The 113,331-nt window shown below is 60.6% G+C and carries 110 protein-coding genes, 2 tRNA genes and 1 pseudogene (1 of these 113 only partly in view); 46 read left to right on the forward strand and 67 right to left on the reverse strand.

From position 1 onward, the window contains the following. Positions 1-190: 190 nt before the first annotated feature. From IB248_RS09700 to IB248_RS09720, 5 genes are all read right to left on the reverse strand, one after another. On the reverse strand, positions 191-2,089 hold the full coding sequence (locus IB248_RS09700) for a potassium transporter Kup (RefSeq protein ID WP_025659423.1): 1,899 nt from the start codon (positions 2,087-2,089) through the stop codon (positions 191-193). An 18-nt stretch (positions 2,090-2,107) separates the two neighbouring features. Further along, entirely contained in the window at positions 2,108-3,082 is a 975-nt protein-coding gene (locus tag IB248_RS09705; RefSeq protein WP_192240747.1) for a magnesium transporter CorA family protein, read from the reverse strand. A gap of 401 nt (positions 3,083-3,483) precedes the next feature. Further along, positions 3,484-4,638 (reverse strand): iron-sulfur cluster carrier protein ApbC, encoded by a 1,155-nt coding sequence (apbC, locus tag IB248_RS09710; RefSeq protein ID WP_018856945.1) that lies wholly within the window; start codon positions 4,636-4,638, stop codon positions 3,484-3,486. A 517-nt stretch (positions 4,639-5,155) separates the two neighbouring features. Next, positions 5,156-5,887 carry a LuxR family transcriptional regulator gene (locus IB248_RS09715; protein ID WP_018856944.1) on the reverse strand — a complete coding sequence of 244 codons (732 nt, stop codon included), beginning with the start codon at positions 5,885-5,887 and terminating at the stop codon, positions 5,156-5,158. A 190-nt stretch (positions 5,888-6,077) separates the two neighbouring features. Continuing rightward, entirely contained in the window at positions 6,078-6,872 is a 795-nt protein-coding gene (locus IB248_RS09720; protein WP_018856943.1) for an IclR family transcriptional regulator, read from the reverse strand. Positions 6,873-6,975: 103 nt separating this feature from the next. On the opposite strand from IB248_RS09720, the gene IB248_RS09725 reads away from it, so the two are divergent. From IB248_RS09725 to IB248_RS09745, 5 genes are all read left to right on the forward strand, one after another. Continuing rightward, positions 6,976-7,746, forward strand: a complete 771-nt coding sequence (locus tag IB248_RS09725) for an SDR family oxidoreductase (protein WP_018856942.1) — start codon at positions 6,976-6,978, stop codon at positions 7,744-7,746. After that, positions 7,746-8,663 (forward strand): 2-dehydro-3-deoxygalactonokinase, encoded by a 918-nt coding sequence (locus tag IB248_RS09730; protein ID WP_018856941.1) that lies wholly within the window; start codon positions 7,746-7,748, stop codon positions 8,661-8,663. The genes IB248_RS09725 and IB248_RS09730 overlap by 1 nt, the downstream gene beginning before the upstream one ends. Positions 8,664-8,678: 15 nt before the next feature. Then, the gene (locus IB248_RS09735) at positions 8,679-9,311 is read left to right on the forward strand and encodes a 2-dehydro-3-deoxy-6-phosphogalactonate aldolase (protein ID WP_018856940.1); all 633 of its coding nucleotides are present in this window, start codon (positions 8,679-8,681) and stop codon (positions 9,309-9,311) included. Between the two features lie 5 nt (positions 9,312-9,316). After that, a complete protein-coding gene (locus tag IB248_RS09740; protein WP_018856939.1) occupies positions 9,317-10,204 on the forward strand; it encodes an SMP-30/gluconolactonase/LRE family protein in 888 nt (295 codons plus the stop codon). A gap of 231 nt (positions 10,205-10,435) precedes the next feature. Then, positions 10,436-11,044, forward strand: coding sequence for a PRC-barrel domain-containing protein (locus tag IB248_RS09745; protein ID WP_192240748.1), 609 nt, complete (start codon positions 10,436-10,438; stop codon positions 11,042-11,044). Between the two features lie 58 nt (positions 11,045-11,102). On the opposite strand, the gene IB248_RS09750 is transcribed toward IB248_RS09745, so the two are convergent. Both IB248_RS09750 and IB248_RS09755 read right to left on the reverse strand, forming a co-directional pair. After that, positions 11,103-12,461 carry an EAL domain-containing protein gene (locus IB248_RS09750; RefSeq protein ID WP_025659431.1) on the reverse strand — a complete coding sequence of 453 codons (1,359 nt, stop codon included), beginning with the start codon at positions 12,459-12,461 and terminating at the stop codon, positions 11,103-11,105. 123 nt (positions 12,462-12,584) lie between these two features. Next, a complete protein-coding gene (locus IB248_RS09755) occupies positions 12,585-14,306 on the reverse strand; it encodes a response regulator (protein ID WP_018856936.1) in 1,722 nt (573 codons plus the stop codon). A gap of 175 nt (positions 14,307-14,481) precedes the next feature. On the opposite strand from IB248_RS09755, the gene mutL reads away from it, so the two are divergent. After that, positions 14,482-16,296: a DNA mismatch repair endonuclease MutL gene (gene mutL, locus IB248_RS09760; protein ID WP_018856935.1), complete on the forward strand. Its 1,815-nt coding sequence runs from the start codon at positions 14,482-14,484 to the stop codon at positions 16,294-16,296. Between the two features lie 67 nt (positions 16,297-16,363). After that, positions 16,364-16,594: a DUF2093 domain-containing protein gene (locus tag IB248_RS09765; RefSeq protein WP_007530431.1), complete on the forward strand. Its 231-nt coding sequence runs from the start codon at positions 16,364-16,366 to the stop codon at positions 16,592-16,594. A gap of 31 nt (positions 16,595-16,625) precedes the next feature. Here IB248_RS09765 and lpxK read toward each other — a convergent pair whose 3' ends face one another. The 6 genes from lpxK to IB248_RS09795 all read right to left on the reverse strand — a co-directional run bounded on the left by lpxK (position 16,626) and on the right by IB248_RS09795 (position 22,441). Next, positions 16,626-17,666 (reverse strand): tetraacyldisaccharide 4'-kinase, encoded by a 1,041-nt coding sequence (gene lpxK / locus IB248_RS09770; RefSeq protein ID WP_018856934.1) that lies wholly within the window; start codon positions 17,664-17,666, stop codon positions 16,626-16,628. A 106-nt stretch (positions 17,667-17,772) separates the two neighbouring features. Further along, the gene (locus IB248_RS09775) at positions 17,773-18,486 is read right to left on the reverse strand and encodes an HAD family hydrolase (protein ID WP_018856933.1); all 714 of its coding nucleotides are present in this window, start codon (positions 18,484-18,486) and stop codon (positions 17,773-17,775) included. Positions 18,487-18,499: 13 nt separating this feature from the next. Next, positions 18,500-19,819, reverse strand: coding sequence for a lipid IV(A) 3-deoxy-D-manno-octulosonic acid transferase (gene waaA, locus IB248_RS09780; protein ID WP_018856932.1), 1,320 nt, complete (start codon positions 19,817-19,819; stop codon positions 18,500-18,502). Positions 19,820-19,960: 141 nt separating this feature from the next. After that, positions 19,961-20,206, reverse strand: coding sequence for a DUF4170 domain-containing protein (locus IB248_RS09785; RefSeq protein WP_018856931.1), 246 nt, complete (start codon positions 20,204-20,206; stop codon positions 19,961-19,963). A gap of 61 nt (positions 20,207-20,267) precedes the next feature. Next, positions 20,268-21,077, reverse strand: a complete 810-nt coding sequence (locus tag IB248_RS09790) for a 3'(2'),5'-bisphosphate nucleotidase CysQ (protein ID WP_113470063.1) — start codon at positions 21,075-21,077, stop codon at positions 20,268-20,270. 17 nt (positions 21,078-21,094) lie between these two features. After that, positions 21,095-22,441, reverse strand: a complete 1,347-nt coding sequence (locus IB248_RS09795) for a TldD/PmbA family protein (protein WP_018856929.1) — start codon at positions 22,439-22,441, stop codon at positions 21,095-21,097. Positions 22,442-22,558: 117 nt separating this feature from the next. Here IB248_RS09795 and IB248_RS09800 point away from each other — a divergent pair, with 117 nt between their 5' ends. Next, positions 22,559-24,367, forward strand: coding sequence for a monovalent cation:proton antiporter-2 (CPA2) family protein (locus tag IB248_RS09800; protein ID WP_026371755.1), 1,809 nt, complete (start codon positions 22,559-22,561; stop codon positions 24,365-24,367). Positions 24,368-25,987: 1,620 nt separating this feature from the next. Continuing rightward, positions 25,988-26,137, forward strand: a complete 150-nt coding sequence (locus tag IB248_RS09805; RefSeq protein WP_167354932.1) for a hypothetical protein — start codon at positions 25,988-25,990, stop codon at positions 26,135-26,137. Positions 26,138-26,152: 15 nt separating this feature from the next. Here IB248_RS09805 and IB248_RS09810 read toward each other — a convergent pair whose 3' ends face one another. The 3 genes from IB248_RS09810 to IB248_RS09820 are packed head-to-tail and all read right to left on the reverse strand — an operon-like array spanning position 26,153 to position 29,465. Then, the gene (locus IB248_RS09810) at positions 26,153-27,028 is read right to left on the reverse strand and encodes a patatin-like phospholipase family protein (RefSeq protein ID WP_112644297.1); all 876 of its coding nucleotides are present in this window, start codon (positions 27,026-27,028) and stop codon (positions 26,153-26,155) included. Between the two features lie 42 nt (positions 27,029-27,070). Then, positions 27,071-27,631, reverse strand: coding sequence for a 16S rRNA (guanine(966)-N(2))-methyltransferase RsmD (rsmD, locus tag IB248_RS09815; protein WP_018116136.1), 561 nt, complete (start codon positions 27,629-27,631; stop codon positions 27,071-27,073). Next, entirely contained in the window at positions 27,612-29,465 is a 1,854-nt protein-coding gene (locus IB248_RS09820) for a pseudouridine synthase (RefSeq protein ID WP_018856924.1), read from the reverse strand. The genes rsmD and IB248_RS09820 overlap by 20 nt, the downstream gene beginning before the upstream one ends. Before the next feature lie 90 nt (positions 29,466-29,555). On the opposite strand from IB248_RS09820, the gene IB248_RS09825 reads away from it, so the two are divergent. Beyond that, complete coding sequence (locus IB248_RS09825; RefSeq protein ID WP_018856923.1) at positions 29,556-29,993, forward strand: nucleoside deaminase; 438 nt, start codon at positions 29,556-29,558, stop codon at positions 29,991-29,993. A 116-nt stretch (positions 29,994-30,109) separates the two neighbouring features. Here IB248_RS09825 and IB248_RS09830 read toward each other — a convergent pair whose 3' ends face one another. The 7 genes from IB248_RS09830 to chrA form a co-directional block, all read right to left on the reverse strand. Then, complete coding sequence (locus IB248_RS09830; RefSeq protein ID WP_018856922.1) at positions 30,110-30,736, reverse strand: hypothetical protein; 627 nt, start codon at positions 30,734-30,736, stop codon at positions 30,110-30,112. A 133-nt stretch (positions 30,737-30,869) separates the two neighbouring features. Next, a complete protein-coding gene (gene ileS, locus IB248_RS09835; RefSeq protein ID WP_192240749.1) occupies positions 30,870-33,776 on the reverse strand; it encodes an isoleucine--tRNA ligase in 2,907 nt (968 codons plus the stop codon). Between the two features lie 281 nt (positions 33,777-34,057). Continuing rightward, entirely contained in the window at positions 34,058-35,533 is a 1,476-nt protein-coding gene (locus IB248_RS09840) for a sodium:solute symporter family protein (RefSeq protein ID WP_112644305.1), read from the reverse strand. Continuing rightward, positions 35,523-35,720, reverse strand: coding sequence for a DUF3311 domain-containing protein (locus IB248_RS09845; RefSeq protein ID WP_018856919.1), 198 nt, complete (start codon positions 35,718-35,720; stop codon positions 35,523-35,525). Before IB248_RS09845 ends, IB248_RS09840 begins: the two co-directional genes overlap by 11 nt. 133 nt (positions 35,721-35,853) lie before the next feature. Beyond that, positions 35,854-36,837 carry a bifunctional riboflavin kinase/FAD synthetase gene (locus tag IB248_RS09850; RefSeq protein ID WP_192240750.1) on the reverse strand — a complete coding sequence of 328 codons (984 nt, stop codon included), beginning with the start codon at positions 36,835-36,837 and terminating at the stop codon, positions 35,854-35,856. Positions 36,838-36,864: 27 nt separating this feature from the next. After that, positions 36,865-37,713, reverse strand: coding sequence for a TIGR01459 family HAD-type hydrolase (locus IB248_RS09855; protein ID WP_018116665.1), 849 nt, complete (start codon positions 37,711-37,713; stop codon positions 36,865-36,867). Positions 37,714-37,814: 101 nt separating this feature from the next. Then, positions 37,815-39,263 (reverse strand): chromate efflux transporter, encoded by a 1,449-nt coding sequence (chrA, locus tag IB248_RS09860; protein ID WP_192240751.1) that lies wholly within the window; start codon positions 39,261-39,263, stop codon positions 37,815-37,817. Between the two features lie 310 nt (positions 39,264-39,573). Here chrA and groES point away from each other — a divergent pair, with 310 nt between their 5' ends. From groES to IB248_RS09875, 3 genes are all read left to right on the forward strand, one after another. Continuing rightward, on the forward strand, positions 39,574-39,870 hold the full coding sequence (gene groES / locus IB248_RS09865; protein WP_004675403.1) for a co-chaperone GroES: 297 nt from the start codon (positions 39,574-39,576) through the stop codon (positions 39,868-39,870). Between the two features lie 74 nt (positions 39,871-39,944). Then, a complete protein-coding gene (gene groL / locus IB248_RS09870) occupies positions 39,945-41,585 on the forward strand; it encodes a chaperonin GroEL (protein WP_018116667.1) in 1,641 nt (546 codons plus the stop codon). A 701-nt stretch (positions 41,586-42,286) separates the two neighbouring features. Next, positions 42,287-42,733, forward strand: coding sequence for a hypothetical protein (locus IB248_RS09875; RefSeq protein WP_037089657.1), 447 nt, complete (start codon positions 42,287-42,289; stop codon positions 42,731-42,733). A 62-nt stretch (positions 42,734-42,795) separates the two neighbouring features. Here IB248_RS09875 and IB248_RS09880 read toward each other — a convergent pair whose 3' ends face one another. Beyond that, on the reverse strand, positions 42,796-43,506 hold the full coding sequence (locus IB248_RS09880; protein ID WP_018856915.1) for a glutathione binding-like protein: 711 nt from the start codon (positions 43,504-43,506) through the stop codon (positions 42,796-42,798). Between the two features lie 213 nt (positions 43,507-43,719). Here IB248_RS09880 and IB248_RS09885 point away from each other — a divergent pair, with 213 nt between their 5' ends. Beyond that, complete coding sequence (locus IB248_RS09885; RefSeq protein WP_025659452.1) at positions 43,720-44,163, forward strand: DoxX family protein; 444 nt, start codon at positions 43,720-43,722, stop codon at positions 44,161-44,163. Positions 44,164-44,242: 79 nt separating this feature from the next. On the opposite strand, the gene hisG is transcribed toward IB248_RS09885, so the two are convergent. The 3 genes from hisG to hisS are packed head-to-tail and all read right to left on the reverse strand — an operon-like array spanning position 44,243 to position 47,572. Continuing rightward, positions 44,243-44,938, reverse strand: a complete 696-nt coding sequence (hisG, locus tag IB248_RS09890; RefSeq protein WP_025659453.1) for an ATP phosphoribosyltransferase — start codon at positions 44,936-44,938, stop codon at positions 44,243-44,245. Continuing rightward, entirely contained in the window at positions 44,938-46,056 is a 1,119-nt protein-coding gene (locus IB248_RS09895; RefSeq protein ID WP_192240752.1) for an ATP phosphoribosyltransferase regulatory subunit, read from the reverse strand. Before IB248_RS09895 ends, hisG begins: the two co-directional genes overlap by 1 nt. Before the next feature lies 1 nt (position 46,057). Next, positions 46,058-47,572: a histidine--tRNA ligase gene (hisS, locus tag IB248_RS09900; protein WP_018856911.1), complete on the reverse strand. Its 1,515-nt coding sequence runs from the start codon at positions 47,570-47,572 to the stop codon at positions 46,058-46,060. Positions 47,573-47,710: 138 nt separating this feature from the next. Between hisS and IB248_RS09905 the strand changes: the two genes are divergently transcribed. From IB248_RS09905 to IB248_RS09915, 3 genes are all read left to right on the forward strand, one after another. Next, the gene (locus tag IB248_RS09905; protein ID WP_192240753.1) at positions 47,711-48,469 is read left to right on the forward strand and encodes a hypothetical protein; all 759 of its coding nucleotides are present in this window, start codon (positions 47,711-47,713) and stop codon (positions 48,467-48,469) included. 90 nt (positions 48,470-48,559) lie between these two features. Next, positions 48,560-48,925, forward strand: a complete 366-nt coding sequence (locus tag IB248_RS09910; protein ID WP_246779225.1) for a hypothetical protein — start codon at positions 48,560-48,562, stop codon at positions 48,923-48,925. 69 nt (positions 48,926-48,994) lie between these two features. Beyond that, positions 48,995-49,354, forward strand: coding sequence for a DUF305 domain-containing protein (locus IB248_RS09915; RefSeq protein ID WP_025659458.1), 360 nt, complete (start codon positions 48,995-48,997; stop codon positions 49,352-49,354). A gap of 54 nt (positions 49,355-49,408) precedes the next feature. Here the strand turns inward: IB248_RS09915 and IB248_RS09920 are convergent, their stop codons facing one another. Continuing rightward, a complete protein-coding gene (locus tag IB248_RS09920) occupies positions 49,409-50,458 on the reverse strand; it encodes an aldo/keto reductase (RefSeq protein WP_112656848.1) in 1,050 nt (349 codons plus the stop codon). A gap of 237 nt (positions 50,459-50,695) precedes the next feature. On the opposite strand from IB248_RS09920, the gene IB248_RS09925 reads away from it, so the two are divergent. Then, entirely contained in the window at positions 50,696-51,400 is a 705-nt protein-coding gene (locus IB248_RS09925; RefSeq protein WP_018116678.1) for an HAD family hydrolase, read from the forward strand. Between the two features lie 7 nt (positions 51,401-51,407). On the opposite strand, the gene IB248_RS09930 is transcribed toward IB248_RS09925, so the two are convergent. Both IB248_RS09930 and IB248_RS09935 read right to left on the reverse strand, forming a co-directional pair. Further along, complete coding sequence (locus IB248_RS09930) at positions 51,408-51,887, reverse strand: hypothetical protein (protein WP_018856906.1); 480 nt, start codon at positions 51,885-51,887, stop codon at positions 51,408-51,410. Beyond that, positions 51,884-52,513, reverse strand: coding sequence for a DNA-3-methyladenine glycosylase I (locus IB248_RS09935; protein WP_192240754.1), 630 nt, complete (start codon positions 52,511-52,513; stop codon positions 51,884-51,886). Before IB248_RS09935 ends, IB248_RS09930 begins: the two co-directional genes overlap by 4 nt. A 210-nt stretch (positions 52,514-52,723) precedes the next feature. Here IB248_RS09935 and IB248_RS09940 point away from each other — a divergent pair, with 210 nt between their 5' ends. Further along, positions 52,724-53,464, forward strand: coding sequence for a L,D-transpeptidase (locus tag IB248_RS09940; protein ID WP_112644321.1), 741 nt, complete (start codon positions 52,724-52,726; stop codon positions 53,462-53,464). Positions 53,465-53,599: 135 nt separating this feature from the next. After that, positions 53,600-54,280, forward strand: a complete 681-nt coding sequence (locus IB248_RS09945) for a L,D-transpeptidase (protein WP_192240755.1) — start codon at positions 53,600-53,602, stop codon at positions 54,278-54,280. A 112-nt stretch (positions 54,281-54,392) separates the two neighbouring features. Here the strand turns inward: IB248_RS09945 and glcF are convergent, their stop codons facing one another. The 3 genes from glcF to IB248_RS09960 are packed head-to-tail and all read right to left on the reverse strand — an operon-like array spanning position 54,393 to position 58,351. Continuing rightward, positions 54,393-55,706, reverse strand: coding sequence for a glycolate oxidase subunit GlcF (glcF, locus tag IB248_RS09950; RefSeq protein WP_192240756.1), 1,314 nt, complete (start codon positions 55,704-55,706; stop codon positions 54,393-54,395). A gap of 3 nt (positions 55,707-55,709) precedes the next feature. Then, positions 55,710-56,915 carry a glycolate oxidase subunit GlcE gene (gene glcE / locus IB248_RS09955; protein WP_192240757.1) on the reverse strand — a complete coding sequence of 402 codons (1,206 nt, stop codon included), beginning with the start codon at positions 56,913-56,915 and terminating at the stop codon, positions 55,710-55,712. After that, positions 56,912-58,351 carry an FAD-linked oxidase C-terminal domain-containing protein gene (locus tag IB248_RS09960; RefSeq protein WP_018856901.1) on the reverse strand — a complete coding sequence of 480 codons (1,440 nt, stop codon included), beginning with the start codon at positions 58,349-58,351 and terminating at the stop codon, positions 56,912-56,914. The genes glcE and IB248_RS09960 overlap by 4 nt, the downstream gene beginning before the upstream one ends. Before the next feature lie 132 nt (positions 58,352-58,483). Between IB248_RS09960 and IB248_RS09965 the strand changes: the two genes are divergently transcribed. Beyond that, entirely contained in the window at positions 58,484-59,380 is an 897-nt protein-coding gene (locus IB248_RS09965) for a LysR family transcriptional regulator (protein ID WP_018856900.1), read from the forward strand. A gap of 206 nt (positions 59,381-59,586) precedes the next feature. On the opposite strand, the gene IB248_RS09970 is transcribed toward IB248_RS09965, so the two are convergent. After that, positions 59,587-60,723: a site-2 protease family protein gene (locus IB248_RS09970; protein ID WP_192240758.1), complete on the reverse strand. Its 1,137-nt coding sequence runs from the start codon at positions 60,721-60,723 to the stop codon at positions 59,587-59,589. 282 nt (positions 60,724-61,005) lie between these two features. Here IB248_RS09970 and IB248_RS09975 point away from each other — a divergent pair. Further along, a pseudogene (locus IB248_RS09975) lies at positions 61,006-61,110 on the forward strand (LysR family transcriptional regulator); the annotation flags it as partial. Positions 61,111-61,123: 13 nt separating this feature from the next. Here IB248_RS09975 and IB248_RS09980 read toward each other — a convergent pair. Next, on the reverse strand, positions 61,124-61,975 hold the full coding sequence (locus tag IB248_RS09980; protein WP_018116688.1) for a LysR family transcriptional regulator: 852 nt from the start codon (positions 61,973-61,975) through the stop codon (positions 61,124-61,126). A 106-nt stretch (positions 61,976-62,081) separates the two neighbouring features. On the opposite strand from IB248_RS09980, the gene IB248_RS09985 reads away from it, so the two are divergent. Next, a complete protein-coding gene (locus IB248_RS09985; RefSeq protein ID WP_018856897.1) occupies positions 62,082-63,080 on the forward strand; it encodes a zinc-dependent alcohol dehydrogenase family protein in 999 nt (332 codons plus the stop codon). A 40-nt stretch (positions 63,081-63,120) separates the two neighbouring features. Here the strand turns inward: IB248_RS09985 and IB248_RS09990 are convergent, their stop codons facing one another. Together IB248_RS09990 and IB248_RS09995 are read right to left on the reverse strand one after the other, a co-directional pair. Beyond that, positions 63,121-64,278: an adenosylhomocysteinase gene (locus tag IB248_RS09990; RefSeq protein WP_192240759.1), complete on the reverse strand. Its 1,158-nt coding sequence runs from the start codon at positions 64,276-64,278 to the stop codon at positions 63,121-63,123. Positions 64,279-64,370: 92 nt separating this feature from the next. Further along, entirely contained in the window at positions 64,371-65,261 is an 891-nt protein-coding gene (locus tag IB248_RS09995) for a LysR substrate-binding domain-containing protein (protein ID WP_018856895.1), read from the reverse strand. Between the two features lie 255 nt (positions 65,262-65,516). Here IB248_RS09995 and IB248_RS10000 point away from each other — a divergent pair, with 255 nt between their 5' ends. The 5 genes from IB248_RS10000 (at position 65,517) to IB248_RS10020 (ending at position 70,824) form a co-directional block, all read left to right on the forward strand. Continuing rightward, positions 65,517-66,029: an NUDIX hydrolase gene (locus IB248_RS10000; protein ID WP_026371750.1), complete on the forward strand. Its 513-nt coding sequence runs from the start codon at positions 65,517-65,519 to the stop codon at positions 66,027-66,029. Positions 66,030-66,091: 62 nt separating this feature from the next. Next, complete coding sequence (locus IB248_RS10005) at positions 66,092-67,591, forward strand: inorganic phosphate transporter (protein ID WP_018856893.1); 1,500 nt, start codon at positions 66,092-66,094, stop codon at positions 67,589-67,591. Positions 67,592-67,604: 13 nt separating this feature from the next. Continuing rightward, positions 67,605-68,342, forward strand: coding sequence for a 16S rRNA (uracil(1498)-N(3))-methyltransferase (locus IB248_RS10010; protein ID WP_018856892.1), 738 nt, complete (start codon positions 67,605-67,607; stop codon positions 68,340-68,342). Positions 68,343-68,491: 149 nt separating this feature from the next. Then, a complete protein-coding gene (locus IB248_RS10015) occupies positions 68,492-69,865 on the forward strand; it encodes a glutamate--cysteine ligase (RefSeq protein ID WP_018856891.1) in 1,374 nt (457 codons plus the stop codon). 98 nt (positions 69,866-69,963) lie between these two features. Continuing rightward, the gene (locus IB248_RS10020) at positions 69,964-70,824 is read left to right on the forward strand and encodes a DUF937 domain-containing protein (RefSeq protein WP_192240760.1); all 861 of its coding nucleotides are present in this window, start codon (positions 69,964-69,966) and stop codon (positions 70,822-70,824) included. An 87-nt stretch (positions 70,825-70,911) separates the two neighbouring features. On the opposite strand, the gene IB248_RS10025 is transcribed toward IB248_RS10020, so the two are convergent. After that, a complete protein-coding gene (locus IB248_RS10025) occupies positions 70,912-71,211 on the reverse strand; it encodes a DUF1127 domain-containing protein (RefSeq protein WP_018856889.1) in 300 nt (99 codons plus the stop codon). Positions 71,212-71,413: 202 nt separating this feature from the next. On the opposite strand from IB248_RS10025, the gene IB248_RS10030 reads away from it, so the two are divergent. Continuing rightward, on the forward strand, positions 71,414-72,370 hold the full coding sequence (locus IB248_RS10030; RefSeq protein WP_018856888.1) for a LysR substrate-binding domain-containing protein: 957 nt from the start codon (positions 71,414-71,416) through the stop codon (positions 72,368-72,370). A gap of 2 nt (positions 72,371-72,372) precedes the next feature. Here IB248_RS10030 and IB248_RS10035 read toward each other — a convergent pair whose 3' ends face one another. Continuing rightward, a complete protein-coding gene (locus IB248_RS10035; RefSeq protein WP_018856887.1) occupies positions 72,373-73,005 on the reverse strand; it encodes a TetR family transcriptional regulator in 633 nt (210 codons plus the stop codon). A 389-nt stretch (positions 73,006-73,394) separates the two neighbouring features. Here IB248_RS10035 and IB248_RS10040 point away from each other — a divergent pair, with 389 nt between their 5' ends. Next, positions 73,395-74,300: a hydrogen peroxide-inducible genes activator gene (locus IB248_RS10040; protein WP_025659470.1), complete on the forward strand. Its 906-nt coding sequence runs from the start codon at positions 73,395-73,397 to the stop codon at positions 74,298-74,300. Here the strand turns inward: IB248_RS10040 and IB248_RS10045 are convergent, their stop codons facing one another. The 3 genes from IB248_RS10045 to IB248_RS10055 form a co-directional block, all read right to left on the reverse strand. After that, entirely contained in the window at positions 74,301-75,176 is an 876-nt protein-coding gene (locus IB248_RS10045) for a dienelactone hydrolase family protein (RefSeq protein ID WP_112667585.1), read from the reverse strand. Positions 75,177-75,274: 98 nt separating this feature from the next. Beyond that, positions 75,275-75,697, reverse strand: coding sequence for an MAPEG family protein (locus tag IB248_RS10050; RefSeq protein WP_018116127.1), 423 nt, complete (start codon positions 75,695-75,697; stop codon positions 75,275-75,277). 105 nt (positions 75,698-75,802) lie between these two features. Continuing rightward, the gene (locus IB248_RS10055; RefSeq protein ID WP_062376003.1) at positions 75,803-76,558 is read right to left on the reverse strand and encodes an SDR family oxidoreductase; all 756 of its coding nucleotides are present in this window, start codon (positions 76,556-76,558) and stop codon (positions 75,803-75,805) included. A gap of 95 nt (positions 76,559-76,653) precedes the next feature. Here IB248_RS10055 and IB248_RS10060 point away from each other — a divergent pair, with 95 nt between their 5' ends. Continuing rightward, positions 76,654-77,571, forward strand: coding sequence for a LysR family transcriptional regulator (locus IB248_RS10060; protein ID WP_018856883.1), 918 nt, complete (start codon positions 76,654-76,656; stop codon positions 77,569-77,571). A 1-nt stretch (position 77,572) separates the two neighbouring features. Here IB248_RS10060 and IB248_RS10065 read toward each other — a convergent pair whose 3' ends face one another. From IB248_RS10065 to IB248_RS10075, 3 genes are all read right to left on the reverse strand, one after another. Beyond that, entirely contained in the window at positions 77,573-78,133 is a 561-nt protein-coding gene (locus IB248_RS10065) for a hypothetical protein (protein WP_192240761.1), read from the reverse strand. Between the two features lie 2 nt (positions 78,134-78,135). Next, positions 78,136-79,620, reverse strand: coding sequence for an IMP dehydrogenase (guaB, locus tag IB248_RS10070; protein WP_192240762.1), 1,485 nt, complete (start codon positions 79,618-79,620; stop codon positions 78,136-78,138). Positions 79,621-79,798: 178 nt separating this feature from the next. Further along, on the reverse strand, positions 79,799-80,788 hold the full coding sequence (locus tag IB248_RS10075; RefSeq protein WP_192240763.1) for an MBL fold metallo-hydrolase: 990 nt from the start codon (positions 80,786-80,788) through the stop codon (positions 79,799-79,801). A 251-nt stretch (positions 80,789-81,039) separates the two neighbouring features. Between IB248_RS10075 and IB248_RS10080 the strand changes: the two genes are divergently transcribed. Then, positions 81,040-82,464: a DHA2 family efflux MFS transporter permease subunit gene (locus IB248_RS10080; RefSeq protein ID WP_113470019.1), complete on the forward strand. Its 1,425-nt coding sequence runs from the start codon at positions 81,040-81,042 to the stop codon at positions 82,462-82,464. A 3-nt stretch (positions 82,465-82,467) separates the two neighbouring features. On the opposite strand, the gene IB248_RS10085 is transcribed toward IB248_RS10080, so the two are convergent. The 3 genes from IB248_RS10085 to IB248_RS10095 are packed head-to-tail and all read right to left on the reverse strand — an operon-like array spanning position 82,468 to position 85,175. After that, positions 82,468-82,851 (reverse strand): VOC family protein, encoded by a 384-nt coding sequence (locus tag IB248_RS10085; RefSeq protein ID WP_192240764.1) that lies wholly within the window; start codon positions 82,849-82,851, stop codon positions 82,468-82,470. Positions 82,852-82,910: 59 nt separating this feature from the next. Continuing rightward, a complete protein-coding gene (locus IB248_RS10090) occupies positions 82,911-83,630 on the reverse strand; it encodes an RlmE family RNA methyltransferase (RefSeq protein ID WP_018856877.1) in 720 nt (239 codons plus the stop codon). A 9-nt stretch (positions 83,631-83,639) separates the two neighbouring features. Continuing rightward, a complete protein-coding gene (locus tag IB248_RS10095; protein WP_192240765.1) occupies positions 83,640-85,175 on the reverse strand; it encodes a Ppx/GppA phosphatase family protein in 1,536 nt (511 codons plus the stop codon). A 256-nt stretch (positions 85,176-85,431) separates the two neighbouring features. Here IB248_RS10095 and IB248_RS10100 point away from each other — a divergent pair. From IB248_RS10100 to IB248_RS10115, 5 genes are all read left to right on the forward strand, one after another. Then, positions 85,432-85,505 (forward strand) — tRNA-Gln (locus tag IB248_RS10100). A gap of 329 nt (positions 85,506-85,834) precedes the next feature. Next, positions 85,835-86,011 carry a hypothetical protein gene (locus IB248_RS31660; protein ID WP_245271653.1) on the forward strand — a complete coding sequence of 59 codons (177 nt, stop codon included), beginning with the start codon at positions 85,835-85,837 and terminating at the stop codon, positions 86,009-86,011. Next, positions 86,004-86,369: a hypothetical protein gene (locus IB248_RS31665; protein WP_246779227.1), complete on the forward strand. Its 366-nt coding sequence runs from the start codon at positions 86,004-86,006 to the stop codon at positions 86,367-86,369. Before IB248_RS31660 ends, IB248_RS31665 begins: the two co-directional genes overlap by 8 nt. 948 nt (positions 86,370-87,317) lie before the next feature. Further along, entirely contained in the window at positions 87,318-87,482 is a 165-nt protein-coding gene (locus IB248_RS10110; protein ID WP_246779228.1) for a hypothetical protein, read from the forward strand. 473 nt (positions 87,483-87,955) lie between these two features. Beyond that, positions 87,956-88,174, forward strand: a complete 219-nt coding sequence (locus tag IB248_RS10115) for a DUF982 domain-containing protein (RefSeq protein WP_025659479.1) — start codon at positions 87,956-87,958, stop codon at positions 88,172-88,174. A 142-nt stretch (positions 88,175-88,316) separates the two neighbouring features. Here IB248_RS10115 and IB248_RS10120 read toward each other — a convergent pair whose 3' ends face one another. From IB248_RS10120 to IB248_RS10140, 5 genes are all read right to left on the reverse strand, one after another. After that, on the reverse strand, positions 88,317-88,949 hold the full coding sequence (locus IB248_RS10120) for a hypothetical protein (protein WP_025659480.1): 633 nt from the start codon (positions 88,947-88,949) through the stop codon (positions 88,317-88,319). Between the two features lie 29 nt (positions 88,950-88,978). Further along, the gene (locus tag IB248_RS10125) at positions 88,979-90,373 is read right to left on the reverse strand and encodes a selenium-binding family protein (RefSeq protein ID WP_169681240.1); all 1,395 of its coding nucleotides are present in this window, start codon (positions 90,371-90,373) and stop codon (positions 88,979-88,981) included. 233 nt (positions 90,374-90,606) lie between these two features. Continuing rightward, a complete protein-coding gene (locus tag IB248_RS10130) occupies positions 90,607-91,392 on the reverse strand; it encodes an anti-sigma factor (protein ID WP_192240766.1) in 786 nt (261 codons plus the stop codon). Then, positions 91,389-91,994, reverse strand: coding sequence for an RNA polymerase sigma factor (locus tag IB248_RS10135; protein ID WP_025659483.1), 606 nt, complete (start codon positions 91,992-91,994; stop codon positions 91,389-91,391). Before IB248_RS10135 ends, IB248_RS10130 begins: the two co-directional genes overlap by 4 nt. A 51-nt stretch (positions 91,995-92,045) precedes the next feature. Further along, positions 92,046-92,636, reverse strand: a complete 591-nt coding sequence (locus IB248_RS10140) for a tetratricopeptide repeat protein (protein WP_018856866.1) — start codon at positions 92,634-92,636, stop codon at positions 92,046-92,048. 164 nt (positions 92,637-92,800) lie between these two features. Between IB248_RS10140 and IB248_RS10145 the strand changes: the two genes are divergently transcribed. The 4 genes from IB248_RS10145 to IB248_RS10160 all read left to right on the forward strand — a co-directional run bounded on the left by IB248_RS10145 (position 92,801) and on the right by IB248_RS10160 (position 97,027). Next, positions 92,801-93,853 (forward strand): type III polyketide synthase, encoded by a 1,053-nt coding sequence (locus tag IB248_RS10145; protein WP_018856865.1) that lies wholly within the window; start codon positions 92,801-92,803, stop codon positions 93,851-93,853. Beyond that, the gene (locus IB248_RS10150) at positions 93,850-94,353 is read left to right on the forward strand and encodes an isoprenylcysteine carboxylmethyltransferase family protein (RefSeq protein ID WP_112667597.1); all 504 of its coding nucleotides are present in this window, start codon (positions 93,850-93,852) and stop codon (positions 94,351-94,353) included. Before IB248_RS10145 ends, IB248_RS10150 begins: the two co-directional genes overlap by 4 nt. A gap of 74 nt (positions 94,354-94,427) precedes the next feature. Next, positions 94,428-95,675, forward strand: coding sequence for an FAD-binding oxidoreductase (locus tag IB248_RS10155; RefSeq protein WP_192240767.1), 1,248 nt, complete (start codon positions 94,428-94,430; stop codon positions 95,673-95,675). 131 nt (positions 95,676-95,806) lie between these two features. Then, on the forward strand, positions 95,807-97,027 hold the full coding sequence (locus tag IB248_RS10160; protein WP_192240768.1) for a YeeE/YedE family protein: 1,221 nt from the start codon (positions 95,807-95,809) through the stop codon (positions 97,025-97,027). Here the strand turns inward: IB248_RS10160 and IB248_RS10165 are convergent. The 8 genes from IB248_RS10165 to IB248_RS10200 form a co-directional block, all read right to left on the reverse strand. Next, the gene (locus IB248_RS10165) at positions 97,024-97,557 is read right to left on the reverse strand and encodes a gluconokinase (protein ID WP_192240769.1); all 534 of its coding nucleotides are present in this window, start codon (positions 97,555-97,557) and stop codon (positions 97,024-97,026) included. The genes IB248_RS10160 and IB248_RS10165 overlap by 4 nt on opposite strands. Positions 97,558-97,609: 52 nt before the next feature. After that, on the reverse strand, positions 97,610-98,449 hold the full coding sequence (locus IB248_RS10170) for a dipeptide ABC transporter ATP-binding protein (RefSeq protein WP_062375973.1): 840 nt from the start codon (positions 98,447-98,449) through the stop codon (positions 97,610-97,612). Continuing rightward, positions 98,446-99,282, reverse strand: a complete 837-nt coding sequence (locus tag IB248_RS10175) for an ABC transporter ATP-binding protein (protein ID WP_018856859.1) — start codon at positions 99,280-99,282, stop codon at positions 98,446-98,448. Before IB248_RS10175 ends, IB248_RS10170 begins: the two co-directional genes overlap by 4 nt. A 1-nt stretch (position 99,283) precedes the next feature. Beyond that, positions 99,284-100,174 carry an ABC transporter permease subunit gene (locus tag IB248_RS10180; RefSeq protein WP_018856858.1) on the reverse strand — a complete coding sequence of 297 codons (891 nt, stop codon included), beginning with the start codon at positions 100,172-100,174 and terminating at the stop codon, positions 99,284-99,286. 9 nt (positions 100,175-100,183) lie between these two features. After that, entirely contained in the window at positions 100,184-101,188 is a 1,005-nt protein-coding gene (locus IB248_RS10185; protein ID WP_016552833.1) for an ABC transporter permease subunit, read from the reverse strand. 90 nt (positions 101,189-101,278) lie between these two features. Further along, positions 101,279-102,874, reverse strand: coding sequence for an ABC transporter substrate-binding protein (locus tag IB248_RS10190; protein WP_192240770.1), 1,596 nt, complete (start codon positions 102,872-102,874; stop codon positions 101,279-101,281). Positions 102,875-103,206: 332 nt separating this feature from the next. After that, the gene (gene rirA, locus IB248_RS10195) at positions 103,207-103,689 is read right to left on the reverse strand and encodes an iron-responsive transcriptional regulator RirA (RefSeq protein ID WP_018856856.1); all 483 of its coding nucleotides are present in this window, start codon (positions 103,687-103,689) and stop codon (positions 103,207-103,209) included. Between the two features lie 229 nt (positions 103,690-103,918). Further along, positions 103,919-105,415, reverse strand: coding sequence for a CoA-acylating methylmalonate-semialdehyde dehydrogenase (locus IB248_RS10200; protein ID WP_018856855.1), 1,497 nt, complete (start codon positions 105,413-105,415; stop codon positions 103,919-103,921). A 192-nt stretch (positions 105,416-105,607) separates the two neighbouring features. Between IB248_RS10200 and IB248_RS10205 the strand changes: the two genes are divergently transcribed. Both IB248_RS10205 and IB248_RS10210 read left to right on the forward strand, forming a co-directional pair. After that, positions 105,608-105,922, forward strand: coding sequence for a putative quinol monooxygenase (locus IB248_RS10205; RefSeq protein ID WP_169681228.1), 315 nt, complete (start codon positions 105,608-105,610; stop codon positions 105,920-105,922). Further along, a complete protein-coding gene (locus IB248_RS10210; protein ID WP_025659491.1) occupies positions 105,919-106,800 on the forward strand; it encodes a LysR family transcriptional regulator in 882 nt (293 codons plus the stop codon). Before IB248_RS10205 ends, IB248_RS10210 begins: the two co-directional genes overlap by 4 nt. A 21-nt stretch (positions 106,801-106,821) precedes the next feature. Here IB248_RS10210 and IB248_RS10215 read toward each other — a convergent pair whose 3' ends face one another. From IB248_RS10215 to IB248_RS10225, 3 genes are all read right to left on the reverse strand, one after another. Then, positions 106,822-107,289, reverse strand: coding sequence for a DUF4174 domain-containing protein (locus IB248_RS10215; protein ID WP_018856852.1), 468 nt, complete (start codon positions 107,287-107,289; stop codon positions 106,822-106,824). A 64-nt stretch (positions 107,290-107,353) separates the two neighbouring features. Continuing rightward, complete coding sequence (locus IB248_RS10220; protein WP_169681225.1) at positions 107,354-107,818, reverse strand: hypothetical protein; 465 nt, start codon at positions 107,816-107,818, stop codon at positions 107,354-107,356. Positions 107,819-108,061: 243 nt separating this feature from the next. Further along, entirely contained in the window at positions 108,062-108,307 is a 246-nt protein-coding gene (locus IB248_RS10225) for a helix-turn-helix transcriptional regulator (RefSeq protein ID WP_018856850.1), read from the reverse strand. 582 nt (positions 108,308-108,889) lie between these two features. On the opposite strand from IB248_RS10225, the gene ppk2 reads away from it, so the two are divergent. Beyond that, positions 108,890-109,807 (forward strand): polyphosphate kinase 2, encoded by a 918-nt coding sequence (gene ppk2, locus IB248_RS10230; protein WP_018856849.1) that lies wholly within the window; start codon positions 108,890-108,892, stop codon positions 109,805-109,807. Between the two features lie 156 nt (positions 109,808-109,963). Here the strand turns inward: ppk2 and IB248_RS10235 are convergent, their stop codons facing one another. Continuing rightward, complete coding sequence (locus IB248_RS10235) at positions 109,964-110,698, reverse strand: polysaccharide pyruvyl transferase family protein (protein WP_160330135.1); 735 nt, start codon at positions 110,696-110,698, stop codon at positions 109,964-109,966. A 351-nt stretch (positions 110,699-111,049) separates the two neighbouring features. On the opposite strand from IB248_RS10235, the gene IB248_RS10240 reads away from it, so the two are divergent. After that, positions 111,050-111,793: a hypothetical protein gene (locus IB248_RS10240; RefSeq protein WP_192240771.1), complete on the forward strand. Its 744-nt coding sequence runs from the start codon at positions 111,050-111,052 to the stop codon at positions 111,791-111,793. A 152-nt stretch (positions 111,794-111,945) separates the two neighbouring features. On the opposite strand, the gene IB248_RS10245 is transcribed toward IB248_RS10240, so the two are convergent. Both IB248_RS10245 and IB248_RS10250 read right to left on the reverse strand, forming a co-directional pair. After that, positions 111,946-112,022, reverse strand: a tRNA-His gene (locus IB248_RS10245). Positions 112,023-112,149: 127 nt separating this feature from the next. Then, positions 112,150-112,599: a phasin gene (locus IB248_RS10250; protein ID WP_018856846.1), complete on the reverse strand. Its 450-nt coding sequence runs from the start codon at positions 112,597-112,599 to the stop codon at positions 112,150-112,152. A 215-nt stretch (positions 112,600-112,814) separates the two neighbouring features. On the opposite strand from IB248_RS10250, the gene IB248_RS10255 reads away from it, so the two are divergent. After that, on the forward strand, positions 112,815-113,331 hold the 5' end (the start) of the coding sequence (locus IB248_RS10255) for a PAS domain S-box protein (protein WP_192240772.1). The gene runs 3,158 nt beyond the window's last position; the window shows 517 of its 3,675 coding nt (coding positions 1-517); it begins with the start codon at positions 112,815-112,817; its stop codon lies beyond the right edge, outside the window.

Below are 113,331 nucleotides of genomic sequence, written 5' to 3' on the forward strand. Positions count from 1 at the left end.
CGCCATGGCGCTCACCAAGCCACCCAGACCAGCCATCGCATGAGGGCCAGAGGCCGCCAACTTCGCCCCGCCTCAGAACCCAACTAAAACAACCAACGTCCAAAAAACAAACCCGCCGAAAATATCGACGGGCTTGTCAGCAGTCTGAGCCCGGCGGATCGCCGGGCTTTTTAGAAGCGCATTTGCTCTTCTAGATAATGACGTGCGAGCCGAGTTCCACCACGCGGTTTGCCGGCAGGCGGAAATAGTCCGACGGATTGGCCGCGGCATTGGCAAGCGCGATGTAAAGACGGTCCTGCCAATAAGGCATGCCGGACTTAGCATCGGGAACGAGCTTGCGGCGGCCGAGGTAGAATGAGGTCGACATGATGTCGAACTTCAGGCCGGTCTTGCGCAACGTCGCCAAGGCCTGCGAGACGTTCTGCGACTCCATGAAGCCGAACATGAGCTCGACGCGCGAAAACCGCTCCGAGATCTGCTCGACCTTGTAGCGATCGGCGCTCGCAACGCGCGGCTTGTTGATGGTGCGGATCGTGAGGATCACGTTCTTGTCGTGCAGAACGTGATTGTGCTTCAGATTGTGCAGCAAGGCCGCGGGCGCCGATTCCGGATCGCTCGTCAGGAAGATCGCGGTACCGGGTACCTGGGCGGGCGAATGATCGCTCTTGCGCTCGATCGAGCTGACAAAAGAGGCGAGCGGGATATCGGTGTGGCGCGTCTTCTCCATCAGGAGGGCCGTGCCGCGACGCCAGGTCCACATGAGGATCGTAAAGGCGGTCGCCATCAGGATCGGAATGTAACCGCCGTCGTGGATCTTCAGCAGGTTTGCACCCAAGAAGATCATTTCCAGGCAGAGCAGCGGGGCAAGCGCCAACGTGGCGACCGGAATCGACCAGTTCCATCGCGCGCGCACGAACTCGAAGGCCATGATCGAAGTGACGACCATCGCGCCCGTAACCGAGATGCCGTAGGCAATGGCCAGCGCGTCCGACGTCTTGAAGCTGATGACGAGGAAGATGACGCCGACGAACAGCAACGCATTAACGGAGGGCAAGAAGATCTGCCCGGTATTCGTCTCCGAGGTGAAGAGGATTTCCATGCGTGGCAGGAAGCCGAGGTTGATGCCCTGGCGGACGAGCGAGAAGGCACCGGTGATGACCGCCTGGCTGGCAATGATGGTGGCCGCGGTCGCGAGAATGACGGCCGGCAGCAGCGCCCATTGCGGAAAGGCCAGGAAGAACGGATCGGACACGGCCGCGGGATTGCCGAGCACCAGAGCGCCCTGCCCCAGATAGTTCAGTGTCAATGCCGGGAAAACCAGCACAAACCACGCCCACTGGATCGGCCGGCGACCAAAGTGCCCGAGATCGGCATAAAGCGCTTCGGCACCGGTCACGCTTAGGAAGACCGCGCCAAGCACGACCACGCCGTAGAACCCCTCATGCAGCAGGAAGCTAACGGCATAGTAAGGGTTGAAAGCGGCAAGGATGCCAAAGTCATCCGAGATGTGAGAAATGCCGGCGGCCGCCATCACGATGAACCAGAGCGCCATGATCGGCCCGAAAAAGCGGGCGACGGCCCCGGTCCCTCGAGACTGGACGACAAATAGCAGAGCCAGGATGAAGACCGAGATCGGTACGATGTAGCTCGTCAGAGTTGGAGCCACGAGCTTCAGACCTTCGACAGCCGATAGCACTGAGAGAGCCGGCGTGATCATCGCGTCGCCGAGGAACAGCGCCGCGCCGACCAGGCCAAGCAACATCAGTAGCGCGGTATGTCCATTTGCCGTCTTCATCAGCAACGCCAGCAGGGAAAGCGTGCCGCCTTCGCCTTCGTTGTCCGCGCGCAGCAGGAAGAGCACGTACTTGATGGTGACGATAATGGTCAGGGTCCAGATCATCAGCGAGATGAGGCTGATCACCTCGAAGCGGGTGAGGCCGTCGACCATGACGGGCTTCAGGGCTTCGCGGAACGCGTACAGCGGGCTGGTACCGATATCGCCGTAGACGACGCCGATGGAGCCGAGCGCAAGGTAGGCCAGCTTGCGCGGCTTCATGTGTCGTTCGTGTGTATGGCTACCTTCGTGCATGAAATGAAAACAGGCTCTTCAGAGCCAGCCTTTCCATCGGAAAAAGAAGAAGGGAATGACGCCGGACAGCACCATTAGCCCAATCGAAAACGGATATCCGTGGGCATAGTGCAGTTCCGGCATAAACTCGAAATTCATACCGTAGATGGAGGCGACCAGCGTCGGCGGCAAGAACACCACGGACGCGATCGAAAATATCTTGATGATCGAGTTCTGCTCGATGTTGATCAGGCCGAGCGAGGCGTCGAGCAGGAACGTGATGTTGCCGGCGATGAAGGAGGCATGCTCGTTGAGCGACTGGATGTCGCGCGAGACCGTTTTGCACAATTCCTTGGTGTCGCGATCCTGCTGAACGGCCGGGATGGTGAAGAAAAAAGTCATGAGGCGGGACAACGAGGCGAGGCTGTCCCTGACCTTGCTCACAATGCGATGATGGCCCGCAATGTCCCGGAGCTTCTCTTCCAGATAGTTCGACGGCTTGCGCACCTTCCTGGCGCGATCGCCGAAGACATGCGTCGACAGGATGTCGATGCGGGCAACGGACTGCTCCAGTATCTCGGCAGTGCGATCGATGATCGTTTCGAAAAGCTTTGCCAGCAATGCGGCACCGCTGCGCCATTGCTGCGGCACGCGGTGGAGCGCGGCAATGAAGAGCGCAAAGGATTTGGGCTGCGCGTAGCGGATCGTGACCAACCGCTTGCCGGCGAGGATGAATGCCACGTCGGTCAGCGTCGGTGCATCTGTCTCGGCTTTCCAGACGAGGGAAGCGGTCATGAAGACGGCATCGTTTTCGACGTAGAGACGGGCTGACGGCTCGATGTCCTTGAGATCGTCTCGCGTCGGAACCTCGATGCCGAGAGCTTTCTCAACGAAAAGCTCCTCTTCGCGCGAAGGCTCGATCAGGTCGATCCACATCACATCGTCGCGTAACGTACCCCGCGACAGGTCGCCAACGTCAACCGACTTGCAATTGGAACAGTAGGCCGTGATCACCGGTTGGGCCTCCGGCAATCCGGGCTTGTTGCGCGCATCGCTGTTTTCATCGAAAGCCCTTCCGCGGCGCGCCGCCTGCGAGAGCGCGCGGGGTGCAAGTTCCCGATCTTAATGAAAGCGATTGAAGAAAGTTCATACGACTCCTGGCACATCCGGCAACCGCCAGGATATGCAACGTGCTCAACCGCATCGCAGTCACCAATCCTTCGACCAAGATAACTCCGACCATGCAGCTGACCGCCCCGGCGGGGTGGCCATCATCGAGCATTCGCAAAAAACCGCCTCATGGCGACGGCGCGCCATATGACGGAAAGCTGCGAAAGAATCAAGACATCTTACGCTTACTGCGCCGTTTCACCACATTTCCTCCGCAATTGGGAGTCTAGCGGCAGCGAAGCACTTCACTCGAAAACAATCTCCGGTGCGGCCCGCTGCGGCTGCCCGCCGAGCTGCTGCCAGACCTTGGTCGCGATGTCGCGATAGATGCCGGCAACAATGCCGTTCGGCTCCGTCGCGACAAGCGGCGTGCCGGCGTCGGACGTCTCACGAATGTTCATCGTCAGCGGTACTTCACCGAGGAAAGGAACGCCGATGCGCTCGGCTTCCTTGCGAGCCCCGCCATGACCAAAGATATCGTAGCGGGTACCGGTATCGGGCGCGATGAAATAGCTCATGTTCTCGACGATGCCGAGCACGGGGACCTCGACCTTCTTGAACATGTTCAAGCCCTTGCGGGCATCGACGAGGGCGAGATCCTGCGGCGTCGAAACGATGACGGCGCCCGCCAGCGGCACCTGCTGCGCCATCGTCAACTGCGCATCGCCGGTGCCGGGCGGCATATCAACGACAAGCACGTCCAGTTCGCCCCAGGCCACCTCACGCAGCATTTGCATCAATGCCGATTGCACCATGGGGCCACGCCAGATCATGGCGGTCTCCTCATCGACGAGGAAGCCCATCGACATGACCTTGAGCCCGTAATTCTCCATCGGGTTGATGATGCGCCCATCGATTTGGGTGGGGCGGCCGGAAATCTTCAGCAGCCGCGGCATCGAGGGGCCGTAGATATCGGCGTCGAGAATGCCGACACGCAAGCCATTTGCCTGGAGGCCGAGCGCAAGATTGACGGCCGTCGTGGACTTTCCAACGCCCCCCTTGCCGGAGGCGACGGCGATGATCGCGCCGATACCGGGAACGCCGAGCTTGCCGGCGCGCGGCTGCTGTTGCGGGGCGTGCGCAGGGCCATGATGGTCATGCCCGGCCTGCGGCTGCGGGCGCGAGACCGGCGCCGAGCCGGAACCGGCCTTCTTGTCTGCCGTCAGCGCAACCAGCGCTCCCTTGACGCCCGGCATTTCCTTGATGACCCGTTCGGCAGCCAGACGAAGCGGCTCGAGCTCCTTAGCCTGATCGGCCGGAACGGTGATGGAAAAATAGACTTTGCCGTCGGAAATGAAGACATCAGACACCATACCGAGCTCGACGATATCATGCTCGAGATCGGGGCCGCGTACGGTCTTCAGCGTTTCGAGAACCTGTTCCTTGGTGACGCCCGTCATTCCATCCTCACTGCCTGTGTTTGGCATTCTAGATAGAGGAGCGCCGCCTCTTCGCCAAACAAAATCGGCGATCGGGACCGCATTTGAGGAGGCGAGGCTCACCGGAAGGCCACTATGTCCACCAAGTCCGCCGGGCTTTCGCCCTGATGGTCACAACAGCCTTCCAGGATAGCGAGCTAAGCCTTGCGAACTAGAGCAAGCGTCATAAAAGGCCAGCGCAAAATGCCCATGGGAAGAGCAAGCGTGAGGGATGCCGTCGGCGGCGTGTTCAAAAGGCAACAACCGCCGCCGACGCCCTACGCCCGAGGTCGGGCCTGTGGCATCGGCTGGCGGTATGCAGGCCGCGCCGTTGATCCGGCGTCGTGCCAGGTCCCCTCTGGACCGCTGAATGTAAGCAAGCAGAAAACATGCCAATTGGCAAACCGCCAGCAATGCCGGCGCGGCATGGCGCCGGGGTCGTCGGAATTGGCGAGAAATTGGGCGCGAATGATTGGCAAGCCCACAATTTGCGCAACGCTTACTTTATGAGACCGATCCGCAGCGCCTTGGCGACTGCCTGCGTCCGGTTTGCCGTATCCAGCTTTTTTGTCGCGCGGTTCAGGTAGTGGTTCACCGTATGCTCGGACAGGGTGAGGATTTCGGCAATCTCCACACTGGTCTTGCCAGCCGCGGTCCAGTTCAGACAATCGATCTCCCGATCGGTCAAGGTATCGGTGACGCAGTTGTCGTGGTTGCGGATCTCCGCCAACCGGTCGAAGACGTGGATGGAGATATAGTGGAGTTCGCGCATTTCTTCTGCGGTGAATGCCTCGCGATCGCCTGAGAATGAAATGGCGCCACGACCGCCTGAGGGCTCGTGGGTTGGAAAATAGGCGCAACGCATCATGCGAAAGCGTTCGAAAAGTGCCTTGACGATGCCCGCCTTCCCGTCGGGGCGATCCAGTTTCGCTTGCGACACGTCATTGAAGAAGGGCGTTGTCGAAGTCCGAAGCCTCTTCATGACCGGGCTATTGGCCACAAGCCCCTCGTGGTCGTAGGCAGCCAGAAGTTCCACCGGCCAGCTCGAGATGACCGTGCTGCTCTGCAGGTCCCGTGCTGTCACGGAAGGAAGATTGAAAACCATAAAGGCCCGCGCCCGATAGGCTTCCGTTACCTTCTTCATGAAGCGGAAAATATCGAACTGCGTTTTCAGTCCGGCGATCTCGCTAACGTGTACGTCCACGGAAGATCCTGGCTGCGATGAAGTCATTTACTTGTTCAACTCAAAAAAAGATGGAAGCCTGATGGGCGGCGACGCCTCCGCGCCGTCCCTAGTTTGTATCGCCGGTGACGATCTACCAGCACATACACCCCAAGACGGGGGATTGACGAGCATCAATTGTGACGATTCGTCAGAAAATCTCAATATTGTGCTTTAGGCCAAGCCGGCCGTCAGCAGTTCAGCGACGCGGACCAAGCCCGATGCGCATCGCCTCCATGATCCGTTCAGCCGACTGCTGGATCGGAGCCGCCCATTCCGAAAGCCTTTCCATAGTGAGCCTGTAAGCCGGACCAGTCACGGAAACGCCGCCAACAAGCGACTGAGTTTCTGACCAGATCGGCGCAGCAATACAGCGAATCCCGACCTCGTGCTCCTCACGGTCGAAGGCATGGCCCTGCTCCCGTATCTGCTCGATCTCAGCAAGAAGCGACTCGGCCGTATGGGTGTTTGCCGTGAACCGATGGAAGGAGAGGTCCGCCACCAAGGCCCTGACCCGCTCTCTGGGCAGGATGGAAAGGGCCGCCTTGCCGACGCCGGTGCAATAGACCGGTGAGGCGTTACCAATCTGCGAATACATTCTGACGGGCTGCTGCCCTTCGAACTTGTCGAGGTAGATGATCGAGGTGCCGCGCAGCACGCCGAGATGGACCGTTTCACCAGTCAAATTCTGGAGAGCCTTAAGATGTGGCTCCGCAACCAGACGAAACTCGTTGCGCGCCCAACTGCGAGACGCGAAGTCCAAAAGCCGTAAGCCCGGCGAGTATCTGCCCTCCGCATCGATCTCGAGCAGGCCCTCCTCCACGAGATGGCTGAGTTGGCGGTGGACCGTACCACGCGGCTGATCGGCAACTGCCAGTATATCCGTGAAGCGCATGGGACCGTCGGCGTGGGTCACCAGGTCGAGAAGGACCATCAGCTTGCCGAGGGTGCCCGTGTCGCGCCTCTCGGGCGCACTCCCTTTTGCCGCACTCATTGTTGCCCCAAACGCCTTGACAGAAATGCCAGGGTAGTCGGATAATTCCACATAGTCAAATTAAGTTCCAAATAATAGAACAACCGAAAGCCGGGAGGAAATAGTGACGGGTATTGTTGCGCAGTTTCCGGAATTCAGGGACCGCACGGTCCTGATCACGGGAGGCGGATCAGGCATCGGGGCAGCGATTGTCGAAGGCTTCGCCCGACAAGGCGCCAAGGTTTCCTTCATCGACATCGCGGAAACGGAAAGCCATGACCTCGTCGCGAGGCTGTCGCGCGACACCTTGCATCCCGTTCGCTTTCATAAGGCCGACCTTCGCGATGTCGCCGCCATCCGCAGAACAGTCGACGAGGTTGTCGCTCACTCCGGTCCGATCAGCGTGCTCGTCAACAATGCCGCCCGCGACGACCGGCACGATTTCGAAACGGTGACCGAGGAATATTGGGACAACAACCAGGCGACCAACCTGCGGCACGTCTTCTTCACCACGCAAGCCGTCGCGCCCTCGATGCGTGCAGCTGGCGGCGGCGCGGTGATCAACATGTCGTCGATCGCCTTTCTCCTCAACATGCCCGAATTCCCGGCCTACACGACCGCGAAGGCCGGCGTGATCGGGCTGACGAAAAGCCTGGCCGGCAAGCTCGGACCGGATAACATCCGCGTCAATTGCATTCTGCCCGGCATGATCGTCACGGATCGCCAGATGAAGCTTTGGCTGACCGAGGACGGCATTGCGCAAACGGTGCAGCGCCAATGCATCAAGAAGGTTCTGCACGCCGATGCGATCGTCGGTCCGTGCCTGTTTCTGGCGTCTAGCTGCGCGGCAGCGATGAGCGCACAATCTCTTATTGTCGATGGAGGCATTTTCTGATGGCGGATCCCGCTTATGTCGCGGTGGATTGGGGAACGAGCAGTTTTCGGCTCTGGCTGATCGGCAAGGATGACAGCGTCCTGGCCGAAAGCCGTGGCAATGAAGGTATGACGACGGCAGCGAAGACCGGATTTGCCGAGGTTCTCGCCTCGCACTTGGGCAAGGTAAATGCGCCGGAAAATCTTCCGGTCATCATCTGCGGCATGGCAGGTGCGAAACAGGGATGGGTCGAAGCGGGCTATGTCGATGTCCCGGCATCGCTATCCTCGATCCTGACCGGCGCCGTATCCGTCCCCGACCAGAGCCGGGACGTCCGCATCCTGCCCGGACTTGCACAGAGGGATCCGGCGCGGCCAGATGTCATGCGCGGCGAGGAAACACAGCTCCTCGGTGCGCTTGGCCCGCAAAGCACTGGGTCGCAGGCGGTCTGCATGCCCGGAACGCATTCGAAATGGGTGCATGTCAAGAATGGTCGTGTCACCGGTTTCTCCAGCTTCATGACCGGCGAACTTTTCGACGCGATCTCCAAGCACACGATCCTGTCGCATGCAATCGCCGGTGCCGATCAGAGCCCGGCGGACGAGGCAGCCTTCGAGAGCGCCGTAAAAACGGCCTATGACCGACCCGCGATGGCGACCAACCTCTTCTTTACCGCGCGCTCGGGCCAGTTGCTGCATGGTCTGACCGCTGCGGCCGCGCAGGCGAAGATATCCGGGACCCTGATCGGCCTGGAAATCGCGGGCGCGATGTCAGATGCGGGGACGGGCGTCGACGTCACTCTCGTCGCCGCCGGCCGGCTGCAGGGCCTTTATGAAGCGGCCTTCAAGGCATTATCTTTATCCTACAACACCATTGATGCTGACACGGCCGTCCGTGGCGGCCTTGCTGCCGCCGCCAAAACTATTTGGCCGAACTGAGAAAGTACCAAAGCGATGAACCGCATCCCCTTTCCTACGATGAAGCGTCCACTGATTGCCATTCTACGTGGCATCAAGCCTGAGGAAACCGAAGGCGTGGTCGGCGCACTGATCGAAAACGGTCTGACCGCCATCGAAATCCCGCTGAACTCGCCCGAGCCGTTCAAGTCGATCGAGATTGCCGCAAAGATGGCGCCGGCCGATTGCCTCATCGGGGCCGGGACCGTGCTGACGACCGAGGCCGTCGACAGCCTCCATTCGGCAGGCGGCAAACTGCTGGTCACGCCGAACGTCGAGCCCGAGGTCATTATTCTCGCCCGCAACTACGGTATGGTGACGATGCCGGGCGTCTTCACGCCGACGGAGGCATTGGCGGCTGCCCGCGCCGGCGCAACGGGGTTGAAGTTTTTCCCCGCCAGCGTTCTCGGACCGTCGGGCATCACCGCTATCCGCGCAATTCTGCCGCCGGAGCTCGTGATTGCGGCCGTTGGTGGTGTTTCGGACAAGAATTTCTCCGATTACACCAAGGCTGGCATAAATGCCTTCGGCCTCGGCACCAGCCTCTACAAGCCGGGAATGACCGCCGCAGAGGTTGCCGAGCGTGCCAAGGCGACCATTTACGCCTATGACGCAGCCGTAGGAGCTTAAGGCATATGACGGAAATTCATGAGTTCGCGGGCAGGACACTCTGCAGCACCAACTCTTTGCTTGGTGAGGGGCCGACCTACGATCCGGACACCAACACGGTCTGGTGGTTCAATATTCTCGGCAAGGAGTTGCACGAGCTGAACCTTTCGACGGAAGAGAAGAAGGTGCATGCGCTGCCGATGATGGCGAGCGTGCTCGCCCGGGTCGATCCTGAGCGGCAGCTGCTTGCGACCGAACGAGGCCTTTTCATTCGCGATATCAAGAGCGGCAATCTGACCTTCTATGCAGCTCTTGAAAGCGACAAACCGGAAAACCGCTCGAACGACGGCCGCACCCACCCCTCCGGCTCGCTCTGGATCGGCACGATGAGCAAGCGGGCGGAAAGCCGCGCAGGCGCCATCTACCACGTCGCCGGCGGTCGCGTAACCAAGATATTCGATGGCATCAGCATCCCGAATTCGATCTGCTTCTCGCCGGATGGAACGATGGGCTACTTCACCGATACACGCATCAGCCGGCTGATGCGTGTGATGGTCGATCCGCAGACCGGTCTCCCGACAGGCGAGCCGATCGTGCTTGTGGACACGATGGATGAGCCGGGTGGCATCGACGGCTCGGTGGTGGATGCCGACGGATACATCTGGAATGCCCGTTGGGGTGCCGGTACCGTCGATCGCTACAGCCCTGATGGACTGCGCATTGCACGCTACAAGGTGCCGGCGGCACAGCCGTCATGCCCTGCCTTCATCGGGACAAACGGTGACCGCCTTGCCGTCACCACGGCGTGGGAGGGGCTCGATGAGCATGCCCGCTCGATGCAACCGCAGGCGGGTTCCCTGCTCGAACTGGATGTTACGGTGAAGGGCGTTTTCGACCCGGTTTACGTGATGTGAAGAACCATAATCAGGCTTCACGGGGCGCCATTTGGCGCCCTTTTTTGTCGACCGAACCCCGCGTGGCCATACATCGTATGAGCTAAAAGTTCCGTGGAATTAGCAATTTTTGCGCGATTTTTTTCGGGAACCAATTGAAATCCCGTTCATTTCAATAGGGAACCGGCCGCAAACGCCGAGCATGGCGGGAGCGGGCTAAAGATCCCTCAGGAACGCAAAGGTAGGTTCAAAATGACAAGCAAACTCCTGAAGACCGTTGCCGCTAGCGCGCTGTTTGCCACGGCTTTTGCACCGGCGGCATTCTCACAGACTCAGCCGGCAACACCAGGCGCTCCGGCAACACAGGCCGCACCGGCCGACCCGGCAGCTCCGCCGAAGGTCCCGGACGCCACAGCACCGATGGACAACGCCGCTCAGGCTCCGGCGCCGGCCGCAACGGCTGACACCGCGCAGGCGAGTGGTGGATATCTAACGGAGCAGGCCGCCGATCAGATCAGTGCCAACACCTATATTGGCCAGTCGGTCTACACCGGCCAGAACGAGAGCATCGGTGAGGTCAACGACCTGATCATGAAGGAGGACGGCGGCCTGGTCGCAGCGATCATCGGCGTCGGCGGCTTCCTTGGAATCGGCGAAAAGGATGTTGCCGTTCCGATGGATAAGATCACCGTCGCTCAGAACACGCAGGACGGCACAGTGAAGCTGACCACGTCCGAGACCGCAGAAACGCTGAAGGCGGCTCCGCAGTTCAAGACGCTTCAGATGATTGCAGCCGAGAAGGCCCCTGCGCCTGGCGGTACAACGGATACCACGGCCACGGGTTCAACGACGAACAAGTAAGATGCTGCGCAGTGAGTACCGCGTAACCGGTGGCGTCCGAAAGGGCGCCATCGGAGTTTCAGGCGCTGACGCGATCAGACGTGTCGTAGTAGTTCTCGTGCAAGAACCGGAGCGTGGCAATGCTGTCAGCGGGCTTGCCGAAATGGTAGCCCTGCCCCATACCGCAGCCGAGCGAACGCAGCTTGACGGCTTCCAGATAGTCCTCGATCCCTTCGGCGACCACTTCCAGGTCGAGCCCCTCGCACATGGTTAGGATCGCCTTGATGATGTGCTCCGAGGCGCGATCGGAATTGATGCGCGACACGAAGGCGCGATCGATCTTGATCTTGTCGAACATAAAGTCGCGGAGGCGGCCGAGGCTCGATTGACCCGTCCCGAAGTCATCCAGCGAAATGCGCACGCCGGCCTGACGGAGATCCGCAATGATCCGGTTTGCCGTGTCGGCCGAGCCCATCACCGCAGTCTCGGTGATTTCGAGTTCGAGCCGGTGCGGATCGAAGCCGACACGACCGAGGATCGACAGGATGCTGCTGCTCGTCCCCGGATCCATCAACTGCGCCGAGGAGAGATTGAAGGAGAGGAAAAGTTCGCGCGGCCAGGAAAGGGCAGCCTCGGCCGCCTTGCGCAGGAGCGCCTCGGACAGCGCATCAATGAAGCCGCGCTCCTCCGCCAGCGGGACGAAAACGCCCGGTGACACAAAGCCAAGATCAGGATCGTTCCATCGCGCCAGAGCTTCAAAGCCCACGACCTGGTTATTGGAAAGTGCGACGATCGGCTGGAAATGCACGTCGATCACATCGGAGATGATGGCATTGCGCAGCGCCTGTTCCAATTGCGTCGCGCGCTTCATTTCCTGGGCGATCTCGCGGGAATAGACGGTGATCTGGCCACGGCCGCGGCGTTTTGAACGGTAGAGCGCGGTTTCGGCGCTTTTCAGCAGTTCGTCGAATTCCTCGCCCGCGAAGGGATAGATCGAAAAGCCGAAGGATGCCGACAGCCGCACATTGCGGTCGCCGAGATCGTACGGCGCCGACAGGACTTCGCGTATCATCTGGCCGAACTTCTCGGCGCTGGCCCGCTCGAACACCAGCGGCAGGACAAAGGCAAATTCATCGCCGTCATGACGCGTCACGAGGGCACCGTCGGGAATGCAGGCCTTCAATCGATGGGCGACCTGGCAGAGAATTTCGTCTCCCGCCGATGAGCCGAAAAGATCGTTGATCGGCTTGAAGGAATCGAGATTGGCGATGCCGATCGTAAATGGTGCTGGATCGCTCGCGCGTTCGGCTGAGATCTGGGCAATCCGGTCGCGCATGCGGTAGCGGTTGCCGAGCCCGGTCAGTGGGTCGGTATAGGCCATTGTCTGAAGTTCATTCTGACTTACGGGCACCAGAGGCATTTCAGCCGACATCATCATTCAGACCCAGACTGCACCAACGGCAGGAAGGATGGCGGGCAAGTCTTAAGAATTCGATAGTGGATCGGTCACGTTGGAACCGTGTTTTGTCCCAAGATTTAGGGAGTTGACGAGCTTTGTTCGTCACATGCTGGCCTGTCTGATGTCCTGGGCAAGGTACTGTTGAAAGATCCCTTGAAGAATATCTGGGCTTACCGGCTTCATAATTACGTCGTCCATTCCAGCCTTTGCGCACTCAGCTCGATCGCGCTCGAAGGCTTGCGTCAGAACACCGATGATCGGCGTTCTTGCACTGCCGCCTTCCTCTGTCTGGCGAATCAGCCGCGCCGCTTCGAAACCGTTGAAGCCCGGCAGAGAGATATCCATCAGGATGATTTTCGGCTGGTGCTCTGTCCAGAGGCGAACGGCTTCATCGCCGCTTGGGGCGATCATGTAACGGTAGCCGAGGCCTTCGAGAATCTGCGAGAAAACGATCTGGTTGATGTCGTTATCTTCGGCAACGAGCACGTCGAGCGTGTTCGCCTCCTCCACGGCAGTGATTTCCCAGTCGGTGTCAATGCCTTCGGCCATCTGGCCGCGGTTGCTGCGGTTGAAATGACGGGCGATCTGGAAGGTGAGCTCATTGGCGAGCTGGAAGCCGTCCATCGCCAGTGCCGGGATGCCGTATTGCTCGGCGAGCTCGAGGCAGCGCATGCCGAGCTGGTTGTCGATCACGAGCAGGTCGAGCACGATGCCGGACGAGCTCGCGATTTCCAGGAACTGTTCCTCCTCGTCCTCGCCGCGAACCGAGCAGGCCTCGAAACCGTATTTGGCGAGGGTCCGCAGGGCCGCGCCTTCTGCCACGACATCCGATGTCACGACGAGGATCTTGCGACCGGAGAAGTTCTCCGGGACGATCGCCTCCATTGCCGCCGGCTCGCGCCGTTCGCCGTTTCCGCTCATCGGAACATAGGCGCGCCGATAGGAATTCTTGCTTGACGTCGTGACCGTCGATGCGAATCGGAACTCTTCTAGATCGTCGCCGTCGCGCGGCAGATCCTGCATGGTCGAGACAAGAAAATAGCGCCCCGGCTTGCCGATCCGGTGCTTGCGCGTGACGATGTCGCGTTCGACGCCGTCGCGGGAGACCTGCCGCTGACGGGAAATCGACATTTCGCCCGTCTCCAGAACATGACGGTCGCTTTCCTCGAAACGCTGGGCGACATCCTCGGAGAACAGGTCGCTGCTCTTGCGGCCAAGCACTTCATCGACCGTCGTCTGATACTTGTCGCAGAAGGCGATGTTGACGGCGACGTAATTCAGATTGCGGTCCTTGACGAAGAGCGGGAACGGCAGGTTGTCGAGGATATCCTCCGTGAGCTGCACACGCTCGAGATCGGAGCGCCACTGTTCCTCGCGCTTCTTGTTCTCGGAAATGTCCTGGATGACGCAGACGCCGTAGCCGCTCGCAAGGCGCCGCTTGCCAAACCTGATCCACCGATCCGCACCATGCCGCTCGACGGCCTCGAAGCGCTCGCGCCAGTGCGAGGCGATCTTCTGGGACAGCCAATCCTCACGGCTCATCGCACCTTGGTTGCTGGCCGACTGCGTGCGGATGCCGGTGTCGTAGATGGCGCCCAGGAAGTCCCGCAACCGCCTCCCCGGCTTCAGCATCGCCGCCGATATCGGAAAGAAATCGAGAACCTGGCGGCTCGCAAAGACCATGTGGTCGGTCTTGTCATAGACGATGAATGCGGCGCCCAAGCTCTCGCATACCGCGTCAAACAGCACCGTCTGCAGGCTTGATTCAGCCGGCATTTCGCTGCTTACAGATGATGTGTCCGCTTGTTCGAAGCCGGCACTCATTCCTACGCGTCCCACATCTGTCCGATTTAAACCCAGTCCTCGGAATAAGTTGCAAAATGGCACCTTTGTCTTAAGGCGCGCTTAATATTAAGCAGCCGGAATTAGGGCGTGCAGAACGGAAGGCGGTGGCGCTTTCACCCTTCCCTCGGACCCGCGAATCCAAGAGAATAGGCGCATGGCCATCAGACAGCTTTCAGAGACCCTCATCAATCAAATCGCCGCCGGTGAAGTCATCGAGCGGCCCGCGAGCGCCGCTAAGGAGTTGATCGAAAACGCCCTCGACGCAGGCGCGACGCGCATTGAGGTTGCGACGTCGGGCGGCGGCAAGAGCCTGCTGCGGGTTTCGGACAACGGGTCTGGCATGGATGTTGCGGATCTGGAGCTTGCCGTACGACGCCACTGCACCTCGAAGATCTCAGATACGCTGGACGATATCCGCACGCTGGGTTTTCGCGGCGAAGCGCTGCCATCGATTGGCTCGGTAGCCAGGCTCAGCATTTCGAGCCGCCGCCGGGACAGCGCAGGCGGCAACGAAATCGCCGTCGAGGGCGGGAGAATTACACATCTTCGCCCCTCACCCGGCAATCCGGGCACGATCGTCGAAGTTCGCGATCTCTTCTTCGCGACGCCGGCCCGCCTGAAATTCCTCAAGACGGAAAAGGCCGAGGCTGCGGCGATCACCGAGGTCGTCAAGCGCATGGCGATTGCCTTCCCCGGGGTGCGCTTCGTGCTCTCGGGGACTGATCGAACGACGCTGGAGTTGCCGGCGACGGGTGACGATCATCTGGCGCGGATGGCGCAGATCCTTGGCAAGGATTTTCGCGACAATGCGATCGAGATCGATGCGGAGCGGGAGGGCATATCGCTGACAGGCTTTACCGGCGTGCCGACCTTCAATCGCGGAAACTCGGCCCACCAATATGCCTTCGTCAACGGACGCCCGGTGCAGGACAAGCTGATCCTGTCGGCGATCCGCGGCGCCTATGCCGAGACCATCCCAGCCGGGCGTTATCCGGTCGCAGTACTGTCGATCAGGCTCGATCCGGCCCTTGTCGACGTCAACGTGCACCCGGCCAAATCGGATGTGCGCTTTCGCGACCCGCAACTGGTGCGCGGCCTGATCGTCGGCGCCGTGCGCGAGGCGCTGGCGCGTGACGGCAGCCGGGCAGCCACAACGGGTGCAGACGGCATGCTGCGCTCCTTCCGGCCCGGTTTCCAGCCTGGCGCCCAACGGCCCCAACAGCCTTGGTCGGCGGCGACCTCGCCATCGCGTCCATTCCACCAGGCTGCAAACGGCAGCTTCGGCGAACGGCCGCAGGCCTCCTTCGACGGCCTTGCGACGCCGACGGCCCGCAGCGACATCGCCCCTACCCCAAGAATGCCGGTTGCGCCGGAAGAGCCGCCACAGCGCTATCCGCTGGGTGCCGCCCGGGCGCAGATTCACGAAAATTATATCGTGGCGCAGACGGATGATGGCCTCGTAATCGTCGATCAGCACGCCGCGCATGAGCGCCTAGTATTCGAGGCGATGCGCAAGGCGCTGCATTCGAAACGGCTCGCCTCGCAGGTGCTCCTCATCCCCGAAATCGTCGATCTGCCGGAAGAGGATTGCGATCGGCTTATGCAGTTTGCCACCGAGCTTGGCGAGCTGGGGCTGGCCATCGAGCGCTTCGGCTCCGGCGCGATCGCCGTGCGTGAGACACCTGCCATGCTGGGAGAGGTGGACGCCACGGGACTTATCCGTCAGCTGGCGGACGAGATCGCCGAATGGGATACCGCCTCCGGTCTGTCGGCCAAGCTGGAATATGTTGCAGCGACCATGGCCTGCCACGGATCCGTGCGTTCGGGCCGACGGCTGCGACCCGAAGAAATGAACGCCCTTCTCCGTCAAATGGAAGTTACTCCCGGCTCAGGGCAGTGCAACCACGGACGACCGACCTATATCGAGCTCAAGCTCTCGGATATTGAACGGTTGTTCGGCCGTAGCTGAAAAAGCTGGAAAAGGCCGCTGCGGCGCGTTATGGCAGGGGTATGACAGCCTGCAAGGAATGGAGCGCATGAACTTGTTCGAAGGAAATGGAAACCGCGAAGCGCAGATACGCTATCTCGATGCGGATTTTCAGATCCTGTCGCCGGGCTCCTACGTCGTATGTGCAATTACCGGCAAGCAGATCCCGCTCGACGAGCTGCGCTATTGGAGCGTCGCGCGCCAGGAGCCCTACGCCGATGCCGTAGCCTCGCTGGAGGCTGACAAGCGCGCTGGCGTTTTGCCGAACCAGAAGCGCTGACGCTGAACACCGGCACCCCGAGATTTTCCGATTAGGCCTTCCGCCCTTCCTTCAAGCGCCGGTCGCGGCAGGCATTGATGGCCCGATCGATGATGAGACTTGGCGCCAGAGCATCCTCGAAGGCCATCTCCACCTCAATCACCCGGCATTTCGCCGCGAGTTCCTCGGCTTTGCCATGATGGCCGGCGAGCCGGACGAAATCCTTCGACGTCGTGACAATCTGAAGGCCGTCGCTCTCTGCCGTTGTCAGAATGTCGTCGATCTCGTCATCGGTCAGATGCTCGTGATCACCGAACGAGCGGCGAGCGGCGATATGCCCGCCGACGGATTCGACGGTGCGGAAGAATTTCGACGGATCGGCAATACCGGCAAAGGCCAGCACGTTGCGGCCGGAAAGATCGGCGCTGTCGCACACCTTCAGGGAAGCCGTGAAATAGGGTTTGGCGGCGCGCGCCGCGATCCGAACGATATTGTCGGCCGCTTCGCCCCCGCCAACCTTCAAAAGGGCTGTCGCGTAGCGCAACTGCTGACGGATGGGCGCGCGTACAGGACCACCGGGAACGATGTGGCCATTGCCGAGGCCACGCGTGGCGTCGATGACCAGCAACGCATAGTCGATCGCCAGGCGAGCGGTCTGAAAACCGTCATCCATGATGATCAGGTCCACGCCTTCCTTGACGAGGCGCTGGGCCCCTTCGACACGGCGGCGGGAAATCACGGTGAGCGCCTCTCGAGCGAGAAGCAGAGGTTCGTCCCCGACAGCCAGGGCGCGGTGATGAACCGGATCGACAACAGTCGTGACATCGAGGGAACCGCCATAGCCACGGCTCAGAAAACCAGGCTTCAGCCCCTTTGCCTTTGCCGCGCGGGCGATCGTCAGCGCCGTCGGCGTCTTGCCGGCGCCGCCGACGGTGAAATTGCCGACGCAGATAACGGGCACGGGAACCGAGGCACGCTTGGCGTTGGCCATCCGATAGCCGGCCGCACGCCCATACAGGAAGGAAATCGGATAGAGCGCCCAGGCACGCCAATCGGCTTTCGACCACCAGAAGGGTGGCGCTTCGGATACCATTTTCCCCGCCCTGCCTTTCGGACCCCGAGCGTCATGCTGACGGGCTGTGTCCTCGACCGGGCGGAAAGAGAAGGTAAATTTCAAGAAAAAGCAAGCCCTTGGTCAATCAAGCAAGCTGACGGTCGGGCAGCAGGCCTTCAAGCTCGGTGATGTCGTTCAGGCAGTAATCGGATGCGGCAGCGAGCGTTTCACGCGATCCGGTGCCAGTCAGTACGGCCACGGTCACGCCGACCTTGGCGTTGCGGCCCATGTGCAGATCGTGGTTGTTATCGCCGACAACGGCGACCTCGGAGGGATCAAGGCCCGTCGCCGTGCAGAAACCAAGCACCATGCCCGGTTCCGGCTTGGTGCCGAAGCCACTATCGTATCCGGCCACATAGTCGATGAAGGGCGCAAAGCCAAAGCGCTGGGCGGTTTGCCTGATCGAGCGCTCGTTGTCGCTCGAGGCGACACCGAGGCGAAAGCCGCGTGCATGCAGCCGACCGAAAAAGGCGGCCAGATCAGTGACCGCTACGGAAAACTCGGCGGCATGAGAAAAGAGCTCGTCCAGCTTGATCGTCAGCTCGATCACGTCGAGCATCGAGCCGGCCGCGACGAGCCCCTCCGAAATCTGGCGCGTGTTGCCGGCCGCCAGCAGACTGTCGGGAACGATGTGGCCGCTGACGGGATCCATGCCGCAAGCCAGAAGCAACCGGTCCGCGAGTTCGGGATCGCCTTCCGAAGCGATGCGCGCTAGCTCGCGGTTCACCGGCAGCCAGCTCTCGTCGTAGTCGAGAAGCGTGCCGTCCTTGTCGAAAAGTATTCCCTTGATTGCCTTCATAGCCGCCCTGCCCTCAGCGCTGCAAAGCCGCCTTCGGCAGCAGCCTCGCCTTCACGGTGAGCGGATTGATATAGGGCTCCAAGCCCTTCACCGTCGCCGTCAACGCGCCCCGCATTTCTTGCACGGCGCCGATCCCGGCTTCGATCATGGTGCGACGCGCTCCGTCGTTGGTGAGCAAATAGTGGACGCCCTTGGCAAGCATCTCCGTATCGCGGACCATGCGCGCGCTGCCGCGCCGCGCCAGCTTCTGATAGGCTTCGCGGAAGTTCTGCACGTTGCTGCCCGACAGCACCGCGCAACCGAGCATCGCCGGCTCCAGCGGATTTTGCCCACCTTCGGCAAACAGCGAGCGCCCGACAAAAGCAACCTCCGTCAGGCGCAGGTAGAGGCCCATTTCGCCGATCGTATCGCCTAGGAAGATATCGACATCAGGGGCCAACGCATCACCGCGCGTGCGGCGGGCGACCTTGAGACCCAGCTTGACGAGCTCGGCTTCGATGTCGTCGGCGCGTTCCGGATGCCGCGGCACGATGATCGTCAACTGCTCGTCCCGCTCCTTCAGCGCCCGATGGACGATGCCTGCGGCCTTTTCCTCACCGTCGAAGGTGGAGATCGCTGCCCAGGTCTTGCGGCCGCCGAGCTGCTTCTTGTAGTCGGCGAATACCGCAGCATCGTAAGGCGGGGCGTCGGTATCGACCTTGAGATTGCCCGACATCATGACGTGGCGCGCGCCGAGATCGCGGAAGCGCTCGGCATCGACATCCGATTGCGCAATAACAAGCGCCAGGTTCTCGAACAGGGCTTCCGCAAGTGCCGGACGCCGACTCCATCGCGCGAAGGAGCGGTCCGACATGCGCGCGTTGACGAGGATCTGCGGGATGCGGCGGCGGCCAAGTTCCATCAGGGTCGCCGGCCAGATTTCGGACTCAGCGATCAGTACGCAGTCCGGCTGCCAATATTCAAGGAAACGGCTGACGGCGGGCTTGAGGTCGAGCGGCACGTACTGATGGATCGCTTCGTTGCCGATGCGCTCAGCGGCCAGCTTGGCGGACGTGATGGTTCCGGTGGTCAGAATGACGTGGATGTCGCGGCGGCGAATTTCGCGGATCAGCGGAATGACGGCGTTGGTTTCACCGACGCTTGCGGCATGGAACCAGACCAGCGGTCCGGCCGGACGGTCGGCGCTGGCATAGCCCGAGCGCTCCAAACGGCGCGCACGGTCTTCCTTGCCCTTCGCGGCCCGATAGGCGAGGTACCCTCCGACGAACGGCGTCAGCAACGTTCCCGTTGCCTGATAGGCGCCCAGCGCAAACCGCGCCATGCGACCGCTCATCTGCCAAATCTCCGATCACAAATGATCGACATCAACCCATTCCCAATTATTGTTGCGGCCGCAATGGCCGATCAGTTTGTTCAGAATGCGTCAGGCAGTCAGTCGGCTCACGGCTGTTAGCGAGCCGCGCCCGGGGGAGGGTTACTGCGCAGACTTGCTTTCCGGGTCCAGCAAACGGTGCATGTGGACGATGAAGTAGCGCATATGCGCATTATCCACAGTCGATTGCGCCTTTGACTTCCAGGCCGTCAATGCCGTGGCATAGTCCGGATAAATGCCGACGATATCGAGATCCTTGAGGTCCCTGAACTGAACATCGTCCAAGCTTTCCAGTTCGCCGCCGAATACGAGATGCAAGAGCTGCTTTTTGCCGCCGGATTCCGTCATTTTCTTCTCTTTCTGCTCTATTCTCCTCCGCCGCTTCATCTGAGGGATTTTGACGGAAACGTCAACTGCCTCGTCGTTCACCGATCCCGGTTATAAGATCGGCGAGTCGCGGCCCAGCGGCGGCGCAGAGTTCGCCATGGCTGACCTGCATGCGGTTATAGAGCGGCACGTCACCGCGGAGATCAACCAGCCGGCCTCCGGCGCGCTCGAGTATGAGATCCGCGGCCGCGAGATCCCAATCATGTGAATTGTGCTTGATGAAAGTGCCGTCAATTTGACCGTCGGCAACCATGGCAATGCGATAGGCAAGGGACGGCACGTGCTTCACGCGCTCGATGCGATGCTTGAACGGTTCCGGGAATGCCTTGAGCACATCCTCCGCGATGGCAAAGCGCCCTGGTGCATCGAGCGGTTTTGTCGATACAGTAATCGGCCGCCCGTTCTTCAGGGCCACGCCACCTTCGACCGCCTCGAAGAGTTCTTCCAGAGCAGGAGCGTAGAGAACGCCGGCGACAGGTCGCCCGTGGCGCACGACCGCGACGCTCACGCACCACAGATCCATTCCCGCCAGGAATGCCCGCGTGCCGTCGATCGGGTCGATGATGAACAGCGTGTCCCGTGAGAGCCGATCGCCGCTGTCTTCAGTTTCTTCCGAAAGCCAGCCATAATCCGGCCGGGCTGCGCGGAGAATGGATTCAAGCGTCCGGTTGGCCGCGAAATCGGCGGCGCTGACGGGCGATCGCCCCTCGTTCTTCCACCAGACCTCAGGCGCTTGATTGAAATAGCCGAGTGCGACTTTGCCGGCCTGCCTGGCAGCATCTGCGATCAATTCCAGATCGCTCCGCCAGAGGGCTGTGTCCACGTCAGTCATTTCGGCAATCCAATCCATCAGCGCCCGGCGAGCGTCATTCCCTCGATCGCAAGCGTCGGAGCGGCGACACCAAACTTGCGGTCGATGTCGTTTGCCGGCGTAACCCGCATGAACATGTCCTTGAGGTTCGAAGCGATCGTCACTTCAGACACGGCAAAGGTCAGTTCGCCATTCTCGATCCAAAAGCCGGTCGCGCCGCGGCTGTATTCGCCGGTGATCATGTTGACGCCATGGCCGATCAGCTCGGTCACATAGAAGCCGTTACCGACACCGCGGATCAGGTCCTCGGGTGAAATGTCGCCCGGCTCGAGAGCGAGGTTCGTCGCGGATGGCGTCACCGAATTGCCGCCGCGCACCCCGCGGCCGTTGGTTTCCATTCCGATCTCGCGGGCCGTCGAGGTGGAGAGGAACCAGTGCTTGAGAACACCGTCCTCGATCATCAGAAGTCGTTCGCCGGATACGCCCTCGCCATCGAAGGGGCGCGACGACGGGCCACGTACGATCAGCGGATCGTCGGAGATCGAGAGCCCCGCCTTCAAGACCTGTTGCCCCATCTTGTCGCGCAGGAAACTGGTCTTGCGTGCAACGGAGGCGCCATTGATGGCCCCGGCAATATGTCCGACGAAGCCACGAGCAACACGGGGATCAAAAACGACGGTGATATCCTTGCCAGTATCCACCTGGCGCGGGTTGATGCGCTTGACCGTGCGCTCGCCGGCCCGGCGGCCGATCTCGGCGGCATTATCCAGCTCGCCGAAATAGATGCGGCTGTCGAAATCATAGTCGCGTTCCATCGCCGTGCCTTCGCCGGCGATGACGCTGACGGATCGGCCGAAACGCGAGGCCATGTAGCTGCCCTGGAAACCGTGGGAGGTGACAAGGACAAGGCCACCCATGCCGGCCGAGGCTCCGGCGCCGGACGAATTGGTCACGCCATTGACGGCAAGGGCCGCGGCTTCCGCCTCGAGGGCGGCTTCGCGGAGTTGGTCGGACGACACCTCGGTCGTATCGAGGAGTTCGAGATCCGGATAGGAATTCGCAAGCCTGTCCTCGTCTGCCAGGCAGGCGAACGGGTCTTCCGGCGACACCTTGGCCATCGCCACGGCCCGCTCGGCCAAAGCAGAAAGATCGAAGCCCGGATTTGCCGAGACACTGGCAACGCGCTTACCGATGAAGACGCGCAGCGAGAAATCATCGCTTTCTGACGATTCCGTGCTCTCGACCTTGCCGAGGCGTACGCTGACCGATTGCGATCGCGAGCGCACGACCACCGCATCCGCGGCATCGGCGCCAGCCTTCTTTGCCAGGTCGATCAATTGGCTTGCGCGGGAAAGAAGCGTCGAGGAGTCGATTTCTGAAGACATGATTTGGCCTTTCCTTCGCGTTCCATTTATTGTGCACTACGAAAAGCATCAAGGTCGCGTGAGCCGATTCTTTTGCCCGCCGCTTGTATGCCCCCCGCATTGAAAGAAACTCGCCTGATGTCAGAGCCCAACACTCTCTTCGCCGAGACGATCCTGCTCCTCGGCGGCGCCGTGGTTTCGGCGCCCATCTTCAAGCGCCTTGGTCTCGGAACGGTGCTCGGTTACCTGGCTGCCGGCGTCGTCATCGGCCCGATCTTCCATGGATTGACGGATGGCGAAGAGATCCTGGATGTTGCCGAACTCGGCGTCGTCTTCCTCCTGTTCATCATCGGGCTTGAGCTGAAGCCTTCGCGCCTCTGGCAAATGCGGCGTGACATCTTCGGGCTCGGAACCGCGCAGGTGGTGGCGACCGGTCTACTGCTGACGCTGTTGAGCGGCCTTTCCGGCGTTCTCGACTGGCGTGGCAGCATCGTTGCGGGTTTCGGGCTTGCTCTCTCCTCCACCGCCTTCGCGATGCAGATCCTCGAGGATGAAGGCGACGTGAATACGCGCTACGGGCAGCGCTCGTTCTCGATGCTGCTGTTTCAGGACCTTGCGATCGTGCCGCTGTTGGCCCTGATCAGTATTCTCAACGGTGGCAAGGGCAGCGGAACGCCCCTGCTGGACTTCGCGATCGCCATTGGTGCTGTCGGCGCGATGATCGTCATGGGACGCTACTTGCTGACACCGCTCTTTCAGATCATCGCCCGCACCGGGGCCCGCGAGGCGATGATCGCCGCCGCCCTCTTCGTGGTGATGGGATCGGCGAGCCTGATGCAGCTTGCCGGACTGTCGATGGCCATGGGCGCCTTCCTTTCTGGCGTGATGCTGGCCGAATCCTCCTATCGCCACGAGCTGGAAGCGGACATCGAGCCCTTCCGCGGCGTGTTGCTCGCTATCTTCTTCATCGCCGTCGGGCTTTCGATCCAGCTCGAGGTACTCAGAGACAACGCACTCTTCATCATCGTCGCCGTGCCTGTTGTCATGGCGGCGAAGGCCTTGGTGATCTACGTACTCTGCCGCGCAACCGGCTCGCCGCATGACGACGCTATCAGGATCGCTTTTCTGCTGCCGCAGGGCGGCGAATTCGGCTTCGTCCTGTTTTCGGCCGCTGCCGTTTCCGGCCTGATGCCGACGAGTACCGCCTCGCTGCTGATTGCGATCGTCACCCTGTCGATGGCCCTCACGCCGATCGGAACGATGCTCGCCAAGCGGCTGCTGTCGGGCAATCAGGAAGAACAACTGGACGAGGATTTCGAAGGTGCCGGCGCGGATGTGCTGATGGTCGGCTTTTCGCGTTTCGGACAGATCGCCGCCCAGATTCTGCTCGCCGGCGGGCGCGCCGTGACCGTCATCGACTTTTCAGCCGATCGCATCCGGCAGGCTTCCTCTTTCGGTTTCCGGATTTACTTCGGCGACGGCACCCGAAAGGACGTGCTCAGGGCCGCCGGCATCGACCGGGCGAAGATCGTTGTTGTTTGCACGCAGAAGCGCGAGATCACCGACAAGATCGTCGAACTGGTGCAGGCGGATTATCCACACGCAAAGCTCTTCGTGCGCTCCTACGACCGCATCCACTCGATAGCGCTGCGCAACCTCAACGTCGACTACGAACTGCGCGAAACGCTGGAGTCAGGCCTGCTCTTCGGCCGGCGAACGCTCGAAGCCTTGGGCGTCGGCGAAGCGGAGGCCTATGAAATCGGCGAGGATATCCGCAAACGCGACGAGGCGCGCCTCGTGCTCCAGGTCACCGAAGGACTGCAGGCCGGCCGCGACATGCTTTTCTCGCAGCCGGTCAAACCGGAGCCGCTCATGAAGCCAAAGCGCGCCGCTAGCTTCGACGAGGACCCGCTGGCGGGCACGGCAGAGGTGACGGCCGACGCTTAGAACCCTTTCACGTTAGATTGAAACGTTCTGCTTGCTCAAAGGATGCCCGCGTGAGCGACGATGTGATACACCCTCATCGATCCCTTGGCCTTCGCGTCTGATAGGAACTCGACCGGTAGTGGGCAATCTCCATCTTTCCCAGATCTCAAAAGTCACATGAACCGCCGCCTTTGGGCGTGAAGCCATCTGCGCAGGCGGGGTTCGCGGGTTCATTTAGCGAGCGGGCTCCCGGCCCACCGGTGGTACATGACGAACTGATTGCAGTGAGCAAGAGAAAAGCGAGTGCTGCGATTGGCTTGTACAAGCGGGTCATGGAACTCTCCAATTGAGCATCCTACAAAGCCTGACCGCCAAAGTTTTCCAATGCCAAGTTCCGGGCTCGGGGGTCTACTGCAACAGCTAAGCGGCGGCAAGCATCCCATGGCATGATGAACCTGTACTCGCCCGTTGGAAAGAGGACAGGCGACGGGCTCTCTGGCGCGATCATATTTATGGCCCTTGGGGCCAGAAGCGTACAACTAGATGCCTTATCTGCAGACCGATGAGGATTGCTGTAGCCGGGAACGCAACCTGCAACGCGTAGTAGACTAGTCGAAGGAAATCCGGGTCGGGAGCACTCCACAAGTTGCCCCCACTCGAGATACCGAGGTCTATGTATTGCTCGATCCATCGGAAAACGGCATCAGCCACCTCTTCGGGCCCGGCACCGACTTTGTCGAAGGCTCGTGTGAGGAACGGCACGATCCAGGCATTGAACAACAGCTGCCGGCGGCGCCGCAGACGCCCCCCTGCCAGAAACTACTAGTGTTTGTCCCGTTCACCATCAAAGCAAGCATGCTCTTGCAATCGGGCCGTGTTAAGTTATCCGTTCTAGTTAGATATCGCGGGGGCGTTTTGCCACCTTGTAAAGCCGCGTTGAGAGGCGTGGCAGGTTCGTTAGAGTTTGATGAGCGTACTCCCCCGGCTGGGTCGTCGAGTCATCACTTGTATTGAGCCACAACTTAGGCGATTTTCTCATGCCCTGCCTTACTCAGGCGGGCTAACCCGGAGGATGTTATGAGTCTCAAGGCTATACTCGGATCTTCGCTTCTCTCATGTGCACTTGCTCTGGTCGTATTCGTCTCACCGGTCGCGCTTCCCCAAGAAGCGAGCGCTCAGATCATCATCGGCTCCGGCAGCAGCCTGAACCACGGGCGACCGATAACCTGCCCTCAGGGTGCGAGGCTGCTTCGTACCCGGGGATTTCGCGACGTCATTCGGGATAATTGCCGCGGGAGGTACTTTACCTATCGCGCAATCCGCAATGGGAACCGCTACGAGATAGGGGTCCGTCAAAGGGATGGGCGCATCGTCGACGTGCGCCGCACTAGCCGACGGTGGTAACCTTTTCCTGCCGGGCACCCACGAATGCTGGCTACGACAAAGCGCGCCACGGCGAACCGGGCGGGCTGTGTTGATGTCCGAGCCATAGCCCGGACGAGTGAGGATGCATCCGGAGATCAATTCCGGGCAGCGCATCGAACCTACGCTCTTAGCTACCCGTTGCCATCGCCATTGATTTGCGGGAGTATCCGCTCCGGCCCCTGAGGCCCGCGCAGTCTTCGATGATAGGACAATGCCATGCCTCTACGCTGTCTTCTGGCCGTCGCGGCCATCGCGATCCTTGCCCTTTCCGGGTGTGCAACCACCGGCTCGGGCGCAGGGAATACCACCTACGCAACTCCCGCGGGGATTGGCCCGGTTCGTGGGGCCGGCATTAACGGCTACTAAGCCTTGGCGAAGCTTCTAGGAGGCGATCCGCGCCTCGATCTCCCGATCGAGTGCGTATTTCAGTTCGTCCTTGACGCCGACCGACATGGACAGGACTTGGCGCGCCTTGAGGAAATCCATCACGCCGATGCGCCCGACTGCGGGGCGAAGGAAGATGTGCGGCGCCTGCAGCCGCAGCTTCAGGGAAATCGCGGTCTGCATCATCAGCTGGCCGGAGCCGAAGATACTTTCCATCCGGTTTGGAATGTGGGCGCCATCTCCTTCCGGCGCGCCTACGACGTCGATGCCGATGACGATGTCGGCGCGATCCATCAGGCATTCGTAAGGCACGGGATTGCTGATGCCGCCATCGATCATCACCCGACCGTGCAGCCGCACCGGCATGAAGACGGCGGGGATCGCGGAGGAAGCCGCCAGCGCCGGGAGCAGCGCTCCCCCGCTCGTCAGCACCTCGCACTGGCCGTAGTAATCGGTCGCCGTCACTGTCATCGGGATTGAGAGGTCCTCGAAGCGATCCGGCAGATCGGCGGGCAGGAAGGCTTTCAGGATACGCTCGAGATTGAACTGGCCGATGCGCACGCCGTTGGCAACGGCATCGCGCACCGTCTGCGGTCGCAGGCCCCACAGGCGGCTGACAACGGCAGCCTTGTTGCCGACCGTCATCATCACATGTTCGCGGATGGCTTCGCCGGTCATCCCGGCCGCCATCCCCGCGCCCATGATCGAGCCGATCGAGGATCCGGCAATCGCCACGGGGCGAATGCCGAGCTCATCCAGCGTTTCGATGATGTGGATGTGGGAGAGGCCGCGCGCGCCGCCTCCGCCGAAGGCAACAGCAACAGTGGGCATAGCTCGTGATGTGCCGCGTGGGGCAGGCAACTCGGTTTCCATCGTCCCTGCCTGCTGCACCGCTGCCCCCGATTTCCTCAGCCCTTATTCGGGCTGATAGCGGAAGAAATGAACCTTGGTATCGCCGAACGTTCGGTTTTCCAAAAACAGATAGGAAGGATCGACAGAAACGGCAACGTCTGCGCGTTCCTCAAGAACCGCAATCGCGCCCGGTTGCAGCCAACCGCCCTTGGCGGCGGCGGCCATCGCCTTTTCGCCGAGACCCTTGCCATAGGGCGGGTCGGCAAACAGCATCTGGAACGGCTCGAGATTGCCGACGCTGCCGAGATCGGTCGCGTCGCGCCTCAGGATGCGCGTCCTGCCATGCAGGCCGAGCGCATCGATGTTTTCCCAAAGCAGGCCCCTGCCCTCGACACTGTTTTCGACGAATAGCGCATGGCGGCAGCCGCGGGAGACGGCTTCGAGGCCGACGGCGCCGGTGCCGGCAAAGAGATCCAGTATCCGGGTGCCGTCGACGCATTCCGGATAGGCATGGCTCAGAATATTGAACAGGCTCTCACGCGTCCGGTCGGCTGTCGGCCGGATGTCGTTTGACTTCGGTACGGCAAGCGGCCGTCCGCGAAATTCACCGCCGACGATCCGCACCGCGCGTCATTCCCTTTCCTTTCGGTCCACCCCGCGACGGCCCGCCCGAAGGCTTGCCACCGCCGCCCGGCCTGTCGCCCTTCGGCTTGCCGGAGAAATTCTTGCCGCCGCCGGGTTTGCCGCCGAAGCTCTTGCCGCGCGGCTTGTCACCAAAGGACTTGCCGGCCGGACGCTCCGAACGGGCCTCGCCCGAGAAGCTCTTGGCGCGAGGACGCTCGTCGCCCTCGGCGCGGGGGCGCCGATCGCCGCGTGGCTTGTCGCCAAACGGGCGGTCGCCACGGGGACGATCCCCAAATGAACGCGGACGCTCGTCACCCTCTTCGCGCGGCTTGCGATCCCCGCGAGGGCGGTCACCGAAGGGACGGTCGCCACGCGAAGGGCGATCGCCGTGCGGTCTGTCGCTGCGGGCGGGACGGTCGCCAAACGAACGTTCGCCGCGCGCCGGGCGGTCACCAAAGGACCGCTCACCGCGAGCCGGACGATCCCCGAAAGAGCGCTTCCGGCCGAAGCCCTCGTCGCCTTCATCCTTCGGCTTGCGAACGATCTCGCTGGAACGGATCCACTCGCCCTCGTCATCGCGGGCGCGGTTGATCTGAACGCGCGGCCGGTCGTCGCCGTGACTCGAGCGCTCGGGCTTTGCGGAACCCGGAGCCTCGCCGCGTTTGCGGGCGGTCTTCGCATTCTTCTCGGCCTTGGCAGCCGCCTTTTCGCCGAGCGGTCGGGCGCCCGGCGCCATCCAGACATTGGCGTTGCGGCGGCTGCCGAGCGCGGGGCGCTTCGGGCGATCATCGTCCATGCGGCCACCATCGCGACGGTCATCACGGCGGTCGTCCCGCTTGGTGTCGAGGCGGCTCAGCGCACGCTCGCGCTTGTCCTCAGGCTTGCGGGGGCGTTCGCGGCGCTCCGGCTTCGCTTCCGGCTCTTCCTCGGCAACAACAGCAGGCGTGTTGTAGATCGGCGCGTCGAAATTGGCCTTCGCGTCCTCGATCAGGCGCGGGCCAAGCTGGTCGCGCAAGGTGCGGCCACGCACTTCGACGACGTCGCGCTCCGGCAGGTCACCGAGCTGGAAGGGGCCGTAAGAAATGCGGATCAGACGGTTGACGTCGAGACCGAGCGCGCCGAGCACGTTCTTGATTTCGCGGTTTTTGCCTTCGCGCAGGCCCATGGTGAGCCAGACGTTCGAGCCCTGCGTGCGATCGAGGGTCGCTTCGATTGCGCCGTAGAGGACACCATCGACGGCAATGCCGTCCTTGAGCTTGTCCAGCGCGTCCTGGTCGATCTCGCCGTGGGCGCGCACGCGGTAGCGGCGTAGCCAGCCCGTCGTCGGCAGTTCCAGCGCGCGGGCGAGGCCACCATCGTTGGTCAGAAGCAGCAGACCCTCGGTGTTGATGTCGAGGCGGCCAATCGACATGACGCGCGGCAGGTCTTCCGGCAGGTTATCGAAAACCGTCGGCCGTCCCTCCGGGTCCATGTTGGTGGTCACGAGGCCAGCGGGCTTGTGATAAAGCCAGAGTCGTGTGCGCTCGATCCCGCGGATCGGAACGCCGTCCACCTCGATCTTGTCGGCCAAGGTGACGTTGACGACGGGCGTGTCGAGGAGCTTGCCGTTCAGCTTGACGCGGCCGTCCATGATCATGCGCTCGATATCGCGGCGCGATGCGACGCCGGCGCGCGCCATCACTTTCGAGATGCGCTCGGCCTTGGCATCGCCCTCGGCGACGTCGTCCGCCTCGGTCTCGACGAGCGCCTTTGCCGGCTTGGCACCGGATTTTGGGCCGGCATTGCGCGGGGATGGCTTGCCGCCTGGCCGTTTTGGCTTGTCTTTGAATGTCATTTGTTGTTTGCCTGCCTTTTCGGGCCTTCCTATCAGGTCGCGCCCCTGCGGTTAAGTGGAAATTGTCGGATCGTGAAGACAAATCAATTTATGGAGCTGGCGCTGGACCAGGCCCGCGCCGCCCGAGAGCGTGGCGAGGTGCCGATCGGAGCGGTTCTGGTGATTGACGGGGCCGTGGTCGCCGCGTCAGGCAACCGTACGCGCGAGCTTAACGACGTGACCGCCCATGCCGAAGTCGCCGTCATTCGAATGGCTTGCGAAGAGCTTGGTCAGGAACGGCTGACCGGCGCCGACCTCTACGTCACGCTGGAACCCTGTACGATGTGCGCGGCGGCCATATCCTTCGCGCGCATTCGCAGGCTCTATTATGGCGCGGAAGACCCTAAGGGTGGCGCCGTCGACAACGGCGTGCGCTTCTACCAGCAACCTACCTGCCATCACGCCCCGGACGTTTATTCCGGCTTGCAAGAAACGACATCCACCGAAATCCTTCGGACATTCTTCGCGCAGAAGCGGGATATGCCGTAACAGGAGCACGAAGATCGGGCCGCCCGCAGGATCTTCCTAGCCTGCCAGTTTCTGGACGCCTTGCTGATTGACAGGTGGGCAAAAGCAAAGCGGGGCTGACTGCCCCGCTTGAAACCTTACTGGAGGAAATTCCACCACTGCTTGCCGGTACCGGCGATCGCAGCTTCCTTTTTCTTCTTCTTCGCCTTCTTCAGCTCCGGTTCGCCGAGATCGTCCAGCTTTGCCGGATCGTCGACCGCGCGATATTCGGTTGGCGGATCCGAGATGTAGCGGCGATCTGTATAGGTACCCTTCTGGGCGGCGCGAGCCTCGCGATAAGCCTTGGTCTGGGCCTCAGTCGTTTGCCGACCACCTTCAACCTTGTCGCTTGCGAGCGGCGAGCGATAGTTCGGGTTGTCGCTGTTTTCGTCAGCTTCCTTGACCAGACGGGCGCGCGTTTCTTCCGGGGATTCGATCCACTGCGGATTATCCTTGCTGGCGATGGTCTGCTGCGGCTCGGCGAGGGTTTGCTTGGCTGCTGCGGACGGCAGAACGAGGCCCGGACGAGCGCTGTACTTGACGCCCTTGTTCTTCGGACCGTCGCCGGTGAGAGAAACGGACTGACCAATGTCGTCGGTCAGCTGTTCCATGGCGGTCTTGTCTGTTCCGTAGCGCGGGCTCCCCACGCAGCCGGAAATCAGCGAGCCGCCTGCCACGGCGACGGTCAGGCAGACGCCCAAACGGAACCAACGCGTTGATAACATGAAAACCCTTCCAGCCATGCCGGTGCAATCTTCGCCCTACCGGACAATCGTCCCCCTGACGCAAAAATCCGGCCATTTTCAGGCAGCTTTTACCGGATGAACCACCGTTAGGCAATTCACCCGGCAATATTCTTCAGTTTTGCACCGATAGTTCGCGCAATGCAGCCGCATCACGGGCCGAGACGTCCGGATAGGCGGGATCGGAGCCGACATCCGTGGTGATCCGCCAGGAGCGAGCGCACTTGGTGCCTTCGGCCAGTTTCGGCTCGACGCTGACACCTGAAACCTCGAGTAGACGGAAGGCATCTGCCGGTCCTTCGGCGCTGTCTACGACGATGCCCGAAGTGATGCAGATTTCCTCGAAGTCCTGACCCTCAAGTGCCTTCAGGAGCTCCGCATCGGCGACGTGGACAACCGGGGCAGCCTCCAGCGAAGAGCCGATGCGCTTGTCCTTGCGCTCGATTTCCAACGCGCCGGTAACGACCGTACGAACGGCGCGGATCTTCTTCCACTTCTCGGCGAGTGCCTCGTTCTTCCATTCGGCCGGAATGGTCGGGAACAGCTCGAGGTGAACCGATACAGCCGAAGAATTGCGCGACAGCCAGGCCTCTTCCGTCGTAAACGGCAGCATCGGCGCCAGCCAGGTCACCATGCATTCGAAGATGGTGCGAATGACATGCAGGGCCGAACGACGGCGCAGGCTCGACGGCGCATCACAGTAGAGCGCATCCTTGCGGACGTCGAAGTAGAAGGCCGACAGCTCGACGTTGGCGAAGTCGATGAGCCCGCGGGCAATCTTCTTGAACTCGAAGGCGTCGTAGCTTTCGCGGACGAGCTGATCGAGTTCCGCCAGACGATGCAGCATCAGCTGCTCGAGTTCCGGCAGATCGGCAAGCGCAATAACCTCGCCCTTGTCGTGTGCCAGCGTGCCGAGCATCCAGCGGATCGTGTTGCGCAGCTTGCGATAGGCGTCGATATTCGTCTGAATGATCGCCTTGCCGAGGCGCTGGTCTTCCCAATAGTCCGTCGTCATGACCCAAAGACGGAGGATGTCTGCGCCGGCATCCTTCATCACCTCCTGCGGGGTGACGGTGTTGCCCTTGGACTTCGACATCTTTTCGCCCTTCTCATCCATGGTGAAGCCATGGGTGACGACGGCATTGTAAGGCGCACGGCCGCGCGTCGCGCAGCTTTCCAGCAGTGACGAGTGGAACCAGCCACGGTGCTGGTCCGATCCCTCGAGATAGACATCGGCCGGCCATTTCAGGTCGGGACGATCTTCCAGCGTGAAGGTGTGGGTCGAGCCCGAGTCAAACCAGACGTCGAGGATGTCCATCACCTGCGTCCAGGGCTGATTCGCCTTCTCGCCCAGGAAGCGCTCGCGAGCACCATTGGCGAACCAGGCATCGGCGCCCTCGTTCTCGAAGGCTTTCAGGATGCGGGCGTTGACGGCATCATCCTGCAGGATGCCGCCGTCATCATCGACGAACAGGCAGATCGGCACGCCCCAGGCGCGCTGACGCGACAGGACCCAATCGGGGCGCTGTTCGATCATGGCGCGCAGGCGGTTCTGGCCGGCTCCCGGCACAAAGCGGGTTGCGTCGATCGCGTTCAATGCGCGCGAACGCAGCGTCGAGCCGTCGCCGAGTTCCTTGTCCATGTAGACAAACCACTGCGGCGTGTTGCGGAAGATGACCGGCTTCTTCGAACGCCAGGAATGCGGATAGGAGTGCTTGAGGCGGCCGCGCGCAAACAGCGCATGGCGACCGATCAGCCCCTTGATGACACGCTCGTTGGCATCGCCCTTCTTGCCCTTGTCGTCGATGACGCGAGCAGCACCGCCCTCGGCGTCCGGACCGAAGCCGGGCGCGTCGGCCGTGAAGAAGCCGGCATCGTCGACCGGGAACGGGATCGCGGACGAAATGCCGCGCGCTTCGAGTGCCCGGGCGTTGTCCATCCAGGCGTCAAAGTCTTCGCGACCATGGCTCGGCGCGGTGTGGACGAAGCCGGTGCCCGTCTCGTCGGTGACATGGTCGCCGTCGAGGAGCGGCACTTCAAAGTGATAGCCACCGCCAAGGCCATGCAGAGGGTGTGCGCAGGTGATCGCGGCAAATTCCGCCGCCGCGACATCGCGGACGAACTTGAGGGTCACCTTCGCCTTCGCGGCCGACTCTTCTGCGAGACGCTTGGCGAAGATCAGCCGTTCACCGGGCTGCGGTCCGAAGTCGTTCTCGGCCGTTTCGACCTCGTAGAGGCCGTAGCTATAGCGCGAGGAATAGGCGATCGCGCGGTTGCCCGGGATCGTCCACGGCGTCGTCGTCCAGATCACCACGAAGGCGTCCTTGAGTTCGTTGGGGCCGTCAGCCACCGGGAACTTCACCCAGATCATGTCGCTTTCGACATCGGCGTATTCGACTTCGGCTTCCGCGAGCGCCGTGCGCTCGACGACCGACCACATGATCGGCTTGGAGCCGCGATAGAGCTGGCCGGACTTCGCGATCTTCAGGAGTTCGCCGGCGATGCGCGATTCAGCGTGGAAGTTCATCGTGGTGTAGGGGTTGTCGAAGTCTCCCTCGATGCCGAGGCGCTTGAATTCCTCCGACTGCACCTTGATCCAACTGGCGGCAAAGTCACGGCATTCCTGGCGGAATTCGTTGACCGGAACCTCGTCCTTGTTCTTGCCCTTCTCGCGGTACTTTTCCTCGATCTTCCATTCGATCGGGAGGCCATGGCAGTCCCAGCCGGGAACGTAGTTGGCGTCGAAACCGCGCATCTGGAACGAGCGGTTGATGACGTCCTTGAGGATCTTGTTCAGCGCGTGGCCGATGTGGATGTTGCCGTTGGCATAGGGAGGGCCATCGTGGAGCACGAACTTTTCGCGGCCGGCGGCGAAAGCGCGCAACTTCTTGTAGAGGCCCATCTGCTGCCAGCGGGCAACGGTTTCCGGCTCCTTCTGCGGCAGACCGGCGCGCATCGGGAAGTCTGTTTCCGGCAGATAGAGGGTCTTCGAATAGTCAACTTTTTCGGCTGTATCGGTCATGTCTAGCAATCGTCTCTAGGCGCCACGGGAGCGGGCGCAACGGGCTTGAAAATTGGTGACGGAGGCGCTCGTCGTCCAAGCGCCGAAAACCCGGACCTTCCGGCCGCTTAGCGCGCGCGGAAGGCCGGGCCGATAATTCGTATCGTGATCGCCAGCCGGAACTTGTTCATCGCGCCGGTTCATAGGCGCTTTTGCAGGGAAAAGGAAGAGGGATTCCATGAGGTCATCGCATGGAAAAGCCGCGAACTTGCCCGCCCGCGGCTTCTGTTTTCGGGGGACGATCAGGCGCGCGCCGTCACTTTTGCCGGGATCAGCACATTGACGATGACGGCGACGATGACGTTCAACGCCAATGCCAGGAGGCCGATATAGACGGTAAACGAGGTCTCTCCGATGGTGACAGGCTGCAGCGGTTTCAGGCCGTTGATCCAGACGAAGAGCGTGCCACCGAAGAAGCCGACGAACCAGCCTGCGATCAGACCGGGCGCGCGGAACCAATTGGTGTAGAGGCCGAAGACCAGCGCCGGAAACGTCTGGAGGATCCAGACGCCGCCGAGAAGCTGAAGGTCGAGCGCGAATTGGGTCGGCAGGAAAAGGATGACAAGAAGCGCACCGACCTTGACGACGAGCGACGTCACCTTCGCGACCTTTGCCTCGCCGGCATCTGTCACCTGAGGATTGACATAGGCCTTCCAGAAATTGCGGGTGAAGAGGTTGGACGCGCCGATGCTCATCACCGCCGCCGGTACCAGCGCGCCGATCGCAATCGCCGCGAAGGCGAAGCCCGCGAACCAACTCGGGAACAGCGTCTGGAAGAGCGCCGGCACGACATCGTTGGCGTTGTCCAGCTTCAAGCCTGCGGCATGTCCCATGTAGCCGAGCAGTGCCAGAAGGCCGAGCAGCAGTGTATAGGCCGGCAGCAACGCAGCATTCTTGCGGATGGTGTTGCCGCTGTTGGAGGCGAAGATGCCAGTCAGCGTATGCGGATACATGAAGGCCGCAAGCGCCGAGCCGAGGGCCAGCGTCGCGTAGGCGACATACTGGTTGGGCTGAAGAAGCAGGCTGCCGGAACCCTTTGCCTGGAACGCGGCATCAGCGGCAGCAAAGACATTGGCATAGCCGCCAAGCTTCGAGGGAATGAGCGCCACGGCGGCGATCACCACGATGTAGATCATGATGTCCTTGACGAAGGCGATCAGTGCCGGCGCCCGCAGGCCAGCCGAATAGGTGTAGAGCGCCAGCACAATGAAGGCGATCGCCAGTGGTACCTCGCCATGCAGCCCCAGCGCCTTCAGCGCGGCGGTCATGCCGACGAGCTGCAGCGCGATGTATGGCATCGTGGCGATGACACCGGTTACAGCGACGGCAAGCTCCAGCCCGCGCGAACCAAATTGGCCGTGAACCACGTCACCGGCGGTCACGTAGCCGAAGTCTTTCGCCCGCTGCCAAAGGAGCGGCATGACCATGAAGACGAAGGGATAGACAATAATGGTGTAGGGCAGCGCGAAGAAACCGTAGGCGCCAACCGTATAGACCAGCGCCGGAACAGCGATGACCGTGTAGGCGGTGTAGAAGTCGCCGCCGACCAGAAACCAGGTGATCCAGATGCCGAAGCTGCGGCCACCAAGGCCCCACTCGTCGATATGGGCAAGCGTCTTCGGCCTTCGCCAGTGGGTGGCGACAAACCCCATCACCGTGACGAGCACGAAGAAGAAAACGAAGACGGCAAGCGCGGTGGTGTTGAGTTCAGTCGTCATTGCGCATGCTCCGGTAGGCGATCCAGGTCAGGAAAGCGGTAACCGGCACCCAGGCGAGCTGATACCAGTAGAAGAATGGGAAACCGAAGAGAACCGGGTCGTGAAAGTTGTAGAAGGGAACCCAAAGGAGCCCGATATAGGGAATGATGAGCAGCCAGCAGGCTGCTGTTCCAAACCTTTTATCCATTTGATGATTGCCTTTCGGTGCTTGGGGGCGCAGCGAATCCGCGTCTAATCAAACAGATGACATAGACCCCTGCCCCCACACGGCAACGGCCGTCGTCCCGAAAGGGCCGCAATTTTCGAAAGCGTCTGAACCTTCAGGCGAAGCAGATCTTGCGGTCGAGCTCGCCGAGCGGCTGTACGCCTGTCAGCAGCGCACTCGCCTCCTCCTTGTCGCGGTTCATCTGCTCCACGAGGGGGTCGAGGCCATCGAACTTCAGTTCCGGGCGCAGATAGCCGAGGAAGGACACGGAGCAGAGCTGCCCGTAGAGGTCGCCGCTGAAATCGAAGAGATACGTCTCGAGCAGTGGCGCGCCATTGTCGGTGACCGTCGGTCGGCGACCGTAGCTGGCGACACCATCATAGAGCGTGCCATCGGCAAGGCGGAAGCGCACGGCATAGATGCCCGCCTGAATGTCTGCTTCGGCGGGCAACCGCATATTCGCGGTCGGAAAGCCGAGCTGACGGCCAAGCTTCTCGCCGCCGATGACTTCCGCTTCCACCGTATAGTGATAGCCGAGCATCGCCGCCGCCTCGCTGACATTGCCATCCCTCAACAATTCGCGAACGTGGCTCGAGGAGACGACGTCGGTATTCTCGTCACGAAACGCGTCGATCAGCGTCACGCCAAAGCCGTATTTCTGGCCGGCATCCATCAGGAAGGCCGGGCCGCCTTCCCGGCCGCGGCCGAAATGAAAGTTGAAGCCGGTCACGACCTCGGATGCGCTGAGCCAATCCTTGAGGATCGAATGGATGAAATCGTCCGCCGAGCGCTGTGAGAACTCCCGGTCGAAGGGATATTCGATGACGGCATTGAAGCCGATCGCTTCGAGGATGCGCGCCTTGAGCGGCGCCGGCGTCAAGCGAAAGACCGGCTGCTCCGAGCGGAAGACAGTGCGGGGATGTGGCTCAAACGTCAGGACCAGTGCCGGAATGCCCCGCTGCCTCGATATCTCCAAGGCCCGGTTGAGCACGGACTGATGGCCCCGATGCACACCGTCGAAGTTGCCGATGGCAATCACGCCGCCATGCAGATGGGCCGGCAGGGGTTCGCGGGTTTCGTTGCGGTGAAAAACGGTCATCGGCTGGCTTTTCTCTTGCGAGGCTCGTTATGCGAGGCGGGGCATCCACCACTTCGGCGTCGCTCGTTCGCGCTCCAGATAGGCGGTGAGGATCGCCTCGTCGGTCACTCCATTCAGCGTATATTCCGTCGCGTGGATGCCGCCGCTGATATAGAGGAGATCAAGCCCGTAATCGAGAGCGCCGCGAACATCGGTCGGCATACCGTCTCCGATCGCAAGCACACGGTTCAGCGGAAAGTCCCCGTGGGCTTCGCGGGCGGCAGATAGCACGGCCTCGTAGATCGGCTTGTGCGGCTTGCCGGCAATGCGCGTTTGGCCACCGAGCTGATTGTAATACGCCGCCATCGCGCCGGCGCAGGGGATGATCTTGTGGCCGCGCTCGACAACCAGATCGGGATTGGCACAGATCATCGGCACGCCACGCGCCTGAAATGCCTTCAGCATCTTGGTGTAGTCTTCCGGGGTCTCGGTTTCGTCGTCGAAGAAGCCCGTGCAGACGACCGAGTCCGCATCCTTGGCCTCGACGCGCTCGACACCAAGGCCCTCGATGATCGCCTCGTCGCGATCCGGTCCAAGCAGAAATACCTTCTTCGGACCCTCGGCGATCAGGCCCCGCGTGACGTCGCCCGATGTGACGATGCGGTCATAGGCGCCATCCTGGATGCCGATCTGGCGAAGCTGCGTCACGACCTGCGGAGCGATGCGCGGCGAATTGGTGATGAGAACGACGGTTAGCCCCTCGCCGCGCGCTGCTTCCAGCGCCGCAGCCGCCTTGGGAAAGGGATCGACTCCATTGTGCAAGACGCCCCAGACATCGCAGAACACCGCGTCGTAGTGGCTGGTGATTTCTGCAAAGTTCTCGATCCGCTTGGCCATTCCGATTTCCCGCTGTCGTTAAGTCAAGGTGACATCGCAAAGGCATGCCGGGATGGCAAGGCATTTTGCAGTGAGCAACGGCAAAAAACTGTGCTCGTCGATTAGAGAAGGGCCTCGCCCGTTTTGATTAGCAGGCCTGCGGCAGTCGACACAGCAAGTATCGTCAGGAGGCCCTTCTCGAATCGGAAGAGCATCACGCACGCCATTACAAAGATCCCAAGCGCCGCGATATCGAGGGTCCGCCACTCCGGCCATGCGACGCTGACGATTGGCAGACCGGTTTTCCCGGACAGGAGTGCGGCACGGCCAACTTCGGCGAAGAGCACGTGCAGACCGAACCAAAGGGCAAGGTTGAGGATGACGCCGACTACCGCCGCGGTGATCGCCGAAAGGGCCGACGAGAGGTTTTCGTTGCTGCGCAGCTTCTCGATGTAGGGAGCCCCGGCGAAGATCCAGATGAAGCTCGGCACGAAGGTCGCCCAGCCGGCGAGGAAGGCACCAAGGAAGCCCCCGGCAAGCGGCGCCATGGCGAGCGGGTTGCGATAGCCGGCGAGAAATCCGACAAAACAGAGAACAAGAACAAGTGGCCCGGGCGTCGTCTCGGCAAGTGCCAGTCCATCGAGTATCTCGGCCGGCTGAAGCCAGGCGTAATGGCCGACGGCGACCTGGCCGACATAGGAGAGGACGGCGTACGCGCCTCCGAAGGTGAAGACGGCCATCTTGGAGAAGAAGATGAAGACCGCGCCGAAAACATTGGTTTCGCCGCTCAGGGTTTCGGCGATCAGGTCCGTCGGTACATCGAGGCCGCGAATGAAAAAGAGTGGCGACTGCCAGACAAGGATCCAGAACACGAGCACCACAAGAGGCCTTGCGATCACATGCGTCGTAACCGCGGGAAAATGCGTGCGCGAAGAGGCTTGCGGCAAGACCGGCGCTGCCAATCGACGCTTGGAATACTTCATCCATAACAAGCCTACTGCTCCGGCCGGGATGATAACCAGAGGAAACGGCAAGTTCAGGAAGAAGAGAGCCAGGAACGACGCTCCGGCCACATAATAATGAAAGCGCTCCCTCAGCGCTCGGCGCCGCACCCGGAGCAAGGCCTCGATGACGATTGCCAAAACGGCAGCCTTTGCTCCGAAGAAAAGCGCGGGAAGCCACGCGGCCTCCTGAAAGACGGCGTAGAGGCTCGACAGCATCAGGATGACAAGGAAGCCCGGCAATACAACCAACAAGCCGGCAATGAGGCCGCCGCGCACGCCGTGCATCAGCCAGCCGATATAGGTGGCCAGTTGCTGAGCCTCCGGGCCAGGCAGCAGCATGCAGAAATTCAATCCGTGCAGGAAGCGCTCCTCGGAAATCCAGCGCTTCTCATCGACAATCGTCGTGTGCATCAGGGCGATCTGACCGGCCGGCCCGCCGAAGCCCAAGCAGCCGATGCGCGCCCATACACGCGCCGCCTCCCCAAGTGTCGGTACCGCTATGATTTCGTCCGCCGCGATCGTTTTGTTCACGGTTGCCGCCCCCTGCCCCAAGCTGCTCGATACCATCGGCGTGTATGCGCGGCAATCCTGACGCCACTCGCCCCGCGGGTGCCGCAAACGTTCCGGGGATACAAAAGCTCTCCAGCTTCAGGACGTTCGGAAATCTCGGAGAGAACGCAGCCTGTCGCACTTCCGACAAGGATTTGCTGTTAAGGCTGTTTGTGAGGACGGCGAAGAAAAATTGCGGCCGTTCTTGACTCCCCGTTGGGCCACTCCTAAATGCTGCCTCGCTAGCACTCACCAAGCACGAGTGCTAACACCCATCCGTGCGGGCCGCTCTCGGCCTGCGAGTGTCATTTGATCGAGGGATTAGACAATGGCAAGCACCAATTTCCGCCCCCTTCACGATCGCGTCGTTGTCCGTCGCGTTGAGTCCGAAGAAAAGACCAAGGGCGGCATCATCATTCCCGACACCGCCAAGGAAAAGCCGCAGGAAGGCGAAATCGTCGCCGTCGGTTCCGGCGCTCGTGACGAGTCCGGCAAGGTCGTCGCTCTCGACGTCAAGGCTGGCGATCGCGTTCTGTTCGGCAAGTGGTCCGGCACTGAAGTCAAGATCAACGGCGAAGACCTTCTGATCATGAAGGAAGCCGACATCATGGGCATCATCGGCTAATCAGCCGTTTTTCCCCTTTCCGATTTTAGCTACGGGCCCATAGCCCGGACAACTCGAATTCAGGAGTTTCAATCATGGCAGCTAAAGAAATCAAATTCGGCCGCACCGCGCGCGAAAAGATGCTGCGTGGCGTCGACATTCTCGCTGACGCAGTGAAGGTAACGCTCGGCCCGAAGGGTCGTAACGTCATCATCGACAAGTCCTTCGGCGCTCCGCGCATCACCAAGGACGGCGTTTCGGTCGCCAAGGAAATCGAACTGGAAGACAAGTTCGAAAACATGGGCGCCCAGATGGTCCGCGAAGTTGCTTCGAAGACCAACGACATCGCCGGCGACGGCACGACGACCGCAACGGTTCTCGCTCAGGCGATCGTTCGCGAAGGCGCCAAGGCTGTTGCAGCCGGCATGAACCCGATGGACCTGAAGCGCGGCATTGACCTCGCTGTTGCTGAAGTCGTGAAGGATCTCCAGGCCAAGGCCAAGAAGATCAACACCTCGGAAGAAGTTGCCCAGGTCGGCACGATCTCCGCAAACGGCGAAAAGCAGATCGGTCTCGACATTGCTGAAGCAATGCAGAAGGTCGGCAACGAAGGCGTTATCACCGTCGAAGAAGCCAAGACCGCTGAAACCGAACTCGAAGTCGTCGAAGGCATGCAGTTCGACCGCGGCTACCTCAGCCCGTACTTCGTCACCAACCCGGAAAAGATGATCGCTGATCTCGAAGACGCCTTCATCCTCCTGCACGAGAAGAAGCTCTCGAACCTCCAGGCCATGCTCCCGGTTCTCGAAGCTGTCGTTCAGACCGGAAAGCCGCTCCTCATCATCGCTGAAGACGTCGAAGGCGAAGCTCTTGCTACGCTCGTCGTCAACAAGCTGCGTGGCGGCCTGAAGATTGCTGCTGTCAAGGCTCCTGGCTTCGGCGATCGCCGCAAGGCCATGCTCGAAGACATCGCGATCCTCACGGGCGGCACTGTCATCTCCGAAGACCTCGGCATCAAGCTCGAGTCGGTTACCCTCGACATGCTCGGCCGCGCCAAGAAGGTTTCGATCTCCAAGGAAAACACGACGATCGTCGACGGTTCGGGCGCCAAGTCCGACATCGAAGGCCGCGTTGCCCAGATCAAGGCCCAGATCGAAGAAACCACCTCCGACTACGACCGCGAAAAGCTGCAGGAGCGTCTTGCTAAGCTCGCTGGTGGCGTTGCAGTCATCCGCGTCGGCGGTTCGACGGAAGTCGAAGTGAAGGAAAAGAAGGACCGCATCGACGACGCGCTCAACGCGACGCGCGCTGCTGTTCAGGAAGGTATCGTACCGGGCGGCGGCGTTGCCCTGCTGCGTTCCTCCGCCAAGATCTCCGTCAAGGGCGAGAACGACGACCAGGAAGCTGGCATCAACATCGTTCGCCGCGCTCTGCAGGCTCCGGCCCGTCAGATCGCCGAGAACGCTGGTGACGAAGCATCGATCGTTGTTGGCAAGATCCTCGAGAAGGGTCAGGACAACTTCGGTTACAACGCCCAGACCGGCGAATACGGCGACATGATCGCCATGGGTATCGTCGACCCGGTCAAGGTTGTTCGCACGGCTCTGCAAGACGCAGCTTCGGTTGCTTCGCTGCTGATCACCACCGAAGCCATGATCGCCGAACTGCCGAAGAAGGACGCTCCGGCTGGCATGCCGGGCGGCATGGGCGGCATGGGCGGCATGGACATGATGTGATAGGCGAAAGCCTATCGCTGAAGCGTCCATAAAGCTTCACCGATCTATCTCCTGGTTTTCCCGGAATAGGAAGGGCGGTCTTCGGACCGCCCTTTTTCGTTCCGGCGCATGATTCGCCAGGTGAGCTTTTTCAATCGTCAGGTGAAACGTTTAACCGTATATCTGAATGCGCCTCGCATTCGGCGAAGCTTTCGCAGAGCTTGTGAGCCTGCATTATTTCTTCCAAAAGCTGTGTTATCCGTTCGCTGCAATTTTATGCACATTTCAGAGCTCAGGAGAGCATTGAAACCGGTTGCACTTCGGCATCTGCGCATTTTTTTGCTCTTTTTCGCGTCCCCCATACTTTCACGGTTGTTTTTCCACTCACAGTAGCGATCGGCATTATGCAAAAAGCGGATTGCCGTTTGCATGAAAGTGCCTATAAATCCCCTCGCATTCGGCGCGTGTCATCAGCCGATGGGTCACGATGCGCATCGATCCTGACCACGAGAATGCGACGTAGGATTCGGGACAACCCCTTCCCGAAAAATATATTAGAAGTTGAGTAACGCCCCCGTGAAATTGGAAGCGGTTCCGTGAGAAGAACCGGCAATCCAGACCCCATTTCCCGGTCGCCCGAGCATGATGCGCGGTGCAACATGAACCTGCTCATTTTTGCCGGACGTGCGGCGGGGGAAGCCGCACCTAAGCTGGGGAAAAATTTGTTCAAAATCGCGAGAACCAACGCCGCGGCACCGCTTATGCCGGGCTCACTGGATATCAGCAATCATGATCCTGAAATGCTGGCGCAGTTTTCCATTTCGGAAACCTGGGTCGGAGACCTGTCCAGCGGCGTGATCCGCCTCAAGGAATGGAGCGCCCTGCTGCACGGACTCCCGGCGCGGGTATGCGGGCTCCTGAGCCTCATGCGCTGCTACGATCCGAAGGATCACGATCACATCCTGGAACTCTTCGAGCAGGCTGCGACGCTCTCCTCATCCTTCTGTTTCTCGACCACCATCATGATGTCGAATGGCTTCCGTCAGCCGTTGTTCTGCATGGGCGAGTCGAACGGCCACGACGATGCTAATCACGGCAGCATGCTCGGTGTTTTCATCTTCCCTCGTTTCAAGACGAATACCGGCGGCGAGTTTGCCAGGCGCCAATAGACGCTCCCGCACATGAAAAAAGCCGGCCTTTTGGACCGGCTTTTTGCATATTTGCCTCAGATTTACGCAGGCCGTGCCGGGATATTCAACCCCTTTTCCGAGGCCGGCCGGGCGATGCAGCGCTCTAGCCAGTCCATCACGGCCGGGAAGCTCTTATAATCCAACACCTCACGCCCGCCGTAGAAGATGTCGGCACCGCGGAGCCACGGGAAGGTGGCGATATCGGCGATCGTGTAGAGATCGCCCATGATCCACTGGCGACCCTGGAGGCGTGCTTCCAGTACGCTCAGAAGCCGCTTTGATTCGTCGCGGTAGCGCTCCATCGGATACGAGTTGTTGGCAACCTTATCGGCCGCGAATTTGTAGAAGTGCCCGAACTGTCCGAACATCGGTCCGATACCGGCCATCTGGAAGAAGACCCACTGGATCGTCTCGTAGCGCCCGGCTGTATCTGATGGAATGAGTTTGCCTGTCTTCTCTGCCAAATAGAGCAGGATGGCACCGGATTCGAAAATGCCGATCGGCTTTCCATCGGGGCCATTGGGATCGATGATTGCCGGGATGCGGCCATTGGGATTGAGCGATACGAATTCCGGCGACTTCTGGTCGTTCGTGCTGAACGAGATCAGATGCGGTTCATAGGACAAGCCAAGCTCTTCAAGCGCAATCGATATCTTCACGCCGTTCGGGGTTGGCAACGAGTAAAGCTGGATGATATCCGGGTTCGCTGCTGGCCAGCGCGTCGTGATCGGAAATGCGGAAAGATCTGCCATCGGGGTCTCCATCTTGGGCGGCCGACCATAAAAGAGGCGCACCATCGATGGCAAGCCGACTTCGCCAAGATCGGTCGTTCAATAATAGAGAACGAAGTGTCCCTTTCCGTCTATCTTTCCACAACAGCAAAAAAAGGCGACAAAGTGGCATCCGGGGTTGCAACCGTGCCGGGGCACAACAACCTCAAACGCCATTCAACGGAGACAACGTTCATGTCGAATACCAACAATATTGTCATTCTTGTCGCTCGCGTCCTCTTGTCGTTCATGTTCATCCTTGCCGGCTTCGGCAAGCTGACCGATCCGGCTGGAACCGCTGGCATGATCGCCGGTGCTGGCCTTCCGGCGTCGACTGCCCTGACCTATCTCGCAGGCGCCTTTGAATTTGTAACTGGCCTCGCGGTTCTCGTCGGCTACCAGACGAAGATCGTCGGCTGGCTGCTCGCAGCCTTTTGTATCTTCACCGCTGTCGTCTTCCACCTGCCGACGGTCAACGTTCCGGATTTCCCGGCTGCCGCTCTCGGCTGGATCAACGCCCTGAACCAGATCATGGTCATGAAGAACTTCACGCTGGCCGGCGCTTACATCTTCCTCGCCATTGTCGGCCCGGGCCTCTACTCGCTCGACGCACGCCGCGGCGCCTACGCAGTCGCCTAAGCGATCAAGCATCCTCCCAAGCATGAAAAACCCGCCGTCACCAGACGGCGGGTTTTTTCGTGTGTTGATTTGGCGATGGTCAGAGTGCCGAGCGAACGGCGTCGATCAGCCGCTGAACGGTCGCGTCGTTCGCGTGGCTTTCCTTGCGTGCCCTGACGAAGCAGGCCTGGGAGCGAAGGATGACGCCGTCGGACAAGATCTTCAGGTTGTTCGCGCGAAGAGTCGAACCAGTCGAGGTGATGTCGACGATGATATCGGCCGATCCCGAGGCAGGCGCCCCTTCCGTTGCCCCAAGGCTTTCGACGATCCGGTAGAGCTGGATGCCGTGCTGGCTGGAGAAGAATTGCTGCGTCAGCCGCCAGTATTTCGTGGCAATCGCCAGGCGCCGGCCGTGACGGGCGCGAAAGTCGGAAGCAACATCGCCGAGATCGGCCATAGTGTCGACGTCGAGCCAGATTTCAGGAACGGCAACCACGACATCGGCATGGCCGAATCCGAGACGCGCGCAGATCTCGACGCGCTTGTCGGCCTCCGCCAGGCCCTCGCGGACAAGGTCTTCGCCGGTGACACCGAAATCGACGGTGCCGCTGCCAAGTTCACGGGAAATCTCGGAGGCGGAAAGGAAGGCAACTTCGACGTCGTCCCAACCTTCGACGCGTCCGCGATAGGAGCGATCGTTGCCGACAGCGGTGATCCTGATCCCGGCGCGTTCGAAGATCGCCGAGGCATCGTCCTTCATCCGGCCCTTGGAGGGCAATGCGATGGTAATCGTCATCATACGGCCCTCTCGGCTTCGATGCGATCCAGCCAGAGCGAGAAGCCGACGGCGGGAATGCGTTCCTTGGCGCCCAGGAAGGTCATCAGGCGATCGAAACGGCCCCCACCGGCGAGAACCGCCGACGTGCCCTGGACGCCGATCTCGAAAACCAGGCCGGTGTAGTAATCCAGCGGACGCCCGAAGGCTGCGCGGTAATCGATCAGCGCCAAATCGACGCCGGCATTGGCCAGAGCGGCCACGCGGCCGTCGAAACGCGCCAGCGCGTTGCCGAGCTTGAGGCCCGCGGCGTCGGCAAAACCGGCCAAGGCCGCCGAAGCATTGATCAGCGGTACGTTCAGCGACAGGAATTCTTCCAGCACGCGGAAGGCCGCATCATCGAGGCGCGTTTCGGAGAGGATCAGCTTTTCCTTCAGACGGCGCGCGATTTCGAGCGGCGAACGGCTGGCATTCGTCGAATAGCCCGTCGCCTGCATCGTCGCATCTATGTGTGCAACAAGTGCTGCTTCATCGTCGGCGGCAATCAGATGTGCCATCTCGTCACTCAATCCAGTTACGAACTGAGGGCTGACGAGGCTTGCCAGCAGAGCTTCGAGCTGGCTCATGTTGCCGAAGGCATGGATCAGGCGCTTCTGCCAGCCGAGCGGCAGGCCAAGCGCCTGCACCACTGCTTCGAAGACAGCCTGATCGCCGAGTGTCACCGCAAGACGCTTGCCGGGAACGACGCGCTCCAGCACGCCGATCGCATCACCGATCGCACGCGCGTCGGCAGCGGCAATATTGATGTCGCCAAGATCCTCGATCCCGGCTTGATAGAACTCGTTGCCGCCTTCACGCCGCTGGCGGAAAACTTCGCCTAGATAGGAATAGCGCTTCGGCGTGCCGGTCGCGCTCTCGATGTGGCGCAGGCAGACGGGGATCGTGAACTCCGGCCGCAGGCAAAGGCTGGCGCCCGTCTCGCTTTCGGTCATGAAAATGCGCCGGCGAAGATCCTCGCCGGCGATGTCAAGAAATGGTTCGGCCGGCTGGATGACGGGCGTATCTACCCGCTCCGTCTTTCGCGCCGCAAACTCTGAGAGGAGCTCGCCGGAGAAGTCCGGCAGGTTGATCAGGGCCATCTCAGCCCGCCCTGTTGCGGTCTTCGGCCTGCGCCGCCAGAATTTCCTTCACCTTGGCGACGAGGTCGCCTTCGGCAACTGTCTCCTGTGCGACGCGCGCTTCGCGCCAGCTGGCGTTGTCCTCGATCTCGCCGGACAGGCGCTTGCCTTCGATCAGGTCCTTGATCTGCACGACGCCCTGCGCCCGCTCGTCACCGCCCTGGATAATGGCGACGGGGCAGCCGCGGCGGTCGGCATATTTCAGCTGATTGCCGAACTTCTTCCAGTTGCCCTGGAACATCTCGGCGCGGATGCCAGCCTTGCGCAATTCCTGCGTCATGTGCTGGTAGCGGCCCATCGACTCGACATCGCCGTCCATGACAGTGACCAGAACCGGCTCGATGACCTCGGCCTGGCCGAGCTTGCCGAGGTTCTTCAGCGCCGTCATCAGGCGAGAGACGCCAATCGAGAAGCCAGTGGCCGGCACGGGCTGGCCCATGAAGCGGGACACGAGACCGTCGTAGCGACCGCCGCCACCGACGGAACCGAAGACGACCTTCTCGCCCTTCTCGTTAGTCACGTCGAAGAGGAGCTCGGCTTCGTAAACCGGGCCGGTGTAATATTCGAGGCCGCGAACAACCGAGGGGTCGATCTTGACGCGATCCGACTGATAGCCGGCGCTTCGCACCAATGCGCCGATGAAGTTCAGCTCCTCGACGCCTTCCGCACCCTTGGACGTTCCGGCAACCAGCTCGGCAAGCTGGCCAGCGCTTTCGGTATAGTCCTTGATCCCGACGAAGAAGAGAACCTTGTCGATCTGTCCCTGGTCGAGACCAGCACCCTTGGTGAAGTCGCCAGACTCGTCCTTGCGGCCGGGACCAAGCAGGAGAGCAACGCCCTCGAGACCGAACTTGTCGAGCTTGTCGATGGCGCGTAGCACGTTGAGGCGCTGGCCGGCCTTGTCATCGCCGCCGAGACCGATTGCTTCGAGAACACCGTCGAGAACTTTGCGGTTGTTGACGCGGATCACGTAGTCGCCGCGCTTGATGCCGAGGGCTTCCAGCGTATCGGCCATCATCATGCACATTTCCGCATCGGCCTGCACGCCCGGCGCACCGACCGTATCGGCGTCGAACTGCATGAACTGGCGGAAGCGACCGGGGCCCGGCTTCTCATTGCGGAAGACATAGCCGGCGCGATAGGTGCGGTACGGCAGCTGGATCTCGTTGAAATTCTCGGCAACATGACGGGCGAGCGGCGCCGTCAGGTCGTAGCGCAAGGACATCCACTGCTCGTCGTCGTCCTGCAGCGAGAAGACGCCCTCGTTCGGCCGGTCGGCATCCGGCAGGAACTTGCCGAGCGCGTCGGTGTATTCGAAGAGCGGCGTTTCGACAGGATCGAAACCATAATGCTCGTAGACTTCCCGGATCTTCGCGGTCATTTCGTTGACGGCGCGAATGTCGGCTGCCGAACGATCGACGAAGCCGCGGGGAAGTCTGGCCTTGAGCTTTTGTGGTTTCTTCTGCTTGTCGTTCATTTCCAAGGTATTCCGCTCGCTGTGACAGTGGCGGTTACCTAGCGGAAAGGGCCGGGTGCGGCAAGGGCGAAGGCCCTTGATCAGGAACACAGAATCGATTGAACGAGAGAGAATGGATCGAATGGCGGGAGCTACACGATGATTGCCGAGGCGCTTCTCTATGCTGCCACCGTTCCGATGACATTGAAGGCGCATCGCCGGTTCATCCGATACTCCGTCAATCTCTGGTCCCGCGCCGGCCGTTGCAGCCGGCAATGGGCGGAGCACGAGGAGCGAAGCCGGAACGCTGTGAGAAGTGCCATTGCGGAGTTGCGGCAGAGGAGGACGGCGGTCGTTTTGGGCTCGGGCCTGCTCCGCGACGTGCCTATTGAGGAATTAGCCAGGACCTTTGGCACTGTCGTCCTCGTCGATGTCGTGCATCTTGCCTCGGTGCGCCTCTGGCTGCGGCTCAAGCGGCACAGCAATGTTCGGCTGATCGAGCGCGATCTCTCCGGCTACGACGAGCTTGCCGCGAGCAAACAACCAGAGCCGCTGGCGTTCCTGAGAAGCGTTCCGTATCTCGACTTCGTCGTCTCGGCCAATCTCCTCTCCCAGATCGGTCGCGGCGCACAACGCCGCTACGAGGCGGAACAGGCCGGCGCCATGCCCGCCGATACCGTCGCACAACTGATCGAGGCGCACCGGTCGGCGCTTGAGGCAGCGCCCTGCAAGACATGCCTGGTTACCGATGTTTCCTATGCCGTGATAGACCGACAGGGGAAGGTTCATGACGAGACTGATCTGCTGCACGGCGTGGCGCTGTCATCGGTTCGGGCCAACTGGCAGTGGCCCGTGGCGCCACTCGGCGAAGAGAGCAATGACTATCAGATCGTCCATCAGGTCGTTGCCGCGTACTAGCGCCAGCCTCCGCACGTCGGCCGACGCTTCTCTCGCCAAAGTGTATAAAGCGGGCTTGGCTTCTTCGCGCGCTGCACCTATTTTGACGATATGCGGTTTCTTGCAATCATAGCGATGGTTTTCGGCTGGTTTGCCTTCGGCACCATGTCCGCATGGGCTGGCTGTCCGACATGCCTGTCCATGCAGCCGGTCGCTGCGACGCCCAGCGCCGAGCATCAGCATATGGCCGGCATGGATATGGGCGAGAAGGCCAAGTCGTCGCCGGCGCAGCAGGATCCTTGTTCGGCCGCCGGTATGGTGCACATGCCCTTCTGTTCGGCCTGCCTGGTCATTCCGCCATTGAGCGTCATCGCCGCGACCGGCAAGCAGGTGTTTTCCTATCCTGCGCCCGGACCGGCTCACGCCATGCAGGATGCCCGCCCAGCACCGCTGGCGCCGCCTCCCCGGCTTGTCTGACGGTCTTCATGAACGCTGCGGCTTCGGCCGCGCATTGAATTCCAGTATCAGACAGAGGAAGGAAATCCCATGTCTCTGAAAGTTCTCGCCATAGCGGCCACGCTCGCACTCTCGTCCGCACCCGTCTTCGCAGAGGAGATGAAAATGGACATGAGCAAGCCAATGGGCGACCACGGCGCATCGAGCCACGCCTTTGCGCAGGCGAACGCTAAAATGCACAAGGACATGACGATGAAGTATAGCGGCGACGCCGATGTCGACTTCGTCCGCGGCATGATCCCGCACCATCAAGGTGCGATCGACATGGCGAAAATCGAGCTGGAGTACGGCAAGGATCCGGAAATTCGCAAGCTCGCGGAAGCCGTCATCAAGGCCCAGGAGGCTGAGATCGCCGATATGCAGGCCTGGCTGAAGGCTCACGGCAAGTAATCGCAAAGGACGCCGGAGCACGAAGCCCCGGCGTCCGCCTTCACAAGGCCTTGATCAGGCCTTCGGTTCGAAAGGTTCCGGCCGTCGGGCTGCCCCCTGCCGCGCCAGCATCCAGCCCGGATATTCGGGCGCGAGTTCGCTGACCTCGTCCAGCTTCTTCAGGTCGTCCACATCGAGCTTCAGGTTGACGGCCGCCAGGTTCTGGTCGAGCTGCTCGACGCGTTTTGCGCCGATGATGACAGTCGTCACGAAAGGTTTCGCCAGGATGTAGGCAAGCGCGACGGTCGCGACGCTTGTGCCGTGTTTCGCGGCGATCTCGCGCATCACGGCAACGCAGGCCCAGGCGCGATCCTTGTCGACCGGCGGGAAGTCGAACGAGGCGCGGCGTCCTTCCCCGTTGCCCGGCGCTCCCGGCCCGTACTTGCCGGAGAGAAGACCGCCCGCCAGCGGCGACCAGACCATTAGACCAAGCTTTTCCTCCTGCATCATCGGCACGATGTCACGCTCGAGATCGCGGCCGGCGATCGAATAGTACGCCTGTACCGTCTCGAACCGGGCAAGACCGCGACGTTCCGAGATGCCGAGCGCTTTGGCGATGCGCCACGCCTGCCAGTTGGAGACACCCACATAGCGCACGAGACCGCGGGATACGAGATCGTCCAGGGCTCGCAGCGTCTCGTCGATCGGCGTGACCGGATCGGTGGCATGGATCTGGTAAAGATCGATATGATCGGTCTGCAACCGCTTCAGACTGGCCTCGACCGAATCCATGATGTGGCCACGCGAGGCGCCGCGGTCGTTCGGCTTGTCGCCCATGGTGCTATAGACTTTCGTGGCGATGACCACGTCCTTACGGGGAACGCTGAGGTTCTTCAGGGCCTGGCCGAGCAGCTTTTCGGATTCGCCGAAGGAATAGACGTCGGCCGTGTCGATGAAGTTGACGCCCGATGCCAGCGACTTCGCAACGATTTCATCGGCGGCTTTCTGGTCGACGTCGGCGATCGAGCCCCAAAGGTTGTTTTCGCCGGCGGCGCCGAATGTCATCGTACCGAGGCAGATTTCCGAGACGAATAGTCCCGTATTTCCAAGTTGATTGTAACGCATGGTCGAAAATTTCCTTGTGACGACCGCAGGCTTGCCTACGGACAGATGAGTTCATTTTTTGGTTGTTGGCCTGCACATGACAGGAGCAGCCGGAATGCGGCCGCGTGGAAGGCACTATCGATGTAAGGCGAGGCGGCGGCATTTCAACATGCCGTGTACTCGCCTCACGGCTTTGCGATGCTCTTGTATCGCGGCCATCTTTCAATAGATTCAAACCAGATTACTCGGAGATGGGCGATGACGACCCGCATGCTGACGACCATCGGTTTCGATGCCGACGACACGCTCTGGCAGAACGAGCAATACTATCGGCTTACCGAGGCGCATTTCACGGAATTGCTGGCCGATTTTGCAAATGGTCCAAGAATTTCCGAGCGCTTGCTGGAGGCAGAGAAGCGCAATCTCCGGCAGTACGGTTTCGGCATCAAGGGATTTACGCTGTCCATGATCGAGACGGCGATCGAGGTCACCGAGGGCAAGGTGCCCGCCAGTGTCATTGCCAATATCCTCGACACCGGCCGCGACCTGCTTTCTCACCCCGTCGAGACCCTGCCGCATGTGCAGGAGACCTTGGCGGCGCTCTCGGAAAACTACCTGCTGGTGATGATCACCAAGGGTGATCTTTTCGATCAGGAGCGTAAGCTCGCGCAATCCGGGCTTGGCGACTTCTTCCACGCCGTCGAGATCGTCTCCGACAAGACCGCCGTGACCTACCGGCGGATCTTCTCCAAGGTCGGCGGTGGCCCGGAACGGGCGATGATGGTCGGCAACTCGCTGAAATCAGACATTGTCCCCGCGATTGCCGCCGGCAGCTACGGCGTCTTCGTGCCGCACGAACTCACCTGGGTCGTCGAGCATGTCGAGGAACCGAAGGACGCACCGCGCTTTCGCAAGATCGAACATCTCGGAGAACTGCGCAGGTTGATCGAAGGCCTGGGCTAGCCCCTCATTACTGCCTTGAAGGGAAAAGTGGCGACGGCGATTGCTGTTCAGCCGGAGCCGTGGGCTGCGGCGCTGTTGCCTGCGGCTCGACGAGAATGCTGTAGGGCGCGCCCAGGCCGCGGCGCGGCGACGCCTTGGAATAATAGGGCCGCAGCAGCCAGGTGGTGTTGTCCTTCACCGTGACGGTGTAGCTGGTGCCATCCTCATCGGTACCAAAGATCGCCTCCTCGTCGGGCGTTGCCAGATCGAAGATCGAAAGGAAGGCAAACTTGCTCTTGGTCGCAAAGCTGATCTTCACATGCTGGCCAGCCTTGACGGGAAGTGTGTAAACCCGCCCGTTGCCGAGCTTCGTCCAGCCCTTGAGCTCCATGGTTGCAGCCGGAAACTGCAGCTTCTCCAGTCGCTCGCCGGGCTGCAGCTCCGGTGACTGGCCGAACGCTACGGATGCCACCAGGCAGAATGCGACGGTTGCCGCGAGCGCCTTCATGGGCGCACCAGCGCATTACGCATCGCCTCTACTTCGACGCGGCAGAAGCAACCTTCGATGTGATCGTTGACGAGACCCATTGCCTGCATGAAGGCATAAACTGTGGTTGGGCCGACAAACGTCCAGCCGCGCTTCTTCAGATTCTTGGAAATGAGAACCGATGTCGGCGTTGTCGGGTTGGCCATGACAGTGGCACGATCGACCACCTTTGGCCTATCGTTATGACCGGGCTCGAAGCTCCAGAAATACCGGGCGAGCGACCCGAACTCCTGCCTCAGTTCGATCGCACGGCGGGCGTTGTTGATCGTCGAGACGATCTTGCCTCGATGGCGCACGATGTCGGGATCGGCGAGGCAGCGTTGGATATCGCTGTCGTCGAAGAGCGCAACCTTCTCGAAGTCGAAGCCGGCAAAGGCAGCGCGGAAATTCTCGCGCTTGCGCAGGATGGTGAGCCAGGAGAGACCGGACTGGAACCCCTCCAGGCAGATCTTCTCGAAGAGGCGGATGTCATCCGTTACCGGCCGCCCCCATTCCTCGTCGTGATACTTGAGGTAATCCGGGAGGTTGGCGTGCCAGTGACAACGGCTCTTGCCGTCTTCGCCGATGATGATGCCCGTATCGCTCATGATCCCGCTTCGCTTTCGTGCTGCGAATCCGGCTTTACCATTTGCAAACTCTCTTTCCAAACCGAACGATAACCCTGACGAAAAGTTTATCTCTCGCTTCGGACTTGAATGAATTCAAATTTACGATTCGCTGGCGGGAACGGTGGCAGCGTGGCGGCAGGCGGCCGCTGCCGTCCGTGCATTTTCGGCCATTTGTAGAGAGTCCGTCCGATGATGAAATCCCTTCTGCTCGCCGCAGCGATGCTCGGCGTCTTTTCCACCGCTGCGCTCGGCGACGACCGTTATGCAACGCGCCCGCCGGTCGTGCTAAGCCCGGACCTTGCAGCCCCATGGGTCATGCAGCTCGGCGGCAAGGTTCGTCCCGTCGTCTACCGACAACCGGCCTTTCCGAAACGCGGTCTGTTCACATCCGGCGTCTTCGGCCGCGCTCCGGCCGCCGTGGCGCAACCGGTGTCCGCCATCAATCCCGGCGTCCCAGTCGTCCGCCGCCAGCTTGAGCCGCAATTTCTGCCGCAGATCGTCACCTACGACACCAAGGAACGGCCCGGCACGATCGTCATCGATACCAACAGCCGCTTCCTTTACCTGGTAATGGAGGGCGGCAAGGCGCGGCGTTACGGAGTGGGCGTCGGCAAGCCAGGCTTCGAATGGGCCGGCGTGCACAAGATTACCCGCAAGTCCGAATGGCCGGACTGGACGCCGCCAGCCGAAATGGTTGGCCGCGAAGCCGCCAAGGGCCACTATCTCCCGGCGCGCATGGACGGCGGTCCCGAGAATCCGCTTGGCGCGCGCGCCATGTATCTCGGTTCGACGCTCTACCGCATCCACGGTACCAACGCCCCCTGGACGATCGGCAACGCCGTTTCCTCCGGCTGCATCCGGCTACGCAACGAGGATGTCGTTGACCTTTACGAGCGGGTAAAGGTTGGAACCCGCGTCATCGTCATGTAAAGGCTCCCGAATATCGGGCGCGCGGCCAAGAATAGTTGCAATTAGACATCGCAGCTGTTTCATTCCGCGCCGACATCTTGAACTGGATCGAAGTTAGGGTAGCTTCGGTCCGGTTTTGCTTTGAGGGAATCAACCATGCTGAAATTCGCGACGGCTCTTGCGGCCACCGGCCTTCTGGTCACTTCCATGTCCGCATCGGTCTCGGCGCAGCCGATTACACCCGCTCACGATGGCGCGCCTGTCGTTCGGGTCGCCGCACCGCCGAAGTCGGTCAAGCCGCAGTTCAAGCGCCAGCGTGTGCACCTCATCACCAACGAGGCACCCGGCACGATCATCATCGATACCAACCACAGGTTCCTGTATCTCGTCGAAACCAAGGACCGCGCGACGCGCTATGGCATCGGCGTCGGGCGCGAGGGCTTCGGCTGGTCGGGCGTGGTGAAGATCGGCCGCAAGGCAGAATGGCCGGGCTGGACGCCGCCGGCTGAGATGCGTGTTCGCGAGGCGGCGAAGGGCCACATCCTCCCGACCTTCCAGGAAGGCGGCGAGGACAATCCGCTTGGCGCCCGCGCCATGTATCTCTACAAGGGCGGCAACGATACGAGCTTCCGCATCCACGGCACCAACCAGCCGTGGTCGATTGGGCTCAACATGTCGTCCGGCTGCATCCGCATGATGAACAAGGATGTGATCGATCTTTACGATCGTGCGCCCGTCGGCACGAAGGTCATCGTCGTCGGCCCTGGCAACAAGCAGGGCGAAATCAGCTTCGAAGATCGCGGCATCGACGTGCTGCGGACGATTTTCGGCGGCTAAGCCAAGCAATTAGGCGGCCGGGCAACCGGTCGCCGATCTCAAACCGCGGATGCGGGGTCGCAAGGGCTATGCGATGCATGGGCTTTCGAGACCACCGGACGATCCGGCACCTCTAAGCCAGCGGAAGATCCTTTAGTTTCTCCGGCATATCTCCGCCGTAGGCCCAATCCAACAATTGCACCGTGTGAACGATCGGAATCGCCGTCCCTGTCGCGATCTGCATCATGCAGCCGATATTTCCGGTTGCGATCACACGCGGCTTCGTTGCTTCGAGGTTCTTGACCTTGCGGGTCTTGAGCGCATCGGAAATGTCGGATTGCATGATGTTGTAGGTACCCGCCGACCCACAGCAGAGGTGACCTTCGGCAGGATCGCGGACATTGAATCCGGCCGCCTTCAACAGCTGCTTCGGCGCCATCGTGATTTTCTGACCGTGTTGCATCGAGCAGGCAGAGTGATAGGCGACGATGATGCCCTTCGGCATCTGCGCGGGGAGCTCGAGCGATGCGAGATATTCCGTGATGTCCTTCGCCAAGGACGAAACGCGTGCCGCCTTTTCGGCATAGGCAGCATCCAGCCGCAGCATATGGCCATAGTCCTTGATCGTCGTGCCGCAGCCGGAAGCGGTAATGATGATTGCGTCGAGCCCGCCTTCTTCGAGTTCACGCGTCCACACATCGACGTTGGCACGTGCGCTCGCCAATGCCTGCTCTTCCCGTCCCATGTGGTGGACGAGCGAGCCGCAACAAACCTCTCCCTTGGGAACGACGACTTCAACACCAAGCCGTGTCAGGAGCCTGATTGTTGCCTCGTTGATCCCGGGATCGAGAACCGGCTGCGCGCAGCCAGTCAAGATCGCGACGCGACCGCGTTTCTCGCCGACCGGCGGGTGGCTTGCCGCCGCGGCATAGGCGGAGGCGGGAGGAATGCGACGCGGCGCCAGCGCCAGCATCGCGGCAAATGGTTTCAATGCGGGCGCGCGCGCTAAAAGTCCTGCGAACTGCCGCCCCGCTGACGACAGCTTGATCGCGAGGCGAAACCGATCGGGATAAGGCAGAACAGCAGCAAGGATGGCGCGCACGAGCCGGTTCATGAAAGGACGCTTGTAGGTCTTTTCGATGTGCGCCCGCGCATGGTCGACGAGGTGCATATAATCGACACCGGAGGGACAGGTCGTTACGCAGGCGAGACAGGAGAGGCAGCGGTCGATATGGGTAACGACCTCGGCGTCGGCCGGGCGCCCGTTTTCCAGCATGTCCTTGATCAGATAGATGCGCCCACGGGGGCTATCGAGCTCATTGCCGAGCGTGACATAGGTCGGACAGGTCGCGGTGCAGAAGCCGCAATGCACGCATTTGCGCAGGATCTTCTCGGATTCAGCAACGTGCGGGTCGGCAAGTTGGGCCGGGGTGAAATTGGTCTGCATGCCTCAAGCTCCTGCCATCTTCCCGGGATTGAAGATGCCGGCGGGATCGAATTTCAGTTTCAGTCGCTGCGATAGCAAGGCCACAGCCTCCTGCTGGGGCTGAAAGGCCGCAATCCCAGATCGCATCTTTTCAGGTGCGCGGATCAATGTCGCATGGCCACCGCCCAGCGCCTTGATGAACCGGCGCAAAAGGTCCGCATCCGCGTCGGCCTCCATCCGCATCCAGATCAGGCCGCCCTGCCAGTCATAGTATGCGTCAACACCGGCTTCGAGGCGAAGTGCCGCGACCAGCTGATGGCCGGTCCCTGGGGCGACGGAGACGCGCCACACCGGTCGAGCCGTACCGTCGGCATAGGGCGCGACATCGCGGATATCTCTCCAGAGACGGACACTGTCTGCCTGCTCGAAGCGCGTGACGGATCCGAATGCCGCCATGGCTGCGGCGAGCTTGGTTGCCCTGGCATCGACTGAGCCGGGCAGGCCTTCGATCCTGAGACAGGTTCCCTCGCCTTCGGAGAGCGTACTGTCGAGAAATTTCCAGGCGACGGTCATCGGCAGATGTGCGGCGCCGGAGACTTCGACCGGCAGCGCCATCGCCGCCGCCATGGCGTTGGCGGCCTCCGCATCGTTCAGCCCCGAGATGACGATCGTTGCTTCGGTTCTCGGCCGCGGTGGCACGCGGAAAGTTACTTCCGTCAGGAAGCCCAGCGTGCCGTGCGAGCCAGCCATCAGCTTGACGAGATCCAATCCGGTGACGTTCTTCATCACGCGGCCGCCTGCCTTGATGATCTCGCCCTTGCCGTTGATGAAGCTCACGCCAAGCAGGCTGTCGCGCGCAGCGCCGGCGACGAAACGGCGCGGCCCCGAGACATTGGCGGCAAAGACGCCGCCGATTGTCGGCTCACCTGTCGTTCCCATGATCGGCCGATGGTCCATGGGCTCAAAGGCCATCATTTGACCGTTCTCGGCGAGTGCGGCTTCGATCTCGGACAACGGCGTTCCCGAGCGAGCGGTCAAAACCATCTCGCCGGGATTATAGGCCGTGATGCCCCGCAGATTGGACGACCGCAGGCGGCTTTCCGCCGCCACGGCGTTCCCGAAACCCGCGCGAGTGTTGCCGCCGCAGATCGCCAGCGGCTCGCCGGCCTCGGTGTGGCTGCGGACGATTGCCGCGGCCTCTTCGTCCGTTGTGGGCGATAGATCGATCATGCGGCCGGACGTCCCTCGAGCGGGAAAACCTTGGAGGGGTTCAGGAGCCAGGCCGGATCGAAGGCGGCGCGCGCCGCCATCTGCTGCTCCAGGTCCGCCTCGGAATACTGATGACGCATCAGGTCGCGTTTTTCGATGCCGACGCCATGCTCGCCCGTGAGGCAGCCGCCCGCATCGACACAGAGCTTCAGGATCTCCATCCCCGCAGCTTCCGCACGGGCGGCATCTTCCGGATCATTCGCATTGAACAGGATCAGCGGATGCATATTGCCATCGCCGGCATGGAAGACGTTGGCGACGCGAAGCCCATAGCTGTCGATGATTTCAGAGGTTTTCGTCAGCACATAAGAAAGCTGGCTGAGCGGCACGGTTCCGTCCATGCAGATATAGTCTGCTATCCGGCCAGTCGCGCCGAAGGCGGATTTCCTGCCCTTCCAGATCAGCGCCGCCTCGGTTGCCGACTGGCATTCGCGGACGGTTTTCACGCCATGCTTGCGCGCGATTTCGACGATGCTCTTCAGCATGTCGTCCATTTCCGCCTCCGATCCTTCGACCTCGACGATCAATAGCGCCCCCACATCCAGCGGATAGCCGGCCTTGGCGAAGGCCTCGCAGATTTCGATCGCTGGCTTGTCCATGAATTCGATCGCGACGGGAATGATCCCTGATGCGATGATGTCGGCGACACAGGATCCCGCCTCCTCGGACGTATCAAAGCCGAAGAGGACCGGCCGCGCGCCCTCCGGTTTGGCGATCAGGCGGACAGTCGCTTCGGTGACTATCCCAAGCTGGCCCTCATGTCCGCAGACAAGGCCAAGCAAGTCGTAGCCTCCGGCGTCCAATGCCTTGCCGCCGAAATCGATGACGGTGCCATCGGTCAGCACCATCTTGACGCCGAGCAGGTTGTTGGTCGTCACCCCATATTTCAGGCAATGCGCGCCACCGGAATTCATGCCGATATTGCCGCCGATCGTGCAGGCCAGCTGTGAGCTCGGATCGGGCGCATAGAAGAAGCCGTCCGCCGAGACGGATTCTGAAATATTCAGGTTGGTTACGCCGGCTTCGACGACCGCCACGCGGTTGGCCAGATCGATTTCGAGAATGCGGTTCATCTTGGAAACGCAAATGACGACCGCATCCTCCTGTGGGATTGCTCCGCCCGAGAGTGACGTTCCGGCGCCGCGCGGCACCACCGGCACGCCATAGCGATGACAGTATTTCATGACCGCAGCCACTTCCGCGGTCGTCCGCGGCAGGGCAACAGCAAGCGGCATCCGGCGATAGGAAACGAAGGCATCGGTCTCGAACGGCATCAACTCGCGCGCCTCGTGCACCAGGCATTCCGGCGGCAGCAGGTCGATGAGATCTGCGACGATCTGCCTGCGGCGGGCAAGCACGTCGGCACGCGGGGCGAGAAACGAAATAGTATCGGACATGACTCTCTCCCTTCGCTCCGACAGCGAAAACCGGAGACATCCTCTGCGCTGCCGGCTCAGTCGGGCTTAGCACTTTCCCGATTACGGCGCAAATGCTAAGCACTTATTCCAAAAGGATAAACAATCTGACGAATGACCAATCTCGGTGATCTCGAAATTTTCGCAAAGGTCGTTTCGACGGGGAGCATGTCGCTTGCCGGCCGGGCTCTCGGCTTTTCGCCGGCGGTCGTGTCGAAGCGGATAAAACGGCTTGAAGATCGGCTCGGCACGCGGCTCCTGCAGCGCACGACGCGGCAGATCTCCCTGACGGAGGCAGGCCAGGGCTTCTACGATCGCGTGCTTGGCATTCTCGCCGGCATCGAGGAGGCCGAATACTACATTTCCGGACGCTCGGCGCAGATGCAGGGCACGCTGAAGGTGACGGCGCCCACCTCGTTCGGACGCATGCATGTCGCCCCGCACCTGAAATCCTTCATGGATATGCATGCCGGTTTGGCGATCAATCTCGTGCTCAGCGACGAATTCACCGATATCATCGGCGAAGGCTTCGACCTTGCCATCCGTATTGCGGAACTGACGGACTCAAGCCTCGTCGCGCGGCGCCTTGCCCCCGTGCGTCGCCTGCTCTGCGCATCGCCGGACTATCTTGCCGCTAACGGCACGCCCCAGACCATCGAAGATCTCAAGCACCACCGCTGCCTGCCCGCCCACAACAACGATGCCTGGCGGCTGGAGGGGCCGGAGGGTCCGCTTTCCCTGCGGCCGGAAGGAATGCTCGTCACCAATTCAAGCGAGGTCATCAGGGAGGCCGTCATATCGGGGCTCGGCATCGCGCTGCGCTCCACCTGGGACATCGGCAGGGAGCTCCAAGACGGACGGTTGGTGCACATCCTTATTGCCTACGAAGGATCGCGCAACGTGACGCTTTCCGCGGTCTATCCCAGCCGCCAGTTCCTGCCGGCCAAGGTACGGCTGTTCATCGACTATCTCGCCGAGATCTACGGACCGGTTCCCTACTGGGAACGCTAGCTGTGGGTTTTCAGGAGGTTGTCCATTCGGAGCGGATTAAGGAGACTGGAGTTACACACTCAGCCTTGCAGGATCGCTCCGACTGAACATCCATGAGAACGCCGGTTTTGATGCCGCTTTGTCGAGAGGAGATGGCGCGCAACGTCGTCGACGACCGTTGTTCCAAAGCCCAGGCGGCAGGGTTTATGGCGTCACTTCAAGAATAGTTAGCCGCTGGGTCGAGCGGTTCTTGGCCCGTTCCCGCGCAGGCGGCCAAAGCGGAATGCATCCGGGACGGCCGAACGGACCATCAGCATCTCACCGATGGTTTCGTGTGTCAGGAGGCCGACAAGCCGTCCCATATTGTCGGTCGCGGCGACTGCCGGAGCGTTTGCCTCCTGCATAAGACGCAGGCTTTCCTCCAGAGATTTGCGATAATGTATCTTGGGAATGTCGCTCCGCATTGCGCTGGTGACGGGAGCGGCTGGCCCCTTTTCCTTCAACGCCCGGATCATGTCGTCGCGGGTCACCAATCCTATGAGATGGCCGGCGGAGTCGACCACCGGGAACTCGTGCTGCGTGGTGGCGAGCAGCATCTCGACCGCCTCGTCGAGCGTTGCGGACCGTTCCAGCCGGGCGAACTCCGTGACCATCACATCCCCGACCTGCACGCTGGTCGCCACCTGCCGGATCTGCGCGTTCTGTGCTTCCGCCGCCGCGGCGAGATAGACGAAGATGCCGATGAAGATCAGCAGCGGATTGTAGAAGAGCCCGACGAAACCGAAGACGAAGGCCAGCCCCTGTCCGATCGCGGCGGCGATCTGGGTCGCGCGTGACCAGGAGAGGCGCGAGGCCAAGGCGGCGCGCAGGACGCGTCCGCCGTCCATCGGAAAGGCCGGGATCATGTTGAAGAGAACCAAGAATACATTGACGCCCGCCAGCCTGACGAGAAAATTCGTGCGTGGATCCTCGATCTCCGCCATCTGCTCGACGGCCGCCGGCCCTCCCAACGCGATGAAGATCAGCACGGCGATCGCGACATTCACGAGCGGCCCCGCGATCGCGATTGCGAACTCCTGTCCCGGCTCTTCCGGCATGCGTTCGAGCCTGGCCACGCCGCCGATCGGCAGAAGCGTGATGTCGGGCGTGCGAATGCCAAAATACCGGGCGGCTGTGATGTGGCCGAATTCGTGCAGGACCACGCAGACAAAGACGGCAAGGATAAAGATAACGCCCTCCCACGCGGCCGCCGTGCCGCCGATCTGGTAGTGCATCAGCCAGATCCAGACGAGCAGAAGCAGAAAGGTGAAGTGAACGCGAATGGTCGTGCCAGCGATCGTGCCGAGATTCAGAGACCAACCCATCTTCATAACTCCAGGAAATGCGGGGGTGCACTATAAGCGCTTGCCGGGATCAGAGCACCTCAGGATGAAACAGCGACCTGTGGCTTACAATCTTCACTACCCCTAATAGAGATCTAGTGCGATTAATGCGCAATACCTTGTCGCCTTTTCCAGTCACCGCGACAGGCAAAATTTCAGGGTTGATCGAACCGGGAGATTGGATCCTAAGGACCGGCGCGGCGGACCTGGCACCCAAAACCCACTGGCCCGCTTAGTCTTGAGGCCCTGCTCACGAGGCGGGGGCTTTCTGCAGTCTTTCCCAGCCGCCAGTTCTTGCCGGCCAAGGTAGGGCTGTTCATCGACTATCTCGCCGAGATCTGCGGCCCGGTTCCCTACTGGGAACGCTAGAGGTTTCCAGCGCTCAATTCGCCAGTCTCTCGATGACGAGATTAAGCAGCGCCCGCAAGCGCGCCTGCCGTTTCATATCCCGGTGATAGCCAATCCAGGTGTCGCGCCCCGGCGGCGCTTCACCGAGGTCGACCGGCTCGATATCAGCGATTGAATCGCCAAGGGGGCGCGGCAGGACGGCGAGCCCGGCCCCATTCCTGCACAGCGTCGCCTGGACATCGCGGTTGTTGCTGCGCATGGCAATCTCGGCCTTTGGCAGAAGACGCGTCAGCCATGTCACATCAGGCATGCCGCCAAACGCCTCGTCCATCGTTACCAGGCGCGCGCCCGCGCCATCTCCTGCCTTCGGGTGCTCCGCCCCTCGGCGGATGTAAAGCCGGTAGTCGATATGCAGCAGCTTCCTCGATATCACGTCCGGCTCGGTAAAGGGCGCGATCCGAACGACGACATCCGCCTCCCGGCGGGAGAGACTGAGCAGGCGGCTATCGGTCAGCAATTCCACGACGATCTTCGGATAGCGCAGCGAGAATTCCGCAAGGACCGGCGCCAGCACATGTGCACCGAACCACTCCGAAGAGGACAAGCGCAGGAAGCCGCTCAATTGCCGGCTCTGTCCGGCAAGTTCGCGTTCGAGCCCGAGTGCTTCCTCTTCCATCCGCTCGGCGTGGGCAAAGACGGCTGCGCCCTCGTCGGTCATCACAAACCCGTCGGCTGTCCGCTGAAACAGGGTCTGGCCGAGCGAGATTTCAAGGGCGCGAAGGCGACGCCCCATCGTCGGCTGCGTCAGGCCGAGGCTGCGGGCGCCGGCGCCGAGAGTTCCCTGGCGCGCAATCGCCAGAAACAGTTTGAGATCGCTCCATTCCACAAGCCGACTCCCATACAAAAATGTATGAACTTCGTGCAATGTCTTTCATTTCCATTCTCATATCAACGGCGCATTCTCCGGGCAACAACAGACGAAGGAGAGTTGCATGTCACAGATCACAACGATGAAGGCGCTCCTGATCGACGCGCCGAACGCGGATTTCCGCCTTGCCGAGATCGCCCGGCCGGCGCCGCGCGAAGGCGAGGTTTTAGTCCGTATCAAGGGAAGCGGCGTCAATCCGCTGGACACCAAGATCCGCGCCGGCAATGCCACCCATGCGCGCCATCCGTTCCCGGCCGTTCTAGGTATGGACATTGCCGGCGTCGTCGAGCAGGTCGGTCCCGGCGTCACCGAGTTCCATCGCGGCGACGAAGTCTATGGCATGACCGGTGGCGTCGGCGGCATCCAGGGCTCGTTGGCTGAATTCGCAGCGGTCGACGCCCGGCTGATCGCGCCGAAGCCCAACAATCTCTCGATGCGGGAGGCAGCAGCCCTGTCGCTGATCGCGATTACCGCCTGGGAAGGATTGGTCGATCGAGCCAATGTCAGCGAAGGCCGGCAGGTTCTTGTCCTCGGCGCCGGCGGTGGCGTGGGGCACATTGCCGTACAGATCGCAAAAGCCGCGGGTGCTGATGTGTTTGCCGTCGACGGTGGCTCCAAGGCTGGCTATCTCAGAAGCCTTGGAGCAACGCCGATCGACTACAGGGTAGAGACCGTGGCGGACTATGTCGGCAATCACACGGCCGGCAAGGGCTTCGACATCGTCTGCGATACCGTCGGCGGCCCGGGCCTCGATACAGCCTTCCAGGCGGTCGGCCGGTTTGGCCACGTCGTCAGCGCGCTCGGATGGGGGACGCATGCGCTTGCCCCGCTGTCGTTCAAGGCGGCGACCTATTCGGGCGTCTTTACGCTGCTGCCGCTTCTGACCGGCGAAGGGCGAAGCCACCACGGCGAGATCCTGCGCGAGGTGGGCAAGCTCGTCGAGGCCGGCAAGCTGATGCCGAGGCTGGACGCGCGCCGCTTCGGACTTTCCGACGCCGCCGAAGCGCACGCGTTGATCGAAAACCGTCAGGCAAACGGCAAGCTGGTGGTGGAGATCGCCTGAAATCTGGACGCGCGCGGCGGAATCTCGCCGCGCCCGTCACCTATCGCGCCAGATCGAGATAGGCGCTCGCCACCATGGCATCGATATCCGCGGGTACCGGGACGAGACAGCTCTCGGCGCCGACTTCGCGTCTGGCGACACGCTCGAGGCAGCGCGCCTGCAGCGTGAAACCAAGATCCATCGATTCAACGGAATTGCCGAGCGGCCTGGGACCGGCGAGGTTCGCCATGTGGCCACCGCCGAGAACATGGAAAGAGCGACCGTCCTTCAGGTGCAGGGTCTCGATGTGATCCGCCTCGTAGCGATCGATCCGCACGACATCGGGGTGCTGCCGGAATGCGGCAACGTCGATCTCATGCGGGAAATGTCCGCCATTCATCAGGATTGCACCATCCTTGATCAGCGGAAGGTCGGCTGCGGTGATGATCGCGGGAAAGCCCGTAACGGTGACGAGCACGTCGGCCGAGGCAATCGCCTCGTTGCGCAGCGGCGTGGAAAATCCGTCAAGATGCGCCCCCAGCGCCGTCACCGGATCGATATCAACGACGCTGACGGCTGAAAACGCGTTGCGGAAACAGGCGGCGGTTCCCTTGCCGCAGGCCCCGTAGCCGAAAACCGTCACACGCTTGCCGTTGGTCGAGCGGTTGGTGAAGCGCATGTAGCTTTCGAAAAGGCTCTGGCCGACGGCATGTCTGTTTTCGGCGAACTGCTTGATCGGGCTGTCGTTGATGACCAGGATCGGCATGTTCAATTTTGCCCGTATCGGCAGCAGGCGTGTGCGGCCTGACGTAGTCTCCTCGGTGCCTCCGAGAAGGCTGGCGTAAGGAGCCCCGGCCGCAATCGCCAAGAGGTCGCCGCCGTTGTCGAGCAGAAGGTCCGGCTTTTCCGCGACGACCGCCTGCAGGCTCTCATGATGCGCGACTGGGTCCGTTGTCTGGGTCGCGAACACAGTGATCCCCTGCGAACGGAGAAACTCGACAGTCGAAGGCTGCGTGCTGTTCAGATTTCCGGTGCAGACAAGCCGTGCGCCGCCGGCTTTCAGGGTCATCAGCAGCGCCACGGTCTTCGGCTCCAGATGAATCCCCGTGCCGATGGTCAAGCCGTTGAACGGTTGGGTCTTCTCGAATTCTGCCGCCGTTGCCTTGAGCAAACTGCAGCTGTTGCCGATCCATTCGATGCGGCTTGCTACTCTTTGCATATCCATGTCCTTTTGCTCGCAACGCAGTGTTAGGCTCGGCAGCGCCTTTCGACCATGGAGATAATTCTGCGCAATAGGGCAGAAAATCTGCCCTATTGCGTCGCCGCGCCAGAGCGGAGCAACCAGTCGCGAAGGGCGACGAACGCGGGTTTCGGCGAGTCGACGTTGCGACAGCACAGGCTATAGCCGGCCAGTCGGCGAATGAAGCCATAGGGTGCAGCAAGCAGATTGCGCTGCAAGTCATCTTCGATGGCAGCGCGCGGCGCGAGCACAACACCAATCCCCGATCGCACCGCCCCGAGCACCAGCAGCAGATCCTCGAATTCCTGCTTGCGCCGGAACATCACGGCCTGAGTGCCGCTCTCGGCAAACCACTCCTGCCAAAGGGTTGGCGCGCTGCGGCTGACAAGAGCGGTGATCTCCACCATCCGCGCGGGATCGCCGGCGATCCTTTCTGCCAGATCCGGTGTCGCGACGGGTCCGAATTCGTCCTCCATGAACTTGACCGCTGTCACCCCTGCCGTTGGCCGGTATTCGGCGCCCATGATGACGGCGTCGAGTTCCGGGTGCAGCGCCAGCGGCTCGACGACCGACATCGGCACGATATCGACGTCGACGACGCCAAGCTCAGCCTGCATGTTTGCAAGCCGCGGCATCAGCCACCATATAGCAAAGGCCGAAGGTACGCCGAGGCGAATGCGGCGATCCTCGCCACCGACAAAATCTGCAGCGGCGCGTTCCAGCGTCGCGAAGGCAGCGGTGGAGGCCTCCGCGAACAGTGCAGCTTTCGCGGTCGCAGCCAATTTTCTGCCATCGCGTTCGAACAGTTTCTCACCGAAATAGTTCTCCAGGATCGAGATCTGCTGGCGCACCGCGCCGCGTACAACACCAAGCTCGGCGGCGGCGCCAAGAATGCTGCCGTGACGGTATACGGCTTCAAAGGCGCGAATGGCTTTTAAGGGAGGAAGACGCATGATTACCATAGTATTGACATAACAGTGTATGAGATGACGCCGCCGTTGATTGAAATGCAAGGCGCGCTCATATTGAACGCCTGTGCATTGGCGGAATCAGGATAGTATCTGACGGATTTTTTGTTACCCGGCGAAACAAAAAGTTCCTATTGATAGTTATCAAATCCGAGCCAAAAGCATGAAATGCGTATGGATCGCGCAAGCTTTCCAGCGGATACTAATATAGACGACTCACTCGAACAGAACACCAAGGTGACCCGACCGTTGACTCTTCTCGCCCGCCTCGCTGCAGACGTCCAGCTCATGTTTCGGCGCCCTCCGCGTCAACAATATGCTGCGCTCTGCTATCGGGTCAAAAAGAAAACCAACGACGTTGAAGTACTTTTACTGACCAGCCGCGACACCGGCCGCTGGGTGATCCCCAAGGGATGGCCGATGGACGGAAGGTGCTCGTATGAGGTCGCCGCACGCGAGGCATTCGAGGAAGCCGGTGCGCGCGGAACCGTCGAGAACGAGCTCCTTGGTTCCTACTCCTACCCTAAGGTGTTGAAGAACGGCCTAAAGGTCACCTGTAAAGTGCAGGTCTATGCTCTCGAGGTTCTGGAGATCGCCAAGAACTTCAAGGAAAAAGGCGAGCGCAAGGTGGAGTGGGTCTCCTGCGACGAGGCTGTGAAGCGCGTTCATGAGCCTGAACTTCGCAATCTCATCCTGCTGTTCAAGCGCCGCATGACGGAACAGCTTGCGGCAAGCATGCCAAAGCAAATTCCGGCGGAATGAATACTGCCATCTTGCGCTGCTAAACTTGGCGGCGCTAAAGCAGGATTCAACGAAGGAATAGCATGCCCAACCGATCAGCCGTCCTCACGAAACGAACGCTCGACAAAGACCTCGACAAGCTTACGCATGTCGAGGATGCGACGAAGTTCGTCTCGCGCAAACTGGTGGCGCCGGGCCTCGGGCTGATCTTCCTTGGGCTAGCCATGCTTTTCGCGGGCGTCTATGTCTTTGACCGGCCAAGCGCCGTGCTGGTGATCGCGGCAGCGGCGCTCGCCGCCTACATGGCCATGAACATCGGTGCAAACGACGTTACCAATAACGTCGGCGCCGCCGTGGGCGCCCGAGCGATGACGATGGGGCAAGCTCTTGTCATCGCAGCCATCTTCGAAATTCTCGGGGCGACAGTTGCCGGCGGCGAGGTCGTCAAGACGATCTCCTCCAGCATCGTGGATGCCGTGCAAGTCCCACCAGGCACACTCAGCTGGATCATGATAGCGGCACTGATGGCCGCCGCATTGTGGATCAACCTCGCGACCTGGATGAACGCACCGGTCTCGACCACGCACGCGATCGTCGGCGCGGTGATTGGAGCGGGTATCGGCGCGGTCGGTCCGGACCCGGTGAACTGGCGGGTGATGGTCGAGATCACATCGGCCTGGGTGACTTCGCCGCTGCTTGGCGGCGTGATTGCGGCCGGCCTGCTTTTCCTCGTGAAGAGCCTGATCATCTACCGCGACGACAAGATTGCCGCGGCGCGGCGTTGGGTCCCCGTTCTGATCGCGATGATGCTCGGTGGCTTTGCTTCCTACATGGTGCTGCAGCTTACGCCCGCTGGCGCGTTTTCCTCGTTCACAATCCTCCTTTTCGGCGTCGCGGCCGGCGGCCTCGGATGGTTTGCCGCGCGTTCATTCGTTCACAGGCAGGCCGTAGGGCTGGAAAACCGCAACAGCTCGCTGCGCGTCCTCTTCCAGATTCCCCTGATTGGCTCGGCAGCTCTGCTCTCCTTCGCACATGGTGCCAACGACGTATCCAACGCAGTCGGCCCACTTTCGGCAATCGTGCGCGCGGTCGCGGGATCCGCAGCCGGCCCGAATGGCCAGCCCCCGATCTGGGTGCTGCTCATCGGCGCCTTCGGTATCTCGGTCGGCCTACTGTTGTTCGGGCCGCGCCTGATCCGGCTGGTCGGTGAACAGATCACCAAGCTCAACCCCATGCGCGCCTATTGCGTTGCGCTGTCGACGGCCTTCACGGTTATCGTGGCCTCGTGGCTCGGCATGCCCGTCAGTACGACGCATATCGCGGTCGGTTCCGTGTTTGGCGTCGGCTTCTTCCGCGAGTGGTACACCCGGAACTCGAAGCGACGCATCCGGTACGTGCGGCGCAAGGCGGAAAGCTGGGCGATTGATGAACCGGAAGATCCGAACACGCATGAGGTTCGTCGCCGCTATCTCGTTCGCCGTTCGCACTTCATGACGATCATCGCCGCCTGGATCATCACGGTGCCGGCCTCGGCAGCGCTTGCAGCGATGATCTATTGGGTTATGTTCGCGCTCTTTGTATGAGCAGGACTTTTCGATGCGCGCCAATTTTCGGATGCAACGGCTGTTTGTGGACGCTCCCCTGGCCGCCGGAGCAACGGTCGAGACGACGGGCGACCACTTCAACTATCTCGCCAACGTACTGCGCATGACTGATGGCGCCGAACTGCTCGTCTTCAATGGCCGCGATGGCGAGTGGAAGGCGCGCCTCACCTTTCCAACGCGGAAACGGATTGTAGTGGTCGCCGAGGAGCAGACCCGCCCGCAGCCGGCAGCGTCCGATCTGCACTATCTCTTTGCACCACTGAAGGTCGGGCGACTCGACTACCTGGTGCAGAAGGCCGTCGAGATGGGCGCAGGCCTTCTGCGTCCAGTGATGACCCAGCATGTGCAGGGCAAGATCACCAATCTCGACAAGCTGAAGGCAAACGTCATCGAGGCAGCGGAGCAATGCGGCATACTCGATATCCCCGACGTTGCCGAGCCCGTGAAGCTGTTCGACCTGCTGGACACTTGGCCGAGCGACCGCCGCATCATCTATTGCGACGAGGGCGATGCGGGGCAGAACCCGCTACCACTGCTGTCCAAGATCAGCGAGCGACAGCTGGCGCTCCTTGTCGGCCCAGAGGGCGGTTTCTCCGAGGAAGAGCGCGCGCGGCTGCGCGGCCTTGATTTCGTGACCGCAATCCCGCTTGGGCCGCGGATCCTCAGAGCCGATACGGCTGCGGTTGCTGCCATGGCAGTCATTCAAGCGTCGATCGGCGACTGGAATTAACCTTAGGATCGGTCGCAGCCGAAATATCCTGCTATTTTTTTGATGGACCGTTGAAACAATTTCACTTGCAACATACGTGGGAGCGGTCCTAATCACCCTTCCAATTGCCCGGGTTTTTCCAGGCGCTCTCCCATTGCAGGTAGACTTGAATGGCTCGCGATACCACCGACCAGACGCCACTCTCTTCGGTTCAGGAGCTGACCGATTATCTTGCCGCGGGGAACAAGCCGGCGGAAAAATTCCGCATCGGTACCGAGCATGAGAAGTTTGCCTTCTTCCGGGCGGACAACGGCCCTGTGCCGTATTTCGGCGAGGCCAGCATTTCGGCGCTGTTGAAAGGCCTTCAGCAGAAATCCGGCTGGGACCCGATCATGGACGGCGACAACATCATCGGCCTGGGCGAGCCGAACGGAATGGGCGCGATATCGATCGAGCCTGGCGGCCAGTTCGAACTGTCCGGCGCGCCGCTGGAAACGATCCACGAGACCTGCAAGGAATCGAATACCCATCTGGCGACGTTGCGCGAGATCGCCGAGCCGATGGGCATCCGCTTCCTCGGCATTGGCGGCAGCCCCAAATGGACACTGGCCGAAACGCCTGTCATGCCGAAATCCCGCTACGAGATCATGACCCGCTACATGCCGAAGGTCGGCGCCAAGGGTCTCGACATGATGTATCGCACCTGCACCATCCAGGTGAACCTCGACTTTTCCTCCGAAGCCGACATGCGCAAGAAGATGCGGGTTTCGATGAAGCTTCAGTCTCTGGCAACCGCGCTGTTTGCCTCGTCGCCCTTTACCGAAGGCAAGCCCAACGGCCTGCTCTCCTGGCGCGGCGACATTTGGCGCGACACCGACAACAATCGCTCCGGTCTGCTGGACTTCACCTTCCGCGACGATTTCGGTTTTCATGATTATGCCGAATGGGCCCTCGACGTGCCGATGTATTTCATCGTGCGCGACGGGCACTATCACGACTGTACCCACATCACGTTCCGCCAGTTCATGAACGGCGCGCTGAAGGGCGCGGTTGCCGCCTGGGAGCCGACGATGGGCGACTGGACGAACCACCTTTCGACCCTCTTCCCCGACGTTCGCCTGAAGCGCTTCCTAGAGATGCGCGGTGCCGATGGCGGCCCGTGGCGGCGCATTTGCGGGTTGCCGGCCTTCTGGGTCGGGCTTCTCTACAACGATGCTGCACTCGAAGACGCGGATATGCTGACCAAGGACTGGACATTCGACGAGGTCAACGCGTTGCGCGATGCCGTCCCGTCTCAGGGTTTAAGGGCAAAGTTCCGCGGCCATGAGCTTTATGAGACGGCGCGCGAAGTGATCGCCGTTTCGAAGTCCGGTCTCCGAGCGCGCAACAAGCTCAACAAGGAAGGCCAGGACGAAACCATCTTCCTTGCGCCGCTCGACGAAGTCATGGCCAAGAAGGCGACTTTGGCCGAGGATCTGCTGGCGCTGTATCACGGCCGCTGGAACGGTTCCGTGGAGCCTGTCTTCGAAGAGTATCAATACTAGGGTCTACCCTAAGCCCTTCTGCAAAAAGCGGTTTGCGCATTCCTTTTTCCGGCTATAGTGACGCAATTACGCGTTGCGAAACCGGGAAAGGGATTACCATGCTGCCACTCTTCGACATGATGATGCAGGCCCAGAACGGCGCGGCGATGGATGCGGTCTCCAGGCAGTTCAATCTTGCCCAGGAGCAGGCCACAAAGGCGATGGCCGCGCTGATGCCGGCATTTTCCGCCAGCCTGAAACGGAGCAGCAGCAACCCCTACGACTTCATGGGGCTGATGCAGGCGGTCGCCTCCGGCAACTACGCCAAATATTTCGAGGACATGGGCAAGGCCTTCACCCCGCAAGGAATCGATGATGGCAACACCATCCTCGGGCAGCTGTTCGGCTCCAAGGAGGTCTCGCGGGCGGTTGCGGCGCAGGCTGCCCAGATGACCGGGATCGGCCAGGAGATCTACAAGCAGATGCTGCCCGTGATGGCCGATACTTTGATGGGCGGCCTGTTCAAGCAGTCGATGGGGCAGATGAACGCGCCCGTCAATCCATTCATCAACACCGCCATGGGCGAAACCATCCAGAAATGGCTGGAAAGCACCGGCTTTGCGCCGAAGCAGAAGGCCGCTCCGGAGCCCACCATCTTCGACAATCCTTTCACTCAGGCCATGCAGCAGATGTTCGGCATGCAGAAGCCGGAGGCAGAGAAGACGGTCACCAATCCGTTTTTCGACAATCCATTCGCAAAGGCCTTTCAGGAAATGATGGGCTCGCTCGGAAAGCCGGTTGAGCCGAAACGAGCCGAAGCCCCGAAAGAGCAGGCAAAGGCAGAGGCGGAACGCTACGTCGACATGCTGAACAACATGTTCGACAGCGGGCTCGAGGTTCAGAAGAGCTACCAGAAGAGCATGGAAGCGATCTTCGAGACCTATATGCCAAAGGCGCCCTCCACTCCCCCGAAGGCATAAAAAAACCCGGAGACGGCTGGGAGGCCGGTCACCGGGTAAGAGGCAGGGCTATTGGCTATCACCCTGCGGGGAAAAACTGGGCCGGTCTCAATCCTTTTGGGACCGGAAGAGCGACTTCGGTCCGCGGTTGCGCGCGGATTTAGTCAGGTGTTCCGACGGATCTTCAAAGAAGGTGGACGCCAGGAACGCGGAAGTGAGATCGGTCCTGCTAAGGCCGATATCCTTCAATTGATTGTCATCGAGCTCGTTCAGCTTGTTGATCTCCATACGGTTGCGGATCACGCGCAGTACGGATGACAGCGTTGCAAAGCCATTTACGAGACGCTGGAAGAACGTCAGCGAGGTCTGGCTGCAGTCGAGTTCGAGTATCCGGTCTGTCGTGCGCATGGGACGATCCTTTCATTGGCGCGCAACAACCCACCCCTCCCGCGAGGTCGAGCGGCAAGGCATCGGGTTGAAATCGGAGCGGACAGGCAGGGTGTCTGTCCTTCACTTTGCTTGATTTGCACCCCGAAGATGCCAAACACCTATTGATCAGTCCAACGAATGTTTCTAATGATTAACATCAGAGATCTTTATAGGTGAACTCATGTCAGCGCCTCTCGATATTGATCAGTTGCAGACCTTCATTGCGATTGTGGATTCCGGCAGCTTCACCAAGGCTGCCGACAGAGTCTACAAGACGCAGTCCGCTGTCTCCATGCAGATGCGGCGACTGGAAGAGCGCATCGGCAAGCAGCTTTTCATCAAGGACGGGCGCGGCAACCGCCTCACCGTCGAAGGCGAGAAGCTCTTGAACTATGCGCGACGAATCATTCGCCTCAACAACGAAGCGATCGCAGCCTTTGATGACAACCGTCTCGAGGGCACGCTGCGCATCGGCACGCCCGATGACTACGCCGACCGCTACATGCCCGAGATCATCGGCCGCTTTGCCAAGACGCATCCGAACGTCGAGCTTTACATTGTCTGCGAACCCTCGGTGGGCCTCGCCGAGCGCATGAATCGCGGCGAGCTCGACATCGCGCTGGTGACCCACAATCCGCGCGAACGCATGTCGGATGTCGTGCGAACGGAACCGCTCTGCTGGGTCGGCTCTGCCAACCATCCGATCCGTGACGATGCCCCTGTGCCGCTCGCCGTCGGCCGTCGCGACTGCCAGTGGCGGCAGCTCGCCTGCTCGGCGCTGGATGCGGTCGGTCGCGAACACCAGATCCTGTTCACCAGCTGGTCGTGCACCGTCGTCGCGGCCGCGGTCCTCGCCGGCATGGCCGTTTCCGTCATGCCGGAATCGGCTCTGCGCACGGGGATGAAGGTGCTAAGCCAGGCGGACGGCTTCCCTGCCCTGCCCCCGGTCCAGATCGGCATCATGAAGCGGCCGGGTGTTTCCATCTCGCTGATGAACGCGATCACGGCGCATATCACCGCCTGCCTCGACAACATCACGCCCGCTGTCGTCGATGACAATCTCGACGCTGACGTCAAGAACGCCTATGGGCGGGCTCAGCCCCGCCTCAAGGTCGCTGGCATCGTCCCGAGTTGGTAGGCTCAGGCGGCAACCGGTGAGAGGAAGGCTGTTCGGATCACGCGCTTCCACTCATCCAGGATGCGTCTTGCAAGGGAATCCTCGCTGACGACCGCAAGGCGGATCGATGCCCCGAGCAGATGGCTGAACAGATAGCTGCGGGCCTGCATGTCGGCTGCGGAGAGCTCAGGTGCGACGCGGCGGACGGTATCCTGAAAGATGTCGGCAATCCGCTTGCTATGCTCGATGTTGAGCAGCAGCAGGTCGTGGTCGGTTTCGGTACCCATCCAGATGCCGAGATAGGCGGCATCGTTGCGATAGTCGGCGTAGTGCCAGTCGATCGTCGCGACGAGTACCTCGAGCGCATGGTCGACGGAGTGCACGGACGCAAAGGCCTCGGCGATGCGCGTCTGGAGCGCCAGCGCATGGCGGTCGAAGAGCGCTTTGACGATCGCCGCCTTCTCGGGAAAATACTGATAAACGGAACCAATCGGAACCTTGGCGGCGACGGCCAGTTCCGTCATCCGCATGGCGCTTACGCCCTTTTCAGCGATGAGTGCGGCTGCGGCCGACAAGATGTGGTCGAGCCGCTGAATACTGCGTTCCTGCTTTGGCTTCCGGCGGAGGCCAATACGATCCAAACTTCCGACCTTCATGTCGTTCCCATTTGTTCTATGTGGAGCGACGGAGGTGGTTCATACCGGCGCCATCTCGCCGATATGACATGCAGGTCTTCACGACTCGTAAACGAGATGCATCGGATTGTATGGATGGGGAAAAGTATAAGAAAATCGGGGTGATACACCCGTATTTGGTCAACTCCGCGTGTTGTTTTGCTCACTTGCGACGGGTTGGACGTTAATCGTTGTGGCCGTGGCTTCTCGGTCGCTGCGCGCACCGATTCGCGCACGCTACATGTGCCTCAAGTGCCCTCAAATCGGCGGCCACTCAGATGCCACCTGAAGAGCGGCCTTGCTCGTAATTCCATTGACCTTCGATAATCTCAAGTCGTACTTAATGAGATTATCGATTGGAAGAGATTATCATGCTGACCTTACGACAGATGCGTTATTTCGATGCGCTGGCAACGACGCGCCATTTCGGCAGGGCCGCCGAAATGGTCCACATCAGCCAGCCGGCGCTGTCGACCCAGATCATGGAAATGGAAGAATATCTCGGCGCCAAGCTAGTCGAGCGAACGCGGCAGAGCACGATCCTGACGCCGAAAGGCGAAGAGGTTCTGCACTATGTCCGCGCCATCCTGCATCAGGTCGACCTGCTCGAGCAGACGGCCCGAAAGGGCGAAGGCACGCTCGAAGGTCTGATCCGCATCGGAATTATTCCGACAGTCGCGCCCTACCTCGTCCCTCAGTTCGTTCCGCATCTGCGCAAGACTTACCCCAGCGTTGAGGTGGAACTTCGGGAGGCGGTCACCGATCGGTTGATGGCGGACCTCCTGACGGGAAAGCTCGATGCCGTGATCGCGGCCTTGCCGCTCGATATCGAAGGCATCCAGACGCGACCGCTCTTCACCGACCGCTTCTTCATGGCCGTAGCGGACAACGGCGAGGCGGTGCTGATGTCGCCGCTCACCGAGCATGAAGTAAATGTCGATCGCCTGCTACTGCTCGAGGAAGGACATTGCCTGCGCGATCAGGCCCTTGCCGTCTGCAGCGCCGGCAAGCGCAGCCTCGTCAACTTTGGTGCGACCTCAATGGCGACGCTGCTGCAGATGGTGTCGCATGATATGGGCATGACGCTCATTCCCGAGATCGCCATTCCGACGGAGACCAGCCGCAATTCGATCCGCATCGTGCCCTTTACCGATCCACAGCCGTCGCGCGAGATCTGCCTTGCCTGGCGTCGCAGCAACCATCGTGGCAAGGAGATGGAGGCGCTGGCAGAGGCGATCATCGCTGTCGCCCCTGCGCCGCGCGAGCTGGCGGCCTGATCAGGCCAGGTTCTTCTTCAGGAATTCGACAGTCCTGCTCCAAGCGAGGTCGGCCGCCTTCTTGTCGTAGCGAGCCGCCGACGTGTCATTGTTGAAGGCGTGGTTGACGCCGTCATAGACGAAGATCTGGAAGTCCTTGCCATTGTCCTGCAGCGCCTTCTTGTAGGCGTCGATGCCGGCATTGATACGGTCGTCGAGGCCGGCGTAATGCAGCATCAGCGCAGCCTTGATACCAGGCACATCGGCCGCCTTCGGCTGGGCGCCGTAATAGGCAACACCCGCCTTCAGGTCCGGCGAGGCAACAGCGAAATCGTTAACCAGCCCGCCACCCCAGCAGAAACCGATCACGCCGACTTTGCCATTGGAATTGTCGAGTTTGCTCAGATATGTAAGCGTCGCCTCCGCGTTCGCCACCGTGGCGGGTCGGTCGAGCGTGCTGAACATCTCGCGGGCCTTGTCCTCATTCTCCGGCGTGCCGCCCTGGGGCGAGAGGAAGTCTGGCGCCAGCGCGATGAAGCCCTCCAGCGCCATGCGGCGCGCGACATCGCGGATGTGCGGGTTCAGACCGCGGTTCTCGTGGATAACAATCACGGCGCCGAGTTTTCCCGATGCATCCTTGGGTTCGACGAGGTAACCTTTCATCTCACCAGCTCCACCGGGATAGGTGACGTCCTTGGCCACCACCCGCGTGTCGTCGGCGGCGATCATTTCGGCGCTTGCCTTGTTGGCCGCAAGCATCGGTGCGATGACAGCGGCTGCGCCGGCGGAACCGGCCAGTTTCGTCAGCTTGTCCATGAAGTTGCGGCGATCGAGTGTCAGATGCGTGTATTCGTCGTAGGCGTTGATCATCGCCTGCGTGATTTCCGGCTTGTTCATTTGAGGCCTCCCGTTCCCTACCTGTCGGCTTTCGCCTGTCGGGGAAGATAGGTCAGCGGCCAGTAACGCAGGAACAAAACTGCGTTACTTCAAGTCGCTCAACCGTTCGCGAATGCCATCCAGGCGGCAACCCACATCCACATGGCGCCGAGCACCACATAGCCGCAGGCAAAGAGCGGGCTGCGATAACGCAGATTGTTGCTGGTCACGTGGATGAAGGCGTGCAGATAGCGCGATGCGACAAAGATCCAGGCAAGAACAACGGCGACGAGGTTATCGGCTTCCGTCATGTAAAGAAGGACGCAACAGGCGTAGAAAAGCACCGGCAACTCGAACTGGTTGGCGAGGCAATGCTTGACGACAAGGCCTTCCGCTGGCTCGTCGCGATTTTCCCGGTAGTTCGATCGCCGGATCTTGCCCCCCCGAACCAGCTTTTGCCGGCGGTACGAGAGAAGCATGTAGAGGAAATAGACTAGGGCTACGTGGGCAATAATGGGCCAGAACATCTCGTAGCCGGTCATGCTGTCTCTTCCTTGCGGTTTTTCCGTTTGATTTCCACGCTGTAGAGGAAAACAACCGACGCCGCAAATGCCCGTCGCGATTGTGCGACGGGCATGGCTGCTGCATCAGACCTGGGCGATGCCACCATCGGCGAAGAGTTCTGCGCCAGAGACGAAGCTCGATTCATCCGAAGCCAGGAACAGAGCTGCGGAGGCGATTTCTTCGGCGCGACCGACGCGGCCCATCGGAACCTGCGAACTGAGATAGTCGAGAAGGCCCTGCTGGTCAGCCTTGTCCTTGCCTGCGAGTTCGACCAGGCCGGTCGTTTCCGTCGGGCCGGGGCTAAGCGTGTTGACGCGGATGCCGCGGTCCTTGAGATCGAGGATCCAGTTGCGCGCGAAGTTGCGGATCGCCGCCTTCGAGGCAGCGTAGACGCTGAAAGCGGGCGTGCCCGTCGCACCGGCCGTCGAGCCCGTCAGAATAACCGACGAGCCGTTACCGAGCAGCGGCAGTGCCGTTTGCACGGTAAAGAGCACGCCCTTGACGTTGCGGTTGAACGTGTCGTCAAACTGTTCTTCGGTGATCTGACCGAGCGGCGCGAACGAGCCCCCGCCTGCGTTGACGAAGAGCACGTCGATGCGGCCGGCCTCTTCCTTCACGCGATTGAACAGACGATCGAGATCGGCCTGCTTGGCGGAGTCGGCCTGGATGCCGATGACGTTGCCGCCGATCTCGTCGACGGCCGCGGCGAGCACATCTGCGCGGCGGCCGGTGATGAAGAGGCGAGCGCCTTCGGCGACGAAACGCTTCGCCGTGGCGAGACCGATGCCCGACGTGGCGCCGGTTATCACTGCAATCTTGCCATTCAATTTCTGAGTCATTGTCGTCGTCTCCTTTTGTTCGACTGAGCAGAAGATATGGACGAGCCGATCGTTTCGAAATAGAAAGGAATGAAACCCATTGTTGCAAATACGAAATGATGAAGCTGCCAGACTTCGAAGGCCTCGCGATGTTTGCCAAAGTGGCGGAGGAGCGATCGTTCGCCCGCGCGGCAAAGACGCTGGGTATTTCCGTAGCAACCGTTTCGCGCGGCGTCGCACGCCTGGAACAGAGACTGGGCGCCCGGCTGTTCAATCGGACATCGCGCCAACTGTCGCTGACGGAATTCGGCCTCCGTCTCGCCGAGCGCGCGTCGCGGATCTACTCCGATGCGGAGGAGATCGAGAATGCGGCGCTCGAGCTGTCGAGTCGTCCCCGCGGTCTGATCCGGCTGGCAGCGCCAATGACGTTCGGCGTGCATTGGATTGCACCGATCCTGCCCGAGTTCTTTGAACTCTACCCCGACATCAGCATCGATCTTCACATGAGCGACGCGAGCGTCGATCTCGTGGGGGAAGGTTTCGATGCTGCGCTTCGTATCGCGGTTTTGCCGGACTCGTCCCTAATTGCCCGTCGGCTCGCGCCGGTTAAGCCGTTCATTCTGGCGTCGCCTGCCTATCTCGAGAAATACGGATGTCCTGAGCATCCTCGAGAGCTGGCCGCGCATCACTGCCTCGGCTATGCCTATCGGCCACGCCAGGACATATGGCGGCTGACGAATAAGGCAGGCGAGGAGGAATTCGTCACCCCAACCGGCCCACTTCGGGCGACCAATTCGGAAGCATTGATCCCAATGGCGTTGCGCGGCCTCGGCATCTGCGAGCTGCCGGAGTTCATGGCCAGCGAATATCTAGCTGACGGGCGCTTGAAGGCGATCTTGACCGATTGGAGCCTGCCCAGCGGGGCACTTTATTTTGTCACGCCGTCCGCACGCGCACGACCGGCAAAGGTCGAAGTATTATCGGAGTTCATGGCGGCTCGCCTTTCCAATCCGCCATGGCGTTGGCCGCGGTAAGCTACTGCTTGCCCTCTTCGCCGCGCATCGCACGAACGACAGCGAAGCGGATGATGACGACGAGGCAGATGGCGAGGCTTGCGAATTTCAGCCGTGTCATCCACGGCAACAACTGCGCGGCCTGATCCGCCCAGGCACTGTCCCCGAAAGCGATCAAGCTGGAGACATTCTCGCCGTAGTCGGCGAGGCCATAGATGAAGGGGAGCGCATAGATCAGCTTGGCGAAGAACGGCCGAATCGGGCGGTTGAAGTATGAGCCGCCGGGTCTCAGCTTGATCAAGACCAGCAAGAGGAGTGCCGTCAGAAGTGCCGGAAAGATCAGCTCGGGACCAGCGTACATGGCCCGCAACAGATTGTTGGCAATCTCGTTCTCGCCGAGGAGCCGCTGCATCCGGCCGACGGTCAATTCGTCATAACCGGCGAAATAGATATCGAGAACGGCTTGCCCGGTTTCGTGCTTGAAGGGGACAACAAAGCCGAAGGTCGTCCACGCAAGCACGCCAAGGCAGATAGCCGCGAGCAGCGCAATAATCCAGAGCGGAATACGGCTGCCCGCGTTCATTTTCAGCCGCCGGAGCCCGGATAGTTGGGGCTCTCGCGGGTGATCGTCACATCGTGAGGGTGGCTTTCGCGAAGGCCGGCGCCGGAGATGCGCACGAAGGTCGCGCGCTCCTGGAAGTCCTTGATGTCCTTGCCGCCGACATAGCCCATGGCTGCCTTGAGGCCGCCTGCAAGCTGATGCAGGACGCCCGAAACCGGGCCCTTGTAGGGAACTTGGCCTTCGATGCCCTCGGGCACGAGCTTCAGCGTATCGCGCACTTCCGCCTGGAAGTAGCGGTCTGCCGAGCCGCGCGCCATGGCGCCGACGGAACCCATGCCGCGATAGGCTTTGAAGGAACGGCCCTGGTAGAGATAGACTTCACCCGGGCTCTCATCGGTGCCGGCGAGCAGCGAACCGATCATGACAGCGGAAGCGCCGGATGCGATCGCCTTGGCGACGTCACCCGAGAACTTGATGCCACCGTCGGCGATGACAGGGATATCCTGCGCCCGTGCTGCCTCAACCGCCGACATGATGGCTGCGAGCTGCGGAACGCCGACACCGGCGACGATGCGCGTCGTGCAGATCGAGCCCGGGCCAATACCGACCTTGACGGCATCGGCACCTGCATCGATCAGCGCCTTGGTGCCGTCAGATGTCGCGACGTTGCCGGCCATGACGCGGACGGAGTTGGACAGCTTCTTTACTCGTCCGACGGCATTGAGAACGCCCTGCGAATGACCATGCGCGGTATCGACGACGAGAAGATCGACGCCTGCCTCGATCAGGCGTTCGGCGCGCTCGAAACCATCGTCACCGACGCCGACAGCGGCAGCGGCGCGAAGGCGGCCCTGCGCATCCTTGGATGCGTTCGGGTTGAGCTGCGACTTTTCAATGTCCTTGACGGTAATGAGACCGACGCAGCGGCCTTCTCCGTCGACCACCAGCAGCTTCTCAATGCGATGCGCATGAAGCAGACGCTTGGCTTCCTGCTGGTCGACGCTTTCCTTGACCGTGACGAGATTCTCGCGCGTCATCAACTCGTAGATCTTCTGCTTCGGATCGGAGGCGAAGCGAACATCGCGGTTGGTCAGAATACCGACGAGACGGCCGGACCTTTCAACGACCGGGATGCCCGAGATGCTGTAAGTCTTCATCAGCCCGAGCGCATCGGCGAGCGTCGCGTCGGGACCGATCGTAACCGGGTTGACGACCATGCCGCTTTCGAACTTCTTGACCTGGCGGACCTGTTCGGCCTGCTCGGCCGGCGTCAGGTTCTTGTGGATCACGCCAAGGCCACCGGCCTGAGCCATGGCGATGGCAAGGCGGCTTTCCGTGACGGTGTCCATGGCCGAAGAGATGATCGGGATATTCAGCTCGAAGTCAGTGGCGATGCGCGTTGCAACGCTCGTCTGACCGGGCAGGACCTCGGAATGACCGGGCTGCAGGAGCACGTCATCGAAGGTGAGTGCATCCAAACCGGTTGGCGTTTCTATGATGCGAGCCATGGCCAATTTCCTTCAATTAAGAAAAATGCAACGCCTCCCGGAACGAATCGTCCGCACCGGCAGTGTGCAAGGGTTGCTTTGGAAGTTGGCGAGGGCTGGTAACACGTCTATGACAGGAAGTGAATAGCAAAAAGCCCGACGTGTTCGCCGGGCTTGGTATGGCTGCCATGCAGCGGTCTCACAGGTCGAACTGATAGGTCTTCGGAACGAAGCGATATCCGTCGTCGTGTGCCTCGACAAAGCCGACGGCGGGGAACGGCATGTGGTAGCCTAGGAAGGCAATCTTGTCGGCCGCGATCATGCCGAAGACCTTGCGGCGCGTTGCTGCTGCCTGCGCCTTGTCCATATCGAAACGAACCTCCCAATCCGGCTTCTGCAGCGACAGAATATAGTGATTGGCGGTGTCGCCCGTTGCCACGAGGCGCTTACCCTCGGATTCGATGTGGAAAACCATGTGGCCCTGCGTGTGGCCCGGCGCCAGCATTGCGGTGATGCCGCTTGCAACGGTGCCGCCATCGCCGATGAACGTCGCTTTCTCGGCAAGCGGCACGACGTTGGCGAGAACTGTCTTGTGACCGCCTTCGGCGGCTGTGCCTTCACGCGCTTTGTCCGTCCAGAAATCGTATTCGATCTGGCCGATGACGTAACGCGCGTTCTTGAAGGCCGGTGCGCCCCCTTCCATCAGGCCGCCGATATGATCGCCATGCAGATGGGTCAGCGCGACCAGCGTGATGTCGTCGGGCGAATAGCCGGCAGCCTTGAGCCCATCGCGAAGCAGCCCGCTGCCGCGGGCGCGACCGCCTTCGCCAAAACCCGTATCGACAAGGATGACATCCGATCCTGTGTCGATCAGCGTCGGTGCGTAAGTATTGACGAACTTGTCGGTCGGCAGGAAATTCCTCGCAAGCAGCTCCTGAACCGTTTCCGGCTTCTGGTTGGTTCCGAAGGTTTCATAGGGCTTTTCGGCAATCGTGGCGCCGTCCTTGAAGACGGTAAATTTGTAGGAGCCGAGTTTAAACTGATTGAACTGGGGCTGCGGCGTCGCATCCATCTTGGTCTTGTCTCCACTTACGGCCATAGCGGCCGTCTCTTTCAAAATCATCGGCGTCGCCAGCAGGCTGATGCCCGCAGCAAGCAAAGTGCGCCGTTTCATCCCCGGTAGTGCCATATCCCGCCTCCCAATAGCGTGCAGCATCACTGCCGCATACCCCCAAATGACCAACAGCCGCCGCGTTTGTTGCACCCGACCAAAACAAGCATATGTCAATCTTGGCCGTTGAATTTGCTGAGCAAGCGGTCTCACGCAGACGTGATGCAAACGTGCTTCGGAAGCGGAATGAAGGGTTGGCAGAGCCTGTCGCGAGGACTACAGAGCACGGGCCTCCACCGCCTTCGCAAGACCTTCAAGGCATTTCGCGTATGAACCGCATCGTTCCGCTGATCCTCGCCGTTGCTCTCTTCATGGAGCAGATGGACTCCACCGTCATATCGACCGCCCTGCCCGCCATCGCCAACGATCTCCACGTCGGGCCGATCACGCTGAAGCTGGCACTGACCTCCTACATGGTGTCGCTTGCGGTCTTCATTCCGATCAGCGGCTGGATGGCGGACCGGTTTGGCGCCAAGCGCATTTTCCGCCTGGCCATCTGCGTCTTCGTCGTCGGGTCGATCTTCTGCGCAATCTCGTCCGGCCTGATCGAGTTCGTCATTGCGCGCTTCCTGCAGGGCATGGGCGGGGCGATGATGACGCCGGTTGGCCGCCTTGTGCTTCTGCGAACGACGAAGCGAAGCGAGCTTGTCTCGGCGATGGCCTTGCTGACCATCCCGGCGCTCGTCGGACCGTTGGCCGGACCGCCGTTAGGCGGCTTCATCACCACCTATTTCACCTGGCACTGGATCTTCCTGATCAACGTGCCGGTCGGCATTGTCGGCGTCTGGCTGGCAACGATTTTCCTGCCGGAGGTTGAGGCGACGGCGCCGCCGAAGCTGGATTTCACCGGCTTTTTGCTGACATCGTTTTCGGCCGCCGGCGTCGTCTTCGGCCTTTCCGTCGTCAGCCTCCCGGCCTTGCCGCCCGTTATCGGCATCATGGCGACGGCAATCGGCCTCGTCTGCGGTTTTCTCTATGTGCGCCATGCCAAACGGCATCCAGCGCCGATCCTCAATCTGAACCTCTTCCGCAATCCGACGTTCCGCGCATCGACAACCGGCGGGACGCTGTTTCGCATCTGTATCGGCGCCATGCCCTTCCTGACGCCGCTGATGCTGCAGCTCGGCTTCGGCCTGACGCCGTTCCAATCGGGTCTCATCACTTTTGCCGGCGCGATCGGGGCGATCACGACCAAGTTCATGGCGCGTCGCGTTTTCGCGGCTGCCGGCTTCCGCACCACACTGCTTTCGGCAGCAGGGGTGACGACCGTGGTTACGGTCGCGACCGGCTTCTTCACGCCACAGACGCCACATCTCGTCATCATCGCCATTCTTTTGGTCGGCGGCTTCTCGCGCTCGTTCTTCTTTACCGGCGTCAATGCGCTGGCCTTTGCCGACATCGACGATGCACAGGCGAGCCAGGCAACGTCGATGAGCTCGGTGATGCAGCAGATCAGCCTGGCGCTTGGCGTCGCGGTTGCCGCAGCAATCCTTGAAACATCGATCCATTTCCGCGGCGAGGCGCTGCAGGTGGCCGACTTCCACGTCGCCTTCTACGTGATCGCGATCCTGACTGTCGTGGCGACCATCCCGTTCATCCGGATGGACAGGAGCGCCGGCGCGCTTGTTTCCGGCCACCGTGCGAAGCGCATCACCCCGGCGACGATCGAGGCGGAACAACAGGCCGTGAAGTAAGGCCTATTCCGGAGTCTCGCAGACGGCGCTCAGCTTGTTGCCATCCGGATCGCGCACATAGGCGGCATAGAAATTGGCATGGAACGGCCGCAATCCGGGGGCGCCTTCGTCTACGCCGCCCGCGGCAAGGGCTGCGGCATGAAACGCATCGACGTCCGCATGGCGCTCGGCATGAAGCGCGACCATCGAGCCGTTGCCAGTTGATGCCCGCCTGCGGTTGAACGGGGTTACGATCCAGAGCCGGCATCGGGTGTCGCCATCTGCGGCGTAGCCGATTTCCTCTTCGGAGTAGCGCTGGCGGCGATAGCCGAGCAGCGGCAGAACGATATCGTAAAACCGCCGCGCTTCATCAATGTCGTTGGTTCCGAGGGTGACGTATAGGAGCATGGTACCCGGGCATTCCAAGTCTTGGGAGACCGGATCATCACCCGAGACCAGCCCAAAGATCAAGCTTCGGTGACATCGGGCTCCATCTGGCGGCCCTTGAAGCCTTTCGCCAGCAGGAACATCTCCACGGATTCGGCCCGCGACGACGGCGGCTTGACGTGGACAACCTGCTTGAAATGCCGCTTGAGCATGTTGAGAAGATCGCGTTCGGTGCCTCCCTGGAAGGTCTTTGCCAGGAAGTGGCCACCCTCCCCCAGCACTTCGATGGCAAAGTGTGCCGCCACTTCGCAGAGATGCATGGTGCGCAAATGGTCGGTACGGTGGTGGCCGGTCGTGGGGGCTGCCATGTCCGAGATCACCAGATCAGGCGTGCCGCCGACGGCCTCGATCAACTGTGCCGGCGCTGACGGATCGAGGAAGTCCAGCTGCAGGATCTTCACGCCCGGCAGCTGATCCATCTCCAGGAAGTCGATCGCCGCCACACGGATATCCTCATCCGTCGAGCCCGTGACCTTGGCAGCGATCTGCGACCAGCTTCCCGGTGCGGCACCCAGATCGATGATGCGGCGGGCGCCCTTCAGGATGCCGTGCTTCTCGTCGATCTCGAGCAGCTTGAAGGCGGCACGAGCGCGATAGCCCTCGAGCTGGGCGCGCTGCACATAGGGATCGTTGATGTGGCGCTGCAGCCATTGCCGCGACGACGCCTTCATCTTCTTGTTCTTGACGCGCTGGCCGAGTTTGCGGCCGGTGCGGCTACCCGCAATCGTTGGCTTCGCCATGCTTGTCCCCTATTTGCCGCGCTGGCCGCGGCGGTTGCGGTGGCGCCGCCAGACGCCGTCGTCCGCCATCATGTCCGTGAGCAGGCCTTCCCTCAAGCCGCGATCGGCAACCCGCATGCGCGGGCTCGGCCAGCGGCGGCGGATCGCCTCCAGAATCGCGCAGCCGGCGAGCACCAGATCGGCGCGATCCGGTCCGATACAGGGATTGGCGGCCCGGCTTGCGAAATCCCACGACAGCAGCTTTGCCTGCATCGCCGAGACCTCGTCGTCCGAAAGCCAGATGCCGTCGACCTTGCGGCGGTCGTAGCGCGGCAGGTCGAGGTGGACGCCTGCGAGCGTCGTCACCGTTCCCGAGGTGCCGATGAGATGGAAATCATCCGCGTGACCGATGTCGATCGCAGGGCAATCGAAGTTGTCGAGCATGCCCGCCACTTCCACCACCATGCCCTCGAAAACATCCGGGGTGACATCGCGCCCGCCATGACGCTCCGATAGCGTGACGACGCCGACGGGAAGCGAGGTCCAGTGGGTGATGTGGTTTGCGAGGCGATTGAAGCGGTTGTCGCCGATACGAATGACCGCGATTTCGGAGGAGCCGCCGCCGATATCGAAGAGGACAACGGAGCGGGTCTCGCGTCCGACGAGCGACGAGCAGCCCGAGACGGCAAGCCGCGCTTCGGTCTCCCGATCGATAATCTCGAGTTCGAGGCCGGTCTCGGCAATGACGCGTTCGAGGAACACGGCCCCGTTGCTCGCCTGCCGGCAGGCCTCGGTCGCGATCAGCCGCATACGGCGGATTTCGCGGCTCTTCAGCTTGGAGGCGCAGACGCGGAGCGCATCGACGGCGCGATCCATCGCATCGTCGGAGAGGCGGCCGCTTGCCGCCAGTCCCTCGCCCAAGCGTACGATCCGGGAGAAGGCGTCGACAACGCGAAACTGACCCGGCCGCGTCGGTTGCGCGATCAGAAGACGGCAATTGTTGGTGCCGAGATCGAGAGCGGCGTAAAGCTCATCCGGCCACGGATATTCGTGGCTGCGCTGCCCTCCTTCGGACGGGCGTGCCCCACGATTATCGTTCTGGCCGGTTCGCAATTCGGCTGCCCCGGCCCGCCCGGCGGGCGCTGGCTGCTGCGGCTGGGCCGGACGTCCGGTCGGCTTTTCATGGACCAGTGGGCGTCCCTGGAGGCCGCGCTTGCCGCGATGCTTGCGGCGATTGCGGCGACTCGGCACCGATTCGCCGTCACCGCGAACAGCGTGCGTCGCGCTTAGGGCGTTTTCGTTGCTTGCCTGATGCTGTTGAACCGCTTCGCCTGGAGCGCCTGCGCCACGACGGCGACGCTTGCGCTTGCGCGCGACATTGTCGGCTTCAATTGGGCGCGCCGCCTCTCCGGCATCGCCGGACAGGACATGCTGAGCGGACTGGTTCGCATTGCGGGATTGCCCACCACGCTTGCCCTTGCGGCGCCTGGATTTCTTGCCATCCCTGCGCCCTGCCGCCGGCGCCCCGTTACCTTGCGGCCTTTGGCCGCGTTCGGGGTCTTCCACGTTCTTTTTCCATCGCGCCGCGCAAGTCCAAAAGGTATGCAGCAGGCGCTCATTCGATTTTGCGTTGGCGCGAAGATACCAGCGCATGGCGAAATCACCAAATTCTTTTTGGCGTTAGCGAAATAGGTCCTCTCTTCGAGCTCAAAAGCCAGCGTAAAACCCCTGTTCATTTTTTTCGAAACAGGTATTTGCAATCCGCCAGCTTTTGTTTATAAGCGCCGCACACCAGCGGAGCCGCTTCGAGCGCCGCACCTGCTGGGGAATAGTTCAATGGTAGAACAGCGGACTCTGACTCCGTCGATCTTGGTTCGAATCCAGGTTCCCCAGCCAATTCTCCCTAAATGCCCTTAATTCCTTGATTTTCCGGTCCTGCCGGATATCGTTTTGGCATCATGCGCGACCTGATGCCCAGAGCTGTAGCACACAGGTGATGCCCGCCTAATGAGCGCGGGGGCGTCGCAGTGGCAGGCAAGGGCAACTATCCCATGGCGGTCCGCCACGACGTCCAGAACCTTATTCGCCGCGGCAACATCTTTTACCGGCGGGCGCGTGTTCCCAGTTCTTTCACGCGATGCCAGCCGGGCAGCCGGCTTTCATTGAGCCTTCATTGTTCGGACCATAAAAAGGCTCAAGCAGTCGGTCGGAAGCTCAACACGCTCATGGCCGAGCTGAAGATGAACTCGAAGGAACCGATGTCCAAGGCGCAGCTCCAAAAGCTTTGCGAACATGAACGCGACGTGATGCGCTTGCATCTTGAAGACGTCTCGATCGCCGCAAGACGCAACGGCCGTCCCGCCGACATCGAAGTGCTGGAGCTCCATCTGGAGAATGGCTGAGCTGACAAGCTGCTCGCGGCTCGACAACGGGGTATCTGCATCTCATATCTTTGCGATCAGATCGAACTATCTAGAGCTGCTCCATGAGGCGAACACTCGCGGCTTCCAGGATGGCATCCGAATGCTGATGCACCGGTATGCAGCCGGTCGGCGCCCGTTCGTTTCGACCCATCTCTGCCTTTCCTTCTATCCGCCATCAGCGATCATTACGTATGAAAGCCCGACCACGCTTGGCCGGCGCCGAATTCTCGATATCGCTGTTGCCCCGGCGATCGGTGCCGCCGCAGTTGCACCGTTCCTTGACGACGCGCTCAGCAAGCTTTCCTACTCCGCCAAGGTCGGTCATGACCTGTCGTAGGACCTGCGCGCAGGGTTCGTCTTTCGCAGTGAGCCTCAAGACGTCGACCAGCGGAGCAGCCAACAAAAAAGGCCGGGGCGAAACCGCACCGACCTTCCTCACATCGCTACTCATACCAGTGCCAGTACATCCGTGGTCAAAAGTAGAAAGCGATTGCGGCAAATTGCGAGCGGCAGACATATTCCAGCGCTCATCAGCAATGCCGATGAAAGGCATATAGGCACTCGCTGCATGAAACGCAAGCGCAATTTTTGGTTTTATTCTCGAAGTCTGATAAAAACAAAAATTGCACGAATTGCGTTGCATCCGGAGCCACGCTCAGGCATGCTCGCTTCTTCAGCAGCCAATGTCACGGGCGCTGCTGCATCAAGGGCTCAGAGCCCTCGCCCCAAATTGAAGGAGGACCGAAGTGTCTTCCGAATTCGGTTATGTCTTACATTCCAGGGACCTTACTATGCTGCAACGCATCTTGGATGCGGCTGGATACAGTGCTGCCAATAGTGTTGCTCATCCTGAGCGATACAACATCGCAGCCAAGCTACTTTTCGAACGTTTCCAACATGGGATGACCTCCCCCGACGACCTATCCAGGGAACTGGAAAGGCATTTTGGCCGGGTGATTTCGGCAATATCTCCACCAAGCTTCGAGCGGACACGCGCCTCCATTCAGGGACGGCCTCCTCGGTAGAAATTTCCTGGAGCTGTAGGACTCTCCGCCTTCCCGATGTAGCAGGCCGATAGCATGGAACAACGCGTCAAGGCGGGGATTGAGGGAGTGGATCGCACGGGTGAGGAATGTTTCTCCCTCATGTCTTACGCTGGCTAACTGTGTGATCCACTATTCTCGAATGTGGAATCGGAGACCCTGTGTCGGTACCGAGCTGGCTAGTCTTAGTCGTTGTGAACGCAACCGCGTGCTGCATCCTGTTGCATCTCCGGAAGAAGACCTTGATATGCTTTTTGCGAATTGGCCTGGTGACGAACGGCCGCGCCTTCTTCTCGGCAATGCAGGCCTACGCTGGTACGATGACGGAAACAGTCACTCAGGGAGACGCGCAGTCCGCATTTCTCGCAGCGGCTCTTGACGCAGAGGCAGTGTTCCGGATGGCCTAACTCCTTACTGTGAGGATGGTCGTGTCTTCGCCATGAAGATCCCGAGATCACTGATCTCCATCACGTTGTTGTTTAGACCAAGAAGCGTGCCGCCCGCGCTTTGGTTTCGCCGTCGGTGCGGGCGCGCAAGCCTCACGTTCCAGACGGAGGAGCTTCAGCCGCTCCGTCTTCTTGGAAGCCAAAGAAGGAAAAGGCGGCCGCCGACAAAAGCGGCCCGCCCATTTTAAGTTCTCAGCCGAAGGCCAGCCAAAGCGCCCCAAAGAAGAATTGAGGTTCGGAAGGGCGATCGGCATCTGTATCGGTCGCCTTATCGTCGCCCAAGAAACACCGATCACCGTTCCTGTTTGAGGCACTTGGCGACCTGCCATCCATTTCTTCCCTTTGATTGCCTGCTGCGAATACCCATCTATCTGAAGGCAGAACGAGTACTCGATGGCGCCGATAACGGACCCTCACATGATTGGAGTGTGGCCATGCTGGTACACCGATGGGAAACACCTCTCGTGCTGGGAGACAACCGCATTCGTATTGTCGTCGGCTCCCCGGAGGAGGCATTGACCTGGCTCGTCCATGAACCGAACCAGAGTGCGGCCAAGTGGCAACGAGCCTGGAAGGCCTGCCGAGCGGTCGTTGAAGGTCGGATGAAAACGGAAGACGCCAAGTCCGCCGTTCAGCTCGCGGCCACGCGCTAAGTCGTTCGAGTGCACCAATTTCGGTGATCCGGTCCTCAGGCGGCTGCCGGGTCGAGGTCTTGGCTGCTGCCTCTGCTTGATACAAGCTGGACGGCTGCGCGTTTGGTCCTTACTGGTGCGCGTGTGCCAGGTCTACTCGCCTTCACCTGATGATCAGCAGCCCGACACCGGTGGCGAACAGAACCCCCGTCCACAGCAAGTCGACGTTGATCCAGGCACTGCGCAATATTTCGAGCCCGACCCAGCGATAAACCGTCAGCGCAATGAGGCTTGTGACCGCCAACATTGCGAGCGTGTGGACGCCGACTGCGGCAATCGCCATGGCGGCGGAACCGGCGCCGCCAACATTCGGCAATGGCGGCTGGGTCAGACAGAGGGGCATCAGGGCGGGCAGGATCATGAGGCCGGCGCCATGGGCCGTGGCCATCAGGAACGACCAGAGCACAAGGCCGGCGAGTCCCGTCCGCAAGCCGACGCGAACGCGGCGACTGTGCCCGAAGACTTGATGGCAGATCGCCCAGGCAACGAGCGTCACGCCGGTGGCCATGCGCACAGCATCCTGGTTCACGAAAAGGCCGGCGGCGACTACAGCTCCGGCCACCAACGCGATGGAGACAGCATGCCCGAGGGCAATGGCGGGTACGGCCTGAACCACCGCCGTGAAACTCTGCCGGTGAACGCCGAGCGCAACGGCAAACAGCCACCCCATCGCGGGATTGAGACCGTGAAAGGCGCCCAGTCCCGCCAGCAGCATCCAGGGCCAGAGCTCGTTCATCGGCGCCTCGTTTGCCTGATGTCGTTTCCCTAGGGATAACAATAGGAATCCGACGAGCAGTCTCCACCTTGCAGGCGGACCTGATGCGGACGGTGTGACTTGGGCCATTCGACGAAGAATTTCTCGTCGAAGGCAATGCCACCTTCCGGCTTCGCATCGAGCTTCACCATCCAGCCCGTTATGCCATCGGGATAGAACTGCTCATCGATCGCCCCGTAAAGCGAGTTGGTGAAGTAGATGCGACGACCATCGCGGCTGATCTCGACCATCTGCGGGCCCCCGTTCAGCGCGCCATTCTCGGCCCCTGGGTGCGACGCACGCGAAACGATACCGCCAATGCGGACCTTGCCGGTCAGCTTCGGTTTGAACGGATCTGATACATCGTACTGAAGGAGATCGCCGGTTCCCCAGCAGGACACGTAGAGAAATCTGTCATCCATCGAGAGATCGATGTCGGTGACAAGCGGCGGCACGGCCTTGAAACCCTTGAGCATTGGCGGCAGTTGGTCGGCATCGGCGGGCTCCGCCGGAATGTCGATCACCTTTGTCACCCCCCATTTTTCACCGTCACGGTGCCAGACCCAAATCGAGGAGGAGAGATCCTCTAGGCTGAGCACGCAGTTGACAAAGCCATAGGCTTTCGTCGGGTCGTGCGCGGGCCTGAGCTCGAATACGAGCTGGTACTTGTCGCCGAAATCGATCGTCTGCAGGTGCTTGCGCGTGTGCAGATCCCAGAAATGTAGACGGCGTCCGTATTTCGCGCCGAGCAGGATGTCGGGGACGAGCCCGTTTTCGAAGGTATCGGGCGTGCCCCACTCGCTGGTAACGAGCGTGTCGTGGCCAAGGTGCCACCATACGTCATAGGAGAGCTGTTGCTCTCCCCGATCTATCTCCCACTGTCCGCGGACCTCGAAAGTCCTGTGATCAATCAGAAAAATCCCGCCTGGGGCCTTGCCTTCGGCATTGCCCAACGCGGCCACATAGATGCCCTCGGGGCCGCAATGGATGGTGTGCGGCCGGGAATAGCCGGCTCGTTCGGCCACGTCCGCGGGCTCAATCACCTTGACGATCTGAGGATTTTTGCCGTCCGGCTTGGTGTCGATGATATGGATTCGGGAAGATTTCAGTCCCGGCACGACCAGATAGCGGCGTTCAGCGTGCGGGTGCGGCGCGTTTGGGCACAGACAGGACGAACAGGCATTCCAGCCGAAATGATGCAGTTCGTCACCGACATTAGGCATCGCGAGCTTGTTTATGATCTGCCCGTAACTGGCCGATGTCGGATCGACATCGACGACAGCAAGTTCATCGGGAACCGCTCGCGTTGGATCGAAGGCGACGACATAGGCAAACGTCTCGGGCGCCGCCTTCATGGCCATGCGTGGCGACGGATAAAAGCTCGGATCAGGTTTCCACGTTTCCATGTGAATTGCTCCTGGCTAGCGTGTGCTGAACAGTGAAAAATGCTCGCTAAATGCTTGCCGACAGCCGACTCACGCTGCGGATGGGGCGGGTCCAAGGACGTTCAAGGGATACCAATTCGAACCGGCCACGCGAGCCGTAGAGGTCATCCTCCCCACGCAACTATCTCAAAAAATCGCGGGATTGGGCAGTCCTTTTTTTCATAGCCGCTCTCGCCGCCACTCCGCCTCAGACCTCATGCAGTCCTTTTGCGGACATCCTCCGCCAGTTCCTGCATCCGGTCGATCGGAATGCGTCCGATCAGCATGAAGGCGTGCGTTTCGTTCGACCAGTAGACGACATTCATGCCGCGTCGGCCTTCGACGTCGGGATCCTGCTTTCCGACGTCCGAGCGAACGATGCAGAGTGCCAGCGGCCCCGTCTCCGGGTCCAGATAGGCAATCTGTGCGAGCGGCTTTTCGTCGTATTGCAGCAATTGGGCGCGCTTGAACTCGACGCCGGGCAGCGACACCGCTTCGGGTGACAGGGAGATGCCAAGTTTGTCGACGAGCCTGGCGAGCTGGGCTGCCTGCGCTTCGCCTGACGGCGACGGGCCGGCCAGGGTATCGACAGTGTAGAGGGCGAGGTATTCGGCAACGACGGCGCGCCATTCGCTGCTTTCATCCGGAGCATCAACGCGATTGCGGATGCTGATGAAGGCCCGGTCAGCCACAATTCCGGCGACGAGGCAGGCTGCAAGCGCACCAAGGAAACCGCGGCGACCGAAGCGTTCGGGAGCCGGCTTCGCGTCGGCCGGCGTACCGAGCAAGGTGTCGAGCCTTGCCTTCGGAGCTTCGGCAAGCAGCGGCTCGAAGGCTTGCTTGAAGGGGAGACTGCTCCGCGACAACAACTCCAGCCTCGCGGCCGCACGCGCGTTCGAGTCGAGAAGCGCCTTGATGCGCGAGACCTCCGTATCCGACAGCTCCCCGTCGATATAGGCCGTCAACTCCTCATCGGAGAGGATTTGGTTCTTGTCGTTCATGTAACCCCCTCTCCCGAGACACTGGCGGCTATCTTGGCGCGCGCGGCGGCAAGGCGGCTCATCACGGTGCCGATCGGGATATCCAGTACGCTTGCGACCTCCTTGTAGGAAAGGCCTTCCACATAGGCGAGAAAGACCGCTGCACGCTGCGCATCCGGCAGCGCATTGACCAGCCGCAGAACCTGGTTTGCCATGAGATGGGTTTCCGCGTCGCGGGCGCCATCGACAACAAGGGCCTCGTCTGCATCGACGAAGCCCTGACCGAGGCGCACGCGTTGCGACCGGATCTCGTTCAACCAAATGGAATGAAGGATGGAGAACAGCCAGCGGTCCAGCCGCGTTCCCGTCTCGAACTGCTCGACGCGCTCCAGAGCGCGAACACAGGTCTGTTGCACGAGATCGTCGGCAACGTCGCGGCGATGCGAGAGCACAAGGCCATAGCGCCACAGCCGCAGCAGATTGTCCGCCAGGCCACTTTTGATATCGGCTTCGCTTGCGATGAGAGCCTCCGCCACGATTTTTCCTTCCAAAGCCGCCGGTTGCACCGACGGCTCTGGTACTGCGCGACTATAGGCAGGAAATGTGGTGTACGCGACCGGCATTGGAAGGTTCCTATTCAACCGTGGTTGCGCATTCCCGCTGTTCTTCAATGGTCAAGGCTTGAGGATCGCTTCGTTCAGATCGCGATACGCCTCGCAATCGGTGCCGCAGATCGTTTTGATTGTTTCCAGCTGCTCCTTGGCAAGATCGAGCCGACCCTTGATGACGTAGGCTTCGCCGAGATATTCACGAACCTGCGCGTATTTGGGATCAAGCTCAACGGACTTCAGGTAGTAGGAAATGCCTTCATCCGTGCGGCCGAGCTTGCGGGTGGCGTAGCCGCGATAGTTCAGAGCCTCGGCGGTATTCGGATCCTTCAGCGTATCGAGTATGGCGAGCGCTTCTTCATAGCGTCCGGCTTTTGCCAGCGAATAGGCGTAGTCCGTGCGGTTTTCTTCCGTCACGTTGGCGCTGCTCTGTTTGACGCACCTCTTCGTCCTCTTGTCGTACATCTGGCCCTTCTTGCAGGTCGGCATGGTGCTTTCGCTGCTCCTCCCTCCGGAGCCGCTGGACCCGCTGGATCCGCTACTGCTGCCGCCGCTGCTGCTGCCGCCGCCAATCGAAAATGCGGGCGTGGAGAGTGCAAACGCGGCAATGCAGCCGCCGACCAGGATGGAAGCAATACGAACAGTCGCGATCGTCATGGGATATCTCCTACGAAAATGACGTTGGCGGCGAATGAACACCGTTGACTGGCACTTTATTCGATTGCGTGTTCTTCTTTTTTGCACCTTGCGATCTCGGTGCGGGCGAATAAATGCGGGCCTGACGTGTTAGCCGCTCACGCGCCGGGCAAAAGGAGCATCCCGTGAGTGATACCGTAAAACTGTTGAGTCTTGCCGTCGCGACGCCGGAGCACGTCATCACGCAAAAGGAGGCGGCGGAAACCTCTGCGCGCCTGTTTTCGTCCCGCTTCAAGGATTTTTCGCATTTGGCAAGCGTCTTCGAGAATGCCGGCATCAAGAGACGTTATGCCGCCCGTCCGCTGGAATGGTTCATCGAGCCGCACGGTTGGCAAGACAGAATGGAGGCTTATGGCGAAGTCGCGCGCAGCCTGTTTTTCGAGACGGCCACCCATGCACTCAAGCAGGCCGGTCTAAAGGGATGCGACGTCGACTGCATCGTCACCATCTCGTCCACGGGCATTGCTACACCGAGCCTCGATGCACAGCTCGCAGAGAAAATGGGCTTCCGCTCGGACATCGAACGCGTTCCCGTTTTCGGACTCGGCTGCGCAGCAGGTGTTTCCGGGTTCGCCATCGCCTCGCGATTTGCCCGCGATCGGCCGGGCGCAACGGTGCTTTTCGTGGCAATAGAACTTTGCACTCTGGCTTTCCGGCTGGACGAGCTGACGCGCGCAAACATCATCGCCACGGCACTTTTCGGCGATGGCGCGGCCGCCTGCATTCTCCGGGCGGGGCGAGAGGGTAAGGCCGAAGTCGAGTCGACGGGGGAGCATCTTTTCCCCGATACGCTCGGTATCATGGGCTGGAAGATCGACGACACCGGCTTCGGCGTGGTTCTCGCTCAATCGCTACCGCCCTTTGCCGAGACGGAACTCGGCCCGGCCGTCGACGGGATATTGGCGAGAAACGGTCTCTCTCGTCGCGATATAGGTCGCTTCATCTGCCATCCCGGCGGCGCGAGGGTGCTTATGGCCCTGGAGAGCGCGCTGTCGCTAGAATCGGGAACCCTGGATCACGAGCGCGCGGTGCTTGCGGAATACGGAAACATGTCCTCGCCGACGATCCTCTTCGTGCTGGAGCGCGCCTTGAAGGAGGGATTGCCGGAACGCAGCGCGATGGTCGCCCTAGGACCGGGTTTCTCCGCCAGCTGCGTGACCTTGAAGAGAGCGGCATGATGTGGCCCTCCCTTGCACTGCTCGCCTTCGTGACCGCACAGCGCCTCGCGGAACTCGCCCTTGCCCGCCACAATACGCGGGTGCTTCTAAACAGCGGCGCGAAAGAGGTCGCGCCGCAGCACTATCCTTTCATGGTAGCGCTGCACGGCTGTTGGATAGCCGGATTGTGGCTGCTGGCGATCGGTCGTCCGGTCGACGCAATCTGGTTTGCCGTCTTCATGGTTTTGCAGGCTGGCCGGCTCTGGGTCATCGGCACGCTCAAGGGGCGGTGGACAACACGCATCATCGTTCTCCCGGGCGCTCCGCTCGTCAGCAGCGGACCCTACCGATTCATGGCTCATCCGAACTATGTCATCGTGGCTGGCGAAATCGCCGTCCTTCCGCTTGCCTTCGGGATGCCCCTCTACGCGGCGACATTTTCAGTGCTGAACGCGGCCGTACTTTACGTCCGCATCAAAGCCGAAAACGAGGCACTCAGAACGACAATGTTTTTGAAATAAAACGACATTTTTCGTTTGCGTGCAGCCTGCCGTAGTTGCATTTTCATTGCTTGGAATAGTTGGAATGCACGGCAATGACAAAGAATGCAATTGTACTGGGCGCCGGTATCGTCGGCGTGTCGACGGCCGTTCATCTGCAGCGCAGGGGTCGGCAGGTGACGCTGATCGACCGCAAGGCCCCAGGCAAGGAGACCTCGTTCGGGAATGCCGGGCTCATTCAACGCGAAGGCGTCGTGCCGTACGGTTTTCCGCAGCAACTCGGGCTTCTGATCCGCTACGCTTTCAACAACCGGATCGACGCTCACTACCACCTCAAGGCGCTGCCCGGACAGCTCGCCTTCCTTGCGCGCTACTGGTGGAATTCCGGCGCGAAACGCCATGAGATGATCTCCCGCGCCTATGCCCCGCTGATCGAGCACTCGATCTCAGAGCACAATGATCTGATCGAAGCGTCCAATGCACAGCACCTGATTCGCAAGAACGGCTGGATGGAGATTTTCCGCACGGCTGGCCGGCGCGACGCGGAATTTGCCGAGGCAGAGCGCCTTAGAGCCGAGTTCGGCGTCATGCACGAGCAGTTGGACGCCGCAGCCGTCGCGCGGCTGGAGCCTCATATCAAGGGAGATTTCGTCGGCGGCCTGCGGTGGCGCGATCCTTGGTCCGTACTCGATCCGCACGGTTTGACGATGGCCTACCGCACCTACTTCGAGAGTCTGGGCGGAAGGTGTGTCGCTGGCGACGCCAATTCGCTCGGTCGCTCCGGCTCGAGCTGGCGGGTGGTCACCAGCGAGGGTGCTCTGGACGCGGAAGATGCGGTTTTGGCGCTCGGCCCCTGGGCTGCTGTTGCAACACGTCGGCTCGGCTATGCCTTCCCGCTCGGCGTCAAGCGAGGCTATCACATGCATTATGCCGCGGCAGGCGATGCGACCCTCAACAACTGGACGCTCGATGCCGAGCGCGGTTATTTCCTCGCACCTATGAGCCGGGGCATCCGGCTGACAACAGGTGCGGAATTCGCGGCACTCGATGCGCCGAAGACACCGGTGCAGCTCGATCGCGCCGAGAAGGTGGCACGCACAGTCTTTCCGCTCGGCGAGCGGCTCGATCCGGAGCCGTGGATGGGCGCCCGACCGTGCACGCCCGACATGATGCCTATCATCGGTAAGGCGCCCCGGCACGACGGGCTGTGGTTCGCATTCGGCCACGCTCATCACGGGTTGACGCTCGGGCCTGTCACCGGCCGCGCCCTGGCGGAAGCGATCACCGGCGAGGCACCGTTCATCGATATTTCGGCCTATTCGCCGCAGCGCTTCAACCCATAAGCAACGCACGCATACCAAACAGGCTCATAGAAGGACAACAATCCGCCAGACCGGCGGAAAGGAGAACCTGATTCCTCCAACGTTTACGCCGAGTTGCCTATAAGACGAGGGAAACTCTCAGGAAATCCAACATGTCTATTGGCTCCTCCCCCGCCCTCGAGACACGGCAGCCCCCGCTCGGCACGCCGGGTCTCGGCGCGCTCGTCGTTCTTGTCCTCGGCACACTACTGCTCGGCTACTATTACGGCCCGGCTCAGGGCGCACTGTTCCTTGTCGGCGGCGCCCTCGGCATTGCCCTCTATCACGCCGCCTTCGGCTTCACCTCCGCATGGCGCGTCTTCATCATGGATGGTCGCGGACGCGGCCTGCGCGTGCAGATGATCCTGCTGGCGATCGCCGTCGTGCTGTTCTTTCCGTTCCTGGCGAGCGGCACGCTGTTCGGCCATGAGGTCAAGGGTTCGGTGTCGCCCGCAGGCATCGGCGTGCTCGTCGGCGCCGTCATGTTCGGGATCGGCATGCAGCTCGGCGGCGGCTGCGCTTCCGGTACGCTGTTTACCGCCGGCGGCGGAAATGCGCGGATGCTCATCACCCTGTTTTTCTTTATCGTCGGCTCGGTGCTCGGCACCGTGAATTTCGACTGGTGGGTGAGCCTGCCGTCACTGCCACCGACCTCGCTGGTACAGAGCTTTGGCGCCATCGGCGGCATCGCGGTCTCGCTGATCATCTTTGCAGCGATCGCCGCACTGACTGTTGTCGTCGAGAAGCGCTGGCACGGCTCGCTCGAAAAGGAAGCGCCCTCCCCGCGCCGCGGCTTTTCGCGTTTCCTGCGCGGACCGTGGCCGCTTGTCCTCGGCGCCGTTGCCCTTGCCTTGCTGAACTTCGTGACTCTGTCGATCGCCGGTCGCCCCTGGGGCATCACCTCGGCTTTTGCACTTTGGGGCGCCAAGGGCGCACAGATCATCGGCATTGACCCGACCGCCTGGGCTTATTGGCAGACGCCCGCCAATGCCAAGGCGCTGGCCGACAGCGTCTTTGCGGATATCACCTCCGTCATGGATTTCGGCATCATTGCAGGTGCAATGCTCGCCTCGTCGCTCGCCGGTCGATTTGCACCGAGCTGGGATATTCCGCTGCGTTCGGTTCTAGCTGCTGTGATCGGCGGCCTGCTGCTCGGATACGGCGCACGCATCGCCTACGGTTGTAACATCGGCGCCTATTTCTCCGGCATCTCGTCGGGCAGCCTGCATGGCTATCTCTGGGCCGTGGCCGCATTTGCCGGCAATGTCATCGGCGTTCGCCTGCGGCCCTATTTCTTCTTCGAGAAGAAGGTCCTGCTGCGGACCGACGGCTAAACAACGCCCAAAGACTTGAGATCGCGGAGCGCCGTTTCCGCCATCCCTTCGATTGTATTGTCGATATCGACGGTCACGACGCCGAGCTCGCCGGTCGGCAGTTCGAGTGTCGCGAGTTGGCTTTCCAGCAAGGATGCAGGCATGAAGTGACCCTTGCGCTCACCCATCCGCTTCGTGAGCAGCTCCTTCGAGCCTGACAGATAGACAAAACAGAGTTTTCCATTCACTGCCTTGCGCAGCCGGTCGCGATAGATGCGCTTCAACGCCGAGCAGGAAACGATGACGCCCTGCCCACGATCAAGCGACGCTTTCATTGTCTGACCGATGAGGTCGAGCCAAGGCATCCGGTCGTCATCCGTCAAGGGAATGCCCTTCGACATCTTCTCGACATTCGATGCAGGATGCAGCTGGTCGCCCTCGACAAATTGCATGCCGAGGGCGTCCGAAATCGTCATGCCGATCGAGGACTTGCCGCAACCACTGACCCCCATGACGATGATGGCGTAAGGGGTTCCGTTGGTCTCTGGCATTGCTTGTCTCTCTCAGCGTTCCGGCACTCCCGGGGACGGGAGAACGACGACCTTATGAAGCAGCGAGTGTCGCACTCTTGCGCGCAAGGCGAGCCTTGATGGTGTCAACATCCGCGCGCGGCGTGGCCGCAAACAAGGTCTTCGTATAGCTGTGCTGCGGATCGTTGAAAACCTGATCCCGCGCGCCATACTCCACAGCTTCACCGAAATACATCACCATGACGTCGTCGGCCATATAGCGGACGACCGAGAGATCGTGGCTGATGAAGACATATGTGAGGTTCAGCTCGTCCTGCAAATCCGCGAGCAGATTGAGAACCTGAGCCTGGACCGAAAGGTCGAGGGCAGACACCGGCTCATCGAGAACCAGAAGCCGCGGCTTCAGCATCAAAGCGCGGGCGATCGCGATACGCTGGCGCTGGCCGCCGGAGAACATGTGCGGATAGCGATTGAAATGGATCTCCTGCAGGCCGACCTTCTTGAGCATCGCCATCGCCAATTCGCGCCGCTCAGCGGCGGCCGTATCGGTGTTGATGATCAGGGGCTCCATCAGGATGTCGCCGATCTTCTTGCGCGGGTTCAGCGAGCCGTAGGGGTTCTGGAAGACAATCTGCACCTTGCGGCGAATTTCCGGTGTCAGATCGCCTGCAGCGATATCGACCTTCTTGCCGTCGATGAAGAGATCGCCACCGCTCGCCGGATCGATCATCGTGACGATGCGGGCGAGCGTCGACTTGCCGCAACCGCTTTCGCCGACGATCGCCAGCGTCTTGCCCTGCTCTACCTTGAAGCTCACACCCTTGACGGCGTGTACGGTTCTCTCCTTCTTGAAGAGACCGCCCGGCAGATAATAGTTGCGGACAATGTTCTTTGCTTCGAGGACTGGCGTCATTGGGCCGCTCCCTTGAAAATTTCGCCGATGGTCGGCAGTCGATCACCGGTGGCATTTTCCGGTAGGGCGGCAAGCAGCGCTCTCGTGTAATCGCTCTTGGGCGACTCGAAGAGCGACAGGACGTCGGCCTCTTCCATCTTGCGGCCCTTATACTGCACGATCACGCGATCGGCTGTCTCGGCGACAACGCCCATGTTGTGCGTGATCATGATCAGGCCCATGCGGTGCTCCGTCTGCAGCCGCATCAGGAGATCGAGGATCTGCTTCTGAATGGTGACGTCGAGCGCAGTGGTCGGCTCATCGGCAATCAAGAGCTTCGGATTGCAGGCGATTGCGATGGCGATCATGACGCGCTGGCACTGACCACCCGACATCTGGTGCGGGAAATGGCCGAGGCGCTCGGCAGGATTGGGAATACCAACGGCCTCGAACAGCTCGATGGCGCGCTTGCGCCGTGCAGCCTTGTCCAGCCCCAGATGGATTCGCAGAACTTCTTCGATCTGGAAGCCGACGGTAAAACAGGGATTGAGGCTGGCGATCGGCTCCTGGAAGATCATCGACATATCCTTGCCAATGATCTTGCGCCGCTCGCTCGCCGACATGCCAAGCAGGTTGCGGCCGTCGAAGACCATCTTGTCGGCCGTTACCTTTGCCGTCCAGGGCAGAAGGCCCATCGCCGCGAGCATGGAGACCGACTTGCCGGATCCGGATTCTCCGACGATTGCCAGGACTTCACCCGCATCCACCTTGAGCGACACGCCATCAACTGCGCGAAACGGGCCCGTGGACGTCTGAAACTCAACGGCGAGATTTTCGATTTCAAGAAGTGCCATATCAGGACCTCTTCAGCTTGGGGTCGAGCGCATCGCGCAGGCCGTCGCCCATCAGATTGATGGCAAGAACGGTGATCAGGATGCAAAGACCGGGGAAAGTGACGAGCCACGGGGAGCTCTGGAAGAATTCGCGCGCATCGGCAAGCATCGTGCCCCACTCCGATGTCGGAGGCTGGGCGCCCATGCCGAGGAAGCCGAGGGCTGCGGCATCAAGGATCGCGGCGGAGAATGCGAGCGTTGCCTGAACGATCAGCGGAGCCAGGCAGTTCGGCAGGATCGTCTTGAACATCAGACGGAAGGTGCCGGCGCCCGCGACGCGCGACGCTACGACGTATTCCTTTTCGCGTTCGCTGATGACGGCGGCGCGCGTCAGTCGCACGAAATGCGGCTGGTTGACGATCGAGATGGCGATCATGGCATTGAGCAGGCCCGGTCCCAGAACGGCGACCAGCACGAGGGCCAGCAGCAGCGAAGGGAATGCCAGGATGATATCCATGACGCGCATGATGAAGGTGTCGACGCGGCCGCGGAAATAGCCTGCAACGAGGCCGAGCAGCACGCCGGCGACAGCCGACAGCGAGGCGACGACGAGGCCGATGAACAGCGAGAAGCGCGTGCCATAGATGAGGCGCGACAGCATATCGCGACCGACGGCATCCGTTCCGAGCAGGAACATCGGATTGCCCTTGTCCGACCAAACCGGCGGGACGCGCTGCATGCCGTCGAAAGGAACGTTCGGATCATGCGGGGCAATCAACGGCGCGAAGATCGCTGTCAAAAGCACGAGCAGGAAGATGCCGAAGCCGATGACGGCACCCTTGTTGCGAGAGAAATAGTACCAGAACTCAGAGAGCGCTGACGGCTGGGTCGACTTGGTGGTTATCGCACTCATAAGCCGCTCCTAGTGACGAATACGTGGGTTGATCAGACCGTACATGAGGTCGACGATCAGATTGACGATCATGATGATGCCGGCGATGAGCAGCAGGCCACCTTGAACGACGGTGTAGTCGCGCTTGAAGACCGCATCGACCATCCACTTGCCGATACCAGGCCAGGAGAAGATCGTTTCTGTCAGGATCGCGCCGCCGAGCAACACGCCGACCTGCAGACCAATCGACGTCACGACCGGGATCATCGCGTTGCGAAGCGCGTGCAGGCCAACGACGCGGATGGGGGCGAGACCCTTGGAGCGCGCGGTGCGAACATAATCTTCGCCGAGCACTTCCAGCATGGCCGAGCGCGTCTGTCGCGCGATAACCGCAAGCGGAATGGTGCCGAGAACGATCGTCGGCAGAATGAGCGAGACGAACGCCGACTTGAATGCACCGGCCTGGCCGGAGAGCAGGCTGTCGATCAGCATGAAGCCGGTGACCGGCTTGAAGAAATACATCAGCGAAATGCGGCCGGACACGGGTGTCCAATGCAGCGTGTTCGAGAAGAGAACGATGAGCAGCAGGCCCCACCAGAAGATCGGCATCGAGTAGCCGACGAGGGCAACGCCCATCACGCTCTGGTCGAACCAGGTTCCTCGCTTGACCGCGGCGAAGACGCCGGCGGGAATGCCAAGCACGATGGCAAAAATGATCGCACAAAGCGAAAGCTCAAGCGTCGCCGGAAAGAGCGAGCCGAACTCCTGCAGAACCGGGCGCTTGGTAACGATCGACGAGCCCAGATCACCCTGCACCACGTTACCGAGGTAGTCCAGGTATTGAACATAGACGGGTCGATCGAGGCCGAGATCATGCATGACCTGGGCATGGCGTTCCGGCGCCATCACGCGCTCGCCCGACATCAGCATGACCGGGTCACCGGGCAGCAGGCGGATGAACGAGAAGGCGATGAGTGAAACGCCGATGAAGGTTGGGATCAGGATCGCGAGGCGTCCGATGAGAAATCGCAACATTGGCAAGTGTCCATAGTGTTCCGGCGGTCAGGTATCAAACCTGACCGCCGGCCAAGCCCGGGATTGCCGGGCATCTTTGCATAATTTTGATTACTCGGCGATATCAACGCCGTCGAAACGGTGAACACCAACCGGATCCTGCACGTAGCCGGAAACCTTGGCGCTCATCGGTACGAATTCCGTGGAGTGATCGATCGTCGCCCACGGAGCTTCCTTCTTGAAGACGACCTGCGCCTGTTCGTAGAGCTTGGTGCGCTCTGCGACGTCAGCGGTCTTCTTGGCCTTCTTCACGAGATCGTCGAATTCCTTGTTGCACCACTGTGCACGGTTGTTGCCGCCGACGGCTTCGCAGCCGAGCAGGGTGTCAAGGAAGTTGTCCGGGTCGCCGTTATCGCCGGTCCAGCCGAGGATCGCAGCGCCGTCACGGGCCTTGTCCTTGGAGAGCTTGAGGTATTCAGCCCATTCGTGGGTGACGATGTCGACCTTGACGCCGACCTTGGCAAGGTCAGCCTGCATCAGTTCAGCGGCGCGACGTGCGTTCAGCATGTACGGACGCGAAACCGGCATAGCCCAGATCTTCATGCTGAGATCCTTGACGCCAGCCTTTTCGAGCATCTTCTTTGCTTCGTCCGGGTTGTATACGTCATCCTTGATGTCGTCGTTATACGACCACATGGTCGGCGGGATCGGGTTCTTGGCAACCTGGCCAGCACCCTGGAAGACGGCCTGCACAATCGCCTGCTTGTTGATCGCCATGTTCAGCGCCTTGCGCACTTCGGCCTTGTCGAACGGAGCCTGGAGCGTGTTGTACGCGAGATAGGAAACGTTCAGGCCTGGCTGTTCCAGAACCTTCAGGTTCGAGTCCGTCTGCAGGTCCTTGATGTCAGCCGCGTTCGGATACGGCATGATGTGGCATTCGCCGGCCTTCAGCTTCTGAGCGCGGACGGAAGCGTCCGGGGTGATCGCGAACACGAGATCGTCGATCTTTTCCTTGCCCTTGAAGTAGGTTTCGTTGGCCTTGTAGCGGATGACAGCATCCGGCTGGTAGGCAACGAAGGTGTACGGACCGGTGCCGAGCGGCATCTGGTTCATCTGTTCCATCTTGCCGTCAGCCTGCAGCTTGTCAGCATATTCCTTCGACAGGACGGACGCGAAGTCCATTGCCAGGTCGGCGAGGAACGGTGCTTCCGGATGGTTCAGGATGAACTTGACGGTCAGGTCGTCGACCTTCTCGACGGACTTGATGAGTTCCGGGAAGCCCATGCCCGCGGCATATTCGTATGAAACGCCGGCAACGTACTTGGCCCAGGGGCCGTCAGCCTTCAGCTGGCGCTCGAACGAGAAGACGACGTCGTCAGCGTTCAGATCGCGGCTCGGCGTGAAGAATTCGGTCGTCTGGAACTTGACGCCCGGACGCAGCTTGAAGGTGTAGACCGTACCGTCGTCGGAAACCGTCCAGCTTTCGGCCAGGCCCGGCTCAATTTCGGTCTTGCCATGTTGGAACTCGACGAGACGGCTGTAAACCGTACGCGAGGAGGCATCGAAGGTGGTGCCTGCGGTATAAATGCCCGGATCGAAGCCTTCCGGCGACCCTTCAGAGCAGTAAACGAGCGTTTTAGACCAGGCTGCGGATGCCATGGCCGAAGCCAGGACCGTCGCGGCCAGCAAGACAGACATCTTTTTCATGATATCGTTTCCCAGGTTTGTTCTTTTATTTGAGATCCCGGGGAACCCGGAATGACGGCAGATGGAACGACATTTGTTTGCTGAAATCAACGACCGAAGTGGAAAATTCTTCCAGATGGGCAACTTTAGTAATTTTCCGCCAAAAATGGGCCGCACTTAGAAATAAACGGACTGAATAAACGTGATTCTTGTCGCATTTGGTATAATTTCGCGCCAGCTGCGACCTTTTCACACACGCGTCACGCGAAACTCCCGACAAAAAACTCCCCTAGAACGGAACGGCCGCGGCATTTGACGCTGCCGCGGCCGGATCAAAATTTCGTCATCGCCGATCAGGCAGCGGGTGCCACGACGGGGGATTTGCGGCGTTCGTGCTCGCCGGTCAGGCCCAGCAGGAAGTTGATCTGCGGCCGCGCCTTGACGAGGTCGTCAATCGAATATTGCGCCAGCACGTCGAAGAAAGCGTTGAGGGCCTTGCGCAAGGCGGAGTTCAAACCGCAGCTGTCGACAAGCGGGCATTCGACCATGCCGTCATCCTCGAAACACTCTGCCATTGCAAAACTGTCTTCCGTGACGCGAACCACGTCGAAGAGGCTGATGTCTTTCGCAGGCTTGCCGAGCCGAACGCCACCGTTGCGACCGCGAACCGTCTCGACCAACCCTGCCTTGTTCAGAGGCTGCAGGATCTTGAACAGAAAGAGTTCGGAAACACCGTATGCCTTGGCAATCTCCGGAATCCGGCTCAGCTGCCCCTCATTGGCAGCACAATACATCAACATGCGAACCGCATAGTTGGTCTGCTTGGTCAAACGCATGCCGATCTCCAGAATCGTCAGTTACACGTGGTCTATATAGTGGCTTTGCTAGTTTTGAACAATTCCAAAATATGAAAATCATAATCATCTTATGTGAGACGGATTGCCGCGACGTTATTTGGTCCGGAACCCGGGATCATGTCACGCGAGACTTTCGGTGACGGCCAGAACCATTTTCAACGCAAATTGGGGGCCGAAGCCCCCAACTCAATAACGTCGTTCGTTCGTCTTACTTCATCGTCGGCATGACGAATTCGGCGCCGTCCTTGATGCCCGAGGGCCAGCGGGCGGTAATCGTCTTCGTCTTGGTCCAGAACTTGATCGAGTCCGAACCATGCTGGTTGAGGTCACCGAAGCTCGAGGCCTTCCAGCCGCCGAAGGAATGATAGGCCAGAGGAACCGGGATCGGGACGTTGATGCCGATCATGCCGATGTTGATGCGCGAGGCGAAGTCACGGGCGGCATCGCCGTCGCGGGTGTAGATCGCGACACCGTTGCCGTATTCGTGCTTCATCGGCAGGTCGAGCGCTTCCTCGTAGTTCTTGGCACGGACGACGGAGAGAACGGGCCCGAAGATCTCCGTCTTGTAGATATCCATGTCCGGCGTGACATGATCGAACAGCGTACCGCCGACGAAATATCCGTCTTCATAACCCTGCAGCTTGAAGCCGCGGCCATCGACGACGAGCTTTGCACCCTGCTCGACGCCACGATCGATCAGTCCGTTGACGCGGGCGTAGGCTTCCTTGGTAACGAGCGGACCCATATCGGCCTTCTCGTCCGTGTAGGGGCCGATACGCAGCGATTCGATCTTCGGCGTCAGCTTCTCGACGAGGCGATTGGCGGTTTCCTCGCCGACCGGGACGGCGACCGAGATCGCCATACAGCGTTCGCCGGCAGAGCCGTAACCTGCGCCCATCAGTGCGTTGACGGCCTGGTCCATGTCTGCATCAGGCATGATGATCATGTGGTTCTTCGCGCCGCCGAAGCACTGGGCGCGCTTGCCGTTCATGGCGGCCGTTCCGTAGACGTAGCGGGCAATCGGCGTGGAGCCGACGAAGGAGACCGCGCCAATATCCGGATCCGTCAGGATAGCGTCGACGGCAGCCTTGTCGCCATTGACGACATTGAGGATGCCTGCCGGGAGGCCTGCTTCGATCATGAGTTCGGCGAGACGCAGCGGCACGGACGGGTCGCGCTCGGACGGCTTCAGGATGAAGGCGTTGCCGCAGGCTATTGCCGGCGCAAACATCCACATCGGGATCATGGCCGGGAAGTTGAACGGGGTGATGCCCGCACCGATGCCGACCGCCTGGCGCATGGAGTACATGTCGATTGCCGGGCCGGCGCCTTCCGTGAATTCGCCCTTCTGCAGATGCGGAATACCACAGACGAATTCGCAGACCTCAAGACCACGAACGATGTCGCCCTTGGAATCTTCGACTGTCTTGCCGTGCTCGGTCGAGAGGAGGACAGCGAGTTCATCCATGTGCTTGTTCAGCAATTCGACGAACTTGAAGAAGACGCGGGCGCGGCGCTGCGGGTTCGTCGCCGCCCACTTTGGCTGAGCGGCCTTGGCGTTCTCGACTGCGGCGCGCAGTTCCTCGACATTTGCCAGCGCCACAGTGGCCTGGACTTCGCCGGTTGCCGGGTTGAAGACGTTGCTGGTGCGGCCGCTGGTGCCGGCGACGTGCTTACCGCCGATGAAATGACCGATCTCACGCATGGATGTGCCTCCTCCTGTTTTTGGATGCCGAAACAATCACACTTCAATTTGCACAAATCAATGCGCTGAGATAAGCAACCGTTGTGCGTAAATTGAAGCCCAGCTGATCGAGCTGATGCTTCTCTCAAGGTCCACGCAGGACTCCGCTAGACTACCACGGTCGATGCAAACTGAAGAGGAGATAGTGCTTCGATGAGCAGGAAACTGGTTGTCAGAATGGCCGAGCTCGAAATCGATCCCGACAAGCTTGAAATCTATCGCCTTCTGTTGACCGAGGAGATCGAGGCCTCTGTCGCACTGGAGCCCGGCGTTCTGTCGCTGAACGCCGTTTCCCTCAAGGACAGTCCGCAAAAGATCCGTATCCTCGAGGTCTATGCGAACCAGGCAGCCTACGAAGCGCACCTGCAGACACCGCATTTCCTCAAATACAAGAACAGAACCGCGGGAATGGTGAAGTCCCTGACGCTCATCGACGTCGACCCGATCATGATGCGTGGCAAGCCATGAACTGGGACGATGTCCGCATTTTCCTGGCCGTGGCCCGCACCGGGCAGATCCTTGCCGCCTCGAAACGTCTGGGGCTCAACCATGCCACCCTCTCTCGACGGCTCACCTCGTTGGAAGAGGCGCTGAAGAGCCGCCTCTTCGTCCGCCGCACAAATGGCTGCGAGCTGACGGCCGAGGGCGAGGTTTTCCTCGCCTCTGCGGAGCGGATGGAAACCGAAATGCTGTCCGTGCAGGCAAATCTTGGCCGTACCGATACGGCAATCGCCGGGACGGTGCGGGTGGGAGCGCCCGACGGTTTCGGCGTTTCCTTTCTCGCGCCCCGCATGGGTCGACTGATCGAGCGTCATCCGGAACTGAAGATCCAGCTTGTGCCGGTGCCGCGATCATTCTCGCTTTCACAGCGTGAGGCGGATATCGCCATCACGCTGGAGCGGCCCGAACAAGGCCGGCTCGTGTCGGCCAAGCTCACCGACTACACGCTCGGCCTTTATGCATCACGAAGCTATGCCGAACTTAATGGCCAGCCCGCCAACGTCGAGGCGCTGAAACAGCACCGGCGGATCGGCTATGTTGAGGACCTGATCTTTTCCCAATCGCTGAACTTCACCGGCGAGGTGATGCGGAACTGGAACGCCGCCTTCGAGATTTCTTCGGCGACGGGGCAGACAGAAGCCGTGCTTTCCGGCGCCGGGATCGGCATCCTGCACGACTATATTGCCCGGCAGAATCTCGAACTCGTGCGCATCCTGCCCGATATCTCGATCCGGCGAGCGTACTGGACGACGTTTCATGAAAGCGCACGCGAACTCGTGCGGGTGCGTACCGTTTCCGATTTCCTGCAGGAACTCGTGGCCGCCGAGCGCCACATATTCCTGTAACATCGGGTCAGCGCGGCAGGGTCAGTCGCGCTTCTCAGATTCTTCGCTCGTCTGCTGCTTCTCTGCCGCAACTTCGGCAGCGCGCACCGGCATGCTGTCGATGATCGCAAACAGTTCGGCGCTGGTGACCGGCTCGCTCACCTTGAGCTTTACCGTTCCATCCTTGCCGACGAGAAAGGCTGCGAACTCTCCGGCAGTCGGATCACCCAAATCGCGGGCAATCGCCGCAGCGTCCAGCTTTTCGCCAGCGCCGAAAAGCTCCCTGACACTGCCGCCGACGATCTTGAGAATGACCATATCGCGGTCCTGCAAGGCATCGCGATCGGCAAGCAACTGGTTTTCCTGGCGAGCAGCCCGCGCGTTTCCCTTGTCTGCAAAGATGACAAGGACACGGTTCCGCCACTGGAATTGCTCGAGGCTCGCAATGGCGGAATAGGCTTCGTTGCCTTCATCCACCTTGGTCGCGCCATATAGAAGCGTCTTCGACATGCGCATTTCTCCTATCGACTAGAACGTCCAAGGAGCGAGCGCGGTTCCATCCCCAATCGATCGCTTAGCTGCGCCAGGATTTTCGCGACTGCCACAAGGCGCCGAACAGGATGAGCAACAGCGGAACGCTGCCATAGGACAAGGAGACTTGCGCCAACTGATCCAGTCTCTGGGGAGGTGCATCAACCGCGATCGGATTGCGTATAAGGCTCGCGCTGAGACTATAGGCAGCGCGCGAGACGGCCGCGACCGCGATGATCAATCCGGCCATGTCGATGAAGCGCGAATGTGCCCGCATGCTATCGATGACAACGGTAGAAAGGCCGCACAGAAAGGCCACCAGCAGCAGATAGGCCGCCCCACCCAGCAACCGGAAATCCCCGAGAACGATATCGTCCGACTCGCTGACCAAGCTGACTTTCAGGACTGGGAGCAAGACCGCAAGAATGGCAAGGAGGGCAAGCGCGCTACGCTTGATGAGCTCGTTCAAATCAATCCGCGTGGCGCCAATGCGTCGAGCCCGGCTCATTGCCCTCTCCTCTATACACAAAACCGTCGAAGTGCACAGGCACCCGGCTCGTTCGAGGGCGGACATTTGCGATGAAGTTGCTAACGCACCGGACAATCAGCGGCGGTAAAATTACCCTTCGCGAGCAAGAGCGTTCAGCGGTTCGGAGGAGATGGTTAAGAAAAGATGAAGGGCGGTGTTACAGGCGTTTTTGGGAGAGGCAAGGCCAGGCGGGCGACTGCCTGCCCGGCCCTGAGGTCATTATCACATCGGAGCAAACGATGAGAGCGGCACCTGCAATGCAGAGGCGATCCGCTTGAGCTTGGCGGGATCAGCATCCTCACCACTCTCGATTTCCTCAATCTCATTAACAACCAGGCCACAAGTCACTGCGAGGTCGTCGAGGCTATAGCCTACGGCCTCTCGAGCGGCACGTACAGCAGCGGCTACATTCACGGCCGAAACGGCGGTAGCCTTGGATGCATCCAGATTGCTGAGCGAAATGGACATTTACGTCTCCTTCTGAAATCACTCTGAATTAACCCCCGACCGGAAAATGACACCCCCGATCACGATTTGCAATGCAGTACGGTTAATCCGTGATCAACGAGAGCGCGGCAACGGAGCCTCGGGCAAGTGGGCAAAATCTGATTGCCCCTTGTTAGCAAAGCACATTTTCCTGACCGCCTCGCCGGCCACATGGACGTTGCCACCTGTTGAAAAAACGTCTCGCACGCGGCGATTTGTCACCTATTCTTAGGCATGGACGCATGTTTCGGGCGAATCATTTGCGGCCGAAACTGGGCAAATGAGACGACAAAGGCCGGGAGACGAGTTCTTGATGAAAGCGCATCCGCGGTTCATGTGACACCGCCCCTAGGTTACTGCCCGGCCCTCATTCACTCGGCGGGCGCACGCAAAAAGCGACCACTCTTCGAACGCAGCAAAGCCCACGTCGAGTGTCACAGGAGGTTCATTCTAAGGGAATAAATCCGACTAAGGATCTGCTGGAAGATGACGACTGTTCAGAGACATCGTCGCCATGCCGCCACGTTTCAAACCGCGCCACGAACGCATCGAGGGTGAACGCCTATGAACAACATATCCGACATCAACCAGTCCGATTGGCTCGAAGCCGAACTGGCCGACACCATCGATGAGGACTACGAGCTGGAACTCTCGGAGCCGGCGCTGTCAGACGCGATCCGCAAAATCTATCGCAACGCCCATCCAGCATCGATCCCGCGGCTCGACTATTTTCGCGCGCTGCTTTCGCTGCAGGCGGAGTTGATCAAGCTTCAGGATTGGGTGGTCTATAATAAGGAGAAGGTCGTCGTGATCTTCGAGGGTCGCGACTCCGCCGGAAAGGGCGGCGTGATCAAGCGCATCACGCAACGCCTCAATCCGCGCGTTGTCCGCGCCGTCGCCCTGCCCGCGCCTTCCGACCGCGAGAAGACTCAGTGGTACTTCCAGCGCTATGTCCCGCATCTGCCTGCCGGGGGCGAAATCGTTCTTTTCGACCGCTCCTGGTACAATCGCTCGGGCGTGGAGCGGGTGATGGGCTTTGCGAGCGAGGACCAGGTCGAGGAGTTCTTCAACGACGTGCCGGAATTCGAACGCATGCTCGTTCGCTCAGGCATCCGGCTTGTCAAATACTGGTTCTCGATCACCGATGAAGAGCAGCAGATGCGCTTCCTCGTGCGCATCCACGACCCGCTGAAGCAGTGGAAGCTTTCGCCGATGGACCTGCAATCGCGCGTCCGCTGGGAAGGCTATACCAAGGCGAAGGAAGAGACCTTCGCGCGCACCAACATTCCGGAAGCCCCGTGGCATATCGTCGAAGGCAACGACAAGAAGCGGGCACGGCTGAACTGCATCGATCACCTGTTGCGTCAGATCCCTTACACTGAGGTGCCGCACGAGGAGATCACCCTGCCCAACCGCGTCTTCAATCCGGACTACGAGCGCAAGGTGCTGCCGCCAGAACTCTACGTTCCATCGAAGTATTGATTGGTATGCGCTTGGGGGGAACGGGGCATTCGCCTTGTCCCCACTCGCGCGGCAGGCGAAGCGGTGCTCTGGCTAAGCTTTCCGGGTTCGCCGGTGATAAGCCTTTGAGACCGACCATTCTTGGAGAGCGATCAGGATGGCCCAGAATCTTGGAAGTCACTTGAAAGGAAAAGACGAAACTAGCTGGTCAAGCAACTGGTTGCTTGGCGTGGAGACAGTTAGGTCTTCGCCCTTGATTCCATTGCTCAATATTTCATGGAACTCGACCGGAGGCGAAAACGCAACTCCTCGCTGTGCCTCATAGTCTCTGAACTTGAAGCCATCGCCTTTAATAGAGTTTTCCGGCGCTACCCACCTTGACGGTACAACGTACGCATCGGCGACAATGAGCCCGTGCAAGCTGCTGGAGACGATCACGTCACACGCCGAAATCAGCTCGCAAATCTCCTTCGGCTTCTGCAGGAGATCGATAATCTGCCATCCTTTAGGAAGGCTGCTCGCGTACCTGTCCCTGAAAAGCGGAAGGGTTGCAAAATGAGGGATAATTCCAACAGCGAATTGCTTAATGCCCCGCATAGGCCAGAGCCTGGGGAGAAGGAGAGCCGGGTCGCCCAACGGCAAACGTTGCTTCACTCTCGCGGCCGTGAGCGGCCCGCGGACGGCATGAAATTTCAATCGTTGCGGCCACACGGCCGCAGAATTCTCGTTCATGAAACCCGAGCCCCAGACATGCAGCGTTCTCCAGGGACGTCTTGAAAGAAGCGGAACACTCGCGCCCTTCTTTCTTCTGTAATAGGAGTCCAGAATGCTGCCAACGCCGAGGAGTTCCGCGGAGCCATGCTTGACGTAGTTAGCTTTGAGGCCAAACATTCCCTCCAGCAAATCAGCCATTAGGTTGTCGCCGAAGTTCTCCGCCTCCTGACCGAACCGGCTACCTACGGAAGCCGCATATACATTAATAGTCCGGGACATCACATACGCTCGCAGAGCCAAAGACTTCGATCTGAAGCAGATCGAGGTAATCGGCGGTTGACGCTTCGAACGGAAAAACACCAAGGGCGCGATCTCATTGGCGCTGAATTTTCTCCTTTCAGATGCCACGAAAAGCCCAGTCGCGTTCTTGAGTTTGCCCTTTCTCTTACGATTTTTTTCACTACGGACTCCAAATCCATGTCGGGCTCGCATACAGGGTTGCTTGGGCGAAAGCCAGCCAATTGGTGGCAATCTGTAGGTGACGCAAAAGTGAAAATCGACGTAACGATCATTGCCGGTCGTCGACCGGAACTCCTGCGCGCGACACTGGACAGCTTCTCCCATCGAGCATTTGCCCACCACGATGTGCAAAACGTCTTCGTAAATATTGATCCCATATTCGGAGACGAGGCTGACTTAGGGGCCTGCGTCGAAGTCGTAAGGCGCTACTTCCCATCACCTGTTATTTTCACGCCCGTTGACGCGGGCTTTGGTTCCGCGGTGAAAAGGCTCTGGTCGTCGACGACGAGCGGCTTCGTCATGCACCTGGAAGACGACTGGCTGGCGTTGGATGACATCGACTCTCGCATCGAGGCTTGTTTCGAGTCTGAGAACGTCAAGCAGGCATCATTCCACACTGCCAATCAAAACTGGGACATAGCGAGGCGGGGATATCTTCATAGACGCAGGCGCTACACGACCATCTTAGGCATCAAGCTTCCGCTTCCTAGAACTTATCCGAAATTCACGACATCTCCCTCGGTTATTGAGGGCAATTTCGCCAGGATGAGCGCCGTTCTTATGGACCCGCTCTTCGATCCCGAGAAGCAATTCTATTCAGGTGTGAATTCGGCCTTGGAGCGCGCCGTCGCAGGCTACGATAACTATATATTCTCTCCGGACCGCAAGCCGATAGTTGAGGACACCGGACGCACGTGGCGGGAAGAACGGGGGATCTCGAAAAACATTCGCAATGCCACCTCTTTTTGGGAGGGCGCGGACGGCGGAAGCTGACCCGACGAGCTTTTGGCGGTATTGCCACGCCAATTGCAGAACGCCTAGACCTTCAACGCGCCAGATGTTCGAGACAAGTTCCAAGTAGCATTCCCGGAACATGGTTCCCGGGCGGACAGGGTCGGTTGTACTCTGATTTCATTGTGGAAGAATGGTACGGTTGGGGGGTCTCGAACCTCCGACCTCAGGTGCCACAAACCTGCGCTCTAACCAACTGAGCTACAACCGCACAAGTCGCGTCCGACGCGACGGGGGTCACATACGAGGACTTGGAAATTAATTCAAGCCCTATCTCGCCCCAATATACAAAAAGGCCGGACAAATGGTCCAGCCTCTTCGTGTGTCCTGTTAAAGAATCAGGCCGCCTTGAAGGAGGCCATGACCTTTTCAGCTGCTTCCTTGGAAGGCTTCGCAAGCTTTTCGGCAACCTGCTTGGAGGTTTCCTGCATGGTCTTCGCCTGCTCGATCGTCAGCTCGACCTGCTTGCGCAGGAAAGTCGTCTGGAGTTCGACGAGCTCGGCGACCGACTTGACTGCAAGCAGCGCTTCCATGTGGGTCAGCGAGTTTTCCGCGTTCGTGCGCAGAGCGTCGATCGCCTTGTGGCCGATTTCAACAGCGCCGGCCTGGGCAGTCTGAACCGTGACTTCGAGCGTCTTGCTCGCTTCTTCGCCGGCGCTCTTCATCTTGGCATAGGCTTCACGCGACTGCTGTGCGCCCTTTTCCGCGAAGTCGCGGAAAGATTCAGTGAACTTGGAAGGATCAAACGACGACATTGAAAAAACGTCGTCCATCTTTATGTTAGCCATTGGTTTGCGCTCCTTTTGCCTCGGCATGCGTGATGGCCTCGTAGGTTAGATGTCCATTATATAGCGCAGATTTTTGTGCATTGCAACATACTTGTGCGGCGCACAATGCGTTAACCTTTCCAGCCGAAAGCCGGACGCCGTTCTGGACCCCGTTCCGGGCTATCGTTATTAATAGACTATTAATTTTCACGATGACCGAAGCCGAAGGTTCGATCATGCCCGCAGTGCAGTACCCGTTCATCGACATCGCCGTGCATGCCCGGGTACGGGAACGCTTTTCGCGTGGCGAAGCGATGGTGCTGCTGTCGGCGGATCTCGGCCGCGCGCTCTGGGCGAACGGCGCCGGCGCCGAGCTCTTCGGGCAATCGGCGGTCTACGATCTGCTCGACCAAGGCATAAATGCGGCTGACATCACCTTTCGCCAGCTGGAAGCCACAGCCCGGCAGCTCGTGAATGTCGGCGACAGCCGCAACTTTATGATCCGCATTGCCCGGGGCTTCCAACGTGTTGCCGTTCAGGCAACTGTCGAACTGATCCGCCTTTCTTCCGGGGAGCGCGCGGTTCTTCTGTCCCTGCCGGTTGCGACCAACGCCCTGTCGATCAAGGCATCCGCCGAACGGATGCTCAAGGGACTCGACGATCCGGATACGCATATGGCTGTGATCGGCGCCGACGGCGAAATCATCGCCGCGTCGCCCGGTTTTGCCGCGCTGGGCGTCACGGAGCAAACCG

It is taken from the genome of Rhizobium sp. RHZ01, from assembly GCF_014851595.1.
GTDB lineage: Bacteria > Pseudomonadota > Alphaproteobacteria > Rhizobiales > Rhizobiaceae > Rhizobium > Rhizobium altiplani.

Coding starts and splice junctions, on each gene's coding strand:
- IB248_RS10175 (WP_018856859.1), bottom strand. CDS start 99,282: ATGGCACTTCTTGAAATCGAAAATCTCGCCGTTGAGTTTCAGACGTCC.
- IB248_RS09995 (WP_018856895.1), bottom strand. CDS start 65,261: ATGGTAATCATGCGTCTTCCTCCCTTAAAAGCCATTCGCGCCTTTGAA.
- IB248_RS09775 (WP_018856933.1), bottom strand. CDS start 18,486: ATGAAGGCAATCAAGGGAATACTTTTCGACAAGGACGGCACGCTTCTC.
- IB248_RS10035 (WP_018856887.1), bottom strand. CDS start 73,005: ATGAAGGTCGGAAGTTTGGATCGTATTGGCCTCCGCCGGAAGCCAAAG.
- IB248_RS10125 (WP_169681240.1), bottom strand. CDS start 90,373: ATGGAAACGTGGAAACCTGATCCGAGCTTTTATCCGTCGCCACGCATG.
- IB248_RS09905 (WP_192240753.1), top strand. CDS start 47,711: ATGATTGCCGAGGCGCTTCTCTATGCTGCCACCGTTCCGATGACATTG.
- IB248_RS09755 (WP_018856936.1), bottom strand. CDS start 14,306: ATGAGTGCCGGCTTCGAACAAGCGGACACATCATCTGTAAGCAGCGAA.
- IB248_RS10025 (WP_018856889.1), bottom strand. CDS start 71,211: ATGCGCACGACAGACCGGATACTCGAACTCGACTGCAGCCAGACCTCG.
- groES (WP_004675403.1), top strand. CDS start 39,574: ATGGCAAGCACCAATTTCCGCCCCCTTCACGATCGCGTCGTTGTCCGT.
- IB248_RS09765 (WP_007530431.1), top strand. CDS start 16,364: ATGAACTTGTTCGAAGGAAATGGAAACCGCGAAGCGCAGATACGCTAT.
- IB248_RS09820 (WP_018856924.1), bottom strand. CDS start 29,465: ATGACATTCAAAGACAAGCCAAAACGGCCAGGCGGCAAGCCATCCCCG.
- IB248_RS10065 (WP_192240761.1), bottom strand. CDS start 78,133: ATGAACGCGGGCAGCCGTATTCCGCTCTGGATTATTGCGCTGCTCGCG.
- chrA (WP_192240751.1), bottom strand. CDS start 39,263: ATGGTATCGAGCAGCTTGGGGCAGGGGGCGGCAACCGTGAACAAAACG.
- IB248_RS09730 (WP_018856941.1), top strand. CDS start 7,746: ATGGCGGATCCCGCTTATGTCGCGGTGGATTGGGGAACGAGCAGTTTT.
- IB248_RS09915 (WP_025659458.1), top strand. CDS start 48,995: ATGTCTCTGAAAGTTCTCGCCATAGCGGCCACGCTCGCACTCTCGTCC.
- IB248_RS10040 (WP_025659470.1), top strand. CDS start 73,395: ATGCTGACCTTACGACAGATGCGTTATTTCGATGCGCTGGCAACGACG.
- IB248_RS10010 (WP_018856892.1), top strand. CDS start 67,605: ATGCGCGCCAATTTTCGGATGCAACGGCTGTTTGTGGACGCTCCCCTG.
- IB248_RS10050 (WP_018116127.1), bottom strand. CDS start 75,697: ATGACCGGCTACGAGATGTTCTGGCCCATTATTGCCCACGTAGCCCTA.
- IB248_RS10190 (WP_192240770.1), bottom strand. CDS start 102,874: ATGAAAAAGATGTCTGTCTTGCTGGCCGCGACGGTCCTGGCTTCGGCC.
- IB248_RS10180 (WP_018856858.1), bottom strand. CDS start 100,174: ATGAGTGCGATAACCACCAAGTCGACCCAGCCGTCAGCGCTCTCTGAG.
- IB248_RS09970 (WP_192240758.1), bottom strand. CDS start 60,723: ATGGGTTGGTCTCTGAATCTCGGCACGATCGCTGGCACGACCATTCGC.
- IB248_RS09850 (WP_192240750.1), bottom strand. CDS start 36,837: ATGACCGTTTTTCACCGCAACGAAACCCGCGAACCCCTGCCGGCCCAT.
- waaA (WP_018856932.1), bottom strand. CDS start 19,819: ATGAGCGGTCGCATGGCGCGGTTTGCGCTGGGCGCCTATCAGGCAACG.
- glcE (WP_192240757.1), bottom strand. CDS start 56,915: ATGATCGATCTATCGCCCACAACGGACGAAGAGGCCGCGGCAATCGTC.
- IB248_RS09930 (WP_018856906.1), bottom strand. CDS start 51,887: ATGAAGGCGCTCGCGGCAACCGTCGCATTCTGCCTGGTGGCATCCGTA.
- IB248_RS10250 (WP_018856846.1), bottom strand. CDS start 112,599: ATGGCTAACATAAAGATGGACGACGTTTTTTCAATGTCGTCGTTTGAT.
- IB248_RS10220 (WP_169681225.1), bottom strand. CDS start 107,818: ATGAGCCGGGCTCGACGCATTGGCGCCACGCGGATTGATTTGAACGAG.
- IB248_RS09855 (WP_018116665.1), bottom strand. CDS start 37,713: ATGGCCAAGCGGATCGAGAACTTTGCAGAAATCACCAGCCACTACGAC.
- IB248_RS09805 (WP_167354932.1), top strand. CDS start 25,988: ATGCCTCTACGCTGTCTTCTGGCCGTCGCGGCCATCGCGATCCTTGCC.
- IB248_RS09985 (WP_018856897.1), top strand. CDS start 62,082: ATGTCACAGATCACAACGATGAAGGCGCTCCTGATCGACGCGCCGAAC.
- IB248_RS10015 (WP_018856891.1), top strand. CDS start 68,492: ATGGCTCGCGATACCACCGACCAGACGCCACTCTCTTCGGTTCAGGAG.
- IB248_RS10030 (WP_018856888.1), top strand. CDS start 71,414: ATGTCAGCGCCTCTCGATATTGATCAGTTGCAGACCTTCATTGCGATT.
- IB248_RS10060 (WP_018856883.1), top strand. CDS start 76,654: ATGATGAAGCTGCCAGACTTCGAAGGCCTCGCGATGTTTGCCAAAGTG.
- IB248_RS31665 (WP_246779227.1), top strand. CDS start 86,004: ATGGCTGAGCTGACAAGCTGCTCGCGGCTCGACAACGGGGTATCTGCA.
- IB248_RS09700 (WP_025659423.1), bottom strand. CDS start 2,089: ATGCACGAAGGTAGCCATACACACGAACGACACATGAAGCCGCGCAAG.
- IB248_RS10160 (WP_192240768.1), top strand. CDS start 95,807: ATGTCTATTGGCTCCTCCCCCGCCCTCGAGACACGGCAGCCCCCGCTC.
- IB248_RS09940 (WP_112644321.1), top strand. CDS start 52,724: ATGATGAAATCCCTTCTGCTCGCCGCAGCGATGCTCGGCGTCTTTTCC.
- IB248_RS10020 (WP_192240760.1), top strand. CDS start 69,964: ATGCTGCCACTCTTCGACATGATGATGCAGGCCCAGAACGGCGCGGCG.
- IB248_RS09720 (WP_018856943.1), bottom strand. CDS start 6,872: ATGAGTGCGGCAAAAGGGAGTGCGCCCGAGAGGCGCGACACGGGCACC.
- groL (WP_018116667.1), top strand. CDS start 39,945: ATGGCAGCTAAAGAAATCAAATTCGGCCGCACCGCGCGCGAAAAGATG.
- IB248_RS09990 (WP_192240759.1), bottom strand. CDS start 64,278: ATGCAAAGAGTAGCAAGCCGCATCGAATGGATCGGCAACAGCTGCAGT.
- IB248_RS10150 (WP_112667597.1), top strand. CDS start 93,850: ATGATGTGGCCCTCCCTTGCACTGCTCGCCTTCGTGACCGCACAGCGC.
- IB248_RS09935 (WP_192240754.1), bottom strand. CDS start 52,513: ATGAGCGATACGGGCATCATCATCGGCGAAGACGGCAAGAGCCGTTGT.
- IB248_RS09960 (WP_018856901.1), bottom strand. CDS start 58,351: ATGTCCGATACTATTTCGTTTCTCGCCCCGCGTGCCGACGTGCTTGCC.
- IB248_RS10005 (WP_018856893.1), top strand. CDS start 66,092: ATGCCCAACCGATCAGCCGTCCTCACGAAACGAACGCTCGACAAAGAC.
- IB248_RS10055 (WP_062376003.1), bottom strand. CDS start 76,558: ATGACTCAGAAATTGAATGGCAAGATTGCAGTGATAACCGGCGCCACG.
- IB248_RS10200 (WP_018856855.1), bottom strand. CDS start 105,415: ATGCGTGAGATCGGTCATTTCATCGGCGGTAAGCACGTCGCCGGCACC.
- IB248_RS10165 (WP_192240769.1), bottom strand. CDS start 97,557: ATGCCAGAGACCAACGGAACCCCTTACGCCATCATCGTCATGGGGGTC.
- IB248_RS10120 (WP_025659480.1), bottom strand. CDS start 88,949: ATGAACGAGCTCTGGCCCTGGATGCTGCTGGCGGGACTGGGCGCCTTT.
- IB248_RS09745 (WP_192240748.1), top strand. CDS start 10,436: ATGACAAGCAAACTCCTGAAGACCGTTGCCGCTAGCGCGCTGTTTGCC.
- IB248_RS09800 (WP_026371755.1), top strand. CDS start 22,559: ATGTCAGAGCCCAACACTCTCTTCGCCGAGACGATCCTGCTCCTCGGC.
- IB248_RS09945 (WP_192240755.1), top strand. CDS start 53,600: ATGCTGAAATTCGCGACGGCTCTTGCGGCCACCGGCCTTCTGGTCACT.
- IB248_RS09830 (WP_018856922.1), bottom strand. CDS start 30,736: ATGTTATCAACGCGTTGGTTCCGTTTGGGCGTCTGCCTGACCGTCGCC.
- IB248_RS09715 (WP_018856944.1), bottom strand. CDS start 5,887: ATGACTTCATCGCAGCCAGGATCTTCCGTGGACGTACACGTTAGCGAG.
- IB248_RS09885 (WP_025659452.1), top strand. CDS start 43,720: ATGTCGAATACCAACAATATTGTCATTCTTGTCGCTCGCGTCCTCTTG.
- mutL (WP_018856935.1), top strand. CDS start 14,482: ATGGCCATCAGACAGCTTTCAGAGACCCTCATCAATCAAATCGCCGCC.
- IB248_RS10090 (WP_018856877.1), bottom strand. CDS start 83,630: ATGGCGAAGCCAACGATTGCGGGTAGCCGCACCGGCCGCAAACTCGGC.
- IB248_RS09845 (WP_018856919.1), bottom strand. CDS start 35,720: ATGGATAAAAGGTTTGGAACAGCAGCCTGCTGGCTGCTCATCATTCCC.
- lpxK (WP_018856934.1), bottom strand. CDS start 17,666: ATGGTATCCGAAGCGCCACCCTTCTGGTGGTCGAAAGCCGATTGGCGT.
- ileS (WP_192240749.1), bottom strand. CDS start 33,776: ATGACCGATACAGCCGAAAAAGTTGACTATTCGAAGACCCTCTATCTG.
- IB248_RS10235 (WP_160330135.1), bottom strand. CDS start 110,698: ATGGCTGATTTGCTGGAGGGAATGTTTGGCCTCAAAGCTAACTACGTC.
- IB248_RS10225 (WP_018856850.1), bottom strand. CDS start 108,307: ATGTCCATTTCGCTCAGCAATCTGGATGCATCCAAGGCTACCGCCGTT.
- IB248_RS10115 (WP_025659479.1), top strand. CDS start 87,956: ATGCTGGTACACCGATGGGAAACACCTCTCGTGCTGGGAGACAACCGC.
- IB248_RS09790 (WP_113470063.1), bottom strand. CDS start 21,077: ATGACTGACGTGGACACAGCCCTCTGGCGGAGCGATCTGGAATTGATC.
- IB248_RS10045 (WP_112667585.1), bottom strand. CDS start 75,176: ATGAACAAGCCGGAAATCACGCAGGCGATGATCAACGCCTACGACGAA.
- IB248_RS10130 (WP_192240766.1), bottom strand. CDS start 91,392: ATGAACGACAAGAACCAAATCCTCTCCGATGAGGAGTTGACGGCCTAT.
- rirA (WP_018856856.1), bottom strand. CDS start 103,689: ATGCGTTTGACCAAGCAGACCAACTATGCGGTTCGCATGTTGATGTAT.
- IB248_RS09825 (WP_018856923.1), top strand. CDS start 29,556: ATGGAGCTGGCGCTGGACCAGGCCCGCGCCGCCCGAGAGCGTGGCGAG.
- IB248_RS10170 (WP_062375973.1), bottom strand. CDS start 98,449: ATGACGCCAGTCCTCGAAGCAAAGAACATTGTCCGCAACTATTATCTG.
- IB248_RS09920 (WP_112656848.1), bottom strand. CDS start 50,458: ATGCGTTACAATCAACTTGGAAATACGGGACTATTCGTCTCGGAAATC.
- IB248_RS09925 (WP_018116678.1), top strand. CDS start 50,696: ATGACGACCCGCATGCTGACGACCATCGGTTTCGATGCCGACGACACG.
- IB248_RS31660 (WP_245271653.1), top strand. CDS start 85,835: ATGGCCGAGCTGAAGATGAACTCGAAGGAACCGATGTCCAAGGCGCAG.
- IB248_RS09795 (WP_018856929.1), bottom strand. CDS start 22,441: ATGTCTTCAGAAATCGACTCCTCGACGCTTCTTTCCCGCGCAAGCCAA.
- ppk2 (WP_018856849.1), top strand. CDS start 108,890: ATGAACAACATATCCGACATCAACCAGTCCGATTGGCTCGAAGCCGAA.
- IB248_RS10140 (WP_018856866.1), bottom strand. CDS start 92,636: ATGACGATCGCGACTGTTCGTATTGCTTCCATCCTGGTCGGCGGCTGC.
- IB248_RS09965 (WP_018856900.1), top strand. CDS start 58,484: ATGACCAATCTCGGTGATCTCGAAATTTTCGCAAAGGTCGTTTCGACG.
- IB248_RS10215 (WP_018856852.1), bottom strand. CDS start 107,289: ATGTCGAAGACGCTTCTATATGGCGCGACCAAGGTGGATGAAGGCAAC.
- IB248_RS10135 (WP_025659483.1), bottom strand. CDS start 91,994: ATGCCGGTCGCGTACACCACATTTCCTGCCTATAGTCGCGCAGTACCA.
- IB248_RS09840 (WP_112644305.1), bottom strand. CDS start 35,533: ATGACGACTGAACTCAACACCACCGCGCTTGCCGTCTTCGTTTTCTTC.
- IB248_RS10080 (WP_113470019.1), top strand. CDS start 81,040: ATGAACCGCATCGTTCCGCTGATCCTCGCCGTTGCTCTCTTCATGGAG.
- IB248_RS10205 (WP_169681228.1), top strand. CDS start 105,608: ATGAGCAGGAAACTGGTTGTCAGAATGGCCGAGCTCGAAATCGATCCC.
- IB248_RS09880 (WP_018856915.1), bottom strand. CDS start 43,506: ATGGCAGATCTTTCCGCATTTCCGATCACGACGCGCTGGCCAGCAGCG.
- apbC (WP_018856945.1), bottom strand. CDS start 4,638: ATGACGGGCGTCACCAAGGAACAGGTTCTCGAAACGCTGAAGACCGTA.
- guaB (WP_192240762.1), bottom strand. CDS start 79,620: ATGGCTCGCATCATAGAAACGCCAACCGGTTTGGATGCACTCACCTTC.
- IB248_RS10210 (WP_025659491.1), top strand. CDS start 105,919: ATGAACTGGGACGATGTCCGCATTTTCCTGGCCGTGGCCCGCACCGGG.
- hisS (WP_018856911.1), bottom strand. CDS start 47,572: ATGAACGACAAGCAGAAGAAACCACAAAAGCTCAAGGCCAGACTTCCC.
- IB248_RS09895 (WP_192240752.1), bottom strand. CDS start 46,056: ATGGCCCTGATCAACCTGCCGGACTTCTCCGGCGAGCTCCTCTCAGAG.
- IB248_RS09740 (WP_018856939.1), top strand. CDS start 9,317: ATGACGGAAATTCATGAGTTCGCGGGCAGGACACTCTGCAGCACCAAC.
- IB248_RS10185 (WP_016552833.1), bottom strand. CDS start 101,188: ATGTTGCGATTTCTCATCGGACGCCTCGCGATCCTGATCCCAACCTTC.
- IB248_RS10155 (WP_192240767.1), top strand. CDS start 94,428: ATGACAAAGAATGCAATTGTACTGGGCGCCGGTATCGTCGGCGTGTCG.
- hisG (WP_025659453.1), bottom strand. CDS start 44,938: ATGACGATTACCATCGCATTGCCCTCCAAGGGCCGGATGAAGGACGAT.
- IB248_RS10085 (WP_192240764.1), bottom strand. CDS start 82,851: ATGCTCCTATACGTCACCCTCGGAACCAACGACATTGATGAAGCGCGG.
- IB248_RS09750 (WP_025659431.1), bottom strand. CDS start 12,461: ATGATGATGTCGGCTGAAATGCCTCTGGTGCCCGTAAGTCAGAATGAA.
- IB248_RS10075 (WP_192240763.1), bottom strand. CDS start 80,788: ATGGCACTACCGGGGATGAAACGGCGCACTTTGCTTGCTGCGGGCATC.
- glcF (WP_192240756.1), bottom strand. CDS start 55,706: ATGCAGACCAATTTCACCCCGGCCCAACTTGCCGACCCGCACGTTGCT.
- IB248_RS09910 (WP_246779225.1), top strand. CDS start 48,560: ATGCGGTTTCTTGCAATCATAGCGATGGTTTTCGGCTGGTTTGCCTTC.
- IB248_RS09785 (WP_018856931.1), bottom strand. CDS start 20,206: ATGACGGAATCCGGCGGCAAAAAGCAGCTCTTGCATCTCGTATTCGGC.
- IB248_RS09735 (WP_018856940.1), top strand. CDS start 8,679: ATGAACCGCATCCCCTTTCCTACGATGAAGCGTCCACTGATTGCCATT.
- IB248_RS09810 (WP_112644297.1), bottom strand. CDS start 27,028: ATGGAAACCGAGTTGCCTGCCCCACGCGGCACATCACGAGCTATGCCC.